At 40.8% G+C, this 115,343-nt stretch carries 103 protein-coding genes, 2 tRNA genes, 2 rRNA genes, 2 riboswitches and 2 other annotated features (2 of these 111 only partly in view); of the genes, 44 read left to right on the top strand and 63 right to left on the bottom strand.

The window, feature by feature from the left end:
- Positions 1 to 27, bottom strand: partial view of a class I SAM-dependent methyltransferase gene (locus DTOX_RS08070; protein ID WP_015757217.1) — the beginning only. The gene continues 1,134 nt to the left of window position 1, outside the view; the window shows 27 of its 1,161 coding nt (coding positions 1-27); its start codon is at positions 25 to 27; the stop codon falls past the left edge of the window.
- 101 nt (positions 28 to 128) lie between these two features.
- Between DTOX_RS08070 and DTOX_RS08065 the strand changes: the two genes are divergently transcribed.
- Positions 129 to 338: a DUF1657 domain-containing protein gene (locus tag DTOX_RS08065; RefSeq protein WP_015757216.1), complete on the top strand. Its 210-nt coding sequence runs from the start codon at positions 129 to 131 to the stop codon at positions 336 to 338.
- Between the two features lie 52 nt (positions 339 to 390).
- On the opposite strand, the gene selB is transcribed toward DTOX_RS08065, so the two are convergent.
- The 11 genes from selB to DTOX_RS08010 form a co-directional block, all read right to left on the bottom strand.
- Positions 391 to 2,325 (bottom strand): selenocysteine-specific translation elongation factor, encoded by a 1,935-nt coding sequence (gene selB, locus DTOX_RS08060; protein WP_015757215.1) that lies wholly within the window; start codon positions 2,323 to 2,325, stop codon positions 391 to 393.
- Between the two features lie 22 nt (positions 2,326 to 2,347).
- Positions 2,348 to 3,763: an L-seryl-tRNA(Sec) selenium transferase gene (gene selA, locus DTOX_RS08055; RefSeq protein WP_015757214.1), complete on the bottom strand. Its 1,416-nt coding sequence runs from the start codon at positions 3,761 to 3,763 to the stop codon at positions 2,348 to 2,350.
- Between the two features lie 280 nt (positions 3,764 to 4,043).
- Positions 4,044 to 5,120 (bottom strand): cyclic dehypoxanthinyl futalosine synthase, encoded by a 1,077-nt coding sequence (gene mqnC / locus DTOX_RS08050; RefSeq protein WP_015757213.1) that lies wholly within the window; start codon positions 5,118 to 5,120, stop codon positions 4,044 to 4,046.
- The gene (locus DTOX_RS08045; RefSeq protein ID WP_015757212.1) at positions 5,104 to 5,955 is read right to left on the bottom strand and encodes a menaquinone biosynthetic enzyme MqnA/MqnD family protein; all 852 of its coding nucleotides are present in this window, start codon (positions 5,953 to 5,955) and stop codon (positions 5,104 to 5,106) included. Before DTOX_RS08045 ends, mqnC begins: the two co-directional genes overlap by 17 nt.
- On the bottom strand, positions 5,955 to 7,058 hold the full coding sequence (gene mqnE / locus DTOX_RS08040; RefSeq protein WP_015757211.1) for an aminofutalosine synthase MqnE: 1,104 nt from the start codon (positions 7,056 to 7,058) through the stop codon (positions 5,955 to 5,957). The genes DTOX_RS08045 and mqnE overlap by 1 nt, the downstream gene beginning before the upstream one ends.
- A 33-nt stretch (positions 7,059 to 7,091) precedes the next feature.
- The gene (locus DTOX_RS08035; protein WP_015757210.1) at positions 7,092 to 7,958 is read right to left on the bottom strand and encodes a UbiA-like polyprenyltransferase; all 867 of its coding nucleotides are present in this window, start codon (positions 7,956 to 7,958) and stop codon (positions 7,092 to 7,094) included.
- A gap of 34 nt (positions 7,959 to 7,992) precedes the next feature.
- On the bottom strand, positions 7,993 to 8,775 hold the full coding sequence (locus tag DTOX_RS08030; protein WP_015757209.1) for a polyprenyl synthetase family protein: 783 nt from the start codon (positions 8,773 to 8,775) through the stop codon (positions 7,993 to 7,995).
- A gap of 352 nt (positions 8,776 to 9,127) precedes the next feature.
- Positions 9,128 to 9,508, bottom strand: a complete 381-nt coding sequence (speD, locus tag DTOX_RS08025; RefSeq protein ID WP_015757208.1) for an adenosylmethionine decarboxylase — start codon at positions 9,506 to 9,508, stop codon at positions 9,128 to 9,130.
- Positions 9,509 to 9,683: 175 nt separating this feature from the next.
- A complete protein-coding gene (locus tag DTOX_RS08020) occupies positions 9,684 to 10,439 on the bottom strand; it encodes a fumarylacetoacetate hydrolase family protein (RefSeq protein WP_015757207.1) in 756 nt (251 codons plus the stop codon).
- Between the two features lie 138 nt (positions 10,440 to 10,577).
- Positions 10,578 to 11,666: a glycosyltransferase family 4 protein gene (locus DTOX_RS08015; RefSeq protein WP_083773397.1), complete on the bottom strand. Its 1,089-nt coding sequence runs from the start codon at positions 11,664 to 11,666 to the stop codon at positions 10,578 to 10,580.
- Positions 11,667 to 11,896: 230 nt separating this feature from the next.
- Positions 11,897 to 12,085: a ferredoxin gene (locus tag DTOX_RS08010; protein ID WP_015757205.1), complete on the bottom strand. Its 189-nt coding sequence runs from the start codon at positions 12,083 to 12,085 to the stop codon at positions 11,897 to 11,899.
- Positions 12,086 to 12,246: 161 nt separating this feature from the next.
- Here DTOX_RS08010 and DTOX_RS08005 point away from each other — a divergent pair, with 161 nt between their 5' ends.
- From DTOX_RS08005 to DTOX_RS07990, 4 genes are all read left to right on the top strand, one after another.
- The gene (locus DTOX_RS08005; protein WP_015757204.1) at positions 12,247 to 12,648 is read left to right on the top strand and encodes a zinc ribbon domain-containing protein; all 402 of its coding nucleotides are present in this window, start codon (positions 12,247 to 12,249) and stop codon (positions 12,646 to 12,648) included.
- On the top strand, positions 12,641 to 12,856 hold the full coding sequence (locus tag DTOX_RS08000) for a hypothetical protein (protein ID WP_042315573.1): 216 nt from the start codon (positions 12,641 to 12,643) through the stop codon (positions 12,854 to 12,856). The genes DTOX_RS08005 and DTOX_RS08000 overlap by 8 nt, the downstream gene beginning before the upstream one ends.
- A gap of 106 nt (positions 12,857 to 12,962) precedes the next feature.
- Positions 12,963 to 13,691 (top strand): nitrite/sulfite reductase domain-containing protein, encoded by a 729-nt coding sequence (locus DTOX_RS07995; RefSeq protein WP_015757202.1) that lies wholly within the window; start codon positions 12,963 to 12,965, stop codon positions 13,689 to 13,691.
- Positions 13,692 to 13,818: 127 nt separating this feature from the next.
- Positions 13,819 to 14,499 carry a Crp/Fnr family transcriptional regulator gene (locus DTOX_RS07990; protein ID WP_015757201.1) on the top strand — a complete coding sequence of 227 codons (681 nt, stop codon included), beginning with the start codon at positions 13,819 to 13,821 and terminating at the stop codon, positions 14,497 to 14,499.
- Between the two features lie 109 nt (positions 14,500 to 14,608).
- Here the strand turns inward: DTOX_RS07990 and DTOX_RS07985 are convergent, their stop codons facing one another.
- On the bottom strand, positions 14,609 to 15,352 hold the full coding sequence (locus DTOX_RS07985) for a DUF5683 domain-containing protein (RefSeq protein WP_015757200.1): 744 nt from the start codon (positions 15,350 to 15,352) through the stop codon (positions 14,609 to 14,611).
- An 83-nt stretch (positions 15,353 to 15,435) separates the two neighbouring features.
- Between DTOX_RS07985 and DTOX_RS07980 the strand changes: the two genes are divergently transcribed.
- From DTOX_RS07980 to asnB, 5 genes are all read left to right on the top strand, one after another.
- Positions 15,436 to 15,918 (top strand): hypothetical protein, encoded by a 483-nt coding sequence (locus tag DTOX_RS07980; RefSeq protein WP_015757199.1) that lies wholly within the window; start codon positions 15,436 to 15,438, stop codon positions 15,916 to 15,918.
- A gap of 501 nt (positions 15,919 to 16,419) precedes the next feature.
- Entirely contained in the window at positions 16,420 to 17,202 is a 783-nt protein-coding gene (locus tag DTOX_RS07975) for a hypothetical protein (RefSeq protein WP_015757198.1), read from the top strand.
- A gap of 4 nt (positions 17,203 to 17,206) precedes the next feature.
- Positions 17,207 to 17,572 carry a GntR family transcriptional regulator gene (locus DTOX_RS07970; RefSeq protein ID WP_015757197.1) on the top strand — a complete coding sequence of 122 codons (366 nt, stop codon included), beginning with the start codon at positions 17,207 to 17,209 and terminating at the stop codon, positions 17,570 to 17,572.
- Between the two features lie 15 nt (positions 17,573 to 17,587).
- Positions 17,588 to 18,289, top strand: coding sequence for an ABC transporter ATP-binding protein (locus tag DTOX_RS07965; RefSeq protein WP_015757196.1), 702 nt, complete (start codon positions 17,588 to 17,590; stop codon positions 18,287 to 18,289).
- A gap of 123 nt (positions 18,290 to 18,412) precedes the next feature.
- Positions 18,413 to 20,260 (top strand): asparagine synthase (glutamine-hydrolyzing), encoded by a 1,848-nt coding sequence (gene asnB / locus DTOX_RS07960; RefSeq protein ID WP_015757195.1) that lies wholly within the window; start codon positions 18,413 to 18,415, stop codon positions 20,258 to 20,260.
- A gap of 185 nt (positions 20,261 to 20,445) precedes the next feature.
- On the opposite strand, the gene DTOX_RS07955 is transcribed toward asnB, so the two are convergent.
- From DTOX_RS07955 to DTOX_RS07945, 3 genes are all read right to left on the bottom strand, one after another.
- Positions 20,446 to 22,335 carry an IS1634 family transposase gene (locus DTOX_RS07955; RefSeq protein WP_015757194.1) on the bottom strand — a complete coding sequence of 630 codons (1,890 nt, stop codon included), beginning with the start codon at positions 22,333 to 22,335 and terminating at the stop codon, positions 20,446 to 20,448.
- Between the two features lie 322 nt (positions 22,336 to 22,657).
- Positions 22,658 to 23,347, bottom strand: a complete 690-nt coding sequence (locus DTOX_RS07950; RefSeq protein ID WP_015757193.1) for a reverse transcriptase domain-containing protein — start codon at positions 23,345 to 23,347, stop codon at positions 22,658 to 22,660.
- A 300-nt stretch (positions 23,348 to 23,647) separates the two neighbouring features.
- A complete protein-coding gene (locus tag DTOX_RS07945; RefSeq protein ID WP_242652569.1) occupies positions 23,648 to 24,289 on the bottom strand; it encodes a reverse transcriptase domain-containing protein in 642 nt (213 codons plus the stop codon).
- 745 nt (positions 24,290 to 25,034) lie between these two features.
- Between DTOX_RS07945 and DTOX_RS07940 the strand changes: the two genes are divergently transcribed.
- The 4 genes from DTOX_RS07940 to DTOX_RS07925 all read left to right on the top strand — a co-directional run bounded on the left by DTOX_RS07940 (position 25,035) and on the right by DTOX_RS07925 (position 28,433).
- Positions 25,035 to 25,469 (top strand): MerR family DNA-binding transcriptional regulator, encoded by a 435-nt coding sequence (locus DTOX_RS07940; protein ID WP_042315571.1) that lies wholly within the window; start codon positions 25,035 to 25,037, stop codon positions 25,467 to 25,469.
- Positions 25,426 to 26,883, top strand: a complete 1,458-nt coding sequence (locus tag DTOX_RS07935) for an IS200/IS605 family element transposase accessory protein TnpB (protein WP_015757191.1) — start codon at positions 25,426 to 25,428, stop codon at positions 26,881 to 26,883. Before DTOX_RS07940 ends, DTOX_RS07935 begins: the two co-directional genes overlap by 44 nt.
- 268 nt (positions 26,884 to 27,151) lie before the next feature.
- Positions 27,152 to 28,234, top strand: a complete 1,083-nt coding sequence (yedE, locus tag DTOX_RS07930) for a YedE family putative selenium transporter (RefSeq protein ID WP_015757190.1) — start codon at positions 27,152 to 27,154, stop codon at positions 28,232 to 28,234.
- Positions 28,218 to 28,433 carry a sulfurtransferase TusA family protein gene (locus DTOX_RS07925; RefSeq protein ID WP_015757189.1) on the top strand — a complete coding sequence of 72 codons (216 nt, stop codon included), beginning with the start codon at positions 28,218 to 28,220 and terminating at the stop codon, positions 28,431 to 28,433. The genes yedE and DTOX_RS07925 overlap by 17 nt, the downstream gene beginning before the upstream one ends.
- A gap of 123 nt (positions 28,434 to 28,556) precedes the next feature.
- On the opposite strand, the gene DTOX_RS07920 is transcribed toward DTOX_RS07925, so the two are convergent.
- Positions 28,557 to 28,632 (bottom strand) — tRNA-Lys (locus tag DTOX_RS07920).
- A gap of 28 nt (positions 28,633 to 28,660) precedes the next feature.
- Positions 28,661 to 28,736 (bottom strand) — tRNA-Gln (locus DTOX_RS07915).
- A 219-nt stretch (positions 28,737 to 28,955) separates the two neighbouring features.
- On the opposite strand from DTOX_RS07915, the gene DTOX_RS07910 reads away from it, so the two are divergent.
- Entirely contained in the window at positions 28,956 to 30,383 is a 1,428-nt protein-coding gene (locus DTOX_RS07910) for an MFS transporter (protein WP_015757188.1), read from the top strand.
- A gap of 185 nt (positions 30,384 to 30,568) precedes the next feature.
- Here the strand turns inward: DTOX_RS07910 and DTOX_RS07905 are convergent, their stop codons facing one another.
- From DTOX_RS07905 to DTOX_RS07890, 4 genes are all read right to left on the bottom strand, one after another.
- A complete protein-coding gene (locus tag DTOX_RS07905) occupies positions 30,569 to 31,387 on the bottom strand; it encodes an EFR1 family ferrodoxin (RefSeq protein WP_015757187.1) in 819 nt (272 codons plus the stop codon).
- 303 nt (positions 31,388 to 31,690) lie between these two features.
- On the bottom strand, positions 31,691 to 32,881 hold the full coding sequence (locus tag DTOX_RS07900) for an MFS transporter (protein WP_015757186.1): 1,191 nt from the start codon (positions 32,879 to 32,881) through the stop codon (positions 31,691 to 31,693).
- 84 nt (positions 32,882 to 32,965) lie between these two features.
- Positions 32,966 to 33,463: a DUF2115 domain-containing protein gene (locus DTOX_RS07895; RefSeq protein WP_015757184.1), complete on the bottom strand. Its 498-nt coding sequence runs from the start codon at positions 33,461 to 33,463 to the stop codon at positions 32,966 to 32,968.
- 51 nt (positions 33,464 to 33,514) lie between these two features.
- On the bottom strand, positions 33,515 to 34,168 hold the full coding sequence (locus DTOX_RS07890) for a DUF3786 domain-containing protein (protein ID WP_015757183.1): 654 nt from the start codon (positions 34,166 to 34,168) through the stop codon (positions 33,515 to 33,517).
- 345 nt (positions 34,169 to 34,513) lie between these two features.
- Here DTOX_RS07890 and DTOX_RS07885 point away from each other — a divergent pair, with 345 nt between their 5' ends.
- Complete coding sequence (locus tag DTOX_RS07885; RefSeq protein ID WP_015757182.1) at positions 34,514 to 35,770, top strand: MFS transporter; 1,257 nt, start codon at positions 34,514 to 34,516, stop codon at positions 35,768 to 35,770.
- 259 nt (positions 35,771 to 36,029) lie between these two features.
- On the opposite strand, the gene abc-f is transcribed toward DTOX_RS07885, so the two are convergent.
- Positions 36,030 to 37,517 carry a ribosomal protection-like ABC-F family protein gene (gene abc-f, locus DTOX_RS07880; protein ID WP_015757181.1) on the bottom strand — a complete coding sequence of 496 codons (1,488 nt, stop codon included), beginning with the start codon at positions 37,515 to 37,517 and terminating at the stop codon, positions 36,030 to 36,032.
- Positions 37,518 to 37,942: 425 nt separating this feature from the next.
- Positions 37,943 to 38,866: a radical SAM protein gene (locus DTOX_RS07875; protein ID WP_015757180.1), complete on the bottom strand. Its 924-nt coding sequence runs from the start codon at positions 38,864 to 38,866 to the stop codon at positions 37,943 to 37,945.
- Positions 38,867 to 39,276: 410 nt separating this feature from the next.
- Between DTOX_RS07875 and DTOX_RS07870 the strand changes: the two genes are divergently transcribed.
- On the top strand, positions 39,277 to 40,305 hold the full coding sequence (locus DTOX_RS07870) for a uroporphyrinogen decarboxylase/cobalamine-independent methonine synthase family protein (RefSeq protein ID WP_015757179.1): 1,029 nt from the start codon (positions 39,277 to 39,279) through the stop codon (positions 40,303 to 40,305).
- A gap of 144 nt (positions 40,306 to 40,449) precedes the next feature.
- Here DTOX_RS07870 and hcp (DTOX_RS07865) read toward each other — a convergent pair whose 3' ends face one another.
- The 16 genes from hcp (DTOX_RS07865) to DTOX_RS07790 all read right to left on the bottom strand — a co-directional run bounded on the left by hcp (DTOX_RS07865) (position 40,450) and on the right by DTOX_RS07790 (position 56,739).
- Positions 40,450 to 42,078, bottom strand: a complete 1,629-nt coding sequence (gene hcp / locus DTOX_RS07865; protein ID WP_015757178.1) for a hydroxylamine reductase — start codon at positions 42,076 to 42,078, stop codon at positions 40,450 to 40,452.
- Between the two features lie 42 nt (positions 42,079 to 42,120).
- The gene (locus DTOX_RS07860) at positions 42,121 to 42,306 is read right to left on the bottom strand and encodes a DUF362 domain-containing protein (protein ID WP_015757177.1); all 186 of its coding nucleotides are present in this window, start codon (positions 42,304 to 42,306) and stop codon (positions 42,121 to 42,123) included.
- A gap of 3 nt (positions 42,307 to 42,309) precedes the next feature.
- Positions 42,310 to 42,744 (bottom strand): RrF2 family transcriptional regulator, encoded by a 435-nt coding sequence (locus tag DTOX_RS07855; RefSeq protein WP_015757176.1) that lies wholly within the window; start codon positions 42,742 to 42,744, stop codon positions 42,310 to 42,312.
- A gap of 216 nt (positions 42,745 to 42,960) precedes the next feature.
- Positions 42,961 to 43,617 (bottom strand): nitrite/sulfite reductase domain-containing protein, encoded by a 657-nt coding sequence (locus tag DTOX_RS07850; protein ID WP_015757175.1) that lies wholly within the window; start codon positions 43,615 to 43,617, stop codon positions 42,961 to 42,963.
- A gap of 269 nt (positions 43,618 to 43,886) precedes the next feature.
- On the bottom strand, positions 43,887 to 45,344 hold the full coding sequence (locus DTOX_RS07845) for an IS200/IS605 family element transposase accessory protein TnpB (RefSeq protein WP_015757174.1): 1,458 nt from the start codon (positions 45,342 to 45,344) through the stop codon (positions 43,887 to 43,889).
- On the bottom strand, positions 45,301 to 45,501 hold the full coding sequence (locus DTOX_RS24195; protein ID WP_242652568.1) for a recombinase family protein: 201 nt from the start codon (positions 45,499 to 45,501) through the stop codon (positions 45,301 to 45,303). The genes DTOX_RS07845 and DTOX_RS24195 overlap by 44 nt, the downstream gene beginning before the upstream one ends.
- Positions 45,491 to 45,736 (bottom strand): MerR family DNA-binding transcriptional regulator, encoded by a 246-nt coding sequence (locus DTOX_RS24190; protein ID WP_242652567.1) that lies wholly within the window; start codon positions 45,734 to 45,736, stop codon positions 45,491 to 45,493. Before DTOX_RS24190 ends, DTOX_RS24195 begins: the two co-directional genes overlap by 11 nt.
- A gap of 173 nt (positions 45,737 to 45,909) precedes the next feature.
- On the bottom strand, positions 45,910 to 46,893 hold the full coding sequence (asrC, locus tag DTOX_RS07835) for a sulfite reductase subunit C (RefSeq protein ID WP_015757173.1): 984 nt from the start codon (positions 46,891 to 46,893) through the stop codon (positions 45,910 to 45,912).
- A gap of 16 nt (positions 46,894 to 46,909) precedes the next feature.
- Entirely contained in the window at positions 46,910 to 47,704 is a 795-nt protein-coding gene (asrB, locus tag DTOX_RS07830; protein WP_015757172.1) for an anaerobic sulfite reductase subunit AsrB, read from the bottom strand.
- Positions 47,704 to 48,717 carry an anaerobic sulfite reductase subunit AsrA gene (asrA, locus tag DTOX_RS07825; RefSeq protein ID WP_015757171.1) on the bottom strand — a complete coding sequence of 338 codons (1,014 nt, stop codon included), beginning with the start codon at positions 48,715 to 48,717 and terminating at the stop codon, positions 47,704 to 47,706. The genes asrB and asrA overlap by 1 nt, the downstream gene beginning before the upstream one ends.
- 99 nt (positions 48,718 to 48,816) lie before the next feature.
- Entirely contained in the window at positions 48,817 to 50,445 is a 1,629-nt protein-coding gene (gene hcp, locus DTOX_RS07820) for a hydroxylamine reductase (protein WP_015757170.1), read from the bottom strand.
- 298 nt (positions 50,446 to 50,743) lie between these two features.
- Complete coding sequence (locus DTOX_RS07815) at positions 50,744 to 51,964, bottom strand: multidrug effflux MFS transporter (protein ID WP_042315565.1); 1,221 nt, start codon at positions 51,962 to 51,964, stop codon at positions 50,744 to 50,746.
- Between the two features lie 57 nt (positions 51,965 to 52,021).
- Positions 52,022 to 53,278, bottom strand: a complete 1,257-nt coding sequence (locus tag DTOX_RS07810; protein WP_015757168.1) for a stalk domain-containing protein — start codon at positions 53,276 to 53,278, stop codon at positions 52,022 to 52,024.
- A gap of 632 nt (positions 53,279 to 53,910) precedes the next feature.
- Positions 53,911 to 55,191 (bottom strand): B12 lower ligand biosynthesis ThiC-like protein BzaB, encoded by a 1,281-nt coding sequence (bzaB, locus tag DTOX_RS07800; protein WP_015757167.1) that lies wholly within the window; start codon positions 55,189 to 55,191, stop codon positions 53,911 to 53,913.
- 27 nt (positions 55,192 to 55,218) lie between these two features.
- Positions 55,219 to 56,517 (bottom strand): phosphomethylpyrimidine synthase ThiC, encoded by a 1,299-nt coding sequence (gene thiC, locus DTOX_RS07795; RefSeq protein WP_015757166.1) that lies wholly within the window; start codon positions 56,515 to 56,517, stop codon positions 55,219 to 55,221.
- Between the two features lie 24 nt (positions 56,518 to 56,541).
- The gene (locus DTOX_RS07790) at positions 56,542 to 56,739 is read right to left on the bottom strand and encodes a hypothetical protein (RefSeq protein ID WP_015757165.1); all 198 of its coding nucleotides are present in this window, start codon (positions 56,737 to 56,739) and stop codon (positions 56,542 to 56,544) included.
- Positions 56,740 to 56,808: 69 nt separating this feature from the next.
- Positions 56,809 to 56,984: riboswitch (cobalamin riboswitch) on the bottom strand.
- A gap of 350 nt (positions 56,985 to 57,334) precedes the next feature.
- Between DTOX_RS07790 and DTOX_RS07785 the strand changes: the two genes are divergently transcribed.
- The 9 genes from DTOX_RS07785 (at position 57,335) to DTOX_RS22890 (ending at position 64,959) form a co-directional block, all read left to right on the top strand.
- Positions 57,335 to 57,601: a PqqD family protein gene (locus DTOX_RS07785; RefSeq protein WP_015757164.1), complete on the top strand. Its 267-nt coding sequence runs from the start codon at positions 57,335 to 57,337 to the stop codon at positions 57,599 to 57,601.
- A 34-nt stretch (positions 57,602 to 57,635) separates the two neighbouring features.
- The gene (locus DTOX_RS07780; protein WP_015757163.1) at positions 57,636 to 58,067 is read left to right on the top strand and encodes a lasso peptide biosynthesis B2 protein; all 432 of its coding nucleotides are present in this window, start codon (positions 57,636 to 57,638) and stop codon (positions 58,065 to 58,067) included.
- Positions 58,068 to 58,075: 8 nt separating this feature from the next.
- Positions 58,076 to 59,068: a phosphoenolpyruvate carboxykinase (ATP) gene (locus DTOX_RS07775; RefSeq protein WP_015757162.1), complete on the top strand. Its 993-nt coding sequence runs from the start codon at positions 58,076 to 58,078 to the stop codon at positions 59,066 to 59,068.
- Positions 59,069 to 59,153: 85 nt separating this feature from the next.
- Positions 59,154 to 60,023: a DUF362 domain-containing protein gene (locus tag DTOX_RS07770; protein ID WP_042315559.1), complete on the top strand. Its 870-nt coding sequence runs from the start codon at positions 59,154 to 59,156 to the stop codon at positions 60,021 to 60,023.
- 11 nt (positions 60,024 to 60,034) lie between these two features.
- Complete coding sequence (locus DTOX_RS07765; RefSeq protein WP_015757160.1) at positions 60,035 to 61,501, top strand: B12-binding domain-containing radical SAM protein; 1,467 nt, start codon at positions 60,035 to 60,037, stop codon at positions 61,499 to 61,501.
- A 12-nt stretch (positions 61,502 to 61,513) separates the two neighbouring features.
- A complete protein-coding gene (locus tag DTOX_RS07760; RefSeq protein WP_015757159.1) occupies positions 61,514 to 62,707 on the top strand; it encodes a nucleotidyltransferase domain-containing protein in 1,194 nt (397 codons plus the stop codon).
- On the top strand, positions 62,704 to 63,513 hold the full coding sequence (locus DTOX_RS07755; RefSeq protein WP_015757158.1) for an ABC transporter permease: 810 nt from the start codon (positions 62,704 to 62,706) through the stop codon (positions 63,511 to 63,513). Before DTOX_RS07760 ends, DTOX_RS07755 begins: the two co-directional genes overlap by 4 nt.
- An 18-nt stretch (positions 63,514 to 63,531) precedes the next feature.
- A complete protein-coding gene (locus DTOX_RS07750) occupies positions 63,532 to 64,815 on the top strand; it encodes an ABC transporter ATP-binding protein (protein WP_015757157.1) in 1,284 nt (427 codons plus the stop codon).
- A 51-nt stretch (positions 64,816 to 64,866) separates the two neighbouring features.
- Positions 64,867 to 64,959 (top strand): lasso RiPP family leader peptide-containing protein, encoded by a 93-nt coding sequence (locus DTOX_RS22890; RefSeq protein WP_015757156.1) that lies wholly within the window; start codon positions 64,867 to 64,869, stop codon positions 64,957 to 64,959.
- A 123-nt stretch (positions 64,960 to 65,082) separates the two neighbouring features.
- Here DTOX_RS22890 and DTOX_RS07745 read toward each other — a convergent pair whose 3' ends face one another.
- The 5 genes from DTOX_RS07745 to DTOX_RS07725 all read right to left on the bottom strand — a co-directional run bounded on the left by DTOX_RS07745 (position 65,083) and on the right by DTOX_RS07725 (position 69,978).
- A complete protein-coding gene (locus DTOX_RS07745; RefSeq protein WP_015757155.1) occupies positions 65,083 to 66,081 on the bottom strand; it encodes an anti-sigma factor domain-containing protein in 999 nt (332 codons plus the stop codon).
- Entirely contained in the window at positions 66,078 to 66,818 is a 741-nt protein-coding gene (sigI, locus tag DTOX_RS07740; protein ID WP_015757154.1) for an RNA polymerase sigma-I factor, read from the bottom strand. The genes DTOX_RS07745 and sigI overlap by 4 nt, the downstream gene beginning before the upstream one ends.
- A gap of 292 nt (positions 66,819 to 67,110) precedes the next feature.
- Positions 67,111 to 67,578 (bottom strand): hypothetical protein, encoded by a 468-nt coding sequence (locus DTOX_RS07735; protein ID WP_015757153.1) that lies wholly within the window; start codon positions 67,576 to 67,578, stop codon positions 67,111 to 67,113.
- A gap of 239 nt (positions 67,579 to 67,817) precedes the next feature.
- On the bottom strand, positions 67,818 to 68,924 hold the full coding sequence (trpD, locus tag DTOX_RS07730; RefSeq protein ID WP_015757152.1) for an anthranilate phosphoribosyltransferase: 1,107 nt from the start codon (positions 68,922 to 68,924) through the stop codon (positions 67,818 to 67,820).
- Positions 68,925 to 68,937: 13 nt separating this feature from the next.
- Positions 68,938 to 69,978, bottom strand: a complete 1,041-nt coding sequence (locus DTOX_RS07725) for a zinc-dependent dehydrogenase (protein ID WP_015757151.1) — start codon at positions 69,976 to 69,978, stop codon at positions 68,938 to 68,940.
- Positions 69,979 to 70,119: 141 nt separating this feature from the next.
- Positions 70,120 to 70,297, bottom strand: a riboswitch (cobalamin riboswitch).
- Between the two features lie 446 nt (positions 70,298 to 70,743).
- On the opposite strand from DTOX_RS07725, the gene DTOX_RS07715 reads away from it, so the two are divergent.
- Complete coding sequence (locus DTOX_RS07715; RefSeq protein ID WP_015757150.1) at positions 70,744 to 72,012, top strand: ammonium transporter family protein; 1,269 nt, start codon at positions 70,744 to 70,746, stop codon at positions 72,010 to 72,012.
- Positions 72,013 to 72,259: 247 nt separating this feature from the next.
- On the opposite strand, the gene DTOX_RS07710 is transcribed toward DTOX_RS07715, so the two are convergent.
- The 3 genes from DTOX_RS07710 to DTOX_RS21385 form a co-directional block, all read right to left on the bottom strand.
- Entirely contained in the window at positions 72,260 to 72,469 is a 210-nt protein-coding gene (locus DTOX_RS07710; RefSeq protein WP_042315553.1) for a helix-turn-helix transcriptional regulator, read from the bottom strand.
- Positions 72,470 to 73,117: 648 nt separating this feature from the next.
- Entirely contained in the window at positions 73,118 to 74,062 is a 945-nt protein-coding gene (locus DTOX_RS07705) for a diguanylate cyclase (protein WP_015757147.1), read from the bottom strand.
- Between the two features lie 6 nt (positions 74,063 to 74,068).
- Entirely contained in the window at positions 74,069 to 77,872 is a 3,804-nt protein-coding gene (locus DTOX_RS21385) for a response regulator (protein WP_015757146.1), read from the bottom strand.
- A 625-nt stretch (positions 77,873 to 78,497) separates the two neighbouring features.
- Between DTOX_RS21385 and DTOX_RS07695 the strand changes: the two genes are divergently transcribed.
- On the top strand, positions 78,498 to 79,313 hold the full coding sequence (locus DTOX_RS07695) for an alpha/beta fold hydrolase (protein ID WP_015757145.1): 816 nt from the start codon (positions 78,498 to 78,500) through the stop codon (positions 79,311 to 79,313).
- Between the two features lie 172 nt (positions 79,314 to 79,485).
- On the opposite strand, the gene DTOX_RS07690 is transcribed toward DTOX_RS07695, so the two are convergent.
- On the bottom strand, positions 79,486 to 79,668 hold the full coding sequence (locus DTOX_RS07690; RefSeq protein ID WP_042315551.1) for an ABC transporter permease: 183 nt from the start codon (positions 79,666 to 79,668) through the stop codon (positions 79,486 to 79,488).
- A gap of 832 nt (positions 79,669 to 80,500) precedes the next feature.
- Here DTOX_RS07690 and DTOX_RS07685 point away from each other — a divergent pair.
- Positions 80,501 to 81,727, top strand: a complete 1,227-nt coding sequence (locus DTOX_RS07685) for an IS110 family RNA-guided transposase (protein WP_015756467.1) — start codon at positions 80,501 to 80,503, stop codon at positions 81,725 to 81,727.
- Positions 81,728 to 82,040: 313 nt separating this feature from the next.
- Here DTOX_RS07685 and DTOX_RS07680 read toward each other — a convergent pair whose 3' ends face one another.
- The 7 genes from DTOX_RS07680 to DTOX_RS07650 form a co-directional block, all read right to left on the bottom strand.
- Entirely contained in the window at positions 82,041 to 83,039 is a 999-nt protein-coding gene (locus tag DTOX_RS07680; RefSeq protein WP_052292917.1) for an ABC transporter permease, read from the bottom strand.
- 45 nt (positions 83,040 to 83,084) lie between these two features.
- Positions 83,085 to 83,804 carry an ABC transporter ATP-binding protein gene (locus tag DTOX_RS07675; RefSeq protein ID WP_015757144.1) on the bottom strand — a complete coding sequence of 240 codons (720 nt, stop codon included), beginning with the start codon at positions 83,802 to 83,804 and terminating at the stop codon, positions 83,085 to 83,087.
- Entirely contained in the window at positions 83,797 to 85,104 is a 1,308-nt protein-coding gene (locus tag DTOX_RS07670; RefSeq protein ID WP_015757143.1) for an efflux RND transporter periplasmic adaptor subunit, read from the bottom strand. The genes DTOX_RS07675 and DTOX_RS07670 overlap by 8 nt, the downstream gene beginning before the upstream one ends.
- Positions 85,105 to 85,360: 256 nt before the next feature.
- A complete protein-coding gene (locus DTOX_RS07665) occupies positions 85,361 to 85,657 on the bottom strand; it encodes a type II toxin-antitoxin system RelE/ParE family toxin (RefSeq protein ID WP_015757142.1) in 297 nt (98 codons plus the stop codon).
- Complete coding sequence (locus DTOX_RS07660; protein ID WP_015757141.1) at positions 85,623 to 86,048, bottom strand: hypothetical protein; 426 nt, start codon at positions 86,046 to 86,048, stop codon at positions 85,623 to 85,625. The genes DTOX_RS07665 and DTOX_RS07660 overlap by 35 nt, the downstream gene beginning before the upstream one ends.
- Positions 86,049 to 86,418: 370 nt before the next feature.
- Positions 86,419 to 89,396, bottom strand: a 23S ribosomal RNA gene (locus DTOX_RS07655).
- 180 nt (positions 89,397 to 89,576) lie between these two features.
- Positions 89,577 to 91,147, bottom strand: a 16S ribosomal RNA gene (locus DTOX_RS07650).
- Together the 16S and 23S rRNA genes form the textbook arrangement of a ribosomal RNA operon.
- A 385-nt stretch (positions 91,148 to 91,532) precedes the next feature.
- Between DTOX_RS07650 and DTOX_RS25270 the strand changes: the two genes are divergently transcribed.
- Both DTOX_RS25270 and DTOX_RS07645 read left to right on the top strand, forming a co-directional pair.
- The gene (locus DTOX_RS25270; RefSeq protein WP_083773393.1) at positions 91,533 to 91,628 is read left to right on the top strand and encodes an ArsR/SmtB family transcription factor; all 96 of its coding nucleotides are present in this window, start codon (positions 91,533 to 91,535) and stop codon (positions 91,626 to 91,628) included.
- 276 nt (positions 91,629 to 91,904) lie between these two features.
- Positions 91,905 to 92,861 carry a ketopantoate reductase family protein gene (locus tag DTOX_RS07645; protein ID WP_015757140.1) on the top strand — a complete coding sequence of 319 codons (957 nt, stop codon included), beginning with the start codon at positions 91,905 to 91,907 and terminating at the stop codon, positions 92,859 to 92,861.
- 50 nt (positions 92,862 to 92,911) lie between these two features.
- Here the strand turns inward: DTOX_RS07645 and DTOX_RS07640 are convergent, their stop codons facing one another.
- Positions 92,912 to 93,511 carry a CPBP family intramembrane glutamic endopeptidase gene (locus tag DTOX_RS07640; protein WP_015757139.1) on the bottom strand — a complete coding sequence of 200 codons (600 nt, stop codon included), beginning with the start codon at positions 93,509 to 93,511 and terminating at the stop codon, positions 92,912 to 92,914.
- A gap of 132 nt (positions 93,512 to 93,643) precedes the next feature.
- Complete coding sequence (locus tag DTOX_RS07635) at positions 93,644 to 94,681, bottom strand: delta-lactam-biosynthetic de-N-acetylase (protein ID WP_015757138.1); 1,038 nt, start codon at positions 94,679 to 94,681, stop codon at positions 93,644 to 93,646.
- Between the two features lie 589 nt (positions 94,682 to 95,270).
- On the opposite strand from DTOX_RS07635, the gene DTOX_RS21380 reads away from it, so the two are divergent.
- From DTOX_RS21380 to DTOX_RS22880, 3 genes are all read left to right on the top strand, one after another.
- Entirely contained in the window at positions 95,271 to 96,866 is a 1,596-nt protein-coding gene (locus tag DTOX_RS21380) for a sensor histidine kinase (RefSeq protein ID WP_015757137.1), read from the top strand.
- Positions 96,867 to 97,056: 190 nt separating this feature from the next.
- Entirely contained in the window at positions 97,057 to 97,239 is a 183-nt protein-coding gene (locus DTOX_RS07625) for a rubredoxin (protein ID WP_015757136.1), read from the top strand.
- Positions 97,240 to 97,451: 212 nt separating this feature from the next.
- Positions 97,452 to 97,598 carry a hypothetical protein gene (locus DTOX_RS22880; protein ID WP_015757135.1) on the top strand — a complete coding sequence of 49 codons (147 nt, stop codon included), beginning with the start codon at positions 97,452 to 97,454 and terminating at the stop codon, positions 97,596 to 97,598.
- A gap of 111 nt (positions 97,599 to 97,709) precedes the next feature.
- Here DTOX_RS22880 and DTOX_RS07620 read toward each other — a convergent pair whose 3' ends face one another.
- On the bottom strand, positions 97,710 to 98,225 hold the full coding sequence (locus tag DTOX_RS07620; RefSeq protein ID WP_015757134.1) for a ferritin family protein: 516 nt from the start codon (positions 98,223 to 98,225) through the stop codon (positions 97,710 to 97,712).
- An 81-nt stretch (positions 98,226 to 98,306) separates the two neighbouring features.
- A complete protein-coding gene (locus tag DTOX_RS21375) occupies positions 98,307 to 98,750 on the bottom strand; it encodes a universal stress protein (protein WP_015757133.1) in 444 nt (147 codons plus the stop codon).
- Positions 98,751 to 99,066: 316 nt separating this feature from the next.
- Between DTOX_RS21375 and DTOX_RS07610 the strand changes: the two genes are divergently transcribed.
- From DTOX_RS07610 to DTOX_RS07600, 3 genes are all read left to right on the top strand, one after another.
- Complete coding sequence (locus DTOX_RS07610; RefSeq protein WP_015757132.1) at positions 99,067 to 99,450, top strand: desulfoferrodoxin; 384 nt, start codon at positions 99,067 to 99,069, stop codon at positions 99,448 to 99,450.
- 116 nt (positions 99,451 to 99,566) lie between these two features.
- Complete coding sequence (locus tag DTOX_RS07605) at positions 99,567 to 100,052, top strand: ferritin family protein (RefSeq protein ID WP_015757131.1); 486 nt, start codon at positions 99,567 to 99,569, stop codon at positions 100,050 to 100,052.
- A 69-nt stretch (positions 100,053 to 100,121) separates the two neighbouring features.
- Positions 100,122 to 100,298, top strand: coding sequence for a rubredoxin-like domain-containing protein (locus DTOX_RS07600; RefSeq protein ID WP_015757130.1), 177 nt, complete (start codon positions 100,122 to 100,124; stop codon positions 100,296 to 100,298).
- Between the two features lie 169 nt (positions 100,299 to 100,467).
- Here the strand turns inward: DTOX_RS07600 and DTOX_RS07595 are convergent, their stop codons facing one another.
- Positions 100,468 to 103,986, bottom strand: a complete 3,519-nt coding sequence (locus tag DTOX_RS07595; protein ID WP_015757129.1) for a response regulator — start codon at positions 103,984 to 103,986, stop codon at positions 100,468 to 100,470.
- 651 nt (positions 103,987 to 104,637) lie between these two features.
- On the opposite strand from DTOX_RS07595, the gene DTOX_RS07590 reads away from it, so the two are divergent.
- From DTOX_RS07590 to DTOX_RS07560, 7 genes are all read left to right on the top strand, one after another.
- Positions 104,638 to 105,327, top strand: a complete 690-nt coding sequence (locus DTOX_RS07590; protein ID WP_015757128.1) for a response regulator transcription factor — start codon at positions 104,638 to 104,640, stop codon at positions 105,325 to 105,327.
- A 478-nt stretch (positions 105,328 to 105,805) separates the two neighbouring features.
- Entirely contained in the window at positions 105,806 to 106,210 is a 405-nt protein-coding gene (locus DTOX_RS07585; protein ID WP_015757127.1) for a hypothetical protein, read from the top strand.
- 1,208 nt (positions 106,211 to 107,418) lie between these two features.
- Positions 107,419 to 107,571 (top strand): rubredoxin, encoded by a 153-nt coding sequence (locus DTOX_RS07580; RefSeq protein WP_015757126.1) that lies wholly within the window; start codon positions 107,419 to 107,421, stop codon positions 107,569 to 107,571.
- Between the two features lie 82 nt (positions 107,572 to 107,653).
- The gene (locus DTOX_RS07575; RefSeq protein WP_015757125.1) at positions 107,654 to 108,415 is read left to right on the top strand and encodes an NADP-dependent phosphogluconate dehydrogenase; all 762 of its coding nucleotides are present in this window, start codon (positions 107,654 to 107,656) and stop codon (positions 108,413 to 108,415) included.
- A 211-nt stretch (positions 108,416 to 108,626) separates the two neighbouring features.
- Positions 108,627 to 109,142 carry an iron-containing alcohol dehydrogenase gene (locus DTOX_RS07570; RefSeq protein WP_015757124.1) on the top strand — a complete coding sequence of 172 codons (516 nt, stop codon included), beginning with the start codon at positions 108,627 to 108,629 and terminating at the stop codon, positions 109,140 to 109,142.
- Positions 109,143 to 109,720: 578 nt separating this feature from the next.
- Positions 109,721 to 110,254, top strand: a complete 534-nt coding sequence (locus tag DTOX_RS07565) for a 2'-5' RNA ligase family protein (protein ID WP_015757123.1) — start codon at positions 109,721 to 109,723, stop codon at positions 110,252 to 110,254.
- Between the two features lie 185 nt (positions 110,255 to 110,439).
- Complete coding sequence (locus DTOX_RS07560; RefSeq protein ID WP_015757122.1) at positions 110,440 to 112,122, top strand: IS1634 family transposase; 1,683 nt, start codon at positions 110,440 to 110,442, stop codon at positions 112,120 to 112,122.
- Positions 112,123 to 112,673: 551 nt separating this feature from the next.
- Positions 112,674 to 112,931: a sequence feature (23S ribosomal RNA rRNA prediction is too short), on the bottom strand.
- Between the two features lie 19 nt (positions 112,932 to 112,950).
- Positions 112,951 to 113,110: a sequence feature (23S ribosomal RNA rRNA prediction is too short), on the bottom strand.
- Between the two features lie 84 nt (positions 113,111 to 113,194).
- Here DTOX_RS07560 and DTOX_RS07555 read toward each other — a convergent pair.
- Both DTOX_RS07555 and DTOX_RS07550 read right to left on the bottom strand, forming a co-directional pair.
- On the bottom strand, positions 113,195 to 114,895 hold the full coding sequence (locus DTOX_RS07555) for a UvrD-helicase domain-containing protein (protein WP_422698394.1): 1,701 nt from the start codon (positions 114,893 to 114,895) through the stop codon (positions 113,195 to 113,197).
- On the bottom strand, positions 114,855 to 115,343 hold the end of the coding sequence (locus DTOX_RS07550) for a hypothetical protein (RefSeq protein ID WP_015757120.1). The gene runs 2,157 nt beyond the window's last position; 489 of the gene's 2,646 nt are visible here — the last part of the coding sequence; its start codon lies off the right edge, out of view; its stop codon occupies positions 114,855 to 114,857. The genes DTOX_RS07555 and DTOX_RS07550 overlap by 41 nt, the downstream gene beginning before the upstream one ends.

Raw genomic sequence — 115,343 nt, 5'->3', positions numbered from 1 at the left:
TCCTGTAAGGGATGCAGCACCTGTCATAATCAGCCTCCTGTTTTATCCATAATTTAGTTCAAATAAAAAACTCAAGCCAGAGAAAAAATAGAATCAAACAAAAAAATATTTTGAAAGGGGTTATTCAAATGACTGTCGGTGAAAAAATGCACCTGACACTGGCCAGCTTGGAAAGTGCCAAAGCAACACTGGAAACCTTTGCCTTGGAAACTCAGGATAAAAATGCCCAGAAACAATTTAATGACTATGCAACCCAGCTGGAAAGCATTACCCAGGGTCTCAAAGGCAGGGTCAATTACATTGAACAACAAGAACCGCAATACAAGGTAAAACAATAAAGCGTGAAAAAGTTATTGTAGATAAGGGCATGAGAACTTAAGCATGCCCTTATTAATTTTCAGGTTTTATTCCTGAATCAAGCTCTTTCCCTATAACCCGCAGGTCCCCGATTCGTCTGGTAAACCTATGGCGATCAAAATATTCGAGCAAGGGCATGGCATATTTTCTGGATGTAGTCAACAAATCCCTTATTTCACCGATAGATATTTCCTCTTTATTTTTGAAGTAATCTGACAACATCTGCCTGCCCTTATTCAAAATATCTCGATGAAAATACATATCATCAGCTATTTTAATCAGGCTGCCCTGACGCAATAAATACTGGAGTAACTCCTGCTTCAATTCATTTATAATTTTGAGTTCTGTGGCCAGTTGCTCCCAACCGGGTGGTTGAAATTGTGCCTGAATGAAGGTCTTTTCAATCAGTTCCAACATTTTTTGCTGCTCAGCATCAGGCTGTATTTCATAAGCAAAAGTAGCAACGGTTTGCGGCTGTATTTTAATAATCTGATCATTTTTTAACTCAGTTAATATTAGTTGAAATATTTTGGGATTTAGATTTTTGAACTTGCGGGAACGCAGCTCTTCTTTCGGGTAGCCTTCCCTTAATGGAAATTCACGGTGAAACTGGCTCAATAGTTTTTGTATATCTAGAGTCCAGCTTTGATATCTATAAACAGAGACAACATAACCGCTTTTTTCATCGATAAATTTTACTCTTTGTTTATTCTTTAACTCCGTAAGTGCTTCTTTAACCTGTATTTCACTCAAACCCGTAGCTTTGACTAATTCATTTATATGCGCAGGAATAAATATTCCGGCCAGATACTGTTCAATTATTTCATCTGGAGTGCCTCTCTCCAGAATCACCATCCTGTCGATTATTTCTTGACGGTAGCGCTTGTGTTTGGATGCCGTTGCATCTATAATCGTTCCACCGCCTATAGTATGCATGGGCGAATAGGATCTGACTACAAAGCGGTCGCCCTTGGCTGTGGCTACAGCTTCTTCCAACTGTATTTGTCCATAAGCCCATTCACCTGGTTTTAATTCTTCACGGTCAAAGTAGATAATCCGGCCAAGTACTTCAATAGTACCGGTATATAATCTAATCCTCGACCTGTGTTTCAGTTCTTTGCCTGCGTCCTTTAGTAACATAAATCGCACATCTAACCGGAAGGAGGCTGTAAGGGTTTCGGACAGGGCCAGAACATTGCCCCGACTGATTTGCTCAACTTCCAGACCACTTAAATTAACCGCCACCCTCTGGCCCGCCCTGGCCAAATCCACACTTTTACCGTGCACCTGCAGGGACCTCACTCTGGCTTTTAATTCTTCCGGAAATACTTCAATCTCGTCGCCAACTTTCAGTTGGCCTGAAACCATTGTTCCGGTAACAACTGTACCAAAACCTGTTATGGAAAATATCCGATCGATGGGTAACCTTGGCTGACCGGCAGTTGACTTTTCTTTAGCTACTTCAGCCAAAATATTAATTTGCTCCAGTAATTCCTGAATATTATATCCGGTAGCAGCCGACACTTTAACTATTGGTACATCCTTTAACACAGTGTCACTTATAAAATCCTTAATCTCTTCCTGGACAAGTTCCAACCAGTCTTCTTCAACCAAATCTGTCTTGGTGATAACAACTATGCCTTGGTTGATATGCAGGAGGCGAATAATGTCCAGGTGTTCCCGGGTTTGCGGCATTACTCCTTCGTCAGCGGCAATTATTAACAGTACAATATCTATGCCACTGGCACCTGCCAGCATGGTTTTAATAAATCTCTCATGCCCCGGCACATCAACAATGGCAGCGTGGCGCCCACCGGGTAAAGTCAGAGAGGCAAAGCCGAGTTCAATGGAGATGCCTCTTTCTTTTTCTTCTTTCAGCCTGTCCGTATCAATCCCGGTCAGTGCCTTGACCAGCATTGTCTTGCCATGGTCCACGTGGCCGGCCGTGCCGATAATAAGGTGCTTCAAGGCTTACCCCTCCCCTCATAGCCTAACTGCTTGCCTGCAGACATTTTACAACCGCTTCAACCAGCAGCTCTTCTTCCCCGTCCAAAACGGTACGAGGATCAAGCAGCAGCCTGTTATCCTGCACCCGGCCGATTACTGCCGGGGTATAACGCCGCAATCTGGACGTAAACTCATCCAGGGATATATGCCGCGGCGATATGGAGACAATTGTTGTGGGCAACTCAGTAATAGGCATAGCACCGCCGCCTACCCGGGAAAAATCTTTTTCAACAGTTACCCTGGCAAGTTCTCCAACCAAAGGAGTAATTTTTTCGACTAATACATCCGCTTTGTATTCCAACTCTCCGGGCAGGGCGGTCAGCATACGCAATGTCGGAATTTTTTGCAGGGCTGCCTTAGGATCCAGGTAATCCCTCAAAGTAGCTTCCAGTGATGCTACTGTAAATTTATCAATTCTCACCGCTCTGGTTAATGGGTTCTTTTTCATCAGATCAATATATTTTTTCTTGCCTACTATGATTCCGGCCTGCGGTCCTCCCAATAGCTTGTCTCCGCTGAAAGTCACTACATCCGCTCCCCCACGGACTACCTCCTGCACCGTTGGCTCCGGCGGCAGTCCAAAACGGCTTAAATCCACCAAAAAGCCACTGCCCAGATCAGACATAACCGGAAGATCATAATCCCGACCGACCTCCACCATTTCTTCTATAGTAGTCTCTCTAGTAAAACCCAATATACGGTAATTGCTTGTATGTACCTGAAGCAGCAATCCCGTGTTTTCACTCACTGCCCGGCGATAATCTTCAGGATAGGTTTTATTGGTAGTGCCTACTTCTACCAAAATGGCACCGCTTTGCGCCATCACATCCGGGATTCGAAAGGAACCTCCTATCTCCACCAACTGACCTCGGGAAACGATAACTTCTTTATTGCGTGCAAGGGTACCCAGTGCCAGCAGTACAGCAGAGGCGTTATTGTTCACCACCAGTGCAGCCTCCGCTCCTGTTAGTCCGGTTAAAATACCCTCAACGGCGGAATAGCGTGAACCACGCTTGCCTGTAGTCAAATCCAATTCAAGATTAGCATAGCCATTGGCTATGGTTTGCACTGCGCGCCTGGCGTTTTCACTCAATATAGCCCGCCCCAGATTTGTGTGCAGTACCACACCGGTAGCGTTTATTACCGGCCTTAAATTATACCGGCAAGCCACCTCAAGATTGACCTCAGACATTTCAACTATTTCCCGTAAGACTGTTTCTTTGCTGTCTTCACAGGGCAGGCCTTTTATTATTCTTTCGCGATAACTCTCCACCGTTCTTCTTACCACTTCAACAATTAGATTATGTGGTATTTTAACTTGCCTGTCGTCCAACACTTTTAACACTTCATCCACTGATGGCAGCAGGCGAAATTTTTCTATCAGTGCCTGGTTATTCATTATGCTTCACATCCTGTTATCTACATCAATACAACATTATATGGCAGATTTAGCCACATGGCAAGCCAGAACTCAAATAAAGATCTGTAATACTCAATCAAAACTCCAGTAAGCCTAAAATATTAAAGACATAGTCTATGGCAGTGGTTCACATTGCCTGAATACTAAGATTTTTACTAAAAATAAACCCCTGTCAGCCATCAGACGGGGGTTTGTCAAAGCATACTATAGCACCTGTTAATAAAGAACTTGCAGTGCTTAACATGACTAAACAAAGCTTCTAAAACATCCTAAGCACCCTATAGTCAGTTGTGCGCTGCGCAGGCGTGAAGCCGGCATTTTTTATGCAGTGAATAATCTCCCGCAAGGCTATACGGTAAGTTACACCGGCCGCCCGCACAACATTTTCCTCCAGCATGGTGCTGCCGAAATCATTAGCTCCAAAGCTTAAAGCAACCTGAGCTATTTTGGCGCCCTGAGTGACCCAGGAAGCCTGGATATTAGGAACGTTATCAATAACCAGGCGGGCTACAGCCAGCGTTTTCAGATACTCCACCCCACTGGCTGCCGGCATGCTTAACTGTGTATTTTTGGGTTGAAAACTCCAGGGTATGAAAGCAGTAAAGCCCCCAGTCTGATCCTGAGCTTCTCTCACCCTGATCATGTGCAGTACTCTTTCTTCGTTCGTTTCCACATGGCCGAACATCATCGTAGCGGTAGTTTTCATGCCGATACTGTGAGCGGTCAACATAACCTTCATCCAGTCCTGCCAGCCAATCTTTTCCGGGCTGATTTGGCCGCGCACTCGGTCAACCAGTATTTCGGCTCCGCCGCCGGGCAGAGAGTCCAAACCTGCGGCCCGGAGTTTTTCCAGCACTTCCTTAATTGACAGTCCGGAGCCTTTTACCATGTGCATAACTTCCGGAGGAGAAAAGGAATGTATATGAATATCAAAATTGCTCTTGATATAACGCAGCATATCCAGATAATAATCAAGTGTTAAATCAGGGTGCAAACCACCTTGTATTAAAAGTTCGGTGCCACCTGCGTCCACTGTCTCCGCAATTTTTTCATATAATTCTTGCCAGCCGATTATGTAAGCATCCGGTGCATTTTGATCTCGATAAAAAGCACAAAACCTGCAGCGTGACAGGCAAACATTGGTATAATTAATATTTCTGTCTATTACAAAAGTTACCTGCCGTTCCGGGTGCAAGCGCTGCCGAATAATATCCGCAGCCTGACCCAAAGCAAGCAGGTCATTTGTTTCCATGAGGGCAGTACCCTCCTCTAAGCTAAGCCTGCCACCGGCTATTGCTTTTTTTAGCAGCGGAAAAATATTACTCAAGATCTTCACTCCATATCTCCAGTTGTACGCGATCCTCAATAACCCCGCTCTTATAAGCATAATTATAGAATGTTAAAAGGGCATGCTGGTATTCATCACTGAACTCGTGTTTGATTACATTAAGGAAATAATCCTCTAAAACTGCTATGGGCAACGGGCAACGCCGTTTGGCTTTGCCGATAATAGCCGGCATACTGTCCAAACCAATTAACTTAGAAGCATATAAAAGCTTGGCAATACGTGAAACCTCTTCCGGGTAAGCCGCGGCAAATTCACGCCTGATAACCCAGAGGGCGTAAACCATTCTCTCGCCTGTTAACAATTTCCACGCCTCACCTAAATCACTGACTGTCAGAGGCAGTTTCTCCTGCAACACACGGTGATGGGCCAGCATAGCGTCATCACCTATTAACAGTGCTGCATCAGCCCTAGTCAACATTTCATCTAAATCCGGCTCTGTTGTAATAAATTCCACATCCACATGGTAATAATGCTCGAACAGCACTTTTAACAAGACTACGGAAGTTGCTGATGAAGAAGTTACGCAAACTTTTTTTCCATCCAATTCGGTAACCGGCAGTCTGCTGAATAACAGTATACTTTCCACTCGACCGTCCGAACTTATGGACATATGCGGCAATATTATACATTTCTCTTTATTCCTGGCGTATTCAATGGAAGATATGGGCGTAATATCTAGTTCACCTGATAAAAACAGGCGATTTAATTGGGTCGGCGGGCCTTTGATTAATTTAACATCTAAAGGGGACAGGCCCTCTTCCAGGGCATAGTAGACCGGCAAACAATTCAGATAGTCAACTTGCCCTAAGTGAAGCTTAGACACTAGAAACCCTCCCTAATGGTGTTGTACAGGGTGTCCCGCTCTACCGGAATTCTCCCGGCCGCCTTTATCATATTAATCAAATTTTTTTTGGACATATATTGTTCCGTGTCTGCTCCGGCGTCATGAGCTATTTGTTCCTCAACCACTGTACCATCTAAATCATCTACCCCAAAGGCCAGTGAAACTTGAGCCAGTTTAGGCCCGATCATCAGCCAGTATGCTTTAATATGGTCGAAGTTATCCAGTAATAATCTGGAGACTGCTAATACCTTTAAATCATCGTATCCTGTTGACCTGGCTAAACCCATGGCTTCCATAGGAGTGTTCTTAGGATGAAAAGCAAGTGGTATAAAGGTTAAAAAACCTCCTGTACTGTCTTGTAAATCGCGAAGTTTGATTAAATGATCCACTCTTTCCTCAATAGTCTCAACATGACCGTACAACATAGTGGCGTTGGTTCTCATGCCTATGCCGTGCGCTGCTTCGTGGACTGCCAGCCAGTGCTCCCCGCTAATTTTTTTCTCACACACGAGGTCTCGAACTCTCGGAGCAAATACTTCTGCCCCCCCGCCCGGAAGTGAATCCAACCCCGCCTCTTTTAGTGTAATCAAGACTTCCTGCAGGGACATATTATGCTGCTCGGCCAGATAGGCAACCTCAACAGCAGTAAAAGATTGAATAATAACCCCCGGCAATACTCGCTTTACTCTCTTTAATGCTTCCACATAATAATCCAGTTTTAAGTCAGGGTTCAAACCGCCGACGATATGGATCTCAGAAATATTTTCATTCCGGGAAGCCAGCGCCTTGGCTTCTATTTCATCCAGTGACAAGACATAGGCACCTTTATCCCCGGCATCCCTGCCAAAAGCGCAAAACTTACACCTATTGGCACATATATTAGTATGATTAATATGGCGGTTAACAATGAAATGCACCCTGTCACCATTCTTTTGACGGCAGATATGACTGGCCAGATAGCCTATGGTTAATATATCCGGTGACTTTAAAAGCCTCACCCCATCATTAAAAGAAAGCCTTTTACCTGTCAATACTCTTTCTGCAATATCCTCTAAACCCGATTTAAGAAATAGCCCTTCCATCCGGCGTCTCCCCTCGAACCGGTGCTGCTTTATCTACAAAGGGTAAGGGAACATAATATCCAGTAAGGTAAAGCTGAACATAACCATACTCAATGTTCCGTTTAAATTCATAAAAGCCACACCTGCTCTGGACAAGTCATGCGGCTTAACCAGTGAATGTTCATAAAAAAGAATTACAACTGCAATTAGCCCTCCCAGTAAATAAAACACACCCAGGTTCATTATTAATGCCACGCTCAAGAAAAGCAGCGAGGCCAATACGTGAAAAATTGAAGAAATCTGCAAAGCCTTTTTAATGCCAAACCGGGCAGGGATTGAATAAATACCTGCCTTAAGATCAAAATTATAATCATCACAGGCGTAAATTATATCAAAGCCTGCTACCCAAAACATTACCCCCAGACCTAAGAGTACCGGTGCCAGACTTAAGCTGTTGCTAATCGCAATCCAGCTGCCCAGTGGTGCCAGACCCAAAGCTATGCCAAGGAAAATATGACAGGTCCAGGAAAAGCGTTTAACATAGGAGTATATTGACAAAAAGAAAACTGCTACCGGGAACAGCTTTAAAGCCAAAGGACTTAACTGATAGGCAGCAACTAACAGCAAACCGAAAGACAGTAACGCATACAGCCACACTTCTGCGGCTGACAATAAGCCTTTGGGCAGAGCACGTACAGCCGTACGCGGGTTTACAGCATCAATATGGCGATCTATAACTCTGTTTAAGGACATAGCCGCAGTGCGGGCACCGACCATGGCCAGAGTTATCCAGATAAAATTATGCCAACTGGGAAAGCTCTTGTTCACCAATATAGCTCCTACATAGGCAAAGGGTAAGGCAAATATGGTATGTTCAAATTTAATCATTTCCAAAAATATTTTAAATTTATTTAATACCATTTTTCTGTCACTTCCCGGTTTATAATAAAAAACATTAAACGACCATGCGCTGAACCGCAATTTTTTGTACCAAAAATAAATTAACCAGTTCCTCTAAGGATTCGCGGGCCTGACATTTATTAAACAAGCTCAATTCTCCCAGTGCCAGGTTTAAATAATGCACTACCTGGTCAAAAGGCATCCCATTTTCCAATAGCCCATAGGCCATACCAAAATTTTTCCCGAACTTGTAAAGCGCTAAACATTCACTGGAACCAGCCTCGGCCGATTCAGCAGCCAGACTACAGCAACCGGCAAAAAGCTCCGCTGTTTCTCTGCGAACTACATCCCTGGCTACAACCTGGGATTTCACCTTTGAGTTTATTTCTTTTTGACGCAACAATCCGCCTTCATTAATCTGACAGATAATCTCTGAAAGAGGTTTTAAGAAATTTACGATACCATAATCGCAAAGAGTAGTAAAAAATTTACCATATAAATAATCGCCCACCAATACCGGGAACTGGCTGCCATCTCTGGGATCATGCTCCTGGCCCGGTATTTGAGCGGTGCTTTGTTCATTAACATCAACATGTACCTGAGCAGCCATATGAATAAATTGACAAACAGCTGCTAAAGCCAAAGTTTTTTCACTTAATCTTCCGAACATGCGCCCCGAGAAAATAACCAGGGCCGGGCGAATTGCATAATCTATAACTGAATGTTTTAGGTGAGCAAAAGAACTGATATGACCCGCCTTGATAACCAGTTCCCGTTCGATCTTTTGATAAACATTTTCCAATTCTTTCTTTATTGAACTAAATACTTGATTGACCATGTTGTTCCCCCTTGTCAATCCCTTGTCCTTAATCATGTATATATTCGTTACGCCTCTCTAATTTCCTTCCTGGTCATAAATATTTGCTTATTAGAGGAGAAGATACTTTCAACCCTTATTGATTTGCCAAGCAGACATCTCTCGCCGAAAATCATATTAACAAATTTCATTATTAAAAACAAGTCTTAGTTAATATTACCGGACGGCAGCTTATACACAAATTCAGCATTAAAATTAAGATTGTAAAAAATATGCCGTAAAAAATTATAAGCCTTGCACACCTGTCGGATCATGCAAGGCTTACACTAACCTTTCTGTTTTCTTCGTCGGTGGGTACTAATAAAAATCCCTCCTACATATTAACAGCAACCCTGTGAGGTGTTACTGGATGAATGCCGCGTTTTGTTTCCTTGGCAGTCATTTGTTTGGCACTGAAATTTGTTGTCAGGTAGTTGCAGGCATCCCATGGGTCTACTTTTTCACCACAAGTAAAAACGTCAACCGCTGCGTAGCCTAACTCCGGCCAAGTATGAATTGCTAAATGCGACTCCGAAATCACAACTACCCCGCTGACACCTTGTGGACTGAATTTATGAAAAACGCATTCGCGAACCTCAGCACCCGCTTCTAATGCAGCATTAACCATAATTTCTTCCACCTTTTTAATATCATTCAGGATTTCGAAATCACAACCGTAAATCTCAGCCAGTACGTGGCGGCCTAATGGTTTCATCTACGTTATCTCCTCCTTTGGGTTCATAAAAAGAGCAATTGATCCCTTAAAAATGTTAAGCCCGGATTACAATCAAATTAAATTTTAGCATATAAAATTAGATTGTCAACAATATTTTTAGGATATTTGCGGAATGTACTGTTTATATAGGTAATGCTGCGTTTAAGGCATTTTTTTATACAACCTGGTTTTCCAGTGTTCCTATTCCTTGAATTTCTATCCGTACAGAATCTCCTGGCAGCATAGCTCCGATACCTGAGGGTGTTCCGGTCATAATGATGTCACCCGGATTTAAAGTCATTACCTGAGTAATAAAACTAACCAGTTTATCTATGCCAAAAATAAAATGCCCGGTATTTGAATTCTGCTTTAGCTGGCCGTTTAAATACAATTTTATATCCAGATTAGCCGGATCCAGTTCCGTATTAACATAAGGACCAATGGGAGCAAAAGTATCAAAGGATTTAGCCCTGGTCCACTGCCCGTCCCTTTTTTGCAAATCCCTGGCAGTTACATCGTTGGCACAGGTATATCCTAATATATGTTCAAAAACCTGTTGCGGCTTCAACCTGCGAGCAGTTTTTTTCATAACCACGGCCAGTTCTGCTTCGTAGTCCACCTGTTTTGACATGGAAGGATAAATTATATTTTCACATGGACCGATGACAGAAGAAGGGGGCTTCATGAAGAGAACAGGTTCCTCTGGATAAGTAAAACCCATCTCATCGGCGTGATCACGGTAATTTAACCCGGCGCAGATGATTTTACCCGGTTGACAGGGAGCCAGGACTTTTAGCTCTGATAAATTAAAACCATATTGGTCCGGGCTGCAAAACTCCGCTTGAAAAATAGTGCCGTGAATAGGATATACAACGTCTCCTTGAACTATTCCCACGAACTCCCTTCCGTTCCAAAAGCGCCCCAGCAACATTTTCATTCCTCCATTTATTAATGTATTTTTCTTATACTTCAGGAAATTATGCTTACGATGGATTTGCGGATAAGTTTAAAGTCAGTACCCCCCATAATTCCCAACGGGTATAATTGCCTGTGGCTGCTGGAAAGTCGCTTAAAACGATTTTCCAGCCAGCGCTTCTCTGTATAGCTCTGCCACCCGGCTGCCCATGGCTGAGGCAGAATAATTTAGCTCCACCTGTTGGCGAGCGGCCATACCCATTGAACTGGCCTTTTCTTCGTTGTTGAGCAGTTCGGAAACTGCCTTGGCCAAAGCCTTCTCATCCCGCGAAGGAACAAGTATACCTGTCACTCCCTCCCTAACTATCTCCGGGATACCCCCGACACGGGATGCCACAACAGGCAGGCTGGAAGCCATAGCTTCCAAAATGGCTATGGATAGCCCCTCGGTAACAGAAGGCATAACAAATACATCAAGCGCTGCCAGCAAATTGGGTATATCATTTCTAGCCCCGGTGAATATAACTGCTTCCTGCAAGTTAAGCTGTTTGGCCAGTGACTCCAGCTCTTCACGCAACGGGCCGTCGCCTGTGATAACAAACCGAACCCCTTTTTCTGAAATATGAGGTATGGCCTTAATCAGGTAACTGACACCTTTCTGCGCCGACAATCTGGCTACCGTACCGACAAGCTTGCCCTCCGGCGGCAGTCCCAATTCCCGCCGCAATTGTTTTTTATTCTGGACAAAGTAAAATTGCCCGGTTTCAATCCCATTATATACGGTCACAGGCAACTGAGGTGATAATCCTGTTCGATCGATAATTTCCTGACGCAAAGCATCGGATACAGAAATAATTCTGTCTGTATATTGAGCCAGCTTTTTTTCTACCCGGGCCATAGCAGCTAATTTTAAATTATGCCAGTCAGAGTAAAATATAGAATTATGTACAGTATAAAAAATTAACGGGGTTTTGGCCAATCTGGCTGCAATCCTTCCGACTAATGCCGCTTTGGAACCGTGAGCATGCATAATGCAAATATTTCTACTTTTCAGTATATCCTTTAACCTCATTATACATTTAGAATCTGTTATTGGTGACAAATTTCCTTTTAAAGGTATATCTATGACTTCAGCGGCAATTTTAGAAAATACGCCGGCCAGTTCTCCCCCAGGACAAGCTACAATATTTTCCAATTGATCCTTATCCAAGTGTTTTAACAGGGAGAACAGGTGATTTTTCATACCTCCTTCTGCTGGTCTTAGCACATGTAGTATTCTTGGTTTTACCAATATAAATACCTTCTTCCTAGCCGAATGGATTAAACAAGTATTATATTCTAACCATGAAGAAAATTTCCTTCTTTACTTCATTAAAATAAAGACACGATAGCTCTCTCATCTCTTGAGACAGTTATCGTGTCGTAAGCATTATTATTTTTTACCCTCTGCTCCGATAATTAAGGAAAAGCATATTACAGTTCTTTAATGGCACTGGTAGGACAGCTTTCAACAGCTTCTTTGGCCTGCTCTTCAACGTCTCCCGGCACCTCATTTACCTTAGCGTGTGCTTTATCATCTTCGTTCCACTCAAATGTTTCAGGACAGATGTCGATACAGGCACCACAACTGATGCATAAATCTTGATCTACTGACACTTTCATTTTTTTACACCCCCTCATATATTTAAGCTTCTATAGTTTGGCTGAGATTTTAAAAATTATGCTTTAAAATCCATTGTTTTCAATAATTTCTCAGTTTATAATAGAAATATGTTAGAATATAATATATAATGGAAATAATTTAATAGAAAAAGGTGATTTAAGTGAGCATATTTGATAAATTTTCCGAAGGAGCCAAGAATATTACCGAGGGAGCCAAACTCATAGGTAAAAAGTCAGGAGAAATTTTAGAAACAACCAAAACAAGGTTAGAGATATTGAAGCTGGAGAAAGAAATCGACAATAATTTTCAGGCTATTGGCAGCCTGGTCTACAAGAAATTTTTAGGCCAGGAAATCCCGGATTCAGAGGAGGAAATTACCAGGCTATGTTCTTCTATTCGAGATTTAGAAAAGGATATAATGGCTTATAAAACAGAGATTGAAGGAAACAGATTTCAAAACCAAGTGTGCCGGTATTGTGGTCAAAACATAACTGCCGGAGCTAATTTCTGCTCATCCTGCGGCAACAGCACAAAAACTCCGGTTGATGGCTTTGATGAATGAACAGCGTATAAAAATTGGCTCCCAAATACTGCTTTGGCCAGGCGACACCTACCCTAAACACGGTATAGTAAGAAAATTATCCGGCTCCGGACTAACCGTGGAACTCACATATGTACACATTAAAGATCCCAATGGCTTTAAGACAGGAGATCTGGTCAACCTGCCCTGGTCAAAGGTTCGTGTGCATTTTGACAAAGGTTTGGTTTAAAAGGTAGTTCCTTTTAACTTTGCAGCCTTAGCGTATATTTATTCCTCTTTCATAAAACAATAGCCTTGAAATATAAATTGCATTTTTTATGAGGAGGAATTTCCCGGTGAAGACAAAACAGGAAATGCCCAATCAAATGGATCAGCGCTATCACCACATAGATGCTAACCTGGATATGCTGGAAAAAGGTGCTATATTGCAAAAAGACGGTACCTATGCCATAGCACCTCATTTAGCCGGCGGGTTAATCATGGATCCTGATTTGCTGATTAGAATCAGCAATGTTATGAAGAAATACAACATTCCGGCTGTTAAAGCAACTTCTTCCCAACGCCTGGCACTGGTCGGCATTAAAAAGGATGATGTAGATGCAGTTTGGCATGATTTAAAAATGAAACCGGGCGCAGCTATCGGTTTATGTGTTAGAGTAGTAAAATTTTGTCCCGGCAGTACTTTTTGCAGGCGAGGTCAACAGGACGCAATTGGCCTGGGTATGGAAATAGATAAAAAATATCACGGTATGAATTTGCCCAACAAATTCAAAATAGGCATAAGCGGGTGTCCTAATAAATGCATGGATTCTACAATCATTGATTTTGGGGCGATGGGTACTGCTAAAGGTTTTACTGTATACGTTGGAGGAAACGGAGGAGCACGCCCCCGTTTTGCCGACAAGCTTGCAGAAAACCAGCCTCCGGAAAAGGTTATAGAAATTTTAGACAGAGTTGTTGATTACTACAAGAAGGAAGCTCAAACTTACGAGCGAGTCGGCAATATGATTGACCGGATTGGCTTTGACAAGTTTCAGACAGAGGTTGTTCCCCTGCTGCATTAAACATATATATCACTATGACAACAAGAAAGTCGCTTAAAGCGACTTTCTTGTTGTACTTTTCAACACATTTATATAGAATATACAGATAAGAATTGACAGATACCTTGGAGAGAGGTGCAAGAAGATAATGTCGGACAATTTATATTATTTAAAAAACATCCCATTATTTAACGCCCTAAATAACGAACAGCTTAAAGCCATGAATTGCCGGGTTATTGAGCGGGAATATAAAAAAGGGCGAATCATCTTTATGGAAGGTGAACCGGGAGAAGCAATATATTTTCTTAAAGACGGCCTGATTAAGCTTTCAAAACAAACCATCGACGGTAGGGAACATATTCTACACCTGGTACACCCGGGAGATGTCTTTGCTGAGGTAGTAATATTCGACAGCGGAAGTTATCCCGCTACTGCAGAAGTTATTGAGGATGCGTCAGTAGGCTTTATTCGCAATGAAGACATGTTTGCCGTGATTTCCGCTTATTCTGATACAGCAGTAGCCATGTTAAAAATCATGGCCCGCAGGTTAAGGGATGCTCAGGAAAAAGTTATGAATCTGGCCCTAAATGACACAGCCAGACGTTTAGCCCTGGTAATCCTGGGTTTGGCAGAAGAACGGGGGATTCAGAATGCTTCCGGTACTATAATTCCCGTACAATTAACTAATCAAGAGCTGGCTAATTTAATCGGTACATCAAGGGAGACTGTCAGCAGAATCATTAACAGTTTTAAACGCAGCGGTACTATGGAAATTGACCGCCAGCAGATAATCCTCTATAAGAAAGAAAAGCTTCGGGAGTTGTTGTAACTGTCCAAGATATTTCGTGAAAATTTTGAATATAGGATAATTAAGTACTTATCAAACATTCTGTGATTGGCAATCCCAGCAAGCTCATCTACAGAAGATACCTGCTGCATTATGTGTACTGCTTGCTCAGATAGTTTCTTTGTTCTTCAATAAACAATTTATTTATTTCAACAGAATCATTATAGCTATCCCATATGGCAAAACAATATATTGAAGGAAAAAACATTATCCATTGGTAATTAATACCTATACTGGCTTTTTCAAAATTTCCGGTAAAAGTAGCAATAATAGCATCATTCATGTTAGCAAAAGCTATAATCAATACGGTCCATCCGAGTATAATAACACCTTTTATAGCCTTATTATTATATATATGTCCAAAACCTGGCAGCATAGCTGACCAGAAGGTTGCAACCCAAGGATTACTTCTATCAATATAGCTTACACCAATAGACGACATCTTCATGAAAATATACTTGCGATAGTGCTGTTTTCGTTCTAAACGAGCTAACTTGTTATATTCGACACTCCTACGATAGCTGTCAAATACAGAAAAACAAATAACCACACCATAAAAAAGCAGCCAACCAGTGTCTAATACGTTTTGTGCTTTTTCAAACTGCCCGGTGAATGTATATAATATTGCCAGGTTAAGATGGGCTTTGAAATTGATAATAATCTCCCATGCCATTAGAATTATTCCTTGAAAATAAGCTCCCATGCAAAGGTGTCCAAGACCTGGCAAAGCAAGAGACCACCACATAGGCATCCACGGGCTTTTGTTGTGTAATATGGCTATATTCCACTCAGAAATAGCCATCCTTGGAATTCGAACATTCTTATACTGTCCCACATCAAAACCTCCATATATATAACCGTGTCTATTTAGTATAAACTGGTTATAGTTGATTAATACTATCTAAAAAAGGTGACTAAATGACTATATCCATCTTTGGTCTGTTTAAACCTTCCCTTGCCGTGGAGTTATGCTTAAATGCTCTCAAAGAAAATGGGTTTCCTAAAGATACACTATCAATAATAACACTGGACAAAACTAAACCCCAAAAACAAAAAATATTTGATTCCATGTACAGTACAGACGGGATGAGTGTTATGGATGGCATTGCTATTTCCGCATCGATTTGTATGTTATTAGGGGTAATATATGGATCAGTAATCTACATTGGTTCCATCGCAACAGGATTAATAGGAATGATTGGTGGTAGTCTATTAGGTTTTTTATTAGATAAGTCAACAAATATTTGTAGGAAATTTAAAACCAATAAAAGTTCTATAGATAATGAAATTATTATAATTGTACAATGTTCCAATAAAGATGAGGCAAAGCAAATCGAAAATATAATGAACCAACATCAGTCCGTATCCATAGGACGTGGTTTTGGAAAAGTTTCAGATTAAATAAGTGATGCCCATCCATATTCTTTTTAAATACAGGGCTCTGCTTCGACAACGTTATAACATTCATATTTGCAGAAAACCTTGTCAAAACTCAGCTGCTTACCGCCGCACTGACGATCAGTACAAAGATTTCTTCTATTTGTCTCAGGACCCCCGAGCGTTTCTCATACTGGCTTTCTATGGTGGCAGATACTCTTACAGGGTGTCCGCCACTGTCAATTTACTTACCTGACAATATCTCCATAACCAGTTTTAATAAGACTATTATACTCTGTACTGAAGTCATTACATTTACCATCTCTCTCAAGATTTTGGATATCAGAAATGATATTCCTTATAGCAAACTTCGAGACGGTGGTACTGATTCTAGAAATTGCACATTATAATGCAGTGGCCCCACATCTTTTTAATAGTTAAAAACTTGAAAAAATCACTTGACAGCAGTATTATCATAGTGTACTATGTCACTAGTTCATTAATACATTGAGGAGGAATTCTGAAATGAACGAATGGTGGAATTTATTTAAGAAAGAATACCGGATGACCAGAACAACTACTTTTATCAAGCTGGGAATATTGCTTTTTCTCGGTCTATGGGGGCTGAATAGCAATTGGATCCCCCCTGGCGCTATTCTGGCTCCTGCCTTTTTGCTTATCGTATTTGCCGCCTTTTACCCCGCTATTTTTATGTTTAAATACATTAATAAAGAATTCAAGCAAGCACCCCATCTATGGCTGCACTCTCCCCAACCGGCGTGGATGCTGCTGTCTGCCAAATTAGTTGTAGGTTTGGCAGTTATGCTCGCTATATTATTGCTTGATGCAGTATTTATTTATATGTCAATATCCGACCTGCAGCAAACAGGCTTTAGCTCTGCAAATCTGACCTTGTTATTAAGAGACTCCGGCTTTTATTTGCTTTCTGCTATTGTGGGATTTAGCATATATATGGCCTCATGGAGTACTCTGATCATAGTAGTAACTGCCAGTGCCCGTAAAATTCTAGGCCGCTACAAATGGTTAGCAGGATTTGCTGCCTTCTATTTAGGAACATGGGGGGTCGGTAAATTGCAACAAACCTGGTTGTTTGAACGGTTAACTCAGTGGGGAGCCTTTAGAATTAACCTAATAAGCGCTAATAAAATACAATTTGTTAACAATCAACACGGTTTTCCTTTTGGGGGTATACAGATTTATACCGGTCAGATTCTCATTATAGTTATAGCAACTCTGGCACTGTTTGCACTATCTTCCTGGTTAATCGATAAAAAAGTTGAGGTGTGAGCTCATGAGCCAGTCTTTTAATACCACTCAACCTATTTATCTGCAAATAATCCAACGGCTTTGCCGCCAGGTTATTCGCGGTGAATTAGGAAGCGGAGATAAGCTGCCCTCAGTACGTGATCTGGCAGTGCAAATGGGTGTTAATCCCAACACCGCACAGCGTGTCTATGCAGAAATGGAACGCCTTCAGGTCGCCGAAACAAGGCGAGGTTTAGGAACCTTCATAACTGAGAATGAGAGCAGACTTAAACAGCTTAGAGAAGAACTCAAAAAAGAATTAATTAGTAATTTTATTGCTGATATGCAGGAAATGGGTTATATGGATTCTGAAATTGTAGAAGGCGTACGTGAAAACCTAAATAAAGTGTGAAAGAGGTGCATTTTTATGCCTGAAAAAATAATAGAGTTTAATAACGTTTCCAAAAAATATGGCAGGCAGCCGGCCTTAAGCAATATAAATCTCACTCTGCCCCGGGGCAAAATAATTGGGCTGGTTGGACCTAACGGCAGCGGCAAGTCTACTATATTAAAACTAATCGCGGGTCTGGTTCATCCCAGCAGCGGTTCTGTAAAAGTAAATGGCAGAGAAGCTAATCGAAGGATTGCTTCAGAAGTATCTTATCTTTCGGAACTGGATGTTCTTTACAGCTTTTATACGGTAGCTGAAACAATAAGCTTTAATGCAGGCCAATTCGCCGATTTTGATATTAATAAAGCGCAGGAAATGGTTTCCTTTATGCAGTTGGATCCGAATATGAAAGTAAAAAATTTATCCAAAGGAAACAGGGGAAGACTAAAAATCATTTTGTCACTGGCCAGAAGAGCACCATTGATATTAATGGATGAACCGCTGTCGGGGCTGGATCCACTGGTGCGTGATTCCATTATTCAATCTCTGATTTCTTATCTTGACTTAAAACAGCAAACACTGATTATGACTACACATGAAGTAGCGGAAGTTGAACCCCTGTTGGATACGGCAGTAGCTGTAAAAAACGGCCAGATACGTAATATATCTGAGATTGATGATATCCGCAGTCAACAGGGACAGAGTTTAATTGACTGGATGAAACAGCATTTGCTTTAGATATTTTACGGAGCATCTGGGTAAAATGCAAAATAAAATCACTGTATCATATGAATTATGTATTAAAGAAGATTACAAAACTACAAATCAAACTGCTAATCCGAACAATTAGGAGGAGAAAACATGTGTGGGATTACGGGATGGGTTGACTGGGAAAAGGATCTGAGGAATCAGAGTGCTTTAATCGAATCCATGACTAACACATTACAACACCGAGGTCCGGATGCAAAAGGCATCTGGCTATCCTCCAGGGCTGCATTAGGTCATAGACGTCTAATTGTAATCGATCCGGAGGGCGGTTTACAGCCGATGGTTTATACTTCAGGCGAGCATACTTACGCCCTGAACTATAATGGAGAGATTTATAACTTCCGGGAGTTGCGAAAGGAACTTGAGGATCGGGGACATAAATTCTGCTCCCAATCAGACACCGAAGTAGTACTTCGTTCTTACTTAGAATGGGGAGAGAATTGTGTTTGTCATCTAAACGGTATTTTTGCCTTTGGCCTTTGGGATGAATACAGGCAGCAATTGTTTCTGGCAAGGGATCACCTGGGTGTAAAGCCACTGTTCTATGCAAAACGGGGCAGTGCCTTACTTTTTGGTTCAGAACTAAAAGCGCTGCTGGCCCACCCATTGATTAAACCGGAGCTGGATGCAGAAGGCTTAGTGGAAGTTTTAAATGCCTTCCCGCTGCACACTCCGGGTCATGGTGTTTTTCATAATGTTTACGAGCTGCGTCCGGGTCACCGTTTGGTTTGTAATCATAAGGGTGAACACATTAGCCAGTACTGGTCTCTGCTCAGCGCACCTCATACAGATGATCTGGAAACAACCGCCCAGCGAATTCAAGACCTGTTAAAAGATACGGTTGGTCGTCAACTGATAGCAGATGTTCCTGTTGTCACCCTGTTGTCAGGGGGTCTTGACTCCAGCGGACTTACTGCCCTGGCTGCTGGGGAATTTCACAAGGAAGGAAAACAGCTTCATACTTATTCTGTGGATTTTAAGGAAAGCGAGCGGTATTTTGTAACCAGCGCAATACATGAAAGCCTGGACACCCCCTGGGTCAAACATGTTTCCGAATATGTCGGGTCCAAGCATCATACTATAACCCTTGATACACCGGAGCTATTAGACAATCTGCTGGTGCCTATGTATGCTCATGATCACCCGGCATACGGACAGATAGAGACTTCCATGTATCTGCTGTTTAAGGCTATGAAGCAGGACGCCACCGTTGCTTTATCCGGTGAATCAGCTGATGAGGTTTTCGGCGGGTATCAATGGTATAACAATGAGGATTTACTCAATGTGCCTATCTTCCCCTGGATTGCGCAATTTGCAAAAACCAGAGCGGCCGGTGAAATATCCTCCTGGCTCGCGCCTGAGGTTCTGGAAGCAACCAAACCAAGAGAGTATATTGCCAAATTATACCGGGAGGCTCTGACAGAAGTACCGCGGCTTGAGGGCGAGGATACCCTGGCGGCAAAGCGACGCGAGGCATTTTACTTAAATCTGACACGTTTTCTACCCATCATGCTGGACCGTAAAGATAGAATGAGTATGGCCGTTGGCTTTGAAGTTCGGGTACCGTTTTGTGATTATCGTCTGGTGGAGTATGTCTGGAATGTGCCGTGGGAAATGAAAACTGTCGATAGCATTGAAAAAGGCATTTTACGCCGGGCCTTCGCCGGCATTCTGCCGGAAGATGCGAGAAACAGGCGCAAAAGCGGCTATCCCACTTCCCAGCATCCCTCATATGTGCGGGGAGTACGAGAAGCAGTATTACAAATTCTAAATGATGTTAACGCACCAATCAGACCATTTATCAATGTCCCGTTTATTAAAGACATGGTTGAGAACAAACTGCCTGCAATGACACATGCATTCAATGTAAATCCCCTGGAACGTATAATTCAGCTCAATTTCTGGCTTAAAGACTATAAAGTGATTATTCTGGCTATGTAATTTCTGCAATAACCCAAAAGACATCAAGAAAGTCACTTTAAATTTCCTAGAGCATGAAAAAATAATCCGGGAGGTTCTTCTTCCCGGATTATTCTCATTTGAGAGGAAAAACAATCTTAGCCCAAGTTTCGGCTAAACCAAGGTTTAGCCCTTGATTCTGCTGATATCTTATTTTTATCTGGTCACTACAACCTCAATCCTACTATATGATGTTGCCTCTTAAGTGGATCCTTCACGTTCAGGAGACTGTAAATATCTTTGTGTGTTTTTTCTGGCATACCAGACACACGTATATGATGAATAGTATCATTTTCATCAATTAAGATAACTGTTGTACGCTGATGAGTAGAGAGATCTTTACGAATGGTAGACCAGCGCCTTTTATCACCGTTAATTCTTAATTTACGCTCAATACAGATTAGTAAATGGTAGGCTAACACAGAAATAAATAAATGTGCCTCGGTACGTTTAGCAAGCTGATGATGGACCGGTCTAAATCCCAAGTCTGTTTTTAAAGCCCGGAAGGACTCTTCTACTCGATCAAGTGTCATATATAACTGCCAGATTTCCTCGGCTGACAGTTCTCTATGGCTGGTCTCAATAACATAACATCCGGTTAATATAGAACGCTCAGTCCTGGTTGGCTTTTTTTTAAATGTTAAGTTTACAACATTTTTTTGTTCGTTGTCGTATTCCAAAACAATATTGTAATGTGGAGCTATAGATGGATAACGTTCTTTTAGACGGCCAATTCTTTCGGAAACTTTTTCTGCTAATCTAATAGTTTTTTTTGTTACTGAACCTTGCAGCCGGCTAATGTCTTGATTAAAACGTTCCTCTTTAAGGCTATCAATACTAATCTCTTTATTCTCGCGGCCCTCGCTAATACATAGAACTCTGCAGTTTTCTTCTGTATCAATCTTCTTAACATAGACAGATTCAGACAAACTACCTTTTGAGGATATTTTTAACCAGTCACTGTCAGTGCAGCCGTCAATCTTAGCAAATGATTCTTTAGCCTGCTCAAATTCTTTAATATAGTCCTTTTCCGTAGCCCTGCGTTCAATTACAATATAGGGATATTCCTTGTCCTTTAGTATTTGAATATTATCTTTTGTAGCAATACCGCGATCCATTACAATTGTTGGACGCAAGTGGGAAAACAAGTTTTGCTCCTGATCGTAGAGTTCACCAAGGATATCTTGTAGTGTCTGTGGTTCAGACTGATTTCCACTGTAAATTTGACTATGAATAGGAAAACCATGAGCGTCAACCACCAGAGCTAAAGTAACAAGCTGGCAATCAGAGCGGTGCTCTTTTGATTTGCCTTTGTGAGCCAAATTATTATTGAGACAACGCCCCTCAAAATATGTATTGGTTAAGTCATAAAGAAAAACGGTTGTTTCACTGGGAAATAAAAAGGCTTCACGTTCTCTGAGAGAATTTTCGATAGTATCTTTATGTAACAGGAGTTTATCCGCTATTTCATATATAGCATCTTTCCCAATATCACCGAGATCCTCCTGTAATAGTTCCCAAAGGGCGGTTATATTCCTTAACCATCTCCAGCTTTCAATATCGCTGGAGGGCGCAATTAAGCGAGCAATGACTACAGCTTTAGCCAGTGCCAGTTGATGCGGAGTAAAACCACAAGAGATTAATATGGCATTAATGCCTAATTGTTCCCATATAGCATGGGCAACTAACTCAGGTCCAAGTGAACGTGACTCCGTAGTAGCCACGCTTTGAAGATCAACAGTTATCAGTTCGCGATTATGCAATCTTGTAAGCTTGTCTTCTTTCTTAATTTTATTAAACTCATAATGTTCCATTGCCGAATCAGCAACTTTCTCTATTTCATCATCATTCGGAAATAAAGAAGTTTGACCTGCCAGTCTGGCTTCAAGAACTGAAGCGAGCTTGCGCCATTCAGATTTGGGCAAAGAAAGAGTGCCTAAATGCATAACAATGCGCTGACGGGGACCTTTCTCTGTCTGGTAAGATTCGACTAGGCGATGAGTTGTATATTTAGTTCCGGTTTTTTTATTGGTGGTAATATATTCACGTATGTACATGACTTAATTATACACTAACCACAGAAATAATTAAAATAGCTCTTTGAGCTAAATTATTTTTAGGTCACTATTTTGAAAATTCGGCTCAGCGACCTAGCAAAATCAAGGGTTTGCCGAGTCGAAAAGGCCATTTGGGGGGGGATTTAGCATCAAATTAGCGTAGAGTAGATGCGGGCCTTTTGGACCTTAGGAGGCGGTTTATTTTCCCTGTTTCTCCCTGTTTCCTTTGAGAGTGTCACAATATTTGCTCCATAATCCAATTGACCACGCAACCCTCGCAGATCCGTACGTGCCCAATTAAGGCATACGGCTCCTCATGATATTATTTACCTACATAACCAAAGCCCGCTTTCTTATGGTATATATTTATGTATATTTTCGGTTTTGGAATTGGATGTCTTTGAAGAAATAGATTAAATTTATCCCATCCAAAGCTTTTCCTATGACTTCTTCGATTTAACCATTTAAATAAGATTAGATTTGTCTTATAATAAAACGCATCAATCATTGACGAGTTATCCGTAATGCCATAGTACCTATAATATCCATTTAGCTTTACTTTCAATTCATCCATCAAATATTTAATTAGCCAGTTTCTACGAATCTTGATCCATTCTTTGATACGTAAGAGGCTTGCTTTAAATTTCTTCCGACTCGTTTTACGTTTTACTCGAAATTGCCCGTTTCTGCCTTGACTGCAATAATGCGTAAAACCCAGAAAGTCAAATGTCTCGGGTTTAGTTTTGCCATATTTCTTGCACTGCGTGCAGGCAAATCGACCAAATTCTATGATTTTTGTCCTTTCTTCTGCAATCTCAAGGTTGAACTTCTTGAGTCGTTGAATTAATGCCAGATAAAATCTTTCCGCATCTATCTTGTATTGGAAGCAACAAACAAAGTCATCACAGTACCTCACTATATATGCTTCTCTGCGGCAATATTTACGTACAACTCTCTCAAACCACAAATCAAGCGTATAATGCAAGTAGATATTTGCCAATATTGGGGACACCACTCCACCTTATGCAAAGAAAGTTATTATGCAAAGTAAACGACGAAAAGCCTGTCACAAGTAGATACTGGCCCAAATTTACTTTGCATAATATATGTGGCTTCATAACCAAATTAATAGAGAAAATATAACGAATTGCCCTTAATCGCACTGAATAGAGTACTTTACCCGCATTCTAAGTGTAATGTCGACCGTCAGTCGAGATTATTATGCAAAGTAAATCAGGAACTAATGCCCTAAAAATGCGCTTTCAAGACGTTTACTTAGCATAACGCGCTACTTTGCATAAGGAGGTTTATGCTAAGCTTTGCATAATCCACCTTGTGGAGTTCCTTCCGTTGTATCAGAGAATTCTCCTTTATACATAACTCCCGATTTTAGAAGTCGTATAATTAGATGGTGTATATTGGGATCTTTAATGCGATGTCCTATGAACTTCAATAAACACTGGTGATCCACGTGATTAAAGAATCCTTTAATATCCGCATCTACAATATAGTTAATCTTGCTCTTTTCAATTATGTGATTGAGTACTTTTAATGCATCGTGACATCCACGATTTGGTCGAAATCCAAAGGAGCACTCCATAAAATCCGCTTCGTATATAGCATTAAGTATTTTGCTAAGTGCAGCTTGTACTAATTTGTCTTCATAAGCGGGTATCCCTAGAGGCCTCAGCTCCTTTGTTCCAGTTTTAGGTATATAGACTCGCTTTACTGGCTGTGGATGATACGAATGTTGCTTCATTTGTACTACCAAGTCTTGAAGTTTATTTGATAAACTCTCTCCATATTTCTCCTTCATAACTCGGTCAATACCAGATGCCTTGTTTGGATCCATCTCATGATGGCAAATCTCCAGCAATTCCTCATTAATAAGATGCGCCAAAGACGTGAATTGTTCTTTTGGCTTAGCTTTAGCAACGTCAGCTATCTTTGCCAATTTTGTTATCACCTGTTTTTCACCTCTGTGTGTGACAAGTGTGTCCTTGTCAAAGCCAATATCATGTCACTGCCTTCCCTCGATAGGCATTACCCTGTGTCATCGGTACAATATGCAGTGATCCGACTCCCTACGCGCCATTTGACTTCCTCACTTTATATCGCTTGTAGGTCATACTCCTAAGCAGAAGAACACATAGGGTCTCCCGGGTTTCCGTGTTATCATTGTATAGCATGCCTGGCTCTTAGACCCCGAGGAAGTCTCAATACACTCGCCATATCGCGTACCAAGATATAGTTTTCCGGAGTTTCGAAACCGTCAACCTTCCCGTTTGCCCATTACGGGGCTCAATCACATTCAGGCCTACTACCTACCTGTCTACGCTTAACTCTATGAATTACTCCATCAAGTCCAAGACTCGCTACTGGTGACTTGGCTAGAGTCTTACCAGACGGGATTTCCACCCGTTAAAATACACGACCTTGCCCGGCCGCACCGAAACTTGGGTTAGTTAAAATTAGTACTACAACCATATAGCACTAGATTTTTTTAATGTTATCTTTTGCAAATATTATATTATATAACTATTTTTCATATATATTATGAAAGGAATTTCAAATTATTTGTCTAACTAATGTGACTATATCAAATATTACTAAAAAGGAGGTATATAACTGTTACTAGAAAACTAAATTAATATTAAAAAACCTGCTATAATATGATATAATTTTGGCAGGTGATTAGGATGGAAAACTATATAAGTATTGGCAAAGCAGCTAAATATTTAGGGGTTAGTATTAATACTTTACGTGTTTGGGAAAAGAAAAAGATATTAGTTCCAGAAAGAACTCCTACTGGCCATCGCCGCTATAAAATGTCCCAAGTAGAATCCTTTGAGGGCAAAAAATATAGCCGAATTCAAAATACCGTATTTCTCTACGCCAGGGTATCTACGCAAAAACAGGCTGATGCCGGGAATCTTGATCGACAAATAGGAAGGCTTACTGAATATGCATCAAATAACAAATATGCTATTCAGGCTGTTTTTCGTGATATTGCCAGTGGTTTAAATGAAAACCGTGGCGGCAGAGTAGCAAAAAAGCTGTCAAAGGTCATTGAAAGCGAGGTGACTACCAGTGAAGACAACGGCGATGGGAATAATCCTGGAACTGACAGCTAAACAGAAAGAATACATTGATAACCTCATGGATAATTACTGTGCCGCAGTTCGTTGGGCATTTAAAAGACTGCTGGATGGATGGAAAGTACAAGACATTCGTATAACTGTACAAGGAAAGTTCAGACTTAACTCCCGGCAGGCTAACGATGCAGTATATGATGCCCAGACCACAATCAAAAGCCAATATAAATTAGTGCAGATGCACTATGAAAACGCCAAAGCAAAGGTTGAATTTACAGAAAAGCGTATCGCCAAGGCTAAATCGCTGGCTAAGATTGCTAAACTGCAAAAACGGTTAGAAAAGGAACAGCGTAAACTGGCCTTCTGGCAAAATCACCTGGATAACAATACTTTTCCGCCTGTTGTATTCGGAGGAAAGAAGCTCTTTCAAGAACGCTGCAAAGGTAATATTACCAGAGAAGAGTGGCAGGAAGTCAGAAGTAACCGTTATCTATCACGGGGAGATAAAACCAAAGGCGGCAACCTAAATACCCGCATATACGAAGACCAAGACCAAATCCATCTTGATATAGCTGCCGACCCGGTACAGAAAGGGAAATCCGTTCGCTATAACCGCATAACGGTGCCGATTTATTTAGCTCAAAAGCCATCGAAAAAGACCGGCAAGATTAACGGTATCAACTACCGGCAAATGGTTTTGGATTATCTTAAAACAGGCAGTGCCTATCAGGTAGAAATCCTCCGCAGAGACGGGAAATATTACGTCCATGTGAGTATTGAAGAAGAAGTTCCGATGCCATATAACCATAAGGGTGCATTTGGCATAGACACCAATCCGGACGGATTAGGCGTAACCCAGGTAGACTGTCTGGGGCAATACCGGGGCAGTGAATGGCTTGTCCAAGGCGAATGGACTTATGCCAGAACAAACCGGAGAAATAACCAGACCTGCGAAGTGGCTAAGAAAGTGATCCTCCGGGCTAAAGAAAAAGGTTACGCCCTGGCGGTAGAGGACTTGAAGTTTAAAAATGACAAGTCCGTAACGGCCAAGTTTAACCGAATGAGTCACAGTTTTGTCTGGTCGAAGTTTCTAAAAGCAGTTGACCGGTGTGCTGCCCGTGAGGGAGTGCCGATATTAAAGGTAAAACCGGCTTTTACTTCGGTCATAGGCATCCTAAAATACCAGCACATGTACGGCATAGCTGTTCACGAAGCGGCAGGCTATGTCATAGCCCGGCGTGGCTTGGGCTTTGATCATGAGAAGATACCCAAGATGTTGCTTGATAAACTGGTTAAAAAGAAACCTGAATTTAAACAAATGGCAAATTGGAAACAATGGTCGGCAGTTAAAAAGTCTGTGCTGGCCAAGATTAAAAAAATCACGAAAAGGAAGAAGGTGAATAGCCTGGTTTCATGGCAGATTCACCGGAAAAATGTGTTAGGTATAGGTTAATCCCTTTGCTATAAATTTTGCAGGCGGCACAGTACACGCAGCGAAAGGCTGTTGCCGCAAGTCGGAACCCAGGCGGAGGTAACACCTTCTCCGGGTAGTACACTCGCTTTAAGCAGTGGCGCGGAAACTCTTTTAGAGGAGACCACCCGGAACATAGGCGAGAGCCTATGGCCTAGCAGTTGAATCCCGTGACACTGCCACCCGTTTGTCGGACGGGTGAAAAAACTACTTGTAGTTTTTAGTAGGTTTTAGAAACCAGGGTGAAAACTTGAACAACAAAAGATTAATGGTTATCCTTACCGGTGGAGTACTGGGTTTACTGGCAGTAGTACTGGTTAAATACGGCAACCCACCCAATATGGGTTACTGTATCGCATGCTTTCTAAGAGATATCAGCGGCGGCTTAGGTTTACACCGTGCTGATACCGTCCAATATTTTAGACCTGAAATATTCGGACTTATCTTGGGCGCATTTATCACAGCTCTACTTACTAAGGAATTTAAGGCCACAGGTGGTTCCAGCCCAATCATCAGGTTTACCTTAGCTTTTACGGGCATGATAGGCATGCTGGTATTTTTGGGATGTCCTGTACGCGCAGTACTCAGATTAGCAGGCGGAGATTTAAACGCAGCAATCGGCATACTTGGTCTGATTGCCGGAGTGGCAGTTGGAATTCAATTTTTAAAGAACGGCTTCACTTTAGGCAGAAGCCTCCCTATCAATAAAGCAAACGGGTATATTTATCCTCTTACTGCCGCAGCTATGTTAGTTTTAGTCTTTGCAGGAGCAAATTTTCTTTTTTACAGCACAAAAGGACCTGGCAGTATGCACGCACCTTTGCTTCTTTCAACTATTGCCGGTCTAATTGTGGGAGTTTTGTCCCAGCGCTCCAGGTTTTGCATGATTGGCGGTATTCGTGACTTCATCTTATTCAGAGATACCCACCTGCTTTATGGTTTCTTATCTTTATTAATAGTAGCTTTTATCGGTAATATGGTCTTAGGCAGTGTAAAATTCGGTTTTGCCAATCAGCCTATTGCCCATAGCGACGGCTTGTGGAATTTTCTTGGTATGATGCTGGCCGGTTGGTCTTCAGTGCTCCTGGGAGGATGCCCGCTGCGCCAGTTAATTGCCGCAAGCGAAGGCAACACAGATTGTGCCATTACTATAGTGGGTCTTATACTTGGGGCTGCCATAGCCCACAACTTCGGCTTGGCTGCCAGTCCTCAAGGTGTTCCTCTTGCCGGACAATACGCTACAATTATCGGGCTGGCAACGGTTTTTGGAATCAGTTTCTTTACCTGTACCCAGGCTCTCACAGGAGGTGTAAAAGTTGGCTCAACAAATTGACGCCCGCGGCCTGCTCTGTCCGGAACCGGTTTTACGAACAAAAAAAGAAATAGACAGGATAAAAAATGGTATATTTACAGTAATTGTAGATAATAACCCGGCCAAAGAAAATATCAGCCGCTTAGCTAAAAACAGCGGCTGGTCTGTAAATATATCCGATAATGGAAACGATGAGTATGTTTTGGAGTTGTCTAAATAACTGCCGCTGATGATTACTCATACTTCATCAAAACAAGAAATCCGTATCAAAAAAATGATACGGATTTCTGAGTTTATTATGTTTGCAGAAACACTATAAACAGTGATGCATAAAAAATCTCTTTGGTGGGCCATGAGGGAATCGAACCCCCAACCTGACGATTAAGAGTCGCCTGCTCTACCAGTTGAGCTAATGACCCCAAAATCACATAAAATGTATTAAAAAATTGGCTGGGGCAGCTGGATTCGAACCAACGAAATGCCGGAGTCAGAGTCCGGTGCCTTACCGCTTGGCGACGCCCCAACGTAAATTCATTATTTTCCCTGTTCAGCATGAAGATCTTCTATCAATATATTGCATTATAACATAACCTTAATTCATATTGCAAATAACTTTTCATCATATTGAAATCATCAATTATTGCTGCAGTAACTTCCTGATTGCACTGAATAATTGTAAGCATACTACATTTGTGTTATTCTATTTATATCTATTGTACAATTGACAGGGAGGGTCTTTTCCTTGCATCATAGTGATTCCACTCCTAACCCTAAACGCTGGCTCATCCTCTTTGCTGTCATGACCGGCAGCGTTATGGGACCTATTGATGGCAGTGTCGTAAATGTTGCTTTGCCGACTTTTGCAAAAGCATTCAACGCCGGCCTGCACACAGTTGGCTGGATTTCCATGTCATATCTTCTGGTTTTAGGAAGTTTAATTTTAACTTACGGTCGTTTAGGTGATATGTATGGTTACCGAAAAATCTTTTTAACAGGTATACTTATTTTTACATTATCATCAGCTGTCTGCGCCTTAGCCCCAAATATCTGGACCCTTATAGCTTTTCGGGCTGTCCAGGCAGTTGGCGCGGGCATGTTTATGGCAATAGGACCCGCCATTATTACTTCAGTTTTTCCCCCTCATGAAAGGGGTAGGGCCCTGGGGACCAACGGCATGATTGTGGCAATCGGTCTGGCTCTGGGTCCCACTTTGGGTGGTTTCTTGTTAAACCGGTTTGGCTGGCCATCCATTTTTGCCATAAATATCCCGATAGGTATTCTTAGCTATATTTTTTGTCTTAAGGTAATACCGCCCTACAGAGATTTAAAACCGCAAAAATTTGATATAGCAGGGGCAATCCTGGGATTTATATCACTTGGGGTATTTTTGCTTTTTGCCAGTTACGGCGAGGAGTGGGGTTGGGCATCGAAATTAACAATACTATCATTTATAGTTTTTTCTGTGAGCGGCTGGGCATTTATTAGACTTGAGCTTCGGGTTGAACAGCCAATGCTAGATTTATCTTTATTCCAAAATAAAGTTTTCTCTGCTGCCAATTTTGCCGCACTAATGAACTTTGTATCCCAATCAGCTATGATTTTTTTGCTGCCGTTTTATATGCAGCAAGTTCTGCATTTTAACTCCGAATATATTGGTTTAATTTTAACCGTTTCCCCCTTGACGGTCTTATTATTAGCAAGAATCAGCGGTACTTTATCTGACCGGCTAGGTACTCGCTGGCTGGCTTTTACAGGACAATCGATTGTTTGCGCAGCCCTCTTTTTAATGTCTGGATTAACAGCAAACTCACATACAATTGATATTGTTTGGCGGCTGTTTCTTTTCGGACTTGGCATTGGCATTTTTCAATCTCCCAATAACAGCGCTGTAATGGGCAGCGTTCCCAGACACAGGTTGGGAATAGGCTCCGGGGTACTGGCTACTGTACGAAATGTCGGAATGGTGATGGGAATTGCCGTCAGCAGTGCCATAGTGACTATTCATACTTCCGGTAATGCTTCCGCAAACATTGCTAATTTCATGGTCGGTCTAAAGACTGCCTATTGGGTTAGCGCATTGTTAGCTGCCAGCGGTGCTATGACCTCTTTGATACGCAGTGATAATATAATTCAGGAAAAGCCAAAATACCAGGAAGATAATCCCTCTTAAAACCACAATATTTAATCATTTCTACGGTATAGAGAATTAATAATAGCCTAATCATACCTTCTTATCGAGGTAGTTAGGCTATTTTAGTATCATATAATAATCTTAGCCGAGTGAATGGCGCACATTATTTTCTATCAGCATCTTATTTCTGCTGTCTGGGCTGTCAGTTCATTGATTAGGCTATATTATAAAAATAATTCCGGTTCTCTTCGACTAGCAAACTCAACTTCTAATTCGTACTTATGTCTTAAATAGTCTTTATCATCAAAATACTTTGCTTCAGTCGGACAGCTTTTGATGCAAGCACAACATTTAATACAAATTCCATTCAATTTTGATACATCCTCGTAATCAATTGATCCCATAGGACAAACACTGGCACAGACTTTACAATCAGTACAATTACTATTTGTTTTTGGAGTTACCTTTCTGATGTCTACAGGCACACCGTTTTCATTTTTGGGCGTATAGTATTTTCCATAAGGTTTATTTCCTTTGACAACTACAGTTTGAATATCATCTTCACTGGTTATTTTAGCATATATTTTATGGGCAAAATCACTTACTATAGCCATATCTTTTTCATCAGGCCTGTTTTGGGCAAGAGTTTTAGAAAATGAATGTTCCCCTATAAATGCCCCTGCCGCAATAACTTTAAAACCGTTTGATTCAAGAATATCTTTTAATTCTATGGCGGCATCGTCATAATTTCTGTTCCCATAGACAACTATAGAAATCGCTAACGCACCATTTCCCGAAATAGAATTTAAATATTTCAGCAATACATTAGGAACTCTTCCTGCAATAACCGGAGTTCCTATTACAACAACATCTTTTCCTGTAAAAGCTACTGATTCTTTTCTAACTTCCGGCAACGTAAAATCAATATTATTTATAGTTACTTCCCCATTAATATTTTCTGATATTTTCTGTGCTATTCCGGATACTACTTTTTTCGTTGTACCCGTAGGACTAAAATACATTGCACTTATTTTCTTATTCAAGCTAAGACCTCCCAGGATGAAATATTCTATAATTATATTTTATCACTCATTCTTATAATTACAAGCACGCCCAAAAAGTAAATAATTTCGTCAAAATAACGGAATAGCAAATATTCTTTTTGAAATTAATTTTTTATCCTTCGCAGAAATATTTTAACATTTTACTAATCGCCGGCGAGGTCTGTTTATTTTGCAGGAACTAAAATCCTCGGTAAGGGCCTTCAATTCGCAATAAAAATCAATATAAAGTTTAGGTTAACGTTTGTTGCAATTCCTTTGATTCAACCCAAAGCTGACGGCTTCTTAATCAGCGAGCATCCTTTCCCTGCCCGGCAAAAAAAAGGACATTAGCAATCCTATTAACGGAAAAATAATCATTACGTGAAATACCATTGGCAGTCCCCAGTGATCGGCCACCCACCCTAAAAAGGTAGTGCCTACTCCACCCATACCAATAGCAAAACCCAGCATCAGACCCGAGGCCAATCCCACATTTTGGGACAACAATTCTTGTCCGAACACAACTGTCAGCCCAAAAGTTGAAATTACCGCAAACCCGATTAAAAATACCAGTACGGGCACCCAAAAACCGCTTGAATACAGGAAAAGAAACAACAGGACTATGATTAAAGCCATAGACCCAATGATTATATTTTTAAAACCCCACCGGTCGGCAGCAGGCCCACCTGCCAGAGTACCTAATGCCCCAGCAAAAAGAAATATCGAAGTGAGCGTAGCCGCATAAGCCTCACTTTGATGCAGGTATTGCACATAGTACTGAGGCAAAAAGGTAACCAGTCCCAGATGAACCCATGAACGCATTATTACCACCAGAACAAGCAAAACCACAGATACAATCACATTTTTATCATACCGGAAGACACCGCCACCGGAAACATGGGTTTTCTTATTTTCGTGAACCACCCGGGTTGAAACCTGTTTTTCAGTAATAGCAGAGAGATTGGCCCAGAGCAGCATGGCCATAAAGCCGTTAAGCAATAAAAAAGACAGCGTTCCCTTTAGTCCCGCCAAACTAATAAACAAACTGGCCAGCAGAGGACCCGCGGCAAAACCAAAATTACCACCCACAGAGAACCAGGACATGCCCAGAGCCTTACTGGAACCACTGGCATAGCGAGTAAATTTTGAGGCCTCCGGGTGATAGGCGGCTACACCCAGACCACTGGCCAGTGCTGCCAGAAATAAAGCCGCGTAACTAGTGCTATAACCTGTATAGGACACACCCATCCCGGCCAGCAGGCAGCCCAGTGGTATCAGCCAGACAGCCCGGAAACGGTCACTGAGGATGCCAAAAACCGGCTGCACTACAGAAGAACTGACATTTGAAGCCAGCATAATCATTCCAACCTGCATTTGGCTAAGTGCGAAAACCGGCTGCAGGAAGGCCAGAATAATCGGCAGAGCTCCTTGAGTGATATCCGTTACAGCATGCCCGGTACCTAACAAGGCCAGTGCCTTTTTATTCATTTTCATTTACGAGCAACCTTCTCTCTATTTAATAGGTAAACGTTTTTTAATGCAACAGACATATCAGTAATATCTGTTATCACAATATATTTATAAATCTTCATAAATCTCACTGATATCCCTGCTTGCACAATATTTGCATAGTGAAAAAGCAGTGCGCAACTGCTTGTTTTTCATGGGACAATAAAATTTGTTATCTTTTTCTACTATTTTCTGACCTCCAACAAAGAGCATACCCGGAGGATGCAGGGGTTTCTTGACAATGAAAGCTAAATATGTAGATACAATTAGTATATATGTCTTTAAGTCAGCCAGACCAGGCGCATTTTCATCCATATACTTTTCTATTCGGAAGGTAAAATCATTGAGTGTATCACTATCAATATCCTCTAAGATGTCAATTCTATCCCTGCTCTTTATTTCCAGAAAAGTCTCAAGATTGTACCTGGCAACCAAACGCGAGACATATTTTAACCTGTCAGTATGCTGTGGCTCCTGCTCACCAGGCGCGCTTCTTTGAATAATTTCCTCTGTGGAGAAATACTCGGCTTTCTTTTTTATCAAATCAAGCAATTTGCGGTTATTCATACCTGCCTCCCATCCCGTTCTGTATAACTTCTTAATAACAGTAACAATCAACTATTTCTTATACATCATATCATACTGTTTAATCAAAAACTGCGAGATGAGCATACACGTTACTGCTATTGCCTCCGCATCAAGATAATGATTGGCATTGGCGTCAAAAAGGATGTTTGCTGAACCTCCTATTTCCTCATCTTTTAGCCAGAGCTTAACTGTCACCGGGAACCTGGGAAAAAATTCGAACACAGCACAAATATCCGCTTTATCCTCAAGCCTGGCACCAAATACCCGGCAAACATTTTTGATTTGTTCAGCAGGCTCTGAAGAAAACTTTTGTATTAACAAATTAACGCTTTCCCGTAAAAAGGCAGGATAAAATACATGTCCATTTTCCAATTCACGATATGAAACTAATTGACCGGTCAAGTGAGCATTATCAGCCCGGAACAAGTAGTTAAGTATTATAATGCGCCAACCCAAAACCGGACAATAGTCTGTCCCATTGAAAACTATTTTTCCTTCAGGAAGTTTTACACTTACTGACTGTCCCAAACTGTTCAGAGTAATAGTTGAATGTTCTGTTTCAAATACTGCGCCGCTGTTTTTCGCTATTCCCTCAAAATCTTTTAAGATAAGCTTTTTTAGGCAGTGCTCGGTAGCCGACCGGTAGGGACCGGCTTCTTCCTTTCCAATCATGTATGGAAACACAAGATCACTCCTTATTAATGTTATATTCATCGGACATAAGTGCATATGCACATATTAAATTAAATCAAAGCTTCAGTCAATATAATTAATGAGAGTATATACACATAATCAATTCGTGTCAACAGGAAATAACAATTCTTAATGTTTACCAAGCAACGCATACAATCCATAAAATTGTCACAAATAAAAAAGCATAAGATTACCCCTGTTGATATAAGATAAGTTGCATAAATTTTTCTTTACAAGGTAAACATTATGTTTTAGATTTAATTACAAAATCTCTTTGCTCAACATGTTTTATATTTACGAGTCATCCCTGAAAGATAAACGAAAGCGGCGATTAAAATGATCAAAGAAGGTATTGCAGTAAATTTTAAAAACACCTTCCCTGCCCTGGCCAATGAAAATTTCCGCTATTTCTGGCTCGGCCAGTGTATTTCGTTTCTGGGTACATGGATGCAGCGGGCGGCTCAACAGTGGTTAGTATATACAATAACAAAATCAGCCTTATTACTGGGAGTTTTGGGTGTAGCACAATTTTCACCTATTCTATTATTTTCACTCTTTGCCGGTGTGTTTGTCGACAGGTACCCCAAGAAAAAAATTATTCTAATCACACAAACAGCCCTAATGCTGCAATCTTTTTTATTGGCTTTATTGGTATGGACAGGGCATGTCAGGTACTGGCAAGTTTTATTTCTGGCCACAATAATGGGATTGGCCAACACGCTGGATATGCCGGCCAGACAGTCATTCTTTATCGATCTTGTGGGAAAAAAGGACCTAACTAACGCTATTGCTTTAAATTCTGCTATAGTTAACCTAGCCAGAATAACCGGTCCGACAATAGCCGCATTATTAATGGCTAATTTTGGCGCCAGCTTCTGCTTTTTATTTAATGCCGTCAGTTTTATACCTGCAATAATAGGTCTGAATCTGGCAAAGCCAATAACAAACGACAGTAATAGTATTCCTAAAAAACAAGAGAATGTGTTTGCCAGTATCATTGAGGGTCTTAAATACATTTTATCTAAGCCGATATTATTAATCGCAGTTGCGGTCATGCTGGCAGTAGGCACCTTTGCCATGAATATGGAAGTTATCTTTCCCGTTTTTGCTGATAAGGCCCTGCATAAAGGGGTGCACGGATATGGTTTTCTTTTATCTGCCAACGGTTTAGGCTCACTTGCAGGCTCATTTTGGATGGCAGCTAGATCTAAAATGGGACCCAGTATAAAATACTTATTTATTAGTTCTCTTATACTATCACTTTTACTCATAACAATAAACTTCATCCACTTCTATATATTGACACTAATTATTAGCGCAGTATTAGGTTTTTCCAGTATTATTTTCATGATGACAGTTAACTCTACTATCCAGCTAAACACAAACAACCGCTACCGGGGTCGAATCATGAGCGTTTACACACTGGCTTTTGCCGGAACAACTCCCTTAGGCAATCTTTTCGCCGGAAGTATCACAGAGAAATACGGGCCGGGAATTGGTTTTTTGATGTGCGGCGCAGTTACGGGCATACTGGTTCTGTTTATTATGATCATAAGCCTTATCGGATTGAAAAGGGATCAGTTGGAAGATTGAAAAGAATAGCAATCGAATTAAAGCATATCTTTTCAAAGAGGCAAGAGGCTATCTCTGGTCATTATCTGAATTCCCATAATTTGTTCTATCAAAATAACCGGCTTCCCACAACATATTCTAAGCCTGCATAAAGCTGATTAACATTTGCTTCTTATCCAAATTCAAGCCAGCCAGCGTTATACAGTGTAAAAACTTTTTTGTTGATCCGTATTACAAAAAAATCAACTCCTCATGTTCAGTAAATATTTTCTAAATCTCACTATAGCCCATGCATATTTACAAACTTTGTCGCAATATTCCCACAGAATGTCCTATCATGCTCTACAAACAAAATAGTCGGTTGGTGTTCAAGCAACAGATCTTCGATTTGTATACGGGAAATTACATCAATATAGTTGAGTGGCTCATCCCAAATATACAGATGCGCTTGTTCACATAGACTTTTGGCAATCAGCACTTTTTTCTTTTGGCCATCGCTGAAAGTTGACATATCCTTTTCAAATTGAACCCTGGAAAAACCAAGCTTTCTTAAAATAGCTTTTAAAAGACTCTCCTCAATCCCGTTATTCACAGCATAACCAGCTAAATTACCCTGAAGATGCGACGTGTTCTGTGAAACATAGGATATTTTAAGCTGACTTCCTTTCCTGAAAGTGCCTGTAAAGCTTATATTTTCATTACAAATAAGTTTGATAATACTTGACTTTCCTGAGCCGTTTTTACCAGTAAGCGCAATTCGATCACCTTGCTCAATAATAAAACCTACATCTTTGCAAACCATCTTTTCATTATAAAATATTGACACATTTTCAAGCTCGGCAAGTCGCATTTTATGATAAACAAGTTGAGGAATCTTCAGGCTGTCGGAGTCTTCAATATTTTTGAGAAGTTTAGACTTTTCCTCAATAGCAGATTGCTGTCTGGTTTCGATTGACTTGGAGCGTTTCATCATTTTAGCGGCCTTATGGCCAATATAACCCTTATCCACCTTGGAACCTGAATTTTTTGTTCCCTTTTTTGTTTTTTCCACTTCGTGCGACCAGTTACTCGTCCGTTTAGCAGAATCAGACAAGCGTTGAATGCCTTTTTTAAGTTTTTCGTGCTCCGCAAGCTCAAAATTATCCTGCCTTTTTTTATTTTCCCACCAACAGGAAAAATTGCCTTTTTGGATTTCTATATTGGTTTTATTAATTGAAAGAATATGATCAATACAGTTATCAAGAAATGCTCTGTCATGTGATACCAGAATAAAACCTTTTTTGGTGTTGAGATAATCACTGACAAGTTTTCTCGCAGTAATGTCAAGGTGATTGGTCGGCTCATCAATTAAAAGAAAATTATTTTCCTTAAGAAATAAAGTGGCAAGCAACACTTTCGATTGTTCTCCGTAGGACAATGAATCAAAGGGACGATATAAAATATTCTCAGAAACCTCCAGCAATGAAAATTCACGCATCAATTTCCAATGAAGATATTCCGGAAAAATATCACTGATTACATCAAGGGTATTGTTTTCCTTGTTTACTACTTTGAAAGGAAAATATTCAAAGCTGACATTTGCAGCAATATTACCGCTATATTCATATTTACCAAGCAACAAATTGAGAAAGGTTGTCTTACCCCTGCCATTTCTTCCCGTAAATCCTAATTTCCAATCGGTATCTATTTGGAAACTCACGTTTTCAATTATGTTTTCATAGCTGCCATCATAGGCAAACGTCAGGTTTGCAACATTTATTAACGACATAATTTTATCCTCCTGCGAATAATTAAGAGCTGCAAGAAAGTTAATTCTTACAGCTCTTAATTACACAGCAAAGCCAGACCCATATAGGGGCATGGCAAGGATGTATTATTTGAGTGAAAAGAAATAGTAACTTTCTTGCATAAGCACAACAAAACAAGCGGTTTCCGCCGCCGTTTCCGTAATTTCATTATGCTTTATATAATTAGCAAGAAAAATTACGCATCTTTCCATCTCCAATCTCTAATTGTTAATTTTCATTTTATTATATAACCTTGAAAAATGCAACGTGGACAATACATATAATTTTAGTTAACAGAAAATTAGCTTTTTTAGATAATTTTTCAAAAACCGCCCTGTAAAAATCAGTGCTTTTTCATTCTATAAAAATGAAGATTCCTGTCAGCTAGTCTGGCTTTTTCTCCATACTAAAACTTAGAGGTTCCATACATCTGGTCGGGAACCAACGTCTCCGGGAAACGCTCTCGCAAGGCGAAACGGGCGGTGTAGCACAAATGGCAAGCGTCGGCATACTCATCAAAGTGAGGCAATGAGTAGCGCTTCACCAGCTCAACCGGACCTCCGTTCAGCAGGGGACCAATGATTGGATGCTCATTCGGACGATAGTCGGCACAAATTTCCTTTAAAGGTCGGTGAAACAGGTTGCCGATAGAGATGCCCTGGCAGACATGAAGATACCCAAACGGATCCAGGTGAATCCTACCAGGCTCGCACAGGTCTTCGCAAGGACATTCGCCAAATTCCGTCCAAGACCGCCAGGCAGCCCGCATGGCGAGATTCTCAGCCGCCCGACCGCGATACATAATCCCACTCTCGCTTTTTTCAGCAGCTTCAGCAGCGGCTGTTGGCTGGCCCGCAGAGCAGCTCTGCTGTGGCGCCTCCGGCTGGGCGATGCTGATCATTTCGATGGGCAAACCCAATCTTTCGGCGGCCTGAGTGGCGTTCTTCATTTGCAAGCTTATCACCTCGTCGTAATGGTACAGATCGCTGCTTACGGATAGGCTGCTCACCAGGCCGGCAAAAGGACGCAACCACCCCAAGGCGTCCTCAAAGCTGGTTGCCCAATATCCGTTCGTGACAATGCCAACTCGAAAACCCGCGGCTGAAGCTTCTCGCACAGCCTCCAGCAACACCGGGTAAAAAAGAAATGGCTCTCCACCTTCGAAATAAATCCATTCAAGCGACCCGACCGCTTCAGCTTGCCGCAGAATTTCTCGCAGCTGTTTCAGGGACAGTGTGCCGCTCTGCCAGGGACTGCCCCAAACAAAGCAATGGTCGCACTCAAAGGTGCATCGGTAGGTCAAGAGTATATGCAATCCGGTGAGTTTCATAGTATTCTCCTTTATTCAGCAAAATAAGATATGCAAAATGTACAGGCTGTCCGCCTAACATCGCTGCTCTTTTTTAATATGTTTCCCAAACAAAGCAATGAAAAACATTTTAGTAAGCCTCTCTATATTTGGATACTTATATTTTACTAAAATCAGTATTTAACAACAATATAAATTTGGATTATTATTCTATAAAAGAAAAATAAAAGTTAACTCTCTACTGAACTTGCCTATCTAAAGTAATCCTGCGTCAGCACCTAAAAACATCTCCATTAAACAACTGTGATCAATATCACACCTAACTATTGACATACAGCACATGAAACACCTTTCCAAAATGATAATATTGAAATAATATAGAAGATGGGATGGAGAATTTAAATAAAAGATTAAGAGGAGAAGGTGATATAATGAATTTAACCGGCAATTGCATGACAACAGCAATGGGTGTCATGCCTCATACCGATGTAGAGAGGGCTATAGAAATTGCTTTAACACTGGATATTCCTTATTGGCCCCAGCTACCCAAATTTAGCTTTAAGGAAGATATGTATGCTCAAATAAGTGAACACTTTCCGGGAATTATACTTGACGAGAAAGAAGAAAAGATTCGGTTAGATGTACAAGCATTCTATGAAAACCTTATTACCTATATCGAAAATAGTGAAAATGAAGATTACTTTAAACTGAGCAGCGATTACTCTGTTTCACTAAATAAGTTTTTACAGCAGGATCTGAGCCGCTACTCTACTATCAGAGGTCAAGTAATCGGACCCGTAAGTTACGGATTAAAAATATTTGATCTGGATTTAAAACCTATTATCTATACCGATGAAGTACGAGTCTTATTGTTTGACTTTATTGCCAGAAAAATAAATACACAATACAGCCAACTGACGGAAAAAAATAAAAACGCCTTTGTTTGGGTCGATGAACCCGGTCTTGAATTTATTTTTGGCTCTTTCACCGGTTACCCCAGCAGTAGAGCAAAAGAAGACTATACGCAATTTCTGGCAAGCATTAAGGGTCCACGGGGGGTGCATCTCTGTGGAAACCCTGACTGGTCTTTTCTGCTTAAGGAACTTGAACTGGACATACTTTCTGTTGATACCTTCGGTTGGGGTCATATTTTCACCAGATATGTTGCTGATGTAAAAGCTTTTCTCGAAAGAGGCGGTATAATTTCATGGGGTATTGTACCAACACTAACAGAAGAAATATCCCAGGAAAGTATTAATTCATTGATAGATAAACTTGAGACATTCTGGAATTATCTATCCGATCACGGCATAAATAAGGAACTAATCTTTAAAAATGCCTGGCTGGCACCGGCACGATGCTGCTTAATTAATGCCGATAAAATGATAAGCGTTGAGCGGGCATTTCAAGTTCTAAAAGAGATTTCCCTTAGACTGCGGGATAAATATAAGTTATACTAATCTAAAATTAAGGGACTGAGGATTTCAGTCCCTTAATTTTTTAATAATAATGAATATTCTTACTTTAAAATAGAAGGCTCAAAAAGAGATCCGTTATTTGGTTCTCTTTTTGAGCTCCTATTAATCTAATATTATTATAATAAATTACTTCAGAATAGCAGCCAGATCCTCTTCCGGTGTAGTGATGGTCTTGATATCAAAGTTCTTAACCAGTACATCCAGCACGTTCGGGCTGACAAAGGCCGGCAGGCTGGGGCCTAAGCGAATATTCTTAATTCCCAGGTGTAACAATGTGAGCAGAATTGCTACGGCTTTTTGCTCGTACCAGGAAATTATCAGTGAAAGCGGCAGGTCATTGACCCCACATCCAAAAGCGTTAGCCAGAGCCACAGCAATCTGAATAGCCGAGTAGGCATCATTGCACTGTCCTATGTCAAGCAATCTCGGAATACCCCCGATATCACCCAGCTGTTTATCGAAGAAGCGGAACTTGCCGCAGGCTAAGGTCAGGATAACTGTGTCCTTAGGTGCTTTTTCCACGAAATCGGCATAGTAGCTGCGTCCTGACTTGGCACCGTCACATCCGCCAACCAGGAAGAAGTGTTTAATAGCGCCACTCTTCACTCCCGCGATTACTTTGTCCGCTACGCTTAAAACTGTATTGCGGGCAAATCCCACCATTACGCTGCCTTTATCTTCATCCGACTCAAAACCGGGCATGGCCAGAGCTTTTTCTATAACCGGACCAAAGTCGCCGTTTTTTACATGCTGTACACCGGGCCAGGCCACCAAACCGGTGGTAAAAATATTATCGGCATAAGACTTCTGCGGTTCCTGTATACAGTTAGTGGTCATCAGGATAGCACCGGGAAACTCAGCAAATTCTTTCTTTTGATTTTGCCAGGCAGTCCCGAAGTGACCGTAGAAATGTCCGTATTTTTTCAATTGGGGATAACCGTGGGTTGGCAGCATCTCACCATGGGTGTATACATAAATGCCTTTTCCTTCAGTCTGCTTGAGCAGCTCTTCCAGGTCTTTAAGGTCATGGCCGGAGATGAGAATGCACTTACCCTTCTTATGTCCCAGAGGAACTGTTGTAGGTACCGGGTGTCCGTAGGTGCCGGTATTGGCTGCATCCAGCAGTTCCATAACTCTTAAGTTAATTTCACCGCATTTCAATACCAGGGCTATCCAGTCGTTTAGGTTTAACTCCTTATTGGCCAGAGCTGCCAAGCCTTCATGGATAAAGGCATAAACTTTATCATCCTCCTGGCCCAGGATATGAGCGTGGTCGGCATAGGCTGCCACACCTTTTATACCATAAACCATAATTTGCTGCAGGGATTGGATGTCAGGATCGGCATCATGATCATTAATTATACCAACTAACTCACCTTGTTTAACCAAACTCTCCAAATCGGAAGTAGGTACGAAGTTGGCCGCGGGATCCGTAAAATTAATTTTTCCGCCGGCCTGGGCAACTTTTTCTTTTAACTTTGCAGTAAGTTCAGCACAAGTATTAATGAGTACTTGTAACCGCTTTGGGTCAAAATTAACATTGGTCAGGGTAGAGAATACAGCTTCACAGGTTAAAGCGTTTACTTCCTGATCTATTACACCTACACGGCGACCTTCATTAGCATACAGAGACATCCCTTTGACCGCATGCAGCAGTAAATCCTGCAGCGCCGCTACTTCGGGCTTCTTCCCGCAAACTCCTATAACAGTACATCCTGTTCCTTTAGCTGTTTGCTCGCATTGATTGCAAAACATTATAATTCCTCCCTTTATTTTTGATTTAATATAATTTGCTAATTAATTATCAATTAGTTTAATAGAGCCGGTTGGACAATTCTCCTCACAAGCGCCACACTCAAGACAAGCCTCGGGATTTATTACCTTAGAATAGTCAGTTACTTCAAAAACTTTGGGCTCAGCCGGGCAAACTTCAAAGCAAGTGGCACAAGCAACACAGGTTTCGCTATTCACAACGGGATACATATTTTACACCTCCTCTACTCTCTTTTCCAGGCGTAATTTATTTTTTATAATATCTGCAAATGTTTCTCGGGAAAGTTCCCTTAGAACCGCTTTTTGTGTTCTCTGCAGTATTTTATGGATACTGCAGAAAGGTTTATTACTACATTGGTAATTTTCACCCAGACAAACATTTAACATTAACGGTCCTTCGATGGCAGCCATTACATCAGCTACTGTTAGCTTGTCACTGGGTCGACTTAGTCTTACTCCGCCATTAGTACCCCTCTGGGTAACAACTATCCCGCTTTTATTTAACGCCTGAACAGTCTTCTTAAGAAACATTTCCGGGATATTGAGTTTATTTGCTATTTGTCTAATAAGAACAAAATCACCGAAGGGTATTTGGGCAAGTTCTATAACAGCATGTATGGCATATTCCGTTTGTCTGGTTATCTGCATTCTGTCTTACCTCTAAAGGATTAATATGATATTTTTGGTCCCCTTGCAAAACTTCCTTAACTGCTTCTAATTATAAAGCACCCTTCATTAAGATACAGTGATTAGAAACGTCTCGCACTGTGATATTGATCACAATCCGCTCAATCATAAGTGAATGCATGAACTGTTTCGCAATATTATAAAAACAGAAGACCTTCCTGGGAAGGTCTTCTGTTTTTATAATATTGCTTTTTTGAATTCTTCAATTCCAATTCTCTCGATAAACCTTGCAGTTCTTTCCTTCTTATTTGCATTTTCCTTATAATAATTTAAGCATTTCTTAGCAAGTTCAATAGCTTCCTCATTAGTCAGATTCTCAGCGATTACATCACCGATACGGGGACGGGCACCCGAATTCCCACCAAAAATAAATGTCCAACCACTTTTTTTACCTATTAGACCGATATCTCTGACACGAGATTCGCCGCATGTGTTGGGACAACCTGATATACCAATCTTGGCTTTTGCCGGCAGTTCAAGCTCAATATTAACTAACATCTTTTCGAGACTCATACCAAGCCCCAAAGAGTCTTGTATACCAAATTTACATACAGCGGTACCGGGACATGCTTGGACATAATGCACACAAGGTTCAACTGCCGGTCCTATTTCAGTACCCAAGTCACTCCACACATTATCAACAATTTCTGGCTTCATACCCACCAAAGCCATCCTTTGACCGGATGTAATTTTTATAATCGGAATATTATACTTTATTGCGGTATCAGCTATAGTTTTCATTAATTCCGGTGTAATGAGTCCAAGGGGCGTTTTGGGAACAATAGCATATGTTTCCTTATCCCTCTGAATAAATGAACCTTTAGGTGTAGTCATTTATTTCTACCTGGTTTCTAAAACCTACTAAAAACTACAAGTAGTTTTTTCACCCGTCCGACAAACGGGTGGCAGTGTCACAGGATTCAACTGCTAGGCCATAGGCTCTCGCCTATGTTCCGGGTGGTCTCCTCTAAAAAAGTTTCCCCGCCACTGCTTAAAGCGAGTGTACTACCCGGAGAAGGTGTTACCTCCGCCTGTGTTCCGACTTGCGGCAACAGCCTTTCGCTGCGTGTACTGTGCCGCCCGCAAAATTTATAGCAAAGGGATTAACCTATACCTAACACATTTTTCCGGTGAATCTGCCATGAAACCAGGCTATTCACCCTCTTCCTTTTCGTGATTTTTTTAATCTTGGCCAGCACAGACTTTTTAACTGCTGACCATTGTTTCCAATTTGCCATTTGTTTAAATTCAGGTTTCTTTTTAACCAGTTTATCAAGCAACATCTTGGGTATCTTCTCATGATAAAAGCCCAAGCCACGCCGGGCTATGACATAGCCTGCCGCTTCGTGAACAGCTATGCCGTACATGTGCTGGTATTTTAGGATGCCTATGACCGAAGTAAAAGCCGGTTTTACCTTTAATATCGGCACTCCCTCACGGGCAGCACACCGGTCAACTGCTTTTAGAAACTTCGACCAGACAAAACTGTGACTCATTCGGTTAAACTTGGCCGTTACGGACTTGTCATTTTTAAACTTCAAGTCCTCTACCGCCAGAGCGTAACCTTTTTCTTTAGCTCGGAGGATCACTTTCTTAGCCATTTCGCAGGTCTGGTTATTTCTCCGGTTTGTTCTGGCATAAGTCCATTCGCCTTGGACAAGCCATTCACTGCCCCGGTATTGCCCCAGACAGTCTGCCTGGGTTACGCCTAATCCGTCCGGATTGGTGTCTACACCAAACGCACCCTTATGGTTATATGGCATCGGAACTTCTTCTTCAATACTCACATGGACGTAATATTTACCGTCTCTGCGGAGGATTTCTACCTGATAGGCACTGCCTGTTTTAAGATAATCCAAAACCATTTGCCGGTAGTTGATACCGTTAATCTTGCCGGCCTTTTTCGATGGCTTTTGAGATAAATAGATCGGCACCGTTATGCGGTTATACCGAACGGATTTCCCTTTCTGTACCGGGTCGGCAGCTATATCAAGATAGATTTGGTCTTGGCCTTTGTATATGCGGGTATTTAGGTTGCCGCCTTTGGTTTTATCTCCCCGTGACAGATAACGGTTACTTCTGACTTCCTGCCACTCTTCTCTGGTAATATTGCCTTTGCAGCGTTCTTGAAAGAGCTTCTTTCCTCCGAATACAACAGGCGGAAAAGTATTGTTATCCAGGTGCTTTTGCCAGAAGGCCAGTTTACGCTGTTCCTTTTCTAACCGTTTTTGCAGTTTGGCAATCTTAGACAGTGATTTAGCCTTGGCGATACGCTTTTCTGTAAATTCAACCTTTGCTTTGGCGTTTTCATAGTGCATCTGCACTAATTCATATTGGCTTTTGATTGTGGTCTGGGCATCATATACTGCATCGTTAGCCTGCCGGGAGTTAAGTCTGAACTTTCCTTGTACAGTTATACGAATGTCCTGTACTTTCCATCCGTCCAGCAGTCTTTTAAATGCCCAACGAACTGCGGTACAGTAACGATCCATGAGGTTATCAATGTATTCTTTCTGTTTAGCTGTCAGTTCCAGGATTATTCCCATCGCCGTTGTCTTCACTGGTAGTCACCTCGCTTTCAATGACCTTTGACAGCTTTTTTGCTACTCTGCCGCCACGTTTTTCATTTAAACCACTGGCAATATCATGAAAAACAGCCTGAATAGCATATTTGTTATTTGATGCATATTCTAGTAAACCTTCCCGTTTATCGATCAAGATTCCCGGCATCAACCTGTTTTTGTGTAGATACCCTGGCGTAGAGAAATACGGTATTTTGAATTCGGATATATTTTTTGCCCTCAAAGGATTCTACTTGGGATATTTTATAGCGGCGATGGCCAGTAGGAGTTCTTTCTGGAACTAATATCTTTTTCTTTTCCCAAACACGTAAAGTATTAATACTAATCCCTAAATATTTAGCTGCTTTGCCAATACTTATACGGTTTTCCATCCTAATCACCTACCAAAATTATATCATATTATGGCAGGTTTTTTGATATTAATTTAGTTTTCTAGTAACAGTTGCATCCTCCATTATATAATTAATCCATTAAATAAAATTATATAAAATAACATATAAAAAGACAATAAGTTATTTACGAAATGCAAGTAAACTTAATAGCGCTATTGCCGGCTGGGGCTGTCATTTTCATAACCGCCAAAGGAGATAAATTTAACTGACTTGGCCTTTTCTCCGAGTTCCACATTATCCAAAACCTCTTTTGAAAATACTTGAAAGCCTGTCCTGTCCACAATATAACCAACATGCTCTTTAGGCAAACTTTTATCAATATGTCTTTCTATATAGCTGTACATATTTTTGATTACGCTTAGAACAACATCTTCCGTCACCCATTCCAGGAAAGGACGAGCTATACGGGGATTCTTTTTACCGGTACGCCCCATGATAACAACACGGTAGTAGTTATCACCCCTTACCCAGGCTGAACTCGGGCATTTTAAGATACACTCACCACAACCGATACAACGTTTTTCGTCGCGTTCTACCTTGTAATTGATAAAACTTAAGGCACCTGCGGAAACTTTACTGCAATTGCTCACACATGCCTTACAACCAATACAACGCTCCCTCCGGTAAACCGGCTCCACCATACCCATAATTCCGACATCCTGCATATGGGCTTTTATACAGTCATTTGGGCAGCCCGATACTGCTATTTTAACATGATAATCATTGGGGTAAATAAGACTTTCTATTTTTTGAGCCAATTGTGCAGTATTATAATTAGCAAAAGGGCAGACTTTATTGCCTATACAAGCCGATACATTTCTGGTACCGGCAGCCGGGTAACCGGCAGTTGTATCATCAATTTCCACACCCAGTTCCTTTTCCATACCCTGCAGGATAGGGGAAATTATTTCGTTTATTTCATCTATGTCATTCATTGATATCCCCGGGACTTCAAAACCCTGTCGTGTAGTTATATGCACAGTCCCGTCACCGTACTTTTCAGCTATTTTTTTTATTATGTCGAAATATTTAACGTCCAGGCAGCCGCCGGGCACCCTGATACGCAATGCAGTTATACCCCTTTCCTTAGTAATTCGGTAGGCATTCTTGATGAGCTTTTTTGTATTAACAGACAACCTTCTCCCCCCTATCTCAGTCAATTAAACGTTTTGCCTGAACATAATTTATAACCGGTCCCTCCAGACACACATAGGTATTATCTATTTTACAGTGGCCGCATTTTCCTATACCACAGCACATTTTTCTTTCAAAGGAAAACCAGATATTTTTCTCCGGTATTGATTTATTGATAAACTCCAGAGCAGTGAATTTCATCATCAGAGGCGGGCCTACGATAATAACACGGGTATTGTCGGTATTTTCTATGGTTAATTCTTTAACTAAATTAGTAATCAAACCTACACGACCGGACCAACTGCTATCACCTTTGTCAACTGTGACCTGAACGTTAAATTTTTTAGACCATTCCTGCAATTCAGCTTTAAATAATACATCTGCCGGGGTTTTAAAACCAGCCAACAGGTCCAGCTTATCAATATCACCGGGATTACGGCAAAAATTATTTATAACACTTTTTACGGGGGCCAAGCCCGTGCCACCTGCTGCTATAATCAGGCGCTTACCTAAAAAAGCGGCCAGTGGGAAGCCTTTGCCATAGGGACCTCTGATAAAAAGAGAATCTCCCACTTTTAAGTCGTGTATAAAATTCGTTACCTTGCCCACTCTCCGGATGGTTAGTTCTAAATATCCCTCCCCGAAATCACTGACAGAAATCGGGCATTCACCAACCCTGGGTACTGATACCTCCAAAAACTGACCGTTAAGCGGTTTTACATCTGCCTCCAGGGTAAAAGTATAGTCTATTTCCGTTTGCCGATTTATGTTAAGTATTTTTGCCCGATGCGGTGCGTATACATTTACAGCCATTATTCTCCCCCCTCAGTTGATGTCTCATATACTTTATTAATAATGCCGGGAAAGGAAATATACTCCGGGCATACATCATCACACCTGCCACAACCAACACACATATCAAACCCGAAACGCCGCCTGAAATCGTAAATTTTATGCATTGCCTTAAATCTCATGCGATCACCTTTCGATTGCCTAAAGCCATGTCCTCCAGCCATTTCCGTAAATCCATCTATCAGGCAGCCGGCCCAAACCCTTTGTCTCTCCCCTGAGGCAGGATTGTCCCGGTAAAAAATGTCCTGTACGGTAAAGCAGCTGCAGGTAGGGCAAGAGATGTTACAGCGACCACAGGCTATACACCTTTGGTTATATTCATCCCACATGCTGCTGTTATATAACTTTTCACTAATATCAGACGGTATTTTAACCTGTATAGTGTTATCACTGACAAAGTCAGGCACAGGGTCTTTACATGTCATTCCATAATGATTAAATACTGATAAGAAATCATTATCTTTTACCTGGCAGAATACAGTATCATTTTCCTTCCTAACAAATACAGAATATTCTTCCGTACGGTTAGTATTCATGGACACACAAAAACAGCTGGAAAAACTCTCTGCACATTCCATCAGGAAAAATTTAACCTTTTTTCTTAATTTCTCATAATAATTATCCTTGTAGGGTCCGTTCTCCAGGAAAATAGCGTCTAGCCGTTTAAAAGCATGTATATCACAGGCTCTAAGAAATATGATAATTCCCCGCTCATCAATTGCCGGTTCACGGTATTCTTCTTCTGTAAAGTAAAACATTGTCTGGTTAATGGGAAATACAATCTCCTTAGCTGAAAATGATGTTTTTGTATCAAAAATGATATCATCAATATAATTAATTTCACCATATGCTACCAGGTCGGTGTCGGAAAACTTTCCAGCACCCTTATATAGCTTGGGTGCAAAAATTCGGTTGCTTTTTCCCAGTTTTTTTAATAATAAATTAAATTCATCTTTTGCCATTTGAAATCCCATTTTGAATCCCTCCTTAGAGGCTAAATAGAAGGCTCAAAAAGAGAGCCTTTAATGACATCTCTTTTTGAGCTTCCTTTAATTAATACTATTATAATTGAATTACTTCAGGATGGCAGCCAGATCCTCTTCCGGTGTAGTGATGGTCTTGATATCAAAGTTCTTAATCAGTACATCCAGCACGTTCGGGCTGACAAAGGCCGGCAGGCTGGGGCCTAAGCGAATATTCTTAATTCCCAGGTGTAATAATGTGAGCAGGATAGCCACAGCTTTTTGCTCGTACCAGGAAATTATAAGTGAAAGCGGCAGGTCATTAACTCCACATCCAAAGGCGTTAGCCAGAGCCACAGCGATCTGAATAGCCGAGTAGGCATCATTGCACTGTCCTATATCAAGCAATCTCGGAATACCTCCGATATCACCCAGCTGTTTGTCGAAGAAACGGAACTTGCCGCAGGCTAAGGTCAGGATTACTGTGTCCTTAGGTGCTTTTTCCACGAAATCGGCATAGTAGCTGCGTCCTGACTTGACACCGTCACATCCGCCAACCAGGAAGAAGTGTTTAATAGCACCACTCTTCACTCCCGCGATTACTTTGTCCGCTACGCTTAAAACTGTATTGCGGGCAAATCCCACCATTACGCTGCCTTTATCTTCATCCGACTCAAAACCGGGCATGGCCAGAGCTTTTTCTATAACCGGACCAAAGTTGCCGTTTTTTACATGCTGTACACCGGGCCAGGCCACTAAACCGGTGGTAAAAATATTATCGGCATAGGACTTCTGCGGTTCCTGTATACAGTTAGTGGTCATCAGGATGGCACCGGGAAACTCAGCAAATTCTTTCTTTTGATTTTGCCAGGCAGTCCCGAAGTGACCGTAAAAATGCCCGTATTTTTTCAATTGGGGATAACCGTGGGTTGGCAGCATCTCACCATGTGTGTATACATAAATGCCTTTTCCTTCAGTCTGCTTGAGCAGCTCTTCCAGGTCTTTAAGGTCATGGCCGGAGATGAGAATGCACTTACCCTTTTTATGTCCCAGAGGAACTGTTGTAGGTACCGGGTGTCCGTAGGTGCCGGTATTGGCTGCATCCAGCAGTTCCATAACTCTTAAGTTAATTTCACCGCATTTCAATACCAGGGCTATCCAATCATTTAAATTCAAATCCTTATTAGCCAGAGCTGCCAAGCCTTCCTGAATAAAGGCGTAAACTATATCGTCCTCCTGACCCAGGATATGAGCATGGTCGGCGTAGGCTGCCACACCCTTTATACCATAAACCATAATTTGCTGCAGGGATTGAATATCAGGATCCGCATCATGATCGCTAATCAAACCAACCTGTTCACCTTGTTTAACCAAACCCTCCAAATCGGAAGCAGGTATGAAGCTGGCCGCGGGATCCGTAAAATTAACGTTTCCGCCGGCCCGGGCAACTTTTTCTTTTAACTTTGCAGTAAGTTCAGCACAAGTATTAATGAGTACTTGCAACCGCTTTGGGTCAAAATTAACATTGGTCAAAGTAGAGAATACAGCTTCACAGGTAAAAGTGTTAGCTTCCTGGTCTATTACACCTACACGGCGGCCTTCAGTGGCATATAGAGACATTCCTTTGACCGCATGCAGCAGTAAATCCTGCAGCGCCGCTACTTCGGGCTTCTTCCCGCAAACTCCTATAACGGTACATCCTGTTCCTTTAGCTGTTTGTTCGCATTGATTGCAAAACATTATAATTCCTCCCTTTATTTTTGATTTAATATAATTTGCTAATTAATTATCAATTAAGATATTATTGCTCCATGAAAATTCCTTTAACTGCTTTTGATTATATAGTAAACTTCATCAGTATGAAGTGATCAGGAACGCATCACATTGTGATATTGATCACGCAATTTCTAATGTTAATAAAAGCTTTTTAAAAACTCATAAGTATTCATTAAGAAAGCCAAATAAAAATCCAGCAAACCTTAAAAGCCTGCTGGAGACGAAAGTATAATTTATGTTAAATTATTGCACCGGTTTTATACTATCTGCGACGCCTCAGTACCGCGTAAAGGAGGAGCGAACTAACATCAGCAGTTGCTATAACCACTCCCATCGGTACGGCTGTACTATTGCCACCAAGACCAACGAGCGGAGCCAAGAGCGCACCGAAAATAAACGAAAGCAAGCCAAGCATTGCCGAAGCACTGCCGGCTAATCGTCCGTAATTTTCCATAGCTAACGATGAACCACTGGTACCCACAATTCCTACGCTGGACACAACTACAAACAGGGAAGGAAGGATTCCCCAAAGTCCTACTCCCATGAGAATCATAATCAGTAAACTCATGCCACCAATTGAAGCCATGCCAAGCCCAATGACAAATAATTTGTCGACACTTATTCGATCGGCCAACCTAGCAGTAATTTGACCTGCTGTAATAATGCCCAGTCCATTAATTGCAAAAAAGACGCTAAACAACTGCGGAGTAGCGCCAAAGATATCTTGAATAACAAAAGGGGAACCTGATATATATGCAAACATGGCGGCAACCACGAGACCTTGAGGCAGAGCATAACCCATAAAAATAGGGTCACAAATCAGGTCACGAAAGCTTGATAATGTGTTAATTATGCCGGACTTTGAGCGACGGCACACAGGCAATGTTTCAGGCAAACCAAATAGAACTGCCAGCAGCATAAGAAAACCGAATATACTCAGTACAATAAAAACACCTCGCCAAGAGGTAAACTGCAATAGTTGTCCTCCTAAAATCGGCGCAAGGATTGGAGCAGCACCATTAACTAACATTAACAGAGCAAAAAATCTAATCATTTCAATTCCTGAGTATAAATCCCTAACAATAGCACGAGAAATTACTATCCCTGCGGAGCCGGCCAATCCCTGAAGAAACCGCATAAAAATCAAAATCCAGATGGAGGAGCTAACGGCACACAATAGCGATGAAATAAAAAAGATAAACAACCCAACAAGAAGAGGGGTACGACGACCTTGTATATCACTTTGCGAGCCTGCAAGCAATTGGCCCAGTGAAAGCCCGAGCAGGCAAGCTGTCAGGCTAAGTTGAGCTATTGATGTACTCGATGACAGTTCCTTGGCCAAAGAGGGCAGAGAAGGCAAATACATGTCGATTGACAGTGGTCCAAAAGCAGACAGTGAGCCCAATATAATAGCCATCCACAACCGCCGTGATTTTGGTAGTAAAGGTGTAGAAATGTTTAAATCATTAGCATTGTCATTCATGTAAATATTGCAACTCCCATCCCAATTAACAGAAATGTTTATGTGTTCTAGCTTGTCTTATCTCGGTTGGATGGTTGTTCTAAAAGCATCCCATGTTTCATTAGTAACCAGACCCAGTCGCCAGAGGGCTATGCCTCCCAGATTGTATCGTTTGGCAATGCCTGCCTTGGTAATTACGCTCTCAGGATTTTCACTGGGTATGGAGATGCCAAGGATTAATTTTTGGGACGGGACAACTGCCTTAGCCATTTCAACAGCCTGGGTAACCAGGTTTACCGGTTCAGGTTTAGCCCCATAGTCATAAGCCATAATGATGATCCGGTCGGCAAGCTGTCCTAGTGCATGGTAGTCGTAACCCTTATAAGCACTGTTGGGGGCGTGGAGTGTTAAGGTTAATCCCAGGTTTGCGGCCTTTAATTGTTCTGATAGCAACCGGACAAAATCAGTAAAGGCGTCTCTTTCTATCGTAGATTGATTCCCGTTAGACTGTAAACCTAAACCCTCAAAATCAAGGTTCACGCCACTGTAGTTTTTTGCTTCTATTACAATGTCACTAATTGCTTTGTTAACTGCATTCTCATTAGTCAGCAGTGTAACAATAGTTCCGTCACCATCGGCTACGTGTATTACCATCTCGGTCTTTAGACCGAATTCTTTAACTGATTTAATTACATCATTCCAACCATCCGGCCTCTGCCAGCCTGTTCTGCTTTTAGTGAGGAGATTACCTTGCCCGTCCATGCTATACCACCCTGCTGCTATTTCGCTTACCAAATCAGTATTTCCTTTATCTGCCTCAGGGTAATTCTTACCGAATAGATTCTTCCAACTGCTTGTCTCTGTATCACCTAGAGCATAAAACCCAATTACGCTCATGGATTGACGCGGGGAAGTAATTTTTACACCATAAGTGTCATCCCATAACACACTGCATGAAAAGGCTTCGCTAAAAAATCTGAGTGGGATAAAAGTTCTGTCGTTAATAATTAGCGGAGGTACATCCAGTTTTATAGGTACCTCATTGCGATAAGCAGTCTTATTGTTAATATAAAGCTTGATATTGGCCGTATCATTCGAAGCGATTACGGACTGGGTGGTGCCGTCCCAGGCTACTGTTACATTTAGGGCCTCTGCAATGGCACGGAAAGGAACCAGGGTGCGCTCGTTTTGTATTACAGGCTGAACGTCAAATTTAATTGGCAACCCGTCAAGCAGTACCGGAATACTTTTTGTTTGTTCTTGAGCAGAAGCAGGTGTTAAGCCTATTCTCAAGATAAACATGAACAAGAGTGTTAATAGCAGCAGTTTTTTCATAGTGTTCTCCTTTTTTGATACATGTAGTTATTTATAGAATATAATATAGTTTTCGACAAAAATGCATTATATCCTTCCAGGTGATTCGCATAGAGAACAACCAGGAAATAGTATGCAACTTAATGCCCACAGGTACAGGTTACTCTAAACAGAAGCACTTAATAACTTAGATAAGATGCTAAACTTAATGCAGAAACTCCGGCCTCCCAAAACCAATATGCCAATAAATCACGGTGCTTTATTGCCGAGATTTGGCTGAGCTGCAGGTAAAACATCCCAGCCATCAATTAAACCTAATACAATTGCCCCCAGCAAAAAGGAGCAAACCGTAAATATCAATGGTAAACAAGTACCTACCCAGATTAGATTTTGGGATATTATGCCGGAGGGATCAGCCAAAGAAGAAGAAAAACCGAAGGTGAGATAAGCCTTCGGTTTTATCTGTTTATTTAATATGCATATCTTAAAAGATGCAAAATGCTCCGTGTTCCAAGGAATAACCCCTGTTTTTTGCAAAAAATTAATTATCTATAAAACATTAAGATATATAATTAATGAAGCTTGGCTTTAATGGACAATCATAGTGATCCACTGCACATTTCTTATTACTGAAAAAAGTTCCGGCCAAGTGGCTACGAGATACCAAAATAACGGGCGGCTTCCTGAACAGCGCAGTCTTTACCGCAGGCTGCACACAAGTGCTGTCCGCAGCCCTTTTCCTTAGCGGCAATCAATTTATCCGGCGCCAGAGCCGCTTTGATCTGACGGTCAATATCCATGGCTACACGAGCACTGGCCATTTCATTTTCTCTTGCAATAGCCTGTTTGTGACCTCTGGCTACATCGGCAATCTGTGCCGCTATTCTGGTGGTGATGACGCCGACACGCACATCTTCCTCCAAAGGCAGGCCCAAATGCTCTGCCGGAGTCAGGTAGCAGAGGAAATCTGCACCGCAGGAACCGGCAAAGGCACCTCCGATGGCACCGGTAATGTTGTCGTAGCCCGGGGCAACATCCGTCGCCAATGTACCCAGGATAAAATAAGGCGCGTTATTGCATATTCTTTTTTGGAGCTTCATGGTAGCTTCTACATGATTAAGGGGCACATGCCCCGGTCCTTCTACCATAACCTGAACGCCGGCGGCCTGAGCGCGTTTAGCCAGATCACCCTGCACCAGCAGTCCCTGCATCTGAGCACCATCCAGAGAGTCTGCCGTTGCGCCGGGACGAATGGCATCGCCCAAGCTCAGAGTGACGTCATAGGCTTTTAATATCTCCAGAATACGATCATAGTGCTCAAAGAGGGGATTTTCCTTTTTGTTGTGCAGCATCCAGCCGGTGATGAATGCACCGCCGCGACTGACAACCCAGGTTACACGACCTGTTTTTTGCATTACTTTCAACACAGAATTATTAAATGCACAGTGGATCGCCATAAAATCCATACCTTCCGCTGCCTGTTTTTCGATATTGTCCAGAATATCCTTGGGACGCATTTCTACCACGCTGCCATATTTTTCAATGGCTTCCTGTCCCGCTTGATAAATAGTGGTACAGCCAACGGCTACCTTGGCCATGTCCAAGGTTTGCCTGCGCATGTCATCAATGTTGGAGCCGGTACTTAAGTCCATGAAGCTGTCGCAGCCGGCATCCTGTGCTGCTTGCAATTTTCTGGCTTCCATGGCCATATCATCACGGTTGCTGGAGGTGCCGATCAGAGCATTGACCTTAACCCGCATACCCTCCCCGATACCGCAATATCTGAAGGGCTTACGGTTAATATTTCTGGGAATGACAACGCGTCCCTCTGCCACTCCTTTTCTAACAAATTCCACATCGACTTGTTCATACAGCGCAACGGCTTCCATTTCTTCCGTTATTTTTCCGGCCCGGGCCTTTAATACCTGTGTCATAATGTCATCCTTCCCCCTTTCAAATCATCAACAGCTGTGCTTGTCAAAATGTAAGTGTTCGGCAATTATTTTCATAGCGCAGAACTTACCGCACATGGCACAGGTAGAAATCTCGCCATCATTTCTGGTCTTCCGGATATATTCGGCATATTCGGGATCGATGGCCAGTCTGATCTGTTCCGTCCATTTTAAATCTCTGCGGGCATTGGACATATCCAGCTCCCACTGAATCGCTTCCGGCATGCCCTTGGCCAGGTCTCCGGCCTGAGCGGCAATACGGGCGGCAATGACGCCCTGACGCACCTGTGAAACATCGGGATTGCCAATATGCTCGGCAGGGGTAACGTAACATAGGAATTCAGTACCATACCAGCTGCTGATAGCCCCGCCAATGGCTGCATTGATGTGATCGTAACCGACAGCAAGGTCAGTCAATAAAGGACCGAAAACAAAGTAAGGCGCTCCCTTGCAAAGGCTTTTCTGCAAGGTCATGGTATCCTTAATATGATTAAGCGGCATATGTCCGGGCCCTTTGATCATAATTTGCACACCGGCTTTACGAGCCCGATCTACTAACTCGCCTAACATGATCAGCTCCTGCACCTGGGCTCCGTCCAAGGAATCCGCCAAGCAGCCCGGGCGCATGCCATCCGCCAGGCTAAGTGTCACACTATATTTCTTCGCGATCTCCAGAATGCGGTCATAGTTTTCATAGAGAGGGTTTTCCTTTTTATGATAAACCATCCAGCCTATGATATGTGAACCGCCATAGCTAACCAAAGGGTCTATGCGACCTTCATTTTTAGCACGTTCAATAGTTTCAAAGGTAGTTGCACAATGCAGTGCCATGAAATCCACACCATCAGATGCTTGACGTTCTATAACCTCGAGCATCTGTTCCGGTGTCATTTTCAATGCAGAGCCGTATTTCCGACTGGCTTCGGCTACCGTCTGGTATAGAGGCAGGGTACCTACAGGCACCGGCGATTCTAACAAAATAGCCCTGCGAGCACCATCCATATCTCCGGCAATACTGAGATCCATGATCGCATGAGTCCCGGCGGTCAAAGCTGTCTGCAGCTTTTCCAGTTCATAAGCCACAGTGCTATCCTTGCTGTCCAGCCCGATACTGGCACTTACTTTTGTTCGAAGCCCCTTACCGATTGCCATAGGCTTCAGTCCTTTGTGCGAAGGGTTGCAGGGTACCACGATAGTGCCATCATTAATTCCTTGTCTGATCAATGCTGCAGCTACCCCTTCAGCGGCTGCAGCAGCTTCTATTTGCTCTGTTGTAATTCCTTTTGTCGCACCCTCTAAAAATGTCATATTTTTCCTCCTATAATTCAGTCATCAATTTTTACATTCAATAATAAAATCCGGCAGCCGCTCCGCAATTAATAAACCAATTAAGAAGAAATAAGACATAGACCGCGCCATAACCTTATCGTCTTCTATACTGTTTATGGCAATGGGAATCTCGGTAAGAATTCTAATACAAACATGAATTACATATATTACCACACCTCTATCTTCATAAAATAAATACAAAAAGCCCGCATCCTAAATGGGTGCGGACTTTACCATTATCCTCACAACTGCCGGCTTATTCGCGAAGCCAACAACGGACTCTTACAGGCAGGTCTCCTGACTCAGGATCATTGCAACTTTGTCCCTTCCCCCAAAAGGAGTGGTAATGACAATTGCTCCCCAATACAGTGGCGGGTCCATCCGGGAATCTCACCCGGTTCCCTATTCTCCAACAAATTGTTGGCACCTGTAAAACAAAATATACGTTTCTTCATAAAGAATAACCCAATATTTCGGTTCTGTCAACTATGTAGAATATGCTTATCACAAAGCATCCAAGTATCTACGTATTGCCAGCCACCCGGATTATCACCGAAATCCGAGGAAACCTCATTATCAAAGGGAACTCTTCTTTCCTGTCAATTGAGATATTGTCAATATTTTTGGGCCTTTTGTCAGTCTAAACTCAGATTAAGTTACTTGAGGTGGTGAACCTCGTTCCTAAGCTCAATGGAAATATATCCTGTAATTGGTACTCACACATTATATTGTGATGAATAAATTAAATTTAAAGATTTTAAGCTAATAAATTTTAAAAAAGAGAGGATTACACTTTATGAAGTCGGTCCCTACGAAAAATAGAGATATCATTTGGCAGTTTCTAAAAGGAGAAGCTGTTCTTTTAAATCCTATTGATGGCAGTTATTTTGGTCTTAACTCAGTAGGCTCTTCTTTTTGGGAAAAGGTAGATGGAAAAAAAACTATAGAAGAAATTCTTGATTTACTTTTACAGGAGTACATGGTTGAACGTGATGTGCTTGTTCGCGACATTGAAGAGTTTGTACATAGTATGGAGGATAAGGGGCTAATTTCGCTCAAATAATCACACAAACTATTTGAATAAGGGGGAGCATAGATTGTGGAAAAATAAGGGGTATTATTTCCCGAAAGATATAGGGCTACTGGCAGGCCTCTTTATTCTTCTTGTTTATTATTCACTACTGCTTCGTTTTGCTTCAATACAAGACATTTTAAACAGAATTACTCGATTAAAAAACAGTCCTAAAAAGCGTGATTCAATCATTGATCCTGAAATAATGCTGGATAAAGTGTGGAGAGGGTGCAATTTTTTTCTTAGACGAGTCTTTCGCAGCACAAAACCATGTCTTAGGAGAAGCCTGGTAATGTATGACTTGTGCTGTCGCTACGGTATCAAGACAAATATAATAATCGGTATCTGTAAGGAAGGAACATCGATTAACGGTCACAGCTGGATTTTAATTGACGGTATACCTTTTAAAGATGATATAGAATTGATAAGAAAATACACACCTATGCTGGAAAGGTAAAATTTTCTATGACAGATTACTTGTACAAATACTATGATGTTTATGGAACCAGTGTTGAGTTTTGCTTCAACTCTCCCCTATGGATGGAATCTATGTCATATTGCCTTTCGATACCTTCTATCGAAAGACGGGACGAAGCAAAAATTAAATTATCTTTATTGGAAATCGGCCAGGACGAGGTAAATGAACATATACTTTTGCCCGGTGACGAAAAGCTGCGGGGGGAAAGTATTCTTCAGTTAAACCGTGACATACCGTATGCCAGATACACAAGTGGTCAACAGAGATGGATCAATTTTACCGGTTATGGACGGTCATGGATAGATTTCAGTAAAGGTATAGCCAAGGCGGTAAGGTTTCGGAATTGCGGTATAAGTCCATATTATTCCGATATCATCTTTGGATATTTGGGTCTAATTAATTTAATGACCATAGAAGGCTTTTATTGGATTCATGCCTCATGTGTCGAGGTTAACAGGAAAGGGATTGTATTCACTGGTAATAGCAGAAAAGGGAAATCAACGGCGGCATATGCGATGCTTCGCAGAGGGCATCCTATTCTGTCAGATGACAGGCTTATGTTGGCTAAACGCAGTGCTTTTTATGGAATATCTGTAACTGATATTATTAAGTTTCGCTGCGGGGCTATTCACAATCTTTTTCCGGAGCTCCAGCAAAAACAACCATATCAATATATTGATGGTGAGTACCATTATAAAGCTGCGGCTACTGAGGGACTTAAATTTATACCATCAACGAAAATTTATACCTTAATGACTTTGGAGCAAACCGGGCAATTCAAAAGCAGGGTAGAAAAGATTCCTCCCGCAAAAGTTGTAGAGGAGCTTTTTCCGGTAACTATGGACATTTACGGTATTGATATAAATAAAAAATTCCATTTCATAATGGATTTTTTGCTTAATATAGATTGCTACCATGTCTACTTTGGCACAGATATGGAGTATTTCGGGTGCTTAATGGAGGAATTGGTCGGGGGGTAGAAATATCATTAAGCTTCTTAAAAGGATCAAAAAAAAGTTGCTGCAGCCACATGTCTTGAGAAAGATTGAAGTTTCAGGTACGAGCATGCCCAGAAAAAGAGCAGGTGAAGATAAGGAAAACCTGCAAGTATTTCGGATTCAAGTATTTGAGGATGTAGGAGATGTCTATAAAAAGCTTGACTTAGTCTGGGAAAACGCAACAGCTGGCCAAATTACTCCCGACCACCGGGTTTTAATCAAAATCAACTTGAACACGGGTGACCCCTATCCTGCCTCGACCTGCCCTGTAATGCTCTCAGCACTCATAGACTTTCTTCGCAGCAAGGGTATCCATGATATTTGGGTAGGTGACTGTTCATCAATCAGTGCCCTGCCCACACGAAAAGTGGCTGAACAGACGAAAGTTTTAGCTGCCCTCAGAGGTAAAGCAAGAATAGTCTGTTTTGATGAGGAAGCGTGGGTGCGCGTACCCATTCAGGGAATATATCTGAAGCATGTAACTTTGCCGCAAATAGCCCTTGATGCAGACAGAATAATTTCATTAGCCAATCTAAAAACCCACCGGCATTCAGATTATAGTTTTGGCCTAAAGCTGTCAGTTGGATTTATGCATCCTTTAGAGAGATACCCCTTGCATCACGACCATCTGTCGGAAAAAATTGCGGAAATATCCCTGGCTCTCCAGCCGGATCTAACCATAATAGACGGCAGAACAGCTTTCATAACCGGCGGGCCGGAGCAGGGGAGAACCGAGAAAGCCGGGATTGTTATTGTGGGGGGAAATCCTCTGGCTGTTGATTTTGAGGCTTACCGCACAATGTATTCTCTTAAGAGAAAATACGCTTGTTTGGAAGGTTTTGTCGAAGATCCCTTTGAAACGGCTCAATTGGGGCATGGGAGAGATATTGGCCTCGTAGGGTTGTCATGGCAAAATTATGAGTGCGTAGAGTTGTAGGGGGATTTTTCATGAGGGTTTTATTGATCTACCCTTGTCTCAGGCTGAACAGAACGCCCGGACCTGATTGGCTGCCGTTAGGGTTGTCCTTTATGGCCGCAGTATTGAGACAAGAAGGCCATATCGTATCCATTTTTGATCGCTTTTCCATTCAGGCTGTAGTGGGCAGAAACAAGGATAAAATAAATGCGGCTATGCTGGAGCATATCAAAGTTTATAAACCGGACTTAATTGGATTAAATACAATATCACCCCTGATTTATGACACACTGGAGTGCGTTTCCTTAATTCGGCGGATTTATGCCGGGCCTGTGGTAGCAGGGGGGCACCATGTCAGTGCATTACCTGAGCTTACACTTCTTAAAATACCTGGTCTTAACGGTATAGTTCAGGGAGAGGGTGAATCGGCCATAAACAGTCTTGCCCGGGGGGAGAATCCCGCATCAATTCCCGGAGTATGGTGGAAAAATGAGGAAAGCATTATTGTTCATACGCCAGCTCAACAGATTGATAATTTGGACACATTGCCTCTTCCCGCTCTGGATTTACTTGATATGCCCTTTTACACCAGGCCTACTATGAACACGATTCGCGGTCATTACCTTTCAACAGTATCCCTGCTGACTTCCCGGGGCTGTAACTACAGATGTGATTATTGTGCTGAATCACTGACCTATGGAAGAGGAGTGAGGTTTCACAGCCCGGATTATGTAATTGAATGGATTAAACAAGTACGAAAGGATTATCGGGTAAATGGAATCTATTTTCATGATAATGACTTTTTGATTTATGAAAACAGGTCCCGGGAAATTTGTGAGAGGATTATTTCCGCCGGATTATCCGGGAAAATAAAGTGGGCTATCCAAACCAGGGTCAACAGGCTCAAGCCGGACATGATTAAATTATTAAAAAGGGCAGGGTGTATTTTAGTTGAAGTTGGAGTGGAAGCTGCTTCCCAGAGAGAATTGGACCTCGTTAATAAACAGACCACAGTCTATGCCAACGAGCAGGCGATAGCTTTATGTCGTAATGAAGGAATATCTATACATGCCTACATGTTAACGGCTCTCGAAGGGGAGATAATTAAAGATTTAGAACAAAGAATACAGTGGGTAAAACGTGTCAAACCCAGTACTTTTGACTGGCATCCATTGAAGATCCATCCGGGAACACTTCTATATCAAAAAAAGGGAGACGGCTTTTTTGAAGCAAGCGAATGGACTGAAGAAAACATTGTCAATTACTACAAAAAGGATACTTTGTCCTGTATTTCTCAGGAGAAACGAAGAGAGTGGATGAAACGATATTATATCCGCTATCATAAGCGGCACCACCGGATGCACATTTTAAAAGTAAATGCACCGATCAAACTTTTACAGATATTTGTAAAAAAAATAAGAGCAAGCACACTAAATCTGTTGGGAAAAATATCTGCCGTCTTAGCCAATCTATTTAACAAAAGCTTAACGAAACCATAAGAGGGTGTGGAAATGAGCAGATCTCATGAAGACTCGTTTGTTCTGGAATTTATCAAGGTATACTATGGTACCGGAAACTTAGAACATCTAAAATACTTATTATCCCATTCCAAACCGGAGTGTTTAACGAACAGATTAAACGAGCTTCAAGTAATAGCCTTATTTTATGACGCCGTTTCTTCAGAGAAAGTACCCTTAGAACTCCCCTCGGAAACATTAAAAGCATGGAAAGAATTAGCCGGAGAAGTGGCCCTGCGGAACACGCTGCTCGAAAACGAAGGCAGCAAAGTAATTGAGGGACTATCTAAGCAGGGTGTAAAATGTACACTTCTTAAAGGTTTTTCACTTATGGAGAAGCTTTATGGAAACAACTGGATTAGACCGGTTTCTGATATAGATATTCTTATTTCCCCAGATGACTTTTACTGTGTGAAAGACTACTTACTAGCTAATGGATTTACAATTTATCGGAGAGACTTTGTAAGGTATTGGGATAGGGTTATTGGCAAGCTATTTTCCGAGCAGCATTTTTTTAAGAGTTTCGGGGTCTGCACCCTCAATCTTGATTTTCACTGGAACGGAGTTATGGACGGTACTTCGATCGAATCTCAATACGATTTAGACCGTCACTGTTGGACTGAAAACCCGGAGCGCGTTCATTTTGGTGAGATTGAAGTTGATTGTTTAAATTTAGAAATGCTATTTATCCATTGTGTGGATCACCTTGCACTTCACCACAGGTTTAACAGAGGGTTAAAATGGTTTTTAGATTTATGCCAGTTTATTGTAAAACTAGGAGATCAGTTAGACTGGTCTTATATCAGAAGCATAGTAACCAAACCTAATAGTAGGAAAGCATTTGGCATAACTTTGAGATTGATCCATGAGATGGTGGGTAATTCCGGGCCGGCGGCCGGACATTGGAAAGAATTTTGGTCAGAAAAAGGGCTGCCGGGAGAATACTCTTTTTATAAGAAGCAGTTAATTTCTATGAACCCCAAAACAAATCTGTTTTTATATCAAATTTTATTTCCTACAAAAATAAAACATAAGTTTAATATGTTAACTGTTTTATTGTTTAGTGGAAATACATTTTCTATCCTTGGACGACAACGTCCATTTTTGCGCCCAGTGTATGTTTTATACAAAGGGGTTGAAGAATTATTGCTAAACAGACTGCAAAAAAAGAAAAAAGCACAATTTTGATAATTAAGCCTAAGAAGGGCTGGCAGCTAATAGATATAAAAGAATTATGCAACTATAAGGAGTTATTTTATTTTTTAGTTGCCAAGGAGATTAAAATACGTTATAAGCAAACTGTTTTAGGCGGTCTGTGGGCAGTTATTCAACCATTCCTTTCAATGGTTATTTTTACCTTATTTTTGGGAAAATTCGCTAAAATGCCTTCTGATGGAGTTCCTTATCCAATTTTTAATTTTTCTGCTCTGATTGCCTGGAATTATTTTGCCAGTACCGTAACACGTTCCGGCAGCAGTCTTATTGGGAATGTGAAATTAATATCCAGGGTTTATTTCCCGCGCTTGATCATACCGCTGGCACCCTCAGTTGCGGGCCTGATGGACTTTTTCATTGCCTTCTTGGTTTTGATTGGCCTCATGTTTTACTTTCATATTTATCCTACTGTTATGATACTTTACCTTCCTCTTCTGGTTCTACTGATTATTTTATCTGCGAGTGGTGTCGGGTTGTTTCTTGCGTCCCTAAGTATAAAATACAGGGATATTCCAACGATTACTCCTTTTTTGCTGCAGTTATGGATGTTTGCTTCCCCTATCGTTTACCCTACATCTATGATACCGGCAGAGTACCGGCTTATTTACGCATTGAATCCAATGGCCGGAATATTAGAGGGGTTTCGATCTGCCCTGTTAAAAACTGTACCCTTTCCCTGGCACATGATTCTGATTTCTGCTATAACCAGCATAATTCTTTTTATCTTCGGGTTAATCTATTTTCAACAGGTGGAACGATTTTTTGCTGATATTATCTGATTTAAAGGTGATTTATAGATGGCTAACCCCATTATTAAGGTTCATAAGATATCTAAATGTTACCGTATAGGGATTAACAGAAATGAATGTAAAACATTCCGCGAGGCTATAATGCAGGGTATTAGCGCACCGGTTAGAAATTTAGCTAAGCTGCGCGGACTAACTAAATTCACCGGTGAAGAATTGGTAAACGGCAGTAAAGATATAATCTGGTCTCTCAAAAATGTATCCTTTGAAGTAAACAAAGGTGATGTACTGGGCATTGTCGGCAACAACGGGGCCGGCAAGAGTACACTGTTAAAAATATTGTCAAGGGTTACTGATCCTACTGGCGGTTATGTTGAAATTAACGGCAGGCTTTCCTGCCTGCTGGAGGTAGGCACTGGATTTCATCCCGAACTTACGGGAAGAGAGAATATTTTTCTCAGTGGTGCCGTCCTGGGCATGAGTAAGCAGGAAATTAAAAATAAATTTGATGAGATTGTTAATTTCGCAGAAATAGAGAAATTTATAGACACACCTGTTAAAAGGTATTCCAGTGGAATGTATGTAAGGCTGGCCTTTGCGGTAGCGGTACACCTTGAGCCGGATATATTGATTATTGATGAAGTCCTGGCTGTTGGAGATATTGCATTTCAGAAAAAATGTCTTAGGAAAATAAAATCTTTTGCCAGAAAAGGGCAAACAATTTTATTCGTAAGCCATAACACCGATATGGTTAAAAGTTTATGCGACAACGCTTTATGGCTAAAAGATGGCCATTTAGTAAAAATCGGTTCTGTAAATGAAGTTATTAGAGATTATGAGGAACAGCACATAAATTTTTTAAATATATCTTCCAGTATTATAGAAAGAAACCCTTTGGATTATAAGGAATTAAATTTTTATATAAGTCGTGTCGAAATATTAAATATAAAAAATGAGCATACCACCATATTTAGATATAATGAAAAAATAATTTTATTAGTAGATATTGGAGGGGAGCCTTTATCAAACAAATACAGTATAGAATTTAGAATATACAATGAAACCGGAGATTTTGTTGCTCTGGGTTCATCCGGGTTATTTCACGGAATTTTTTTTGAGAAAAAAATTAAGAAAGTAAGAATAGAAATCGGTCCCCTGACTCTCACAAAGGGTAAATATGCCATCTCGTTGAGTGCAATGGGCATGCTTGGAGGGGATACCTGGGATAACACGTGTTTATTTCAAATTGTTGAATGCTATCCGTTTTCTGCACACTTTGACATAGATAACAGGTCAATTTGTGTTCTTCAGCAATCCTTTAATGCTATGAGATAATAGAGGATGGGTAGCATGTAACTTATAAATACAGTGAAAGGGGGGATTGGTATGGAAAATAAGGAATACGAAAAACCGGAAGTGATTGTTTATGGAAATTTAAAGAATGTAACAGGAGGGGAGAACCCCAGCACCATATTATAGGGTTCTGCCGGTGATAACCAGGGAATATTTAATTTCCCTGGTATCTCTCCTAAATCGTGCTGATTTTGTTAATACCAATTAGTACTGTAATCGCGCGATGTAAATCCTGGGTAACAAGATATCCTAAAAATGACTCTCACTTTTCTTATGCTCTTCCTCCATTCCCTGTAATTCCGAAGTATTATGCCCGTTATTCAAATGCTCTAGATTCCCTGAACTTGATTTTTCCGGTTTGTTATCTTCTTTATTTGTACCACCACTGGCATGCTCTTGATTCATGGTTAGTGCGTGATCTGTCTCATTTTTAATTTCTCCCCGACTCCCTGAGTGTTCCTCATAATTAAGCTCAAAACACGCACCAGGGAATAAGCTTGATAAGGATGTGTTGGCACTTAATAGAACTTTCTGGATATCCTCACCACGGAATTCTTCGGCTCGGATATCAAATCCGCCCTTCTGACAGCGTTCATAAACAAGGTATTTATTAATAGTCATGTCGTTGTTTTTTGCCTTATTTATTATATCCTCATCCGTTTTTCGGACTAGTGCAACTCCCGATATTTTACTGTTAAGCATTTCTTTACGAATACTGACGCGAAGCTTATCCTCATCAACTACATTTGATAGTACCCCATCACCCACCGGCACTACACTAGCTAGCACCAGGTTCTGATCCTTTTCAAAGATTCCTTCTGTTTTAGCTTTTTTTAAAATTAACACCACCACTGTATATACATCTTGCCCTTTTAGCTCCAGGCCATCTAAAACATTGATTTTTCCCTTGCCGTCATCATTAACCTCAATGACCTTAGCTTCTTTATTAACATATATTTCCACACCATTATGGATGTCAAGCGCTACACATGCAGCTGCCACACTTGGTCCAAACAGCGGGTTAAAAATGCCTAATGACAGCACTAGAATTAGAACTGCAGCAACTGTGGCATATTTCAAGAAAGAAGCTTTTAAGAAAGGCTTTTGTGGTATTAGATCTATTTCAATAAGCTGGCCCACTACAGTCTGCCTTTTAGGTGTAGGAATTTCTAAAAAATCACCTTTTGTTGTATAAATTACTGTTATCTTGGCAGAGGTTCTCATTACTACACCTTTAACCTTTTTCATTGCCGTGACACCTTCTCTCCAATACTTGCACATGGTATCTCGGTAAGGCTTTTCAAAGGATAAAACCTCGGTTCAGATAAGATTAAGGCAAGGGCAATCAGATATTTTCTGCCGCCATCTAAAATTCTGCGATTTACCCCGGTAAAAAGCTTCAGTTCTTTTACAGGTAAACGCTTATATTTTTTCAAGTATTCCAAAAGAGAAGGTTCATTTATTAATTTCAATGCAACCATCATCAATGTCTCCTTACGATTCTTGTGCCTCGGAGAAACCTTGACCAAATCGTCTAATGTTACCCCATATTCCCACAACACTTTAATATAACTCTCAACAACCTCTGCTAGAACAGCCTGTTTCTCCACCTCTTGGTATTGCTCATAGGAATATTCTTCATCATACCGGCGCAGTTCTTCATCTGAAGAGTCCATTGGTGATAGGGATATATGCATGTGTTTAGATTCTTTACGAAAATAATCTATTAGCCGGTTCCTTATTATCCTCTGGGCAAAACTATGAAACGCAGTTCCTTCACTTGGCTTAAAGTTATCTATAGCTTCATTAAACGCAAGAAATGCAATGCTTAATTCATCATCGTTGTTCCAGATTAAGTACCTGTTACATATCTTAGAACTAACTTTTGCTATAAAATTTTTGTGGTTTCGAATCAATTCCTCGCGTTTGCCTAGATCCCCCTTTTTAGCCAACTTCAAGGTTTCTTCTAAGTTATGCTGCAACAAAACAATCACTCCGCTCATCAAATTCTTCGAATGAGCAATACCATTTTATCTGGGGTTAAGTATTAAATGTTCCCGCTAAGAGTTGAGACCAGTTCATTATAGCATAGTTAGATTACACAAACATCGCAAAATCCATCCTTTGTTGTTGGGAAATCATAACATGCATTTAATAAGGATCTCTTAAACAAAAACGGTTTTAGTAGTTTAAAATATCATAAATTAAACATTAAATAGGAAACAGCCGGGAAGAAAAAATTCCTTCTGGCTGTTTTCCACGATACCGATAGTATTCTTACTCGTGACCTCCCCAACCATGCTCACTTTCATGGCCATAGTTTTGCCCCATATAATCGTTCGAGCTTGTGTGTCCATTATGATAGCTATGACCTGAGGCGTTATAGGTTGATATGGATTTTTTTATCTGCGGGGTCGGTGTAGTGGTCTGTAAGGTACCTTTGGCAATACTTGCGTTACTGTAGCTGGTATGACTATTGTCGTGCTTATAACTTGTAGTAGTACTATTGGCAACAGGTACTGTTTTAATCTGTGAACCCAGTAGCGCCTTTTTATTGTTTAAGTCGCTGTTTTGAGTCAGGTTTTGAGCTGCCACACTACTGGCAGAATTTTGTGAGGTTACAGTTGCCAATTTAGGTGTATTTATGTGTTCTGTTGGGGCTGCAAAGACTAATCCTACTGTAGGAATACCTACAGCAAGAATTGTTACAGCAGAAATCCATTTAATTTTTTTAACAAGTTTCATAGGAATACCACCTTTATTTTTTTGTTTGGAGAACTAGGCTTGGCCCTGTATCTCCATCTATTAAGTTATGCGAATTTTAAGAGGGGATTTTGGTAGTACTCCAGAAATTATTCTTTTTTAAAATATGGCAAAAAAGTTATAATCCTTCAAGCTGTAAATCTTTTCATTTTCTATACAAATGCTTTTTATGAGATTTTGTATAGATTGAGGATCAATTCTCCAGAGACAAAGTCATCGAATTATTTCTTCAATAAAGTGTTAAGCCTTTCTAAACCTATTTCCGGTTCGTTATTTTGTTCAGCTACCCAATCATATAATTTTTTAATAGCCTCCCCGGAAAAAATAATTTCTTTTGCTTTACGGTAGCATTCTTCTAAGCTATTATTACAGTTTACTAAATACAAAATTAATGCTGCATTAAGACAAACAATATCAGACCGGGCACCTTCTTCCTCTCCCTTTAATACAGCAAGAAAGCGTAAAACTTCCTCTTCTCTATTTTCTGAAGGAGCCAGTAAATGCATTTCACTACGTTTAATCCCTATATCCTCAGGAGCAAATGAATACATAATTATTTCACCGTTTTCCCTAAGCTCAGCAATAATTGTATGACCCAACGTGGAGGCTTCGTCCATCCCTTTAACCTCATCTTCAGCCAATCCATGTACAACAACAGCTTTCTTATAACCTATCTCACGCATAACTTGTGCAACAGGTTTTACGAGTTCTTTTGAATAAACCCCTCGTACACCATAGCGAGGTAAAGCGGGATTGGATAAAGAGCCTGAAATGTTTAATATTGTACCAAAAGAAATTTGTGAAAGCACCCTTCCTAAAGCCTGAGGATGTACTTTGGGGCTCATTCCATTAAAAATACCTATGCCGGCTTTTTCGATACTCTTTTTTACAATCTGTGGACTGCATTCTACATCCACACCCAGTTTTTCTAAAATATCTATTGTTCCACACACTGAGGTTATCGCCCTTGCCCCATGCTTGGCCATCCTGATTCCGGCAGCCGCAGCTATAATAGAAGCTGCCGTACTTATATTAAAAGTTTTTATTGTATCCATCCCGGTACCACAATTATCAACCAGCGGTTCAGGAACATCAGGAATAACTTTAACGGTATCTAACTCATAGATAGCTTCCCAGCACCCGGCAATTTCCTCAACCGTTTCTCTTTTTGATGTTAATGCAGCTAAAAAAGCACCCTGCTGCATTTCAGATTGCTGGTTTAACAGTATTTGAGAAAATGCTTCTTTTGCTTCATGCCGGGATAAATCTTCTTTATTTATTAACTTAGTAATAATATGACCAAATTCTTTAGCTTGCTCAATAAGCATATTAAATCCTCCATTATTCAAAATTTATAACAATTTTCATTTCCTTCATATCAGCAATCATTTTTATACCGGATATAACTTCTTCCAACTGGATACACCGGGTGATCATATCTTTAACCTTCACCTTTTCTGTTACCAGCATTTCCACGGCAGTTCTGTTGTGCAGTGAAGAACAACCATAAGCCCCGTAAACCCTGAGTTCTTTATAGTGAATAAGATTAAAATCTACTTTTATGGAACCGAAATTCATCATTAATCCACTAAAAAAACCAAATCGGCCTCTTTTACTTAGCATGGCCAGACCTGTACCGACAACATCAGGGTCCGGACAGCACGGAATAACGACATCTGCTCCCCTTCCACCGGTAACTTCCATAACTTCTTTAATAGAATTAGTTTGTAAAGGATTTACACAATAGTGAAATTCTCTATTTTTAGCGATAGCTAACCTGTTTTCATTAATTTCTATAAGAATTACTTTATTTGCACCTCGGGCAACAGCCAATTTTGCATTTAGAATACCCAGTGGTCCTGCGCCAAAGATAATTACAATATCACCAAGACCAACCTGTAAACTTTCCTGCATATTAATGCTGCATGCCAATGGCTCTGTAATAGCAGCTTCTTGAAAAGACAATTCTTCGGGAATTTTGTTTAGCACTCCGCAGCTTACGCCATTGTTAGGAACTAACACATACTCTGCAAAACCACCATCGTAATGAAAGCCCATTATTTGCACATAATCACACATATGATGCAATCCTTGAAGACAATAACTGCAGCTCCCACAAGGTAAACCAGGAGCCACCTGAACCCGGTCTCCTAATTTAACTTGAGTTACGCCTTCACCCATTTCAACAACAGTACCGGCTATTTCATGACCTATTATTCTAGGTAAACGTAAATCCCGCTGGCCATACATATAGGCCTTCATATCAGTTCTACACATACCACAGACCCCAACCTTAATTAACACCTCCCCCTGCTTACATTTTGGTGTTGGTACATTCGTTATCCGCAGCTTATTAATCCCTTCCAGCAATGCAGCCTTCATATCATCCTCTCCTTTGGAAGTTAACCTAATTTTCCTTTGAATATCTCCTCATTTTCTGAAGATATATAAACAAAAAAATCCACGCCAAAAAAATGGCGTGGATTTCCAAGTCCTCACCTAAGCTAACCTTATACTCGAGGCAGCATAGAATAATTTCAGGCAGGTCTCCTGACTTAGGTTCATCACCTTTAATGCCCCTTCCCCCATAACGGAGTGGTTTATGGCACTGGCTCCCCTTCACAGTGGCGGGTCCGTCCGGGAATTGCACCCGGTTCCCTATTCTTCCTTTGTAAAGAACACCTGAAACCTAAAATAATATCAAGTTATTACCAATATTATAATTCTTAATTTTTTGACCTGTCAAGAATAATATTCAAAAGCATAGGCACAAACTGGGGGAGGTTCATTGTGTCACCTCCTGTGTCACCCCGTCCTGTTAACGACTTTTGGTGGCATAGACATATCCTTTTAGGAATTCGACCCATGTAGAAAATATTTTCCTACGATCTAAGAAAATCATAGTACATTTTATAAATTGAAAAAATTTAAACTATTTTGCTCAATTAAGGTCATAAATCATACTTTTCTTATATCAGAGAAAAGATTAATATTAACTAGTGTGACAAAGATGTCGCATTATCATTCTATCCAAGGTGTGACATCGCCGACACACTTTGGATATTTTGCGTTAATTTAATGGGATTAATAATAGTATAGTCGTTCTAAAACTATACTTTTAAAATTAACAAAATAGCGGGGGAAAAAATGGCTAAATTATCTACAATAAAAGAAACTCGAGCAAGAGATGTTCGATATGAAGCTAAAACTACGGTTAATAAAGGTCTATTAATATTACTAATGCTGCTTTTTATTGGTGCTGCATTAGTGTTGATACCTAGTATAAATCATAATGTATCAACAGGCATATCAGCAATTAATTCTCAAGGCGGTCAAGTGAATCAAGACTCTATACAGTACAGTACAATTTTTGATACGCTAAAATATGAGCGTTCTATTCATATCCTGGCCATGCTGCTTGTAGGTTTCGGATTTCTTATGGTTTTTGTAAGACATCATGGGTATAGTTCACTCACAGCAACCTTACTTGTTGTAAGTGTAGCCATACCTATGTACACGATAATAAAAAGTTTTGGAGGAGAAGGTTTTAGTAAACCCACAATAAGCATAGATACACTTCTCTGTGCAGAGTTTGCTGCTGCAGGTTTACTTATTGCGATTGGTGCTCCACTTGGACGTTTGAAAATGGATCAATATATTATAATGGGCATATTATTTGTACCGGCTTATATACTTAATGAATGGCTGATACTTGATAGTGGTATGTTTAAGGGATTTCTTGATACTGGTGGCTCAATAATAATCCATGCTTTTGGTGCATATTTTGGGTTGGGAGTAATTACGAATACCTTATCTAAATTTAAAGGTGATGCTGTATGTGAAAGCAATATAAACTCGAATTTATTTTGCATGCTGGGTAGTATGGTTTTGTGGCTCTTTTGGCCATCATTTACAAGTGCAATTGTAGCTCCTGAAAGAGTTGTATTAACTGCAATAAACACGATTTTTGCTTTATGCGGTGCAACTTTAGCAACGTATATTTTTACGAAAATAATTAGGGGCAAAATTGAAATTGCAGATATTGCAAATGCTGCACTTGCAGGTGGTGTTGCGATAGGTTCAACTTGTGACATGACGACTCCAGGTTACGCAATGCTAATTGGAATCGCTGCGGGGGCATTAAGTGTAATTGGTTATACTACTATAGCACCCCAACTTGAAAAACTTATAAGAGGAACCGATACATGTGGAATTAACAATTTACATGGAATGCCCGGACTACTAGGCGGTGCGGCAGCAATATTTATAACTGGGAAAGCTGGAACTCAATTATCGGCAATAGTTGTTACTGTTTGTATAGCATTCATTTGTGGGAAAATAACTGGTACAGTAATTGCCTTTTTGAGCAAAAAGGAACTCCCATATAATGACAAAGACGAATATATTGTTGCATAAAAAACAGATCCCTTATGTAAATGATTATTACTTCTATAAATACAAGGATGCCAAGAGTCAACCAGAATATTCTGCAACTCTCGTTTAAAAACATTCTTGCTAAAATAAAATTAAGGCCAATTGGCCTTTTTTTTATATTCTTTCATTCCCTACCCTATTTGCTAAACTCACCCTCCATCTCCCGTTGTATTATTTTGGAATTCACATGTAATCTATGAGTAAAATTGTTATAGAAAAATAAAATTTATTACCAATTATCAGTGAAAGTAAATATTTCTTCTATGGATGCATTAAATATTCTTGCAATATCATAAGCCAACTTAAGAGAAGGATTATATCTTCTGGCTTCTAGACGTACTATTGTCTCTCGCCTAACACCTACCAGTCTAGCTAATTCATCCTGGGATAGATTTGCCTGTATGCGATATCGTTTTAAATTTGTTATTAACTTTGCCATTTTTCTCACCATGTTTTTTAAAATTTGCAATAATATGTTAGGACAAATCAGTAAAACATTTTAATTCTATAGACTTTTAGGGTCGGCAAAAAATGAAGTCAGCATAAAATAAAAAACGCCCTGGGAGAAGTATCTTCTTTCCACAGAGCGCCTTAGCTCGCAAAACATCATTGTTTAAAAATATTAAGTTAATTATTACTCCCCTGGAACCTCTGCTATATTCTATAATTAACTGTTTTAGGCTATTCCTCAAGACGACACAACCACTACAATTTTTACCTTTAGCAAAAGATGTATATATTATATTCTTCCAGGGTAAATACTTTTCTTACACTTCATTCAAAAGAACTACTTAATTTAAAACAAAAAACCCCATCAACTAACAGTTGCTGGAGCTTCATCGCCTCAAGAATAGATACTACTGCGTATCTTTATTGGCATTATACCAAAAAGCAAGGCTAAAAGCAATAATTTTTTTATCAATAACGGGCATTTAATTGTTGTATTGTGTAAGGATATCGCTTAGTTCACTTTTAATATTTTCACAAGCTGTAGGCGCTGGTTCACTTACCACATTTAACCCGGATTTCACCTGGGAACCCTGCTACATTTTGAGAATTTATAATGTGTTTTGACCATTCTCAGATGTTAATGACAGGAGTTTTTTACACAGTTTTTGCCGCTTTTTTTTCCATGGTACATTGCTTCATCCGCTCTTTTAATAATGCTATCCAAGTCATCTCCGGCTTGATGTTGGGCCACTCCGGCGGTAATGGTTACATGAAATGAATTACCTTTATAAGTAAAGATTTGAGTTCTGACATTAGAAATGATTTTTTCGGCTACTATTTTTGCATCGTTTATTTCTGTACTCGGTAACATGACTAAAAATTCTTCTCCGCCCCACCGAGCCATCATGTCATAATTTCGCAAAACAGACTTGATTAAATTCACTACATCTTTTAAAATATAGTCCCCACATTCATGTCCATGAGAATCATTTATGTCCTTAAAGTTGTCAATATCTATCATTAAAAGGGAAAAACCATCTTCACCACGATTAATTCTTGATAATTCTTCATTCATTCTGTCAATGGCAAAACGCCTGTTGGTTATTCCCGTTAGGAAGTCCGTTATCGCTATTTGTTCAACTTTTTGTAATAACTGTTGCAATTCTTCATTTTTTCGTTCTAATTCCAAGGCATATTGTTTAATCTTTTCTTTTGATTTTCTCAACTCCATATGGTTTTTTACCCGGGCAATGACCTCTATTTTATTAAAAGGTTTCACAACATAGTCCTGACCGCCAACTTCAAAACCTTTTATTACATCAGAGCTTTCAGACATAGCGGTAAGAAAAATAACCGGTATTTCTGCTGTCAGCGTATTTTCTTTTAGCCGCCTGCAAGTTTCTAATCCATCCATACCCGGCATGACAACATCCATAAGTATTAAATCCGGTTGGTTTTTCAATGCCACCTCAATAGCCCTGCTGCCACTAGTAGCCACCAGTATTTCGTAATGTTCCTTTAATAACTCGCCCAGCACTTTGATGCTGACAGGTACATCATCAACAATAAGAACCTTGTTCATTTTTTCTCACTCCACAATCTTATTAAATTCCGACTCTATACTATCGAGTAAAAGTAAAGCCCGGTCATAATCGAATTCTTCGATAGCATGAAGCAAATCACCAAGTATTTCTTGGTTTAAAACAGTATTACCGGTTAAATGATTCTGTGCAAAATCCCCGGCACCAAAACTATTCTCTCTAATCATTTCCCGTAATTGCAGCATGCTGCTGTGCAATTCCTCAAGCATCACCGATGACGTCTGTTCCGAAAAATTATCTTGCTCGACCAGAACATCTTTTTTAAATTCCGCATTGGACTGGCTTAATTCCAGTAAATACAAATAATTCCCCAAAACCACTTCCATTGCTGCATAAAATTCACTATACTCTGCTCCCCCAAGGTCAGCAGTATTCTGACGAATGATTTTTTCCAATTCAGACGCCGCCGTATACAACCTCATAGCACCCAGATTACCGGCAACACCCTTAATAGAATGAACCATGATGCACGCTGAATCTTTGTTTCCGGCTGTAAAGTCATTTTTAATTTGCGCCGGTGCATCTTGGAAGGACCGGCAAAACTCCAGCAGCAACTTAACCAGCTGCTTACTATTACCCATTAAACTCTCCAATGCCCTTCTGCAATTAATTCCCTTTAATTGTCCCAGCTTCTCCAGGCTAATTTCGTTTTTCCCGACCCCGGACATTTTTTCACTACCCGGGGTCTTTTCAGGAATAATCCTGTCAGATTCTTTAGTCCTTGAAGTTAAACACTTACTCAGGATAAGAAGCATATCCTCTGGTAAAAATGGTTTGGATATAAAATCATTCATGCCCAACCCGATACACTGTTCACGAAAACCACTTATCGCATGGGCTGTAAGAGCGATAATCGGCAAATCCCGGTAAAGGGGTTCATCACGCAGTATTCTGGTGGCTTCCATACCATCCATAACCGGCATTTGTAAGTCCATCAGCACCAGGTCATAATTTCCGGCCCGAACTTTTTCCACGGCTTCTCTGCCGTTTTCAGCCACATCCACCGAAATGCCGACAGATTCAAGGATTTCAACGGCAACCATTTGATTGATTAGGTTATCTTCCACCAACAAAATATGATTACCCTCCAATTTACCTGTAAATAGGCTATTTTCTTTTAAATCCTGTGGCCGGTAATAACTATCGGATTCAACATAGGCCATTGTTATGGCATCCATCAACTGCGACGGAGTATGTGGCTTGTTTAGAAACGCTTTGATTCCCAGTTCGCTAAAAACATTTCTTAACTCATCCAGATCATAAGCCGAAGCCATGATGATAATGGGTATTTTTTCTAGTTTCATTTTTTCTTTGATCAAACGAATCGTTTCTACTCCGTCCAAGCCCGGCATTTTCCAGTCTATAACAAGAATATCAAATGCCTCCCCTTCTTTAACAAGCAGATCTATCGCCTCTTGCCCAGAACTAAGCACGGTCACGTCAAAATTCAAGTCAACCAAATAAGAAGCCAGTATTTCCTGGGAAGCTTCATTATCATCCACTATCAATACCCGGCTTCCTTTTAAATCAATATTATCTCTTTGATTTGTTTGTATACCGCTGGCCAATATGCCAAAGGGAAGACTGAATGAAAAGGTGCTGCCAACCCCATATTCGCTGCTTACGCTTATTTCGCCCCCCATGAGTTCAACCAGGTATTTGGAAATAGCCAAACCTAAACCGGTTCCACCGTACTTACGTGTTGTTGAGCTATCTGCCTGAGAAAAAGAATTAAAAAGACGCTGCATTTGTTCCTCAGTTAAACCAATTCCATTGTCCTCCACGGAAAAACTGATGATTACCTGGTCACTATCGCTGTCACTCTGGTCAATTTTTTCAACCCGCAAAAATATGTTCCCTTGATCGGAAAACTTAATAGCATTATTGGCCAAATTTACCAGCACCTGCTTCAAGCGCAGCGGATCTCCCTTGAGGTGTGCCGGTACTCCCTTTTGAACATTTGCCAATAGCTCTAAACCCTTCTGGCTGGCCTGATTTTCTAATAAATAAAATAAATCGGCAATTACTTCTTCCAGATTAAAATCCACATGCTCAACAGACATTTTACCAGCTTCCAACTTGGAAAAATCCAGAATATCATTGATAATCCCCAGTAAATGCTGAGACTGGCTTCTGATCTTGGTAAGGTAGTTCAGCTGTTTTGAATTGAGCTGCGTTTGCATTAGCAAATGGCAAAAGCCGATAATGCCATTCATCGGGGTCCGGATTTCGTGGCTCATGTTAGCCAAAAATTCACTTTTAACCCGAGCGGAATACTCCGCCTCTTCTTTGGCTTCTGTTAAAGCTTGTTCCAATTTTTTTCGCACGGTAACGTCACTGGCTACCCCCGCAATTCTAACAACCTCTCCGTCGGCATCTTTTACTGGAACAGTTTTGGCCCATATCCAGCAAATTTCTCCATCAGGGCTTACAATTCGAAACTCATCATTGTATGCACCATCAAAAATGTCCTCTTGCTTTCCTATAGATCCAGAGAAAATGCTAATTGCCTTACCCCTGTCATCAGGGTGAACAAATTCAAGAAAAGTGTCCGGGTTCTCCAAAAAACTAGTGCATTTCTTACCAAATAGTTTCTCGAAGGCTGGACTCACGTAAAGCATTTCCCTGTGAGTTCTTAACCAGAAGAGTTCATCCAGGTTCTCAGCCAATTGTCTAAGCTTTTCTTCACTTTGCCTGAGTTTTTCTTCTGAGTCTTTTAGTTTAGTTATTTTCTCACGTATAGATAACCGCATTTCATTGATAGATGTGGAGAGATTTTGAAACTCAGTGGAACCATTCACCTCCAGACTATGATCAAGGTTTCCTTTGCGAATGGCATCAGCATAACCTATAAGTTGTAATATTGGATTAATCAACTGCCTGTTGGACAAAGCAAGACCCAGGAATACTGCCAGCAGTGCCGCTACCAGGCCAATCTCAATGGTTAGGCTTCTGATTGGTGCTATTTTAGCTTCCAAATGCCCCCTGGGGATCAAAGCAAGCAGTTTCCAGCCCGTATTTTTGATAGTTGTGTAGCAAACGTATTTTTTGCCATCATCAAAATTACGCAGATAGGCACCTTCCTGCTGTTTCAATAACTCCCGCACCCAATCATTATCAGCAAATCCCTCATAGTTTTTATTTCTGTCCGAATGTGCCAGCACTTTGCCATTGTTGTTTAATATAAAAACTTCTACATTTTTACCCAAGGCAAGATCATAAACCACGTCTGATATTTCATCCAAACTTATATCCATTGAAAGAGCACAGGTGGGTACATCGCCGGAGGTATTTAGCTTTTTAACGATGGATATATGTAATTCACCGGTACTTGCTTCCCGGTAGGTATCAGTCCAGGCTACTTGGCCATTATTGTTAATAGCTGTTATATACCAGGGCCGCTCGATACATTTATATCCTTCCGGTTTATTATAACGAGGATTAACCCATAACTCATTGTCTTCTGTTCCTAAATAAATATAATCAACATCGGGATTTGCCTCCCTGTACACCTGCCAATCATTAAAGAGCTTTTCTTTATATTCCGGATCCGAAACAAAAAGATTTACATCAATACGATTGGCCAATACCTCTACACCATATTCTAATTTGTTTAGATATTCTTCTATATATTTATGGTTAACTTCTTTGATCAGTTTTAAGTTGTCTTCCCTTAATTGATCTTCCACAATTTGCTTGGATTTAAAATACGATAAAAATCCGGATGCTGTCAAAGGCAGTAAAATAATGATTAAAAATATAATAATTACTTGATTCCGAATGTGTTTCACGCAATATCCCCCAATTCTTCAACACATCATGTATGTATGGTCTATTAGCATTATGTCTTGGGAAAACAAGTTGACTCTCACCTTCCGGTGGTTTGCTGGTCCAGATAAAAAGGTATTATCCGCCAAGGCAGTCAAACCGTGCACGTTTTATCTTTTCTCCTTTAAAATTCTTTGTTAGGATTCGACACAAAAGGGAATAATCCTTGCACTTTATTGATCTAAATTTTTTATGCCTATAATTAGTTATGCTTATGATTACTATTAAGCAGATTTAATAGAGCAACACAGATGGCATCTTCCCCCAAAGAATTCCATTATAAGAAAAGTAACAACAAAACCCCGTAAGCCAATAAGCATACAGGGTTTTACTTTTTAAGGAGGTAACGAACCAACTAAGAGTTGCCTGTGCAACCCCACATCCTTTTCCACTTAGCTACTGTTGAACAGTATATGTTGATTGCTGCCATCAATCGTTGTTCATCACCTACCAGCAAGAGTAAAATCTATTCTTAGGTTCCGGTACGGCTTTAAATTTACTTTCTCTTTAAAAAAATCGCAAAGATAATCACCAAAATAATCCTAATTAAATAATATATTAACAAATACTTTATTGGGAGAAATCATCATGGGGTATTATATTGGTGTAGAACCCGGTGTAAATATTTATGTAGAAGACCTTAACCCGACAGGTCACAAGACAATCCTGCTAATTCACGGGTGGCCAGGAAACCATAATTTATTTGAGTACCAACTTGACCAATTACCTAAAATGGGGTACAGGTGCATCGGCATGGACTGCAGGGGATTCGGCTTATCAGACAAACCCTGGCACGGCTACGATTATAACCGTTTATCTGATGATATCCGTAGTGTGGTCGGCGCACTTAAATTACAGGATTTCACACTCGGTGGACATTCAACGGGTGGAGCTATTTGTGTCCGGTACATGGCCAGACACAATGGTTACGGAGTATCGAAGCTTGCTCTTTTTGCTGCAGCTGCACCGAGTCTTATCCAACGTCCATATTTCCCATATGGCATAAAAAAAGATGATGTGATTAACATTATCCAAGGTGTATATAACGATCGGCCCAAAACATTAAGAGATTTTGGAAATATGATCTTCCATAATTATGTTAGCAAACCACTGTCGGATTGGATTTTTCAATTAGGTCTGCAGGCAGCCGGCTGGTCTACTGCAGCTATTGCAAACACATGGCTAGGTGAAGAAGGTTTATTTAACGACCTGAAAACAATTAAAGTTCGAACGCTGATTTTGCACGGTATTAATGACCAAGTATGCCTATTCCCTTTAGCTATTTCACAGAATAATAGTATTAAAAATTCTAAGCTTGTACCCTTTGAATCATGTGGACATTTCCTGTTCTATGACCAGCGTGAAAGATTCACTAAAGAATTAATACAGTTTATTGAAGAATAAAGAGGCAGAGTTCGATTTTTGAATTTAAACAACATATTGGTAGGTTGGCTTATTAACCATTTTTATACATTTTCGGCATTGTTTTATGTGAAAGTACAGACTCATAGCCTAAAACAATAAACATAATACAACAGACATAAGCAGCGGGAAATCGCTGCTTGCCACGGCCCCATTAATCCCTCCTCAAAGCCTCAATAGGATCAAGTTTGGAAGCTTTATTGGCAGGGAGGATACCGAAAATTATACCCACTGCTCCGGAGAAAGCAAAAGCCAGCAGGGCTGTCCACCATGATACCAGTGGCGGCCACTTAGCTATTTTAGCAATCAGGCAAGCACCCCCGGTGCCTAGTGCCATTCCTATTATTCCTCCTCGTATAATAGAGTCAGAACAACCGAATACGACATGTTCTAAAATAGTAGAATGTTGTGGTCCGGATGTTCAGGGAACCGGTTCCCATATCAAGGGTACCTGGGTTTGATGAAGTCAATAACAATACCACAACAATGCAGTAAAGGTACCTATTAATCACGTGAATTACTGCATGTGGGTTACTTATTGGAAGTAGTTGCGCCAAGGTACCCAATCAATGATAGGATGGTGATGTCTATACGAACCGAAAATTTTATTGACAGAAAAATATCCACAGGCAAATCATTTTCAAAGAGACAGCCCACACTGAAAAATTAGTAAGATGAATTCATCAGTCCTCCTCGCATGTGGTGATATCCACAATGCTTTTTAAGTCTGTTTCTCTTTCCCCGTCAGGGTTTGATTCTGACACTTAGAATGTTTGCTTAGCAATTCTGATTTACGTGAGGCTGTTTAAACCCGGGGGAGTGGTGTTGTCAACTTTCTTTAAAGAGTGCTATAATTTACAATGGTTTAGATAGTACTTTTTAGGTGCCTGTCTGTCAATGTTTGATGAAATAAGCAATTTAAATAATCATTTAGTTAGAATGATCCCGGTAAGATGGTAAATTCTCAATACCCCGAGCAGCATAGACTGCTTAATAAAGTATGTTTCTTTTCCTTCTACGTTTTAGTTCTAACACCTAGCCTGTTCAGCATGATAGTTGACCTGGATGGCAGCAGATCCAGGTAGTCTCCCGCTCCATGTCAGTTCTGATTACGAGGATGTTCTCGCGTAGAAAACGGAAAAGTTAATCCACTTACCAGAGGTGTTTTTATGACAATATCCTTGCATGTTGGCATTGATATTGGTAAGAATAAGAATGTGGCTTGCTTTATGAAATTAGACGGAACGATTTTGTTGAAAAAGTTAGTTTTCGATAACTCCATTTCAGGTGCCGAGAGTTTGGCATCTAAAACTAAAGAGTTATCGATTAAAGATAGCTTTGATCATGTTGTTTTTGGAATGGAAGCTACTTCTTTATACCACTTTCACTTGATGAATTATTTACTAATCACCGAAGAATTAAAGCCATACAGGCCTACAGTTTACCAACTCAATGCCAGAAGTATCAAGAACTTCAAGAAGTCTTATCCTCCAAAGGGCAAGAACGATGCATATGACGCTTATATCATAGCTGAAAAACTAAGACACGGCAGATTACCTAAACCTTACGAGGTTGATGAGATGTATCTTCCGCTACAGCGACTGACCCGTTACAGGTTTCACCTGGTGGGTTCACTTGTGCGAGAAAAAAGTTATTTTTTAACTATGTTGTTTATGAAATTTAGTAATTATGGTGATGTATTCAGTGATATCTTTGGAGCCACCAGCATGTCTATTATTACCGATTTTTTTGGCCCGGAAGAAATTATTAATACACCACTTGAAGACTTGGTTCAATTGCTTGTGGATAAAGGAAATAAGCAATTTTCTAACCCTGAAACATTGGCTACTGAGCTAAAACGAATTTGCCGTGAATCCTACCGGATGAGTCCGAAGCTCACGGATTCGGTTAATCTGATTCTTGAAACCAGTATGAATAATATCCGCTTTTTTGAGCAAACCATCCGCAAATTGGACAGTGTGATTGCCAGGGATATGGCCAAGCTCTCGAATCCATTGATGTCAATCAAGGGAATTGGGCCAGTGTTTTCCGCCGGCATTATCTCTGAAATTGGGGATATTAACAAGTTCGAAGATCAGTCCCAGTTAGCTAAATTTTCAGGTATCACCTGGAATAGCAATCAATCCGGCGAATTTGACGGTGAAGATAAACCCCTGAATAGGGCTGGAAACCGGTATCTCAGGTATTATCTGATAGAAGCTGCGGACAGTTTGAGGAGACATAATGACGAGTACCGAGCTTACTATCAAAAAAAATTTCAAGAATCAAAAAAACATGCCCATAAACGAGCTCAGGTTCTTACAGCTAGGAAGTTTGTAAGGCTGGTTTTTTCCTTACTTTCAAAGAACCAGCTTTACAGGTCGGACAGGGGATAGCTGTTTAAATAACTGCGGTAACGGTGCTGATTAATATTCCTGCGGTTGTCTGCTGCCAACTGGCTAGGAATATTAATTATCATAGTTATCCACAGGTAAAAGAGTGGTGATGCACTGAAATATTATTTGTGCACCAATATATGTTTTTCCCTGAGCTTTATTGGTGCAAACAATAACCATATTTTAAGATTATGCCTTAATATCAGGGAATAATTTTATAGCCGCAACAGGAATTTTTGGGTGTTTCTGTGGTGGTTAATTTTTTATACCCAAAAACAAGGAAAAATATGTTTTTAAATTCCCTCTTGACATATTACCCTAGCACTATAAAACAAAGAACCACCGCCTCAATAAGAAACTGTGTCAAAATATCCTTCCTGCGGGCCCCCAGTGCCTTTCTTATGCCAATTTCTCTGGTTCTTTCCGTTACGGATACCAGCATAATATTCATGACACCGATACCGCCTACAAATAAGGATATCCCAGCAATTGCTCCGATAATCAAAGTCATAATTCCGGTTACTTTGTTGGCTGTAGCCATCTGCTGTTCCATACTCACACTATTGTATCGTCCAGGTAAGCGGTGTTTTCTTTCCAATACCTTCACTGTTTGCTGCATGGCCGGCTCCACTTGTTCCTTTGTATTGGCACTGCCTTCTATGGAATCTATGCCCCCCTCAGGGAAAATGTTCAGCCACACCTGCAGTGGTATGTAAATTTTTTTGGTTTCTCCCATACCCAGAATAGAGTCACCCTTTTTGATCATACCGATAATAGACAGGGAGTTGCCCTGCATTACTATTTTTTGTCCTAGCGGGCTGTCGTTGCCGAAATATTCTCGGGCCAGTTCTTCATCCAATACTGCCACCTTTCGACGGCCAATCGAATCAGACTCGTTAAAAAAGCGGCCTTCCCCCATTTCCATTTTCCTAATATAGGAGTAATCAGGTGTGCAGCCGGTCACCTGGGCAAATTTATTTACCCGGCCACCGCGTACCTGAATATAAGATGAAGAAAGGGGAGAAAGGTTATTTACCTCGGGAACATTTTCTTTGATGACCTCAGCATCCTGAAAGGAAAACTCCTTGCCTGTTCGAGGTTCATCACTGCGCCAGTCTATGTAAACAGCAAAAATATTAGTGCCTACCTTTTCCATTTCACTCATAAGCAGCGCCCGGCCGCCCTGTCCTATAGCCACCACAGCAATAACTGCCGCTATACCGATAATGATACCCAGAGTGGTAAGAAATGAGCGCAATTTATTAGCTATAATTCCTTCCAAGGCTATCCGGATACTTTCCCACAAATTCAACTGTTTCTCACTTCTTTCCGGCGAGTTGACATTTATGGCTTTGTACTATAACTGCAACCCGTCTAAAAGTTCCTTTGCATCAAGCGATTGCTCAACTTTCTCATCCTTAACCAGTTTCCCATCCCGGAAATGTATAACCCTTTGGGTATGCCGGGCAATGTCCGGTTCATGGGTTACAAGCACTATAGTGGAGCCTTCCCGGTTTAACTCCTGAAAGATAGCCATTATTTCCTCACCTGACCTGGTATCCAGAGCACCGGTTGGTTCATCAGCCAGAATTATCGCGGGCCGGTTAACCAGTGAACGGGCAATGGCCACTCTCTGGTTTTGTCCTCCCGAAAGTTCATTGGGTTTATGGTGCAAGCGGTCAGCCAGGCCGACTCTTTCCAGCGCAGTAATTGCTCTTTCCCTGCGCAGTCGCGGTTCTACTCCTGCGTATAGCATGGGTAATTCAACATTGCGCAGGGCCGTCATTCGGGGAAGCAGGTTGAAGGTCTGAAAAACAAATCCGATTTTTTGATTACGAATGTCAGCCAGTTCCCCGTCATCCAGCCCGCTGATTTCCACCCCGTCCAGCAAATATGAGCCGCTGCTGGGAGTATCCAGACAGCCCAACAGGTTCATAAAGGTGGACTTGCCTGATCCTGACGGGCCCATAACCGCCACAAATTCACCTTTTTCCACTTCTGCAGATATGTCCCGCAAGGCATGTATAGAGTTTACACCGGCCCGGTATATTTTGTTTAATCCTTTTACACTAATCACGAGCCTTCTCCTTTAACTTATCTGCAGTTGTTTCCGTTACTTTAACTTGGCTGCCGTCTGTTATGTTTTCTCCGGGATTTAGGATTACTTTATCCCCTTCCTTTAAACCTTCCAATACTTCAATATATAGCTCCCCGGCAAAGCCGGTTTTGACAGTACAAAGCTTTGCATGGTCGTTGCGGACTGCAAAAACCTGTTTCTTTCCGTCTTTATTTATAATTGCTTCATATGGTACCGCCAGAGCAGTGCGCTCAGTAACCGTTATGATTTTGAGATCAACCGTATAGCCTGGCTTCAGTCCATTTAAACCAGGATTAATACTTACCTTAATAGGTACCTCAATTTGCTGCCCGTTATTTTTATTATTGATCACCGCAGCCCCTGCAACCTCGGTTACAGTTCCGTCAAATTCTGCTTCGGGCAGTGCGGCTGCTGTAATCTTAACTTTCTGTCCCGGCTTAACCCGGCCCGAATCGGCTTCACCCAAATTTGCCTTAACCTCTGAAACATTGGGGTCTCCTATAGCAACAAGTTTAGTACCTTCCGTAACCAAAGTTCCTTTTTCGGCTTCTACAGTTAATACCATACCATCCCGGTCAACGGTGAGAAGGCACTTAGCCAGGCTTGCCCTGGCTGTTTCCACTTCAGCCCTGGCTTTTTCTACCTGTGCCTGCAGTACCTCCAACTCAGCATCGGTAGCACCGTTTTCTGCTTTATCAAGATCAGCCATGGCCTGAAAATATTCGGCTTCAGCAGCGGTAAATTCTTTCTTGTCATTTTCCAGATCTTGAATACTTACCACATTTTGCTTTAGCAAGTATTCAGTACGGTCAAGTTTTTTGCGTGCGTTTGAGTAAGCAGTCTCAAACTGCCTAAGTTTTGCCCGCCACGCTTCTACTTCCCGTATCAAAGGCTGCTTGTCCTTATTATAATTAGCTATCTGCAATGCCAGTCCGGCTTCTGCTTCCTTCAAGCGGTTTTCCTCTTCTGAGGATTCCAAACGGCCTATTATCTGGCCTTTTTTCACCATGTCTCCGGGTTTGACTGTTAATTTTTTAATTATTTTACTGCTTTGTGCATAGATATCGTGTCTATCCACCAATTGCACCCGTCCGGTGGTAAAAACACTTTCCCCCAGGGGTTTTTTCCCTGCCATAGCTGTTTGCACCAATAAACCGTCTTGCTTATGACTGTAATATATACTAAGGGTAGTTGTAATTACCGCTATTATAAGCACTATACTTATCAGGACTATTTTTTTACGTGAAAAATATTTTTTCTTTAACTTAGCTGTTTCCATTGGTATGTTATATCCCCCAATTATCCCTTCTAAATTAACTGTCTAATAGTATAACGAATACCAATGCCTTTTTGTTTCATATTTTTTAAACTAACATTAAATTAACCAAACAAGATAATAGAAACAGTAGAGCAAACCTGATATTTGTTTAAACCCAATTAAGACATTTAATTATCTGTATAGCCAAAAATAAAAAAACGACTATCTCATAAGATAATAGTCGTCTCTCAATATTTATAGATTATTTCTCATAAACCTACTTCAAATAGCTTTTTACTTCCTCATAAAAATTCTCACGGGTACCAAAGTAACAAATAATGATATGCTTGTCCCCCTCAAAAACCTTATATACAATACACAACGAAACACCTCGAAAAGTCCAATCCCAGCACTTATAACCACTAAGATCACCCTTTAAAACAGAACCGGCCAGAGGGTCTTGTAAAAAAATTCCTATCTGCTCCTTATATGATTCCAATAAAGCTTTTTGCCTTTTTTCAAGGCCCTTTACCAGTCGTTCAATCTTTCCGGTCAAAGAAAATGTCCAAACCATTAAATACTTCAACTCCCGGAATTACATCCGCGCCTTCAACACTGTCAGCAATATCATTTTCAAACTCACGGAGACGGCGACCAATAAATTCATCATATCGTTGTAGTCGATAGGATATTTCCTCAACCATTTCTTCTCCACTGTAACCTTCCTGTAAAACCTTTCTGATAATACGCTTTCTGTCCTGATTATTAACAGTTTCACCATGAACCGATTGCGGCTTTAAAAATATCCCGCCATCAATGACCTGTGCAACAAACGTTATCCCATCCTCAATAGCAAGGTAATCAAAAAATGACTTAGGTATCGTAATTTGGCGTTTAGATGTACTTTTTATTAACCTGGTTTCTCTGGATGCCCGACCGGATAACATAATATTCTCATTTTTCATAATCAATTCTCACCCTTTTAAGAGACTCAATTTATATTCTATACTTAAGCATATATGATTTGTTTTCCCGGTTACTCTATTTAATACACTTTTTTAGCCGGGTTTCATTATAATGTAAAATGTTTTTAAGGCAAATTATCAATTAGGCCAATTTTCCTTACTCAGTAAGGAAAATTTATCACAGATCATTTGAAGTGTCAATACAAATTCAACCAGTTTTTCCGTCTAAATTTTTTTTTAATCAGGTTGAGAACTGACTTCGGGCAAGATAAATGACAGAACAATAAATTAAAGAGAAAAAACAAAAAAACCTTTGGGGATTTTGCCCAAGGTTTTCTACAGTTCCATCAAAACTGCACAGCGTGAATATTAGGTCAAGCGTTCGACCTATTAGTACCGGTCAGCTAAACACATTACTATGCTTACACACCCGGCCTATCTACCTGGTGGTCTTCCAGGGGTCTTATTCTTACGAAGGGAAACCTAATCTTAAGGTGGGCTTCGCGCTTAGATGCTTTCAGCGCTTATCCCTTCCGGATATAACTACCCGGCATTGCCGCTGGCGCGACAACCGGTACACCAGTGATCCGTCCATCCCGGTCCTCTCGTACTAGGGACAGCTCCTTGCAAGTTTCCTGCGACTGCGATGGATAGGGACCGAACTGTCTCACGACGTTCTGAACCCAGCTCACGTACCGCTTTAATGGGCGAACAGCCCAACCCTTGGGACCTACTACAGCCCCAGGATGCGATGAGCCGACATCGAGGTGCCAAACCTCCCCGTCGATGTGAACTCTTGGGGGAGATAAGCCTGTTATCCCCGGGGTAGCTTTTATCCGTTGAGCGACGGCTCTTCCACTCGATACCGCCGGATCACTAAGCCCGACTTTCGTCCCTGCTCGACCTGTATGTCTCGCAGTCAAGCTCCCTTTTGCCTTTGCACTCTGTGAGCGCGATTTCCAACCGCGCTGAGGGAACCTTTGGGCGCCTCCGTTACTTTTTGGGAGGCGACCGCCCCAGTCAAACTGCCCGCCTGACAATGTCCACCGGCCTGATTCAAGGCCGTATGTTAGAACTTCAATACTGCAAGGGTGGTATCCCAACGTTGGCTCCGCCAAGGCTGGCGCCCTGGCTTCTCCGCCTCCCACCTATCCTGTACATGCAATACCAAAATCCAATATCAAGCTGCAGTAAAGCTCCACGGGGTCTTTCTGTCCTATCGCAGTTAGCCGGCATCTTTACCGGCAATTCAATTTCACCGAGCCCCTCGTTGAGACAGTGCCCAAATCGTTACGCCTTTCGTGCGGGTCAGAACTTACCTGACAAGGAATTTCGCTACCTTAGGACCGTTATAGTTACGGCCGCCGTTTACCGGGGCTTCAATTCAAAGCTTCGAGTTTCCCCTGACCTCTCCTCTTAACCTTCCGGCACCGGGCAGGCGTCAGCTCCTATACTTCATCTTAGCGATTTAGCAGGAACCTGTGTTTTTGGTAAACAGTCGCTTGGGCCTTTTCTCTGCGGCCTCTTCACGCTCCGAATGTTAAATCTTCACGCTAGTGAGGCACCCCTTCTCCCTAAGTTACGGGGTCATTTTGCCGAGTTCCTTAACGAGGGTTCTCTCGCGCGCCTTAGGATTCTCACCCTACCTACCTGTGTCGGTTTGCGGTACGGGCACCAATGAGTCTCGTTAGAGGTTTTTCTTGACAGTATGGGTTCAACCACTTCGGTACTTGTTTTCCCTCCCCATCACTTCTCAGGCTTTGTGTCAGACGGATTTGCCTGCCTGACGCCCTACGAGCTTGGACGCGCTTTTCCATCCGCGCGCTTGGCCTACCCTCCTGTGTCACCCCATCCTGATAACGACTTTTGGTGGCATAGGATTTTCAACCTATTGTCCATCGCCTACGCCTTTCGGCCTCGGCTTAGGTCCCGGCTTACCCTGGGCGGACGAGCCTTCCCCAGGAATCCTTAGGTTTTCGGCGGACAGGATTCTCACCTGCCTTTTCGCTTACTTATACCGGCATTCTCACTTCCATACGCTCCACCGCTCCTTACGGTACGACTTCGCCGCATATGGAACGCTCCTCTACCCAGGAGGACAAATTTTAGCTGTACTCTACAGAGTATACTTAGAATTTGTCCTCCTGCCGTGGCTTCGGTGACATGCTTTAGCCCCGTTACATTTTCGGCGCAGGGCCACTTGACCAGTGAGCTATTACGCACTCTTTGAATGGTGGCTGCTTCTAAGCCAACATCCTGGTTGTCTGTGCAACCCCACATCCTTTTCCACTTAGCATGTCTTTGGGACCTTAGCCGACGGTCTGGGCTGTTTCCCTTTTGACTATGAACCTTAGCACCCATAGTCTGACTCTTGAGTATTCTTTAATCCGGCATTCGGAGTTTGATTGAGTTCGGTAACCGGTGAAGGCCCCTAGCCCAGTCAGTGCTCTACCTCCGGATTTTTTTCTCAAGGCTAGCCCTAAAGCTATTTCGAGGAGAACCAGCTATCTCCGGGTTCGATTGGCATTTCACCCCTACCCACGTTTCATCCGCCTCCTTTTCAACGAAGGTCGGTTCGAGCCTCCACTTTATTTTACTAAAGCTTCACTCTGAACATGGGTAGATCACCCGGTTTCGGGTCTACTCCAATGGACTTGACGCCCTATTAAGACTTGCTTTCGCTTCGGCTCCGTCTTTTGAGACTTAACCTTGCCCATTAGATGTAACTCGCCGGTCCGTTCTACAAAAAGTACGCCGTCACACTTTTAACGTGCTTCGACTGGCTTGTAAGCATACGGTTTCAGGTTCTTTTTCACTCCCCTTCCGGGGTGCTTTTCACCTTTCCCTCACGGTACTAATCACTATCGGTCGCTGCAGGTATTTAGCCTTGGGAGGTGGTCCTCCCTGTTTCCCACGGGGTTCCTCGTGTCCCGCGGTACTTGGGATCCACTCTAAACTTCTCGCCTTTTCGCCTACAGGGTTGTTACCTTTTATAACGGGCCTTTCCAGGCCGCTTCGGCTAAAGCAATGGTTTGTGATGAGTGTCCCGCTACCCCTAATCTGCAAGCAGTTTAGGTTTTGGCTGGTCCCTTTTCGCTCGCCGCTACTCGGGGAATCGCTGTTGCTTTCTTTTCCTCAGGGTACTAAGATGTTTCAGTTCCCCTGGTGCCCTCCTGTAACTTATGTATTCGGTTACAGGTGACGAGGGTTTGCCTCGCCGGGTTGCCCCATTCGGATATCCACGGATCGTTGCCTGCTTGCGGCTTCCCGTAGCTTTTCGCAGCTTGCCGCGTCCTTCTTCGGCCTGCAGCACCTAGGCATTCACCGTATGCTCTTTTTTGCTTGACCTATTTTTTGCGCTTGAGAGTTCTATTTTGTTAAATAGAGCTTTCTTTTACTTCACGCTGTGTAGTTTTCAAAGAACTTTTGGTCTTTCAAAACTAAACAGTTGTGTCGATGGATGACCGACCAATATTGAGAAGCCGGTTAGGTCATTTCTGATTGCTAACTTACTTCCAATATCCTTAGAAAGGAGGTGATCCAGCCGCACCTTCCGATACGGCTACCTTGTTACGACTTCACCCCAATCACCGACCCCACCTTCGACGGCTCTCTCTCTTGCGAGTTAAGTCACCGGCTTCGGGTGTTGCCGACTTTCGTGGTGTGACGGGCGGTGTGTACAAGGCCCGGGAACGTATTCACCGCAGTATGCTGACCTGCGATTACTAGCGATTCCGACTTCATGTAGGCGAGTTGCAGCCTACAATCCGAACTGGGACCTGTTTTTAGGGGTTGGCTCTACTTCACAGTTTCGCTTCCCTCTGTTCAGGCCATTGTAGTACGTGTGTAGCCCAAGACATAAGGGGCATGATGATTTGACGTCATCCCCACCTTCCTCCGTTTTGTCAACGGCAGTTCTGCCAGAGTTCCCACCTTTATGTGCTGGCAACTGGCTGTAGGGGTTGCGCTCGTTGCGGGACTTAACCCAACATCTCACGACACGAGCTGACGACAACCATGCACCACCTGTCTCCGTGTGCAAGTAAACTTGCAAGACCATGTTTCCACGGCGGTCACGGGATGTCAAGCCTTGGTAAGGTTCTTCGCGTTGCGTCGAATTAAACCACATACTCCACCGCTTGTGCGGGCCCCCGTCAATTCCTTTGAGTTTCAGTCTTGCGACCGTACTCCCCAGGCGGAGTGCTTATTGTGTTAACTGTGGCACCGAGGGGGTCGATACCCCCGACACCTAGCACTCATCGTTTACGGCGTGGACTACCAGGGTATCTAATCCTGTTTGATCCCCACGCTTTCGCGCCTCAGTGTCAGTTACAGGCCAGGAAGTCGCCTTCGCCACTGGTGTTCCTCCTAATATCTACGCATTTCACCGCTACACTAGGAATTCCACTTCCCTCTCCTGCACTCAAGTCTACCAGTTTCAGAAGCAGTCTCCAGGTTGAGCCCGGAGTTTTCACTTCTGACTTAATAAACCACCTACTCGCCCTTTACGCCCAGTAATTCCGGACAACGTTTGCCACCTACGTATTACCGCGGCTGCTGGCACGTAGTTAGCCGTGGCTTCCTCTTATTGTACCGTCATTTCCTCTTGCTGTTTACAAGAGATCTGTTCGTCCAATATCACAGAGCTTTACAACCCGAAGGCCTTCTTCGCTCACGCGGCGTTGCTCCGTCAGGCTTTCGCCCATTGCGGAAGATTCCCCACTGCTGCCTCCCGTAGGAGTCTGGACCGTGTCTCAGTTCCAGTGTGGCCGATCACCCTCTCAGGCCGGCTACCCATCGTCGCTTTGGTGGGCCGTTACCCCACCAACTGGCTAATGGGACGCGGATTCATCTGTAAGCGGCAGCATTATAAAGAGGCCACCTTTTCTCTTTAAGCCATGCGGCTCAAAGAGGTTATCCGGTATTAGCACCGGTTTCCCGGCGTTATTCCTGTCTTACAGGCAGATTATCCACGCGTTACTCACCCGTCCGCCACTAAGTTAAGTAAAAAGTAAACTTCTTTCTTAACTCCGTTCGACTTGCATGTGTTAAGCACGCCGCCAACGTTCGTCCTGAGCCAGGATCAAACTCTCCGTTAAATATGTGAAAAGTTTGATTGCTCATTAAGATTTGGCTAAAAATTCGTTAAAAGTTAAAACTTCTGACGAGGTTTGTTTAATTTCATCCATCTTACACTGTTTAGTTTTCAAAGACCTGTTTGTTCGCCGGTTTTCCGCCGGCAAGAATTTATTCTATCAAGTCTTGTCCTCTCGGTCAAGAACCAGTTTTTGTTATCGCCACCGCAGCGGCGACAATATGTATCTTACTGCAATTTAAACTATAAATCAATAGGTAATATTTAGAATTATTACTTTCTTAAGATAGTTGTTGTTATTCAATTAACGAGTGTTCAACACCGGATAATGAGTGGAAAGAGGAATTATTATAGAATTTCTGTCGCAGTGAAATCAGCAAGATACTGAAATGTGCAAGGATATTGTAGAGGTACCTCCCATAGCCCAATCTACAGTTTCTCAACATTTGAAAATCCTTAAAGAAACCGGTTGGATTTGTAGGTGAGATTAACAGGCCTAATATATGTCATTGTCAGCGTGAAGGAATAATAAATCACTATAAGCTACTAATTACAAAATTATTCTGAAAGAGGAGCAGAAAAAGGAGAATATTATTGCACTTATCATTCCAATAAACGAACCCAATGCAGTAGCAATTGCAAAATTCAGCGAGAAGAATCCAATCCATTCTTAGTCTTGAATTTGCCATAATATTGTTTTATTATTTATAGAGTTTATTTTTTATCAACTAAATAATAGTAAGGTAAAGGAGTAAAGCTTAATGAATATTCTAGTATTTGGGCTTGGCGCCTTGGGAACGGTATATTCTTGTTTTCTTAAAAAAAAGGGACACCAAGTGGTTGGCTTAGCAAGAGAACCACTTGCTGAAATTATTAGAAAAAAAGGTGTTAAAGTTACAGGAATTTGGGGGAAACATGAATGCAAGTTGGATAAAGTAATAACAAGTATTGAGCAAGTTCAGGACAAAGATTTTGACCTAATCCTTCTACCTGTAAAATCTTTTAGTACAGAAGATGCCATAAGACAAATAATTAATATTATCTCACCAAATACTTACGTTTTACTTCTCCAAAACGGTTACGGTAACTTTGAGATTGCTTCCAGGTTTATCTCAGAGGAAAAAATAATGCTTGGGCGGGTAATTTTTGGTGCTGAAACTATTAAACCCGGTGAATCAAAAGTAACGGTCATTGCAGATGATGTTATTTTGGGGTCACCTAAAAACTTAGTTGATAGTATAGCACTAGAGGATTTTGCACAGATCTTTAGGGAGGCTGGTATTCCTACCCTTGCCTCTAACCAAGTAATGAAGTACATCTGGGGGAAAATTATATATAATTCTGCACTAAATCCCCTTGGAGCAATTCTTGGGGTAAGTTATGGAAAATTGGCTGAAAATAATAATACGAAACTTTTAATGGATAGTATTATACGGGAAATATTTACCTTATTAATGGCTATGCAGCAAGAAACTCTTTGGCCTGACGCTGAAACTTATTTAAAAGATTTTTATGGAAAATTGGTTCCTTCTACTGCATCTCATCATGCTTCTATGCTTCAGGATATTCAAAATGGAAAGAAAACAGAAATCAATGCTTTAAACGGGTCAGTGGTTGATTTGGGGAAAAAATTCGGCATCAGCACTCCGGTTAATGAAATAATCACCCAGTTGGTAAAAGCAAAAGAGCATATGATTAGTAATCAAAAGGATAGGTAAACTGTATAAGAATAAATAAATCAATTAAAAGGCGTAAAAGAATAAAAAACTTATATAAAGTTGTCAAACATAAAGATTGTTGAAAATATTACAACACTCTGCATAAAGTGAATAATCCAAGATGCTGCAAAACCATTGGTTTCAAACATGCTCCTGCACATATGCCATCCCAGCAAGCTACTCATTAGCACACCAATTATTCCACCGGGTGCCCCGTAGTAATGGGCTAAGCCAAAAAACACAGCAACAATGACAATAGCTTGACTTTTTGGGATGACCTTTTTAAGGGTTGATAAAATTGAGCTTCTGAACAGCACACCTTCACTAAAAGAATTAAAAACCGCCAATAAAATGATCCACGGGAAATATCTAAGCAGCTTGCCCATTCCGTTTGACATAGTAACATTCGTCACAGTAAAAATTGTAAGTAAACTTGTTACAAAAGAAATAAGAACAGCCGAGATAGAAGATAATTTAAGCCATGAAATTTTGCCGCCTTCTATTCCAAACCATAGAATTTTTGAATAATCTAGCCACCATGGTATATTGCCATTTAATGTAACAATAATAACGTCGACAACAATAGATGCAGTCAAAATTGATAACATTCCAAATGTGAATTTCACATGTTTTAAGCCTTTGGTTACCATTATCGACCTTCCCACCTTATTTCTGAAAGAATTAAGTCTTAGTATTTGTTCTTCAAAATTATCTAATATTTGGACAGTTTATTCCGGGATAAGTGGGTAAAGCAAAGGCCGCCTTTTTAGCGGCCTAATTATTTACAATTGATTTAATGTTCCAAAGGTATAGCCTTCATTACGACAGGCCTTAATAAAGGAAATAAGCATGTCAGCATTGGCCTTATTTTCAGGATGTAAAAGAATTACTGCTCCCGGGTGTATTAAGCCTAATACAGTCTGCATGTTACCATCGGGTGTGCCCCAAGTTGGTACCCAATCTTTAAAGGCTACACTCCAAAATACCTGTCTGTAACCCATATCTTTTGCCAACTTAAGTGTTCTTTCACTATACGCGCCTTCTGGTGGGCGAATAAAATTCATGGTCATGCCCGTAAGATTTTCAAGCTTCTCATTAACTCCGTCCAACTCATTCTTAAATTGTTGGTCACTCACCGATGGTAAACTGGGGTGTGTCATGGTATGGTTTCCTACAATATGTCCCTCATTGACCATTCTTTTAACTAAATCTGGTTTGCTATCAATATAATGTCCGGTAATAAAGAAAGTTGCTTTTACCCCTTCTACCTTTAACGAGTCAAGAACTTTTGGAGTATATCCCGCCTCGTAGCCTTCATCGAATGTAAGATAAAGAGTTTTTGAACCGCTATCTCCATGATAAATCCCATTGTATTTATTAACTAACTTACTTCCCACTGCATCAAATCCAGGTAACGTGTGATTTTTGTTAGGCATGAAGTACCAGGAAAGTTTCTTATTGCTTAGGCCTGATGTATCAGTATTAACATTAGATTTAGAAACAGCATTGGCATTAGATTTAGAAGCAGTATTGACATTAGGTTTAGAATCAGTACTAACATTAGATTTGGAAACAGTATTTTTAGACGTTTTGGTTTCCTGCTCTTTATTTTGAGGTTGGACTTCTTCCTTAGTGTCTTGTCCTTTCTCAATAGAAGGCTGAGCATATACTTGTTTTTCCGTAGATAACGTAGATAAATTACTTTTAGGGAGTGGTTTCCCTTTTTCTTCAAAGGCGTAGTAACCACCGACACTTAAAAATATGGCAACGATGCTGATTAACACAAAAACCTTAGAATTGACCTTTCTTGATTTTGACAAAAGTATACCTCCCATAAGATTTGTTGTGTTTAATTATATCGAAATATGGAGATTAACGCTATTATTGATAATAATAATTTGAAAATTAAATTTTATGTATTTGGCAGAAGGACTGGTTTTCGCATTGATAATTTTCGAACTGTCTTTCTGAGAATATTTCAGGTATTTTATGCTTTCCAGCTACATCCTTTATATTAATAAATTATTAAGATTTTCGTAATTTGGCCGTAAGCCGCTCAAACTATAATTATTCTAGTCACTACGCAACTCCAGGGTTAGAAAAACATTTGCTGATGTGGCGGCGTGTTTTTTGAAAACCGGAGAACCTATTTAAATTTCATTTATTATGATTTAAACCAATTTAAAAATGATCGAGGTTGTAGCAATGCTCCCCAAAAAGGATCTTCCCCCTTCCGGAAAGAAATAGTTGTGTTAAACTATTTATAAGGGGTGAACTGCCCTACGGAAAAAAACCTGGTATGCTGCGGGCATTCAATGATGAAAGTGAGAGGTTTCCCCTTTTTAAAGATTTTTGCGAAGAAAATAGAATTATATTATTATCAGCATGTCGACAGAAAGAGGTGACGAGTTGCAAAAAGGCATGTTGTTAAAAAAACGATTACTGGCCGGTAAAGATTTCATTCCCCAAATAGTTGCCTGGCTTTTGTTTTTCCTGCTTCTAAATTTTCTGGCAGGCAAGTATTACATGGTCATTTCGGGAGATGTATACCCCAGCATCCACCTGGTTATGGAGTTTGTCATAGTCATTGTGGCAATTTGCGCTTCCTTGATGAGCTGGTATGACTACAAGTACAAGCATGAACTGCGAATGCTTATTTTGTCCCTTACCTTCTGCGTGGTGGCACTGGTTGAATTTGCCCATGCCGTTTCATATGCCGGTATGCCTGACTTCATTACGCCCAGCTCACCCAATAAAGCCTCCACTTACTGGATCATTGCAAGACTGTTACTGAGTACTGGATTGCTTGTAGCGGTTTTCAGCAAGAACAAAGTTAAGATTATACGTAAATCAGATTTAATCCTTGCCCTTTTTGCGCTACTGAGCCTGGGATTAATCGTCGCCGTTGCTCTTTACTTGCCCCATCTCCCGGCCATGTATGATACATCGACAGCAAACCAGACCAGTGTCAAAATAGCTTTGGAATACGCGGTAATGATCATGCTGGGGCTGGCCGCAGTGCGATTGCTGCTGAAAAAGGAACTGAACAGGCAGGATTTTCACCTATTCCTGGCCCTGATTATTGGAATAATGAGTGACGCAACCTTTACTTTATATGACAGTGTTTATGACACCTATAATTTACTCGGACATATTTATTTGGTGGCATCCTTTGTCTTTATTTTTAAGGCCCTGACGGAAGAAGCGGTGGGTATGCTTTACGAAGCCATCAGCACTCTGAAGAGTCAAAGGGAGATGCTGGCCGAAACCAACCGACAGCTTCAGGAGACGGACCGGATAAAGGATGAGTTTCTGGCCAATACCAGCCACGAACTGCGTTCTCCGCTAACGGCTGTTATTGCTTTTACCGAACTTTTAATGGATGAAAGCTCGGGGGAACTAAACGACCTGCAAAGAGACTACGTTCACGAGATCAACGACAGCGGCAGGGAACTGCTTGGCATGATTAATGGTTTTTTAGATCTGTCCAAGATAGCTGCGGGCAAAACTTTCCTGTACAGGGAGCACTTTAAGATTGACGAACTGATAGAAGATATTTTTCTACGGATGAGGCATCTCTTCAACAACAAAGGGATAACCCTGGAAGTTGCCCGGAATAAAAATCAACTTCCGGTTTGGGCCGACAGGGGAAAAACAGGCCAGGTGTTAACCAACCTTCTTTCCAATGCTTTAAAATTCACCACAACGGGTGGGAAGGTGGTAGTGGAGTCCAATTCCGGTGACTCCGGACGAGATGTTATCATCACTGTAAGAGACACTGGCATTGGCATTGACATACGGGATCAGGAGAAAATTTTTCAACCCTTTTACCAGGTAGATGGCACCAGCACCAGGAATTATGGTGGTATGGGAATAGGACTGAACCTAGCCAAAAAACTGGTGGAACTGCACGGTGGCACCATCAGGGTTTCCAGTCAACAGAATGCCGGCAGTATTTTCACCTTTACCCTGCCGACGGAAGAAACCGGAGATTTAAGAGATTGAGCCCACTCCACGTCAATAATGTTTAATGTCTTGCCATATTTTTTTATTAATAAATTGTTAAGATTTTTGTAATTTGAATGTAATCTGATTAAAATATAATTGCATTAGGCAAGGGATGAAAATAAAGTTGTTAATAATTTATAGATATCTGTAATAACTTACTCAAAAAAATGCAAAGGAGATGAATTTATTGAAAAAATGGAAGTGCTCCATATGTGGCTACATTTATGATCCCGAAAAAGAAAGCCTCCCCGGGGAAACCACCGGTGCTTCGAAATGCGATTATGTTGATGACGAGGGGGAACTGGTTGACAGCTTTAAATGCAAGCAGTGCGGGGCCATGAAAGAAGCCATTAAATCCATTGGCGAATGAGCAACCACCGACAAGGTTAGCGGAGGCTTCCTTTACTGAGCATCAAGCATAGCGGCAATGATAACAGTAGGATGCCAAAACAAATGGGCCGGCCATCGCTCGCTTCCAGGGAAAACATATAGTCGAAATAACCGGGCGCCTTGTAAAGACAGACGGCTTGCTGGCAGGGTGAAAACTATTAATGATAAAAAAAGGAAGGAGGCGTATTTTTTATGACAAAGGATGAAAAACAACAACCTTTGACACAAGTTCTCAAAACGGAAGAACTGAAAGATGAAGATGAAAAGGAAATGAAACAGGCCAGCTTGATGAACCCTCAGAGTCCGTGCGGTAAGGTGGAAGACCAGTTAGGTAAGTAGAAACGGTATCACTTTAGGAACCTTAATCATTTAAGCCACCGTTTAAGGACGGTGGCTTATAACTTGGCTCGAGTAGCAAAAAGCTTTCACCTTACAAGGTGAAAGCTTTTTTTAGACCATGTCGAAGGAGTGGGCTAGTTTGAGAACGTGTTCCCGCTCCTGTTCAATAAGTTTTTTCAGCACTTCCTTGCCATTCTTACCCACCACTTCTAACATCTCCTGGAATACCGTGATGGAATCACGTTCGAACTTCAATGCCAGTTCAAGAGTTTCTCTAGCGGTGTCAACCTTAAAATCAGCATCTTCAATGTCGATATTGAAAAGCAGGTGAGTTCTGGCGATGCAATTTAAATAATCCAGATAGTCATTGCTGTAGGAATCAGCATCAAGCAAATCGTTTTTCAATATATTGCTTAGGTTTTCAAAGACTTTAACGTGTTTGGCTTCCTCCCCCGCCAGGAAAATTAAAAGGTCTTTAATTTTTTCATTGTACTCATAAATAGCCAGGGTACTATAGAATTTTTGACCGGCTTTTTCAATTCTTACCGCCATATCAATAATTGTTTCAACACTAGGCCTTTCAGCTTTGTGTGTTGCGTTATTTTGACAACCGCATTGGCAACCCATTAATTATACCCCATTTCTTAGTTTATTTTTTATTATTTTAAGATTTATACCGTATAGTTTTATAAATATTTCTTAAAATCTTTAATTATCTTTAATTAATGTTAAAGGAATATTTACTAGCTGCATTACCCTCTGGGCAACACTGCCAAGGAACAATCCTTTTAAACCAGTATTGCCCCTGGTACCCATTACAACATGGGTAGCTGCAATTTCCTGGGCAACCTCCGCAATGGTTTCTCCCGGAACACCTACTTTTATCATTGTTTCTATGTTGTTGCTATACTTTATTAAAGGTTTTATGGTTTGTTCAATTATAAATTTACTCCTTTCCTCGGATTTAGCTCGTAAAAATTCTAATTCTGAATCAGAGATGTGCATTTCAAACATACCTAAATCCCTGTCACGGGGAATAACGGTTAAAACAACTATGGATGTGTTGGGTAATTTTTTTAATACACCTGCCACATACTCTGCAGCTTTTAAAGAGTTTTCGGAACCATCAGTAGTCAATAAAATTTTATCCATACACGATTAACCCCCTTTCAATATTCATATAAGCTTATTTCTTATCATTTTAACGGTTATACCTTATGGCAACATAACATTTTTATTAAATATTCATTACACTCTCGGTTACCGTGTCTTTATTTATTTTAATAAATTATTAAGATTTTCGTAATTTGGATGTAAGCCGCTCAAACTATAATTATCTTAGCAACATGGAGCTTCCCATATTGGATTAAACGAAGGCAACCTTTCTCTTGAAAAATTCCTTCAAGAAAGGTTGTGAATTTCTTACCTTTTTATTGCTAATATAAAAATATAGAGGAGGTTTGATGGAATGACTGAACTGATGCAGGTTTACAAGTGTGGTATTTGCGGTAATATCGTGGAAGTAATTCACACTGGTAAAGGAGCGCTGGTATGCTGCGGCAAGCCGATGGTCCACCTGGTTGAAAACACAGTAGACGCCGCTAAGGAAAAGCACGTGCCCGTTATTGAGAAATCGGGCGACAGCATTAAGGTAACTGTAGGCAGCGTGTTGCATCCAATGGAGGAAAAGCACTATATTGAGTGGATTGAGTTAATCGTGGACGGCAAATCCTATCGTAAATTCTTAAAACCGGGCGAATTGCCCATAGCCGAGTTCTGTGTACCGGATGGTAGGGAAATCGTGGCCCGTGAATACTGCAATCTGCACGAGCTCTGGAAGGCAAAATTGTGAAAACCGGAAAACCTAACCCCATCTAAATTTTATTAGTAAGATATGAGCAAGGATAAGTGGAATAAAAATAATTTGGGTTTACTATAAAACTAAATAAGATATAGGAGGCAAAATTAATGACATGGAATTTAATTGAATTCAGCGCTGAAGAAATCATTAAGTTATCTATTGATATTGAAAAGTCCGGCCGCACATTCTACAACACTCTGGCTGCCAAGGTTACAGATACCAAGTCTAAAGAAGCCTTACAATTCCTAGCTAATGAAGAAGATCAGCATATTAAGGATTTCGAAGCTCTCGGTGCTTATTTGGCCAAGGAGTTTGAAGCTAACGAGAACTATTCCGGTGAGTATAAGGATTATCTTGATTCTTTAATTGAAAGCCATATCTTTAACCAGGCTGAAATTGAAGACAAAATTAATAAAATCACCGATGCTAAAAGTGCTCTGGAGATGGCTCTGCGCTTTGAGAAGGACTCTATTATGATTTTCCAATCTTTTTTAAATGTTGTGAGTGGTAAGGCTCAAGAGGTAATTGGCAAGCTGATCAATGAGGAAATCGGTCATATTAAAAAACTGAGCCAGTTGAAAAAACAATTATAGGGCTTTAAAGAGATTATTTATTTTGAAAAATGCAAGTTTGCGAATAATTTTATGAGGAGGTCGTCTATAGTGAATTGGAAATGTGATAATTGTGGCTATACCTTTGAGTCTGATGCAGACAAGCTGCCGGAAAAATGCCCTTCCTGTCAACAAAAATGTACTTTTCTAAATATCACCTGCTATACACCGGAATGCCAGATACCGCAAGGTACAGGTATCGATCCAAGAATCGGGAAAAAAAATTAGTTTCTTGTAGAGTAGTAATATGTTAACCCTTAGGATCATTTCCTAAGGGTTTTTATCGTACTCTAAGGAAAATTATGCTTATGATAGATCTATGGATAAGTCATTGTTTAATGTAAGTGCAAATTTATGTTGAATAGGCAAGGCTAGTACTGTATAATTTCTTTTATTTTTAAAATTTAACAGCTAGGACAGCATCCTTTATATCGTGTATTTTCATTCTAAACCGATCAACTGAGATGACTAGCGTTTTATAATCTTCGTCTATGGATGACCTTTCCATTTCCTCACCCAGTTCAGACAACTCATGGAAACCGTACGCCCCGCAGGAGCCCTTTAGTCCGTGACCGATATACTCTATTGTTGAAAAGTCGCCTTTCTCCAAAGCTATCAAGGCCTTATTAATTTCTTGTTCAACACTGTCAATAAAAAAAGGTATTAAATGTCTGATCTCTTGTAAATACTCCATGTCCATTTTGGCATTTTTATTCTCTGAGCCGGATAAAGTTATTCTGTCAATCAGTGATATTAAATCAGCTTTCCTAATCGGTTTGGAAAGATAGTAGTTGCAGCCGGCTTCAAAGCATTTTTCCTCATCGCCCTTCATAGCATATGCTGTTATAGCAACAATAGGCATACTTCCCCACTTTTTCTCGGCCCGAATCCTGGCCATGGTTTCGTAACCATCCATAGTAGGCATTTGCATGTCCATTAGAATTAAGTCAAAATTATTACTTTTGAGGGCATGCAGCACTTCAGCCCCGTCTTTGACCATTGTAACACGATGGCCTTCAGTTACAAGAAAGCTCTCAATGATTTTCTGGTTTAAGATATGATCCTCAGCAACCAGAATATTGTAAGCTTTTTTACCGCTCTCCCCTCCATCGGATTCAATATCAGCAGAGGTTGCAGTATATTCATAAACAAGTTGTGCAACTTTTTGGACTAATTTCTTTGGTTCCAGAGAACTCTTTTCCAATATTGCCTGATACTTTCCATTTAACTGTTTAAAGTCGCCCGGGGTGAGTTCCTTGGCGGTGTTAATCAAAACGGGGATTTTTGCAGTTTGCTGGTTTGCCCTTAGGCGGTTCAAAAAATCAAAGCTATCCATGCCGGGCATAGGAAGGTCGAGAATAATTGCGTGGGCATAACCACCTGTCAGCAAGTAAATTAGGGCGTCCTTTGCGTCACTAAACAGGTGAAGAATATAGTTGTTCCCGCCTAAGGAAACGCTTAGGTAATCCAATACCACTTGTTCATCATCCACCAGAACAATATGACACTCCCCACACATTTGTAATGACACGTGTTTTCGTACCTTTTCTAGGAGTGTCTTTTCCCTGACCGGTTTTTCAATGTAATCTACGGCTCCCAAGGATATAGCTTTTTCTTTCTCGGGTAAAATGGAACATATAATTACAGGAATTTCCCTAGTTATCTCTGATTTTTTTAATTCTTGCAATACCTGCCAACCACTCAGGTCGGGCAGAAGCAAATCTAAAATTACCCCATGAGGATGATAATGCCGCGCGCAAGTGATGGCTTCTTTACCCGATGCCGTAGAGATTACATTGTAGCCAGCCTTTCGCAAGTGAATTTTTATAATCTGCCGGGCCACCCGGTCATCTTCAACCACCAGGATTGTCGCCCCGTCTGAAACGGACTCATTTTCAAAATTGTTAGACTCTTTTGCTCCATCAAAGTGGATCTTCACCGGCAGGCAAAAAGTAAATATTGTACCCTGCGGCTTATTGCTATTTACCCAAATTTCTCCACCCATCAAATCAAGCAAACTTCTACAAATGGTAAGACCCAAACCACTGCCACCAAATTTTTGGGCTATTACTCCCTCTGCCTGGGTAAAAGCATCAAAAATCAATTCCCGTTTATCTTGGGAAATGCCAATTCCGGTATCTGCCACCTCAATTTGCAGGGGAAATATATCATCCCTTTCATGGCATTCCTCTTGCCTTTTAGAAACTGAGATGATAACAGAGCCTTGCATGGTGAATTTTACCGCATTGAATAGCAGGTTGGATAAAATTTGCCGGATCCTTATAGAGTCGCCAATAAATCTCTGCGGAATATCATCCAAAAAGTTTACTCTAATCTCCAAACCTTTATCCTGAGCTTTCTGTCTAACCGTTGTAATAACATCTTTTATAATGTTTTCTAAACTAAAATCGGTTTCTTCCAGTACCATTTTGCCTGACTCTATTTTGGACAAATCTAAAATTTCATTTATCAAATCAAGCAGTTGTTCACCGCATAGGCTAATGGCTTGAACGCTTTCTTTTTGTTCACTGCTTAGTGCCTGGTTTAGTAAAATTTCTGCAAAACCCAGAATTCCATTCATCGGAGTCCGGATTTCATGGCTCATTACAGCAAGGAAATCAGATTTGGCTCTATTGGCGGATTCCGCCTGTTCTTTAGCCCGCTCCGCTTCAATCCTAGCCCTGGACAGTTCTGTAACGTCAATAGCGTTTAACAATACACCCTGGTATAAACCGTTACTATATATGGGCTGAACCCGCATAATCATTTCCAGTTCTCTGATTCGCCGGGTCACTGATACATGTGAAGAATAACTTTTAGTTTTAAAAGAATTAATAAGGTTTCTTACTTCCCCTAGCAAATCTCCTGCATGGAAATCCCAGATGCTTTTGCCAAGCAATTCCGATCTGGAACAACCGGCAATATAATTCAAGAAAAAATCATTCACTTCAATAATCCTGTCACCGGCATCGGCAAAGACGACCCCTTCACCCATGCCTGAAATCATAGCCCGCAATTTTGCGGCTTCCAAGTCGGCATCGTTCCTTGCTTTTAAAAGCTTTAGCTCATTCTCCCTTGATTCCGTGACATCAATAAACAATTCAACACCACCGGCGAACTTTCCGCTTATATCTTCTAAAAAGGAACCGCTGACAAGAAATTTCCTCAGATGATTATTTATATCAATGGATATCTCCAAATTATCGTATTGGCTGGCCTCCCGCATCGCCCTTTTCAAAGGGCATTCATCTAATTCATGACAACACCGGAAAATTTCGTAGCATGGTTTACCAATCACATTCTTGTAATCAAGATTGAAACACTTAACGGCGGCATTGTTAATCTCCCTTATCCTTCTCTTTGCGTCAACTACGATTACGGGCTCGGCCATGCTTTGAAAAATGGTATGAAACTTGTTTTTTTCGTTGGTCAGTATGCGGTTTACTTCCTGAAGCTGGCTAACTCTCGAATCCTTCGAAATATTTGACCACTCTGAACAGAAGCCGATTTCAAAACGGTCGAAGTATAAGTTTATTTTGCTTAAAATATCCTTCTTTTCCACTTCGTTCAGTTCTGCTACGCTCTCCAATACCACAATATACGACTGACGGTAATATTTTATCAGACCCAGAAACATGGAAAGGGTAACACCCCGGGCGCGGTGCAGCTTTGCCTCTTTTATACCGAAAGCCACAGTTTCGTCACACTCGCACTCCCCGTCTACATGTAGGAAATTTGTCCTTTCCTGAGCTTTAAACAAATTTTCAATCCCCTTGGTTATTCCTCTAACTGATAACACCCAGTCATCCATCCGGGTAGATGTGTAGCGAGTATATTCACCTTGTTTAGCTTTGTTAATCAAAACGGCAATAATATTTTCCTCGTTTTTATTTAATATTTCTATGATTTTTTCCAAGCCTTGCACCTCTCAAATCAAGAAAATTATTTAATAATGCAAAGACGGTATATAAGAATTATTCCTTACGGGCAATGCCCATTGATTACATCGGCCTGTATGCCGCGAATATTAGTGGGGACGAGGGATTCAAAGACTTATATATTTTACTCTAGGAAACGGCGAGCACAAGTACCTATGGTTGCCTCGAAAGTCGCTAAAAGCAACTTTCTTGCAATCAGTTCGACAGATTTTTCCTCTTAAAAGCAGTATCATATAGAATTTGTTGTTTATCTTTAAATATCCTGCAATTTAGCTGACAATTTTAAAATATATGGTCATAAAATTTACTTAGGTAGAGCTAAGTGGCGCTTGATAACAGGCTCTTACAGGGTCTTAATTATAGCAAAAATGCAAAAGTATTAACCCTAAAAAATTCTTATACTGCAAAAGATATATTGATTTACTCGTATAACCCAGTATAATTAAATTGATATATTTGTTTGTCAATTATTTACCTAATATATGGCTAATACAGGGATATCTGTCATTAATATATCTGAATCTAGGTCGCACATAAAAATATACCTGGAGTACCCGGTTATGGCTATAACTAGGTTAGCCGCTCCGCCGGTAAAGGAAAAGGAGTATTGGGGGAAGGTGGGGTAAAGGATGCCACAGAGAATTTTAACGGTTGACGATGACCCGAAAATATTAAAAATCTTACAGCACAGTCTTGGTAAGGAAGGCTTTGAAGTGATAACTGCATCCAGTGGTGAGGAGGCTTTGCAAAAAGCCAGGCAATCATCACCCGACTTGGTTATACTGGACCTAATGATGCCTGGTATGGACGGTTTTGAAACTTACCAGAAGCTGAAGGCGCAGCGGGAGGTGCCGATAATTATCCTATCCGCCAGGACCGAAGAGGTGGATCGGGTGGTAGGGTTTAGGATGGGGGTAGACGATTACCAGACCAAGCCCTTTAGTCCCACTGAGTTGGCCTTGCGGGTGAAAGCTGTTTTGAGAAGACTTGGTGAGCCAAAGGTTAACCTTGAAAATATGTTGAAATATGGTAACTTGACTCTGGATTACACGAAGCGTACCGTTGCGGTGAATAACAGTAAGGTTGAACTGACTCCGAAGCAATTTGAACTACTTTGGTTGATGGCCTCCAATCCAAACCGGGTATTTACCAAAGCGCACCTGCTGGATAAAATATGGGACAGCTCTTTTTACGGCGATGATAATACAGTTACTGTTCATATCAGGAGACTGCGCGAAAAGGTTGAAACCGATCCTTCAAATCCTGAATATATAAAAACCGTCTGGGGAATGGGATATAAATTTGAGTACGAGGGTTAAAACAATTAAAAACAAGTCTAAAAAAAGTTGGTGGGAATATACCATATGACGCTCTACTTTAGCACGGTTAGTCTCTAATATTCTAGCAATTGATGCTATTGTTTCTCCTTTATGATAGAAAAGAAGCATTTTGGCTCGTTCAATGTGACTTACACTTTCTGTTCTTGAATGTATAATTTTTTCTAATTTATTTACTTCTTCTGTTGTTAAGTCTAATTTTGATCTTTGGCTCATGAATGGCATAGTTTATTTTCCCCACTTATTATTTATTACAGGGAATTATATACCATGTCGATTTGTGGTTCAATAATAATTAAGAATTGCTCTCCTAGGTGGAAGTTTTAAATGTTTTTGAGCGCTTATAAGAACTATCAAAAGACGGGATTTTCTTCCGTCTTTTGATAGTTCACCTAGAACTTGAGGGTGAAAGTCCCTTAGTATACTAAAATATAATGAAAATTAAATGAGGTTGATTATTTTGTTATATATCAAAAACATTCTTCTTCTTATTATTATCATTGCAGTATTGGTAATTTATGTACATGTAGATACTATCGGAAATGAGGCATGGAAAAACTTAGAACTTCAAAAAGCATTATTTTTGTATTACATAGGTCTAGTGTTAATTACTATTTGGAGTTTTTTATTAGGTATAACTGGCCGGTATGGCATGCAAATCACTAAAAGAATGCTTATTATTCAAGCAATTATTGTACTTATTTTTATATTAAATACTATCTGGGTCCAAATAAGACTAATATTTTTACCAAACTTCTTGAAATTCTTTTTTAATAACCCTTCCATTAAAATAATAACATTTGCCTGGTTGGGACTTATAATAGCAGCTATTGTCAATAAGTATTTTATTGAAAAGAACGAGTAATCTAGTATGGTGATTCCTAATTAATATTGCAATTAAGACCTGTATAGGATAAGATTCTCCACAAATAAATGTTAGAGGAAAATGCTATGCCGTTTAAAAGCGGCGTTTGTCAAGATAGTTGTCGCATAAGTGTTAACCCGAGTTTCGATTCCCAGTAGAAGAAATAGGCTAAAATAGTTATTTCCCGATCACAGAAACCTTTATTTTACTAGGTTGGGGTGCCTGATTTTCGAAAGTTATGACCTAAAATTTACTTACACTCTGCCAATTCTATTGCATTTTACTATCAATTTCCAAGTAACGAATCTAAAACCTTCGCCTTTAGGCGTTTTTTTAATGCGGTTGGGTTATTAGATATGCGTCTTACCTAGCATACGTTTACGAAATAAATTAATTTGTCATTTTATAAGCTACTTTTGAACTCAACAAGTCCTGATATTGCTGAGTTTTTATAATTTTAGGAGTAGTACAGAAAAATGATATTTGGATATATCCTGCTATACTGTTAGCTACGCCAGGAACTTAGTACCTAATTTATATAAATGATTAAAAATAATTCTATGTAATCCAAAATAACCCAAAACGGCCTTTGCTTTTCTTTTCCCATTGTTGTAGAGTAATAATTATTTGTAGGAAAGAAGTGTTTCTATGGGTGGCATTTCAAAGCAGACTGTTACTGGCAAAAATTATTATTATACAATAAACACCAAAAGGGTCAATGGATAACCACGTATTGTTTCGAAAAAATACTTAGGTAAGGGAAAAGTGTTTGGTATTGAGAGAACAATTGTTTCTGTGTTCAACCCTTCATTATTAAAAGGACACCTTCAAGGAATTCATAATAACCTGTCTAAAACTCAAAAACTATTATACTTATGATGGAACTGTGGATAAGTCAAGGTTAGTACTGCATAATTTCCGACTAGCACAATTGCCTATGGTTGCCTCGAAAGTCGCTTAATTAAGCGACTTTCTCGTGTTAATAAACTGTTAATATTTTCGTAACCTCAATGTAAGCTTAGTAAAATATAATTGCTTTAAAGAAATAATAAGTTAAAAAACATGACGATTACTGCACTCTTTACTCTTCTAGCCATAAATATGTGGAAAAATTTTTAAAAAATATCCGTTAGGAATCGGTCAACCTGAGACTAGAAGTTGCGAGGAAAGTATTTAAAAACATAGGTAAATAGAGGAGGCTTGAATTTATGGAAAAATGGGTATGCAATGTTTGTGGTTATGTTTACGACCCCGTAGAAGGGGCTAATGGAGTGACACCGGGAACGCCCTTTGAAGAATTGCCGGAAGATTGGGTCTGCCCGGTATGCGGCGTCGGTAAGGACGAGTTTGAGAAAGAGTAGTTTTGGCAAAAAATATTGAAGGTTGATTCCAATGGCAAAATATAAATATTTTAGACACCCTGGGTTAGGGAGGGAATAAGGAATGCAAATAGGTATGGTCGGGTTGGAACGAATGGGTATGAATATCTGCCGGCTCATGTTAAAGGGAATGCATGAAGTGGTTGCTTACAACTGCACCAGGGAAAAAGTGATCCAGATGGTTGAAGAGGGTGCTGTCGGCGCTGCTTCTCTGGAAGAATTGGTGCAAAAACTTACCCCGCCACGGATTGTTTGGCTCATGCTTACAGCCGGAGGACCTACTGAACAGCATATTCGATCTATTGCCCTTCTGCTTTCCCAAGGGGACATCTTGATCGACGGAGGAAACAGTTATTACAAAGATGATCTAATACGCTCGGAGGAATTAAAACCTTTCGGCATTCACTTTTTGGATGCCGGCATTTCCAGAGGAGTTCAAGGGTCGCAAAGCAGTTACTACATCATGGTCGGCGGCGATAAGGCAGATTTTAGACGTGTTGAACCGGTTTTTCGTTCTCTGGCTCCAGGAGACGGATATTTATATTGTGGGCCAACCGGTGCCGGACATTTTCTAAAAATGGTCCATGACGGAATTGAGTATGCCATGATGGAAGCCTACGAGGAGGGGTTTGAAATTCTCAAATCATCCCCCTATCGAAAGTATCTACAACTCGAAAAGGTTGCCCATCTCTGGAATAACGGCAGTGTGATCCGTTCTTGGATACAGGGGCTTATGGAATCGAATTTCCTGAAGGACCCCGATCTTACATCCATCGAGGGCTACGTGAATGATTTTGGCTTTTCATTTTTTAATAGAATTAACTGAGGACAATCCCCATTATAAGTTTCACCTGCGGATAAAACATAAGCTACTGGAAAGAAGATTGTAATTTTGAGTTTTATAATTTAACTAAAGAGGCTTTCATAGGACAAAAAAATTCAAATTACTTAATTAATTATTGTTGGTTTATATGTTACGGTACTTTGAGGTACCTTCTATAAAGGTAAAGAAAATTAAATTAGTGAGGTGTTGACAGATGTCTTTAGGAGAACAAATATACAGTTTCTTTACCCCAACGGTTACATCGATAGGTATTGGTTCCTCCAAGAAAATTGGTGAGCAAGTAAAGGTCTTGGGTGGTACAAGGGCACTGATTGTCACCGACAAAATCATCGCAGCCACTGGCATCTCCAATCAAGTTAAGACTCGGGTAGAAGAAGCGGGTGTCAAGGTATTTATCTTTGACGGAGCAGAACCGAACCCAACTGATATAAAAGCCCATGACGGGTTGAGGGTTTTTCAAAAAAACCAGTGTGATATGATCATTTCCCTCGGAGGTGTCAACTCTCATGATTGCGCCAAGGATATCTGCATTGTCGCCAGCAATGGTGGCATCCGTGATAGCGAAGGGATCGATAAATCCGGCAAGTCCATACCTCCGTTTGTTTCGATCAATACCACTGCTGGCACTGACAGCGAAATGACCCCTTTCTGCATTATTAGCGGCAATCCTTTGTATTATCGGGGAGATAGCCGCTGGTACTGCATATGAAAGTGAACTACCCGCCACCTAAGAGATGTAGGCTTCCTGTTTTATCGACCATAGCTTGCTGTCACAAGGACTACAAGTCTTACGCAATCTCAGTCAAGCGTAACTTCGGGTGGTCCCCGCCCTAGTTTGTCCGTAGCTCTCCATAGCCGTGTATAGGGCCAAACTGTTGTGATAGAGCCTCTAGAAGACGCTTCCTGTTGGACAGTAAAAGAGTAGAAGAATTATATAAAATTTCCCTAAGAAACTAGCTGTGAGGACCTCCAATAAATGGGGATCCTTTTTTACTCTTCTTAATAAAATTTACCCTTATTGAAAAACTGTTGTGCTTTGAGGAGTAACGATCCTATATCTCTTACAATGGTTGATATAGATTTTTTTAAAAGATACAGCTAAACGAGCAATTTGATTGAGAAGGCCAATAAGACACTATACCAAGCAAAAAATGATGGCCGTAATAGGGTTGTCCATGAATAGTAATCGGCTGGGATGGGTATTTATGAAAAGTAACCAACTGGCCTAGATATAAATAGATTCTATGGACTGTATTTTATGTCAATAAAACCAGACAGGAGGATATAATGACATATGCGATAAATTTGTATTTTGATGGAAAAAGTGAAAGGGCCATTCAACACATTTGGGATGAACTTGCTAAAGATGAGACTAGTACTTATATGGTTGAAATTGACAGCAGACCCCATATTACCTTGACAATTTATCATGATATTGACATCAATGATTTTGAAAAACGCTTTACCCAATTCACTAATACTACCCATTCTATCGAGATTAAATGTAATTATATTGGAGTTTTTCCCAAAAATAAAGGAACTGTATTTTTAGCACCTACCATGACAGATAACTTAATGAAAATGCATAGGGATTTTCACCACTTATTTGAGGATTATGGCAATCAGGAGTGGGATTACTACAAATCGAATTGTTGGTTTCCCCACTGTACAATATCAAATGAGACATCGGATGAAGTAGTACCGGAGATAATTAGACGGGTTTTAAACATCTTCCAACCCATGAAAATAAGAATTGAGTCTATAGGTATTGTTAAACTTTACCCCATAAAATACTTAAAAGAACAAAAATTAATAGACTGATATTATTTATTAAACCCACATTCCGTACCCTTAAGGAAATAAATCAATAATTATTACAAACAGATAAACTTAGGCTGAAATTTAAATATTTTTTGTTGAAAAATGCAATGGTAATAGATGTTTTTTTGCAGGAGAAACAAGCAATGATGTCAAATGCCTCCTTAATAGATTAGGAGGGTAAGTAAATGGAAAACCAAATACTACAAAATATTAATAGCTTACAGGTGGGGCCCAGCGCAATAATAGCTGCACTTACCCGAGAAATAAATTTAGTACAAATCATTAACAATCAGGTAATCTGGGATGAAAAACAATGTAATAATTCACCAGGCCTTTATGTAGAAGCTATGATTATAAACATATTGACAGACCGAAAACCTTTGTACCGAGTATCTGAATTTTTTAAAGATATGGACGTAGAAGCATTATTTGGTCCAACGGTACAAGCAACTGATTTCAACGACGATGCTTTAGGAAATACATTGGATCGATTAGCTGAATCAAATCTAGACCATTTGTATTCTAACATAGTTTTACAAGCACATTTAAAACACCGTTTTAGAGTAGATTTAGCACATGGTGATACTACATCCATTACCGTTTATGGAGATTATGCCAATGCTTCGTCGGAGACATTAAACATAGTTCGAGGATTTAACAAAGACGGCCATCGGGACTGCAAGCAGATAGTAGCTGGTGCAGTAGTAACTCCCGAAGGAATACCTCTTATGGGAACAATAAACGATGGCAACTTAAACGTTGTGAAATGGAATCAACAAATAATCGAACAATTGCCGGAAATGTTAAAATCACTTAATAGTCCAGAAACCATATACGTAGCTGATTCAAAACTGGTTACCATAGATAACCTAAAACATTTAGCCAAGAAAAACATTCGCTTCATATCCCGAATTCCTGAGACATTTGGAATAGTACCGTCACTTAAAGATTGGGCCTTTCGCCAAGATAAGTGGCAAGAAATAGAGAATATATCGCCGGATAAAAACGCTGCTGTATATAAGCTTCAGTCCATAAAAGTGAAATTGGGCGACCGTCGTTACCGGTTTATTATCGTACATTCATCAAATCTTGATCAAAAGAAAGAAAAAACATTGAAGCGTACTGCTGAGAATGAACAGAAAAAATTAGAAAAAATCTGTAAAGAAATTAGTAAACAAGAATTTGCTTGCGAAAAAGATGCCATCTCGTACTTAAGACATATGAAAAAGAAACAAGACGGACAGTTCTACCATTTAGATGCGGAAGTAATTGCTGAAGAAAAAAAAGGTGTAGGGCGCCCCAAAACAAAAGAAAAGTCCCCCGTAAAAATAGTTTATCGCATAAAGGCTATAGTTAGTGTAATGAATGAAACGGCCTGGCAAATGGCAAAAGAAAGGGCATCAACATTTGTACTGATCACCAATTTAAAAAATCCAAGGGAAAATACAGCAGAAACAATCCTTCGGCATTACAAAGAACAAAACACAGTGGAAATGCGCTTTCGCTTTCTAAAAAACCCCGCAATATTAGGTCAAGTCTTTTTGAAAAAGCCGTCAAGAGTGAAAGCACTTGGATATATATTCTTGATAACCCTGTTAATTTATGCACTTATGGAACGTAGAGTTAGACAAAATCTAGCAGCAGAAGGGAAAGCCCTTCAATTAAGCTATCGTTCAAAAGTTAAACAACCAACAGGAATGTTGATTTTGCAAGAGATGACGAACTTTACAATAATTCATATTACCCATAAATTAGGAAGAAGAGAGAGGTATCTACCAACCAAAACAAGCAAACAACAATTAGAAATAATCCGATTGACAGGATTTGATGAGTCGATATACCTAAAAGAATTATCTATAGTATCATAAGCCCATAACTACTCACCCTAAAATGTTAAATTTGTTCATTAAAAACATTAAGGTGTTTTACATTTATTACAATGTAAATATATTTAATTAATGTAAATATAAAGTTCAATAGTGAGGTATAAAAAGTGCAAATTCAATAATATGTCATGTTAATAAAAGTAAATTTATCGGCCTAAAGCAAAATTGCTTGTGTTTGTATATGCTAGATGCGGAACGTGGGATTAAATAACGCCGTGATAGTGTTTCAGATACTTTCATAAATCACCCGCTTATTTGTTCCATTACTTGTATTTCAGGAAGTACATGCCTGCCTGAGTCTTCTGCGGCAGTATTACAGATTTTCAACACTTCCAAAGGAAAGTGGTTTGCCGCGAGTGCACTAAGCAATGTAATAGTCGGAAGATTAAAAGCCACCTAGCGGGATGGCTTTTAATGTGTGACAGACAGTCGCACACCAAAAACCCCTAGAAGACAATCCCAGGGGTTAATATATTATATAAACTTTTACAATTCCATCAAAACTACACAGCGTGAATATTAAGGTCAAGCGTTCGACCTATTAGTACCGGTCAGCTAAACACATTACTATGCTTACACACCCGGCCTATCTACCTGGTGGTCTTCCAGGGGTCTTATTCTTGCGAAGGGAAACCTAATCTTAAGGTGGGCTTCGCGCTTAGATGCTTTCAGCGCTTATCCCTTCCGGATATAACTACCCGGCATTGCCGCTGGCGCGACAACCGGTACACCAGTGATCCGTCCATCCCGGTCCTCTCGTACTAGGGACAGCTCCTTGCAAGTTTCCTGCGACTGCGATGGATAGGGACCGAACTGTCTCACGACGTTCTGAACCCAGCTCACGTACCGCTTTAATGGGCGAACAGCCCAACCCTTGGGACCTACTACAGCCCCAGGATGCGATGAGCCGACATCGAGGTGCCAAACCTCCCCGTCGATGTGAACTCTTGGGGGAGATAAGCCTGTTATCCCCGGGGTAGCTTTTATCCGTTGAGCGACGGCTCTTCCACTCGCACCCCCAATATTTCACCTGTACTTATTCAAAATCACTACTTTATTTTCCTTCTAATCTCGTCAGTACAACTAATAAATTATTTTTATTCAACCCGTAAGCTTCATAGTCTTCACAGCTGAAATTCCGTATAAAAGGTGAAACCTTTAGCTCGTTTTCTGCAACCCACAGAAGAACTACTTTTTTCCTGGCCCGTGTTATAGCTACATACAACACCTTTTTCTCATCATTTAGAATCGTGTTATAATCTCTTTCATAAATCTCACTCTTCTTATTCTCTGCCAGCTTATTCAGATCTTCAATTTTTTTCTTGTTAGGGTAGTGAAAAGAATCAAACTGCAATATAAACACATAGTCAAATTCCAGTCCCTTGACACTATAAGCATCTGTAAAGAAAACTGGCTTCTTAGCAGATTTATAGTTAAAGCGGGCGCTGTACCTCTCTGTAGTAATCAAATCAAAAGAACGGGCCAATGCGCTCTGCACCGGAGGGGCAACCCGGCGATGCAATTCCTCTTCATATCTGTGAATAACAGCTATAGAGCAACCCGGATCCTCACTTAGCCTATTTTTTATCTCCTGAACCAAGTACCGGTGCATTTCATTATCACTGGAATAAAAACGTATTTCCGGTCTGTCACCTTCCTTGACAAAATCTACAGCATCCAGGCGGTCATTTTGCACATCATCAAAATTTATAGCATTGGCCAGGGTCATAATCTGCTTGGTAGAGCGGAAGTTTTTAGTTAGGGTTCGGTTCCTCCTCCCCTGCAGCTGCAGTCCCAGGTTAGCATAAGTATGAGGGGTTCTTTTATAAATTCGCTGCTTGGGATCCCCGGACAAGACAATTGACTTATTAGTATACTGAACCAGTGCTTTAATCTGCATAGGCTGCAAATCCTGCACCTCATCAACAAAAATATAGTCATAATACATAGTGCGGGGAATGTGCTCTCTATTTTTAAGCAGCAAAAGAGCATAGTCCTCCATATCCAGGTCCCGGTGAAATCTTTCTTCCATCCACCTGCAGTACTCCTCAAAAACAATATATATGGTATTGCGCTGTGCCTTGGTTAATCTGGGATTGTGACTCCGGCCGGTGCGTTCAACTTCCAAATAATCTTTCTTATTTACATAACCGTTTGCTTTCATCCATAAAAATTCTTCCAGTAGAAAGGTACCATTTTGCGTGCTAAAAAATCGCTCTTGTGAAGAAAGTTGCCCATATTCATCAGAAGACATAAACTGCTCCCGCATAACATTAACCCGATTTAACAATGTGCTTTCGTGCTCTTTAATGTTTCTTATAGATGACGGGTAGGGTTTTATTACAAAACCGGCTTCTTTAAGCATTCGATAAGCCATCCCATGAAAGGTTAACATATGCAACTCATGTTTATCCCTTACTTTATCGTAAATAGGAGAATCTTTAACCCGCTTTTTTGCATCATCAATAAGAGTTTTACTAAAAGATAAATAAAGAATTCTCTGCCTCTTGTGTTCCTGCTCCATTAACTTTAACAACTTATAAAGTAAGGTTATACTTTTTCCACTGCCGGCAGATCCGTTGATAAGCATCTGCTCCTCATACTGCAGCACTAAAGCCATCTGCTCGCGGGTCAATTCAATTCCGGTGAAAAGGCTCTTCACATCACAATAATTTTGCCAGGCCCGGGCTGCGCTCAGAAAAAATTCCATCATATTATTCACGGCTTGAGGTATTTCTGTCAACAGCAAACTCACCCTCCCTGCAGATTAATAAGTGATTGCACATGCTACAGTGTCTGCCCGGTTCAGCTATAATTTCATCCGGTAGAATTGCTGAAATTAATTCCTTTATCCATTCTTTTTCGTTTAAAACATCATTATTATAGGCATTTTTAATCTTATATTTTTTCGTTACATAATACTTGCTTCTTAACCGCTGAAGACTGTCCATGGCCTTGGGATAGCTAACATTTTGAAACTGCCGGTATTCCCTTAATTCTTTAACTGACGAAGTCTTAATTAAATTTTCCTTTAGTGCCGAGGTCCACTGGGGAAAAAGGGGAAAAAGATTATCCTTGACCGCTTCTTCGCCGCCTGCCTGCCGGGATAAAAGAGATCCTATAGCAGCAAAGACCAGCCGCTGGTGAAAATCAGATTCATATACCGGGTGTAGCTGTAAGATATTTGTATAAAAAAATTTTCT

Source organism: Desulfofarcimen acetoxidans DSM 771 (assembly GCF_000024205.1).
Taxonomy (GTDB): Bacteria; Bacillota; Desulfotomaculia; order Desulfotomaculales; family Desulfofarciminaceae; genus Desulfofarcimen; species Desulfofarcimen acetoxidans.
Note: the sequence above shows the minus strand (reverse complement) of the source record. Positions and strands in the feature narration are given on the sequence as shown.

Excerpts from the sequence above, each read along its gene's own strand:
- DTOX_RS07750 (WP_015757157.1), top strand. The coding sequence starts at position 63,532 with ATGGCTAACCCCATTATTAAGGTTCATAAGATATCTAAATGTTACCGT.
- DTOX_RS07970 (WP_015757197.1), top strand. The coding sequence starts at position 17,207 with ATGAGCCAGTCTTTTAATACCACTCAACCTATTTATCTGCAAATAATC.
- DTOX_RS07895 (WP_015757184.1), bottom strand. The coding sequence starts at position 33,463 with ATGAATAACCGCAAATTGCTTGATTTGATAAAAAAGAAAGCCGAGTAT.
- DTOX_RS07640 (WP_015757139.1), bottom strand. The coding sequence starts at position 93,511 with ATGGTAACCAAAGGCTTAAAACATGTGAAATTCACATTTGGAATGTTA.
- DTOX_RS07860 (WP_015757177.1), bottom strand. The coding sequence starts at position 42,306 with ATGTATCCCGTTGTGAATAGCGAAACCTGTGTTGCTTGTGCCACTTGC.
- DTOX_RS08015 (WP_083773397.1), bottom strand. The coding sequence starts at position 11,666 with ATGAAAAATCACCTGTTCTCCCTGTTAAAACACTTGGATAAGGATCAA.
- selA (WP_015757214.1), bottom strand. The coding sequence starts at position 3,763 with ATGAATAACCAGGCACTGATAGAAAAATTTCGCCTGCTGCCATCAGTG.
- DTOX_RS22880 (WP_015757135.1), top strand. The coding sequence starts at position 97,452 with ATGACAAAGGATGAAAAACAACAACCTTTGACACAAGTTCTCAAAACG.
- DTOX_RS07660 (WP_015757141.1), bottom strand. The coding sequence starts at position 86,048 with ATGAAAAATGAGAATATTATGTTATCCGGTCGGGCATCCAGAGAAACC.
- DTOX_RS07710 (WP_042315553.1), bottom strand. The coding sequence starts at position 72,469 with ATGGCAAAGTTAATAACAAATTTAAAACGATATCGCATACAGGCAAAT.
- DTOX_RS07690 (WP_042315551.1), bottom strand. The coding sequence starts at position 79,668 with ATGGCACTAGGCACCGGGGGTGCTTGCCTGATTGCTAAAATAGCTAAG.
- DTOX_RS24190 (WP_242652567.1), bottom strand. The coding sequence starts at position 45,736 with ATGGAAAACCGTATAAGTATTGGCAAAGCAGCTAAATATTTAGGGATT.
- DTOX_RS07695 (WP_015757145.1), top strand. The coding sequence starts at position 78,498 with ATGGGGTATTATATTGGTGTAGAACCCGGTGTAAATATTTATGTAGAA.
- DTOX_RS08065 (WP_015757216.1), top strand. The coding sequence starts at position 129 with ATGACTGTCGGTGAAAAAATGCACCTGACACTGGCCAGCTTGGAAAGT.
- DTOX_RS07900 (WP_015757186.1), bottom strand. The coding sequence starts at position 32,881 with ATGAAAATGAATAAAAAGGCACTGGCCTTGTTAGGTACCGGGCATGCT.
- asnB (WP_015757195.1), top strand. The coding sequence starts at position 18,413 with ATGTGTGGGATTACGGGATGGGTTGACTGGGAAAAGGATCTGAGGAAT.
- DTOX_RS07760 (WP_015757159.1), top strand. The coding sequence starts at position 61,514 with ATGAGCAGATCTCATGAAGACTCGTTTGTTCTGGAATTTATCAAGGTA.
- DTOX_RS22890 (WP_015757156.1), top strand. The coding sequence starts at position 64,867 with ATGGAAAATAAGGAATACGAAAAACCGGAAGTGATTGTTTATGGAAAT.
- DTOX_RS21375 (WP_015757133.1), bottom strand. The coding sequence starts at position 98,750 with ATGGATAAAATTTTATTGACTACTGATGGTTCCGAAAACTCTTTAAAA.
- DTOX_RS07980 (WP_015757199.1), top strand. The coding sequence starts at position 15,436 with ATGACTATATCCATCTTTGGTCTGTTTAAACCTTCCCTTGCCGTGGAG.
- DTOX_RS07875 (WP_015757180.1), bottom strand. The coding sequence starts at position 38,866 with ATGAAACTCACCGGATTGCATATACTCTTGACCTACCGATGCACCTTT.
- DTOX_RS07705 (WP_015757147.1), bottom strand. The coding sequence starts at position 74,062 with ATGAACAAGGTTCTTATTGTTGATGATGTACCTGTCAGCATCAAAGTG.
- DTOX_RS07785 (WP_015757164.1), top strand. The coding sequence starts at position 57,335 with ATGAAGTCGGTCCCTACGAAAAATAGAGATATCATTTGGCAGTTTCTA.
- DTOX_RS07990 (WP_015757201.1), top strand. The coding sequence starts at position 13,819 with ATGTCGGACAATTTATATTATTTAAAAAACATCCCATTATTTAACGCC.
- DTOX_RS07775 (WP_015757162.1), top strand. The coding sequence starts at position 58,076 with ATGACAGATTACTTGTACAAATACTATGATGTTTATGGAACCAGTGTT.
- thiC (WP_015757166.1), bottom strand. The coding sequence starts at position 56,517 with ATGACATTTTTAGAGGGTGCGACAAAAGGAATTACAACAGAGCAAATA.
- DTOX_RS07715 (WP_015757150.1), top strand. The coding sequence starts at position 70,744 with ATGGCTAAATTATCTACAATAAAAGAAACTCGAGCAAGAGATGTTCGA.
- DTOX_RS07885 (WP_015757182.1), top strand. The coding sequence starts at position 34,514 with ATGATCAAAGAAGGTATTGCAGTAAATTTTAAAAACACCTTCCCTGCC.
- abc-f (WP_015757181.1), bottom strand. The coding sequence starts at position 37,517 with ATGTCGTTAATAAATGTTGCAAACCTGACGTTTGCCTATGATGGCAGC.
- speD (WP_015757208.1), bottom strand. The coding sequence starts at position 9,508 with ATGAAACCATTAGGCCGCCACGTACTGGCTGAGATTTACGGTTGTGAT.
- DTOX_RS07575 (WP_015757125.1), top strand. The coding sequence starts at position 107,654 with ATGCAAATAGGTATGGTCGGGTTGGAACGAATGGGTATGAATATCTGC.
- asrA (WP_015757171.1), bottom strand. The coding sequence starts at position 48,717 with ATGGGATTTCAAATGGCAAAAGATGAATTTAATTTATTATTAAAAAAA.
- DTOX_RS07855 (WP_015757176.1), bottom strand. The coding sequence starts at position 42,744 with ATGCAGATAACCAGACAAACGGAATATGCCATACATGCTGTTATAGAA.
- DTOX_RS07975 (WP_015757198.1), top strand. The coding sequence starts at position 16,420 with ATGAACGAATGGTGGAATTTATTTAAGAAAGAATACCGGATGACCAGA.
- DTOX_RS07770 (WP_042315559.1), top strand. The coding sequence starts at position 59,154 with ATGCCCAGAAAAAGAGCAGGTGAAGATAAGGAAAACCTGCAAGTATTT.
- DTOX_RS08035 (WP_015757210.1), bottom strand. The coding sequence starts at position 7,958 with ATGGTATTAAATAAATTTAAAATATTTTTGGAAATGATTAAATTTGAA.
- DTOX_RS07620 (WP_015757134.1), bottom strand. The coding sequence starts at position 98,225 with ATGGGTTGCCAATGCGGTTGTCAAAATAACGCAACACACAAAGCTGAA.
- DTOX_RS07560 (WP_015757122.1), top strand. The coding sequence starts at position 110,440 with ATGGAAAACCAAATACTACAAAATATTAATAGCTTACAGGTGGGGCCC.
- DTOX_RS07745 (WP_015757155.1), bottom strand. The coding sequence starts at position 66,081 with ATGAAAAAGGTTAAAGGTGTAGTAATGAGAACCTCTGCCAAGATAACA.
- DTOX_RS07670 (WP_015757143.1), bottom strand. The coding sequence starts at position 85,104 with ATGGAAACAGCTAAGTTAAAGAAAAAATATTTTTCACGTAAAAAAATA.
- DTOX_RS08000 (WP_042315573.1), top strand. The coding sequence starts at position 12,641 with ATGAATGAACAGCGTATAAAAATTGGCTCCCAAATACTGCTTTGGCCA.
- DTOX_RS08010 (WP_015757205.1), bottom strand. The coding sequence starts at position 12,085 with ATGAAAGTGTCAGTAGATCAAGATTTATGCATCAGTTGTGGTGCCTGT.
- DTOX_RS07850 (WP_015757175.1), bottom strand. The coding sequence starts at position 43,617 with ATGACTACACCTAAAGGTTCATTTATTCAGAGGGATAAGGAAACATAT.
- DTOX_RS07610 (WP_015757132.1), top strand. The coding sequence starts at position 99,067 with ATGACTGAACTGATGCAGGTTTACAAGTGTGGTATTTGCGGTAATATC.
- DTOX_RS08020 (WP_015757207.1), bottom strand. The coding sequence starts at position 10,439 with ATGTTGCTGGGGCGCTTTTGGAACGGAAGGGAGTTCGTGGGAATAGTT.
- DTOX_RS07590 (WP_015757128.1), top strand. The coding sequence starts at position 104,638 with ATGCCACAGAGAATTTTAACGGTTGACGATGACCCGAAAATATTAAAA.
- DTOX_RS07725 (WP_015757151.1), bottom strand. The coding sequence starts at position 69,978 with ATGAAGGCTGCATTGCTGGAAGGGATTAATAAGCTGCGGATAACGAAT.
- DTOX_RS07765 (WP_015757160.1), top strand. The coding sequence starts at position 60,035 with ATGAGGGTTTTATTGATCTACCCTTGTCTCAGGCTGAACAGAACGCCC.
- DTOX_RS07580 (WP_015757126.1), top strand. The coding sequence starts at position 107,419 with ATGGAAAAATGGGTATGCAATGTTTGTGGTTATGTTTACGACCCCGTA.
- hcp (WP_015757178.1), bottom strand. The coding sequence starts at position 42,078 with ATGTTTTGCAATCAATGCGAGCAAACAGCTAAAGGAACAGGATGTACT.
- mqnE (WP_015757211.1), bottom strand. The coding sequence starts at position 7,058 with ATGGAAGGGCTATTTCTTAAATCGGGTTTAGAGGATATTGCAGAAAGA.
- DTOX_RS07940 (WP_042315571.1), top strand. The coding sequence starts at position 25,035 with ATGGAAAACTATATAAGTATTGGCAAAGCAGCTAAATATTTAGGGGTT.
- DTOX_RS07870 (WP_015757179.1), top strand. The coding sequence starts at position 39,277 with ATGAATTTAACCGGCAATTGCATGACAACAGCAATGGGTGTCATGCCT.
- DTOX_RS07570 (WP_015757124.1), top strand. The coding sequence starts at position 108,627 with ATGTCTTTAGGAGAACAAATATACAGTTTCTTTACCCCAACGGTTACA.
- DTOX_RS07955 (WP_015757194.1), bottom strand. The coding sequence starts at position 22,335 with ATGTACATACGTGAATATATTACCACCAATAAAAAAACCGGAACTAAA.
- DTOX_RS07815 (WP_042315565.1), bottom strand. The coding sequence starts at position 51,964 with ATGAATGACAATGCTAATGATTTAAACATTTCTACACCTTTACTACCA.
- hcp (WP_015757170.1), bottom strand. The coding sequence starts at position 50,445 with ATGTTTTGCAATCAATGCGAACAAACAGCTAAAGGAACAGGATGTACC.
- DTOX_RS07735 (WP_015757153.1), bottom strand. The coding sequence starts at position 67,578 with ATGAAACTTGTTAAAAAAATTAAATGGATTTCTGCTGTAACAATTCTT.
- DTOX_RS25270 (WP_083773393.1), top strand. The coding sequence starts at position 91,533 with ATGTGCAAGGATATTGTAGAGGTACCTCCCATAGCCCAATCTACAGTT.
- bzaB (WP_015757167.1), bottom strand. The coding sequence starts at position 55,191 with ATGACACAGGTATTAAAGGCCCGGGCCGGAAAAATAACGGAAGAAATG.
- DTOX_RS07665 (WP_015757142.1), bottom strand. The coding sequence starts at position 85,657 with ATGGTTTGGACATTTTCTTTGACCGGAAAGATTGAACGACTGGTAAAG.
- DTOX_RS07565 (WP_015757123.1), top strand. The coding sequence starts at position 109,721 with ATGACATATGCGATAAATTTGTATTTTGATGGAAAAAGTGAAAGGGCC.
- DTOX_RS07645 (WP_015757140.1), top strand. The coding sequence starts at position 91,905 with ATGAATATTCTAGTATTTGGGCTTGGCGCCTTGGGAACGGTATATTCT.
- DTOX_RS07965 (WP_015757196.1), top strand. The coding sequence starts at position 17,588 with ATGCCTGAAAAAATAATAGAGTTTAATAACGTTTCCAAAAAATATGGC.
- DTOX_RS08030 (WP_015757209.1), bottom strand. The coding sequence starts at position 8,775 with ATGGTCAATCAAGTATTTAGTTCAATAAAGAAAGAATTGGAAAATGTT.
- DTOX_RS07685 (WP_015756467.1), top strand. The coding sequence starts at position 80,501 with ATGACAATATCCTTGCATGTTGGCATTGATATTGGTAAGAATAAGAAT.
- DTOX_RS07605 (WP_015757131.1), top strand. The coding sequence starts at position 99,567 with ATGACATGGAATTTAATTGAATTCAGCGCTGAAGAAATCATTAAGTTA.
- trpD (WP_015757152.1), bottom strand. The coding sequence starts at position 68,924 with ATGCTTATTGAGCAAGCTAAAGAATTTGGTCATATTATTACTAAGTTA.
- asrB (WP_015757172.1), bottom strand. The coding sequence starts at position 47,704 with ATGGCTGTAAATGTATACGCACCGCATCGGGCAAAAATACTTAACATA.
- DTOX_RS07810 (WP_015757168.1), bottom strand. The coding sequence starts at position 53,278 with ATGAAAAAACTGCTGCTATTAACACTCTTGTTCATGTTTATCTTGAGA.